General features: G+C 62.0%; 106 protein-coding genes and 2 tRNA genes (2 of these 108 cut by a window edge). 48 read left to right on the plus strand and 60 right to left on the minus strand.

The genetic code is table 11. The annotated features are described in order from the left end of the window. Positions 1-656: the 3' portion of a tRNA-uridine aminocarboxypropyltransferase gene (locus LOY69_RS06235; RefSeq protein WP_110594976.1), read on the plus strand. 55 nt of this gene lie to the left of the window's left edge; only the last 656 of its 711 coding nucleotides appear in the window; its start codon lies off the left edge, out of view; its stop codon occupies positions 654-656. Here the strand turns inward: LOY69_RS06235 and LOY69_RS06240 are convergent. Next, positions 640-1,548: a DMT family transporter gene (locus LOY69_RS06240; RefSeq protein ID WP_213664820.1), complete on the minus strand. Its 909-nt coding sequence runs from the start codon at positions 1,546-1,548 to the stop codon at positions 640-642. The genes LOY69_RS06235 and LOY69_RS06240 overlap by 17 nt on opposite strands. A gap of 237 nt (positions 1,549-1,785) precedes the next feature. Here LOY69_RS06240 and erdR point away from each other — a divergent pair, with 237 nt between their 5' ends. Both erdR and LOY69_RS06250 read left to right on the plus strand, forming a co-directional pair. Beyond that, positions 1,786-2,436: a response regulator transcription factor ErdR gene (gene erdR / locus LOY69_RS06245; protein WP_102861431.1), complete on the plus strand. Its 651-nt coding sequence runs from the start codon at positions 1,786-1,788 to the stop codon at positions 2,434-2,436. A gap of 74 nt (positions 2,437-2,510) precedes the next feature. Next, positions 2,511-2,873 carry a diacylglycerol kinase gene (locus LOY69_RS06250; protein ID WP_011059587.1) on the plus strand — a complete coding sequence of 121 codons (363 nt, stop codon included), beginning with the start codon at positions 2,511-2,513 and terminating at the stop codon, positions 2,871-2,873. Here the strand turns inward: LOY69_RS06250 and LOY69_RS06255 are convergent. Further along, positions 2,870-3,796, minus strand: a complete 927-nt coding sequence (locus LOY69_RS06255) for a LysR family transcriptional regulator (protein ID WP_102861432.1) — start codon at positions 3,794-3,796, stop codon at positions 2,870-2,872. The two genes, LOY69_RS06250 and LOY69_RS06255, sit on opposite strands and share 4 nt — an antisense overlap. A gap of 119 nt (positions 3,797-3,915) precedes the next feature. On the opposite strand from LOY69_RS06255, the gene fpr reads away from it, so the two are divergent. Next, positions 3,916-4,695: a ferredoxin-NADP reductase gene (gene fpr, locus LOY69_RS06260; RefSeq protein WP_016966062.1), complete on the plus strand. Its 780-nt coding sequence runs from the start codon at positions 3,916-3,918 to the stop codon at positions 4,693-4,695. 122 nt (positions 4,696-4,817) lie between these two features. On the opposite strand, the gene tsaA is transcribed toward fpr, so the two are convergent. The 5 genes from tsaA to rimO all read right to left on the minus strand — a co-directional run bounded on the left by tsaA (position 4,818) and on the right by rimO (position 8,819). After that, positions 4,818-5,513, minus strand: coding sequence for a tRNA (N6-threonylcarbamoyladenosine(37)-N6)-methyltransferase TrmO (gene tsaA / locus LOY69_RS06265; protein ID WP_110651832.1), 696 nt, complete (start codon positions 5,511-5,513; stop codon positions 4,818-4,820). 76 nt (positions 5,514-5,589) lie between these two features. Beyond that, complete coding sequence (locus tag LOY69_RS06270; RefSeq protein WP_110594980.1) at positions 5,590-6,051, minus strand: DUF1456 family protein; 462 nt, start codon at positions 6,049-6,051, stop codon at positions 5,590-5,592. Positions 6,052-6,117: 66 nt separating this feature from the next. Continuing rightward, on the minus strand, positions 6,118-6,828 hold the full coding sequence (locus LOY69_RS06275; protein ID WP_102878598.1) for an rRNA pseudouridine synthase: 711 nt from the start codon (positions 6,826-6,828) through the stop codon (positions 6,118-6,120). A gap of 82 nt (positions 6,829-6,910) precedes the next feature. After that, positions 6,911-7,384 carry a GNAT family N-acetyltransferase gene (locus tag LOY69_RS06280; RefSeq protein ID WP_102861435.1) on the minus strand — a complete coding sequence of 158 codons (474 nt, stop codon included), beginning with the start codon at positions 7,382-7,384 and terminating at the stop codon, positions 6,911-6,913. Positions 7,385-7,481: 97 nt separating this feature from the next. After that, a complete protein-coding gene (gene rimO / locus LOY69_RS06285) occupies positions 7,482-8,819 on the minus strand; it encodes a 30S ribosomal protein S12 methylthiotransferase RimO (protein ID WP_047284184.1) in 1,338 nt (445 codons plus the stop codon). 381 nt (positions 8,820-9,200) lie between these two features. Here rimO and LOY69_RS06290 point away from each other — a divergent pair, with 381 nt between their 5' ends. Continuing rightward, positions 9,201-11,042 carry a potassium transporter Kup gene (locus LOY69_RS06290; RefSeq protein ID WP_372820914.1) on the plus strand — a complete coding sequence of 614 codons (1,842 nt, stop codon included), beginning with the start codon at positions 9,201-9,203 and terminating at the stop codon, positions 11,040-11,042. Positions 11,043-11,209: 167 nt separating this feature from the next. On the opposite strand, the gene LOY69_RS06295 is transcribed toward LOY69_RS06290, so the two are convergent. The 5 genes from LOY69_RS06295 to LOY69_RS06315 all read right to left on the minus strand — a co-directional run bounded on the left by LOY69_RS06295 (position 11,210) and on the right by LOY69_RS06315 (position 16,503). After that, complete coding sequence (locus LOY69_RS06295) at positions 11,210-11,485, minus strand: DUF3077 domain-containing protein (protein ID WP_015634384.1); 276 nt, start codon at positions 11,483-11,485, stop codon at positions 11,210-11,212. A 437-nt stretch (positions 11,486-11,922) separates the two neighbouring features. Next, positions 11,923-13,221, minus strand: a complete 1,299-nt coding sequence (locus LOY69_RS06300) for a virulence factor family protein (protein ID WP_110594982.1) — start codon at positions 13,219-13,221, stop codon at positions 11,923-11,925. After that, entirely contained in the window at positions 13,221-15,869 is a 2,649-nt protein-coding gene (gene mprF / locus LOY69_RS06305) for a bifunctional lysylphosphatidylglycerol flippase/synthetase MprF (RefSeq protein ID WP_102878602.1), read from the minus strand. Before mprF ends, LOY69_RS06300 begins: the two co-directional genes overlap by 1 nt. Positions 15,870-16,147: 278 nt before the next feature. Beyond that, positions 16,148-16,224 (minus strand) — tRNA-Met (locus tag LOY69_RS06310). 202 nt (positions 16,225-16,426) lie between these two features. Beyond that, a tRNA-Met gene (locus LOY69_RS06315) sits at positions 16,427-16,503 on the minus strand. 294 nt (positions 16,504-16,797) lie between these two features. Between LOY69_RS06315 and dinB the strand changes: the two genes are divergently transcribed. Beyond that, positions 16,798-17,865 carry a DNA polymerase IV gene (gene dinB, locus LOY69_RS06320; protein ID WP_265074269.1) on the plus strand — a complete coding sequence of 356 codons (1,068 nt, stop codon included), beginning with the start codon at positions 16,798-16,800 and terminating at the stop codon, positions 17,863-17,865. Between the two features lie 77 nt (positions 17,866-17,942). Here dinB and LOY69_RS06325 read toward each other — a convergent pair whose 3' ends face one another. The 4 genes from LOY69_RS06325 to LOY69_RS06340 form a co-directional block, all read right to left on the minus strand. Continuing rightward, positions 17,943-18,893: a hypothetical protein gene (locus LOY69_RS06325; RefSeq protein ID WP_102878604.1), complete on the minus strand. Its 951-nt coding sequence runs from the start codon at positions 18,891-18,893 to the stop codon at positions 17,943-17,945. Between the two features lie 17 nt (positions 18,894-18,910). Further along, complete coding sequence (locus LOY69_RS06330) at positions 18,911-20,626, minus strand: proline--tRNA ligase (protein ID WP_102861442.1); 1,716 nt, start codon at positions 20,624-20,626, stop codon at positions 18,911-18,913. Positions 20,627-20,753: 127 nt separating this feature from the next. Continuing rightward, a complete protein-coding gene (locus tag LOY69_RS06335) occupies positions 20,754-22,319 on the minus strand; it encodes an AmpG family muropeptide MFS transporter (protein WP_102878606.1) in 1,566 nt (521 codons plus the stop codon). A 42-nt stretch (positions 22,320-22,361) separates the two neighbouring features. Further along, complete coding sequence (locus LOY69_RS06340) at positions 22,362-22,739, minus strand: MGMT family protein (protein ID WP_413787144.1); 378 nt, start codon at positions 22,737-22,739, stop codon at positions 22,362-22,364. A gap of 135 nt (positions 22,740-22,874) precedes the next feature. Between LOY69_RS06340 and LOY69_RS06345 the strand changes: the two genes are divergently transcribed. Further along, positions 22,875-23,882: a DUF481 domain-containing protein gene (locus tag LOY69_RS06345; protein ID WP_265074271.1), complete on the plus strand. Its 1,008-nt coding sequence runs from the start codon at positions 22,875-22,877 to the stop codon at positions 23,880-23,882. Between the two features lie 116 nt (positions 23,883-23,998). Here LOY69_RS06345 and LOY69_RS06350 read toward each other — a convergent pair whose 3' ends face one another. Beyond that, entirely contained in the window at positions 23,999-24,208 is a 210-nt protein-coding gene (locus LOY69_RS06350; protein ID WP_002554837.1) for a cold-shock protein, read from the minus strand. A 352-nt stretch (positions 24,209-24,560) separates the two neighbouring features. On the opposite strand from LOY69_RS06350, the gene dcd reads away from it, so the two are divergent. Both dcd and LOY69_RS06360 read left to right on the plus strand, forming a co-directional pair. Continuing rightward, complete coding sequence (gene dcd / locus LOY69_RS06355) at positions 24,561-25,127, plus strand: dCTP deaminase (protein ID WP_016965530.1); 567 nt, start codon at positions 24,561-24,563, stop codon at positions 25,125-25,127. Between the two features lie 105 nt (positions 25,128-25,232). Beyond that, complete coding sequence (locus LOY69_RS06360; RefSeq protein ID WP_102861446.1) at positions 25,233-25,445, plus strand: hypothetical protein; 213 nt, start codon at positions 25,233-25,235, stop codon at positions 25,443-25,445. A gap of 69 nt (positions 25,446-25,514) precedes the next feature. On the opposite strand, the gene LOY69_RS06365 is transcribed toward LOY69_RS06360, so the two are convergent. The 6 genes from LOY69_RS06365 to LOY69_RS06390 all read right to left on the minus strand — a co-directional run bounded on the left by LOY69_RS06365 (position 25,515) and on the right by LOY69_RS06390 (position 32,486). Beyond that, a complete protein-coding gene (locus LOY69_RS06365) occupies positions 25,515-26,279 on the minus strand; it encodes an ABC transporter ATP-binding protein (RefSeq protein WP_265074272.1) in 765 nt (254 codons plus the stop codon). 13 nt (positions 26,280-26,292) lie between these two features. Beyond that, a complete protein-coding gene (locus LOY69_RS06370) occupies positions 26,293-27,411 on the minus strand; it encodes a succinylglutamate desuccinylase/aspartoacylase family protein (RefSeq protein ID WP_265074273.1) in 1,119 nt (372 codons plus the stop codon). Between the two features lie 23 nt (positions 27,412-27,434). Next, positions 27,435-28,145 (minus strand): ABC transporter permease, encoded by a 711-nt coding sequence (locus LOY69_RS06375; RefSeq protein WP_265074274.1) that lies wholly within the window; start codon positions 28,143-28,145, stop codon positions 27,435-27,437. After that, entirely contained in the window at positions 28,142-28,870 is a 729-nt protein-coding gene (locus LOY69_RS06380; protein WP_102861450.1) for an ABC transporter permease, read from the minus strand. Before LOY69_RS06380 ends, LOY69_RS06375 begins: the two co-directional genes overlap by 4 nt. Positions 28,871-28,926: 56 nt before the next feature. Next, positions 28,927-29,709: a transporter substrate-binding domain-containing protein gene (locus tag LOY69_RS06385; protein WP_102878612.1), complete on the minus strand. Its 783-nt coding sequence runs from the start codon at positions 29,707-29,709 to the stop codon at positions 28,927-28,929. A gap of 335 nt (positions 29,710-30,044) precedes the next feature. After that, the gene (locus LOY69_RS06390; protein ID WP_265074275.1) at positions 30,045-32,486 is read right to left on the minus strand and encodes a penicillin acylase family protein; all 2,442 of its coding nucleotides are present in this window, start codon (positions 32,484-32,486) and stop codon (positions 30,045-30,047) included. A 266-nt stretch (positions 32,487-32,752) separates the two neighbouring features. On the opposite strand from LOY69_RS06390, the gene LOY69_RS06395 reads away from it, so the two are divergent. Beyond that, entirely contained in the window at positions 32,753-33,301 is a 549-nt protein-coding gene (locus tag LOY69_RS06395) for a cysteine hydrolase family protein (RefSeq protein WP_102878614.1), read from the plus strand. Between the two features lie 49 nt (positions 33,302-33,350). Here LOY69_RS06395 and LOY69_RS06400 read toward each other — a convergent pair whose 3' ends face one another. From LOY69_RS06400 to LOY69_RS06415, 4 genes are all read right to left on the minus strand, one after another. Continuing rightward, a complete protein-coding gene (locus LOY69_RS06400) occupies positions 33,351-33,551 on the minus strand; it encodes an SEC-C metal-binding domain-containing protein (protein ID WP_007923047.1) in 201 nt (66 codons plus the stop codon). Between the two features lie 6 nt (positions 33,552-33,557). Then, the gene (locus LOY69_RS06405) at positions 33,558-34,043 is read right to left on the minus strand and encodes an LEA type 2 family protein (protein WP_102861454.1); all 486 of its coding nucleotides are present in this window, start codon (positions 34,041-34,043) and stop codon (positions 33,558-33,560) included. 63 nt (positions 34,044-34,106) lie between these two features. Further along, a complete protein-coding gene (locus LOY69_RS06410) occupies positions 34,107-34,583 on the minus strand; it encodes a YchJ family protein (RefSeq protein ID WP_102861455.1) in 477 nt (158 codons plus the stop codon). 4 nt (positions 34,584-34,587) lie between these two features. After that, entirely contained in the window at positions 34,588-35,085 is a 498-nt protein-coding gene (locus LOY69_RS06415) for a DUF6231 family protein (protein ID WP_102861456.1), read from the minus strand. A 190-nt stretch (positions 35,086-35,275) separates the two neighbouring features. Here LOY69_RS06415 and LOY69_RS06420 point away from each other — a divergent pair, with 190 nt between their 5' ends. The 4 genes from LOY69_RS06420 to LOY69_RS06435 all read left to right on the plus strand — a co-directional run bounded on the left by LOY69_RS06420 (position 35,276) and on the right by LOY69_RS06435 (position 37,958). After that, a complete protein-coding gene (locus LOY69_RS06420) occupies positions 35,276-35,968 on the plus strand; it encodes an OmpA family protein (RefSeq protein WP_110594989.1) in 693 nt (230 codons plus the stop codon). An 89-nt stretch (positions 35,969-36,057) separates the two neighbouring features. Continuing rightward, positions 36,058-36,786, plus strand: coding sequence for an OmpA family protein (locus LOY69_RS06425; protein ID WP_265074876.1), 729 nt, complete (start codon positions 36,058-36,060; stop codon positions 36,784-36,786). 139 nt (positions 36,787-36,925) lie between these two features. After that, positions 36,926-37,207 (plus strand): DUF1145 domain-containing protein, encoded by a 282-nt coding sequence (locus LOY69_RS06430; protein WP_102878616.1) that lies wholly within the window; start codon positions 36,926-36,928, stop codon positions 37,205-37,207. Further along, the gene (locus LOY69_RS06435; protein ID WP_265074276.1) at positions 37,200-37,958 is read left to right on the plus strand and encodes a collagen-like protein; all 759 of its coding nucleotides are present in this window, start codon (positions 37,200-37,202) and stop codon (positions 37,956-37,958) included. Before LOY69_RS06430 ends, LOY69_RS06435 begins: the two co-directional genes overlap by 8 nt. A 56-nt stretch (positions 37,959-38,014) precedes the next feature. Here the strand turns inward: LOY69_RS06435 and LOY69_RS06440 are convergent, their stop codons facing one another. Beyond that, a complete protein-coding gene (locus LOY69_RS06440) occupies positions 38,015-38,479 on the minus strand; it encodes a CopD family protein (protein ID WP_102861461.1) in 465 nt (154 codons plus the stop codon). Between the two features lie 99 nt (positions 38,480-38,578). Here LOY69_RS06440 and dinG point away from each other — a divergent pair, with 99 nt between their 5' ends. The 5 genes from dinG to pdxH all read left to right on the plus strand — a co-directional run bounded on the left by dinG (position 38,579) and on the right by pdxH (position 46,530). Further along, positions 38,579-40,723: an ATP-dependent DNA helicase DinG gene (gene dinG, locus LOY69_RS06445; RefSeq protein ID WP_102878618.1), complete on the plus strand. Its 2,145-nt coding sequence runs from the start codon at positions 38,579-38,581 to the stop codon at positions 40,721-40,723. A gap of 93 nt (positions 40,724-40,816) precedes the next feature. Next, entirely contained in the window at positions 40,817-43,216 is a 2,400-nt protein-coding gene (locus tag LOY69_RS06450) for a beta-galactosidase (protein ID WP_102878619.1), read from the plus strand. A gap of 112 nt (positions 43,217-43,328) precedes the next feature. Beyond that, positions 43,329-44,474: a serine hydrolase domain-containing protein gene (locus tag LOY69_RS06455; RefSeq protein WP_253083847.1), complete on the plus strand. Its 1,146-nt coding sequence runs from the start codon at positions 43,329-43,331 to the stop codon at positions 44,472-44,474. A gap of 140 nt (positions 44,475-44,614) precedes the next feature. Continuing rightward, positions 44,615-45,859 (plus strand): OmpA family protein, encoded by a 1,245-nt coding sequence (locus tag LOY69_RS06460; protein ID WP_265074277.1) that lies wholly within the window; start codon positions 44,615-44,617, stop codon positions 45,857-45,859. Between the two features lie 23 nt (positions 45,860-45,882). Further along, entirely contained in the window at positions 45,883-46,530 is a 648-nt protein-coding gene (gene pdxH, locus LOY69_RS06465; RefSeq protein ID WP_265074278.1) for a pyridoxamine 5'-phosphate oxidase, read from the plus strand. Between the two features lie 10 nt (positions 46,531-46,540). Here pdxH and LOY69_RS06470 read toward each other — a convergent pair whose 3' ends face one another. Continuing rightward, complete coding sequence (locus tag LOY69_RS06470) at positions 46,541-46,777, minus strand: hypothetical protein (RefSeq protein ID WP_102878622.1); 237 nt, start codon at positions 46,775-46,777, stop codon at positions 46,541-46,543. A gap of 173 nt (positions 46,778-46,950) precedes the next feature. Here LOY69_RS06470 and LOY69_RS06475 point away from each other — a divergent pair, with 173 nt between their 5' ends. Next, positions 46,951-47,415, plus strand: a complete 465-nt coding sequence (locus LOY69_RS06475) for a glycine zipper 2TM domain-containing protein (protein ID WP_025127763.1) — start codon at positions 46,951-46,953, stop codon at positions 47,413-47,415. 78 nt (positions 47,416-47,493) lie between these two features. Here LOY69_RS06475 and nhaA read toward each other — a convergent pair whose 3' ends face one another. After that, positions 47,494-48,681, minus strand: a complete 1,188-nt coding sequence (gene nhaA, locus LOY69_RS06480) for a Na+/H+ antiporter NhaA (RefSeq protein ID WP_102878623.1) — start codon at positions 48,679-48,681, stop codon at positions 47,494-47,496. Positions 48,682-49,000: 319 nt separating this feature from the next. On the opposite strand from nhaA, the gene LOY69_RS06485 reads away from it, so the two are divergent. After that, complete coding sequence (locus tag LOY69_RS06485) at positions 49,001-50,095, plus strand: PLP-dependent cysteine synthase family protein (protein WP_102878624.1); 1,095 nt, start codon at positions 49,001-49,003, stop codon at positions 50,093-50,095. A gap of 132 nt (positions 50,096-50,227) precedes the next feature. On the opposite strand, the gene LOY69_RS06490 is transcribed toward LOY69_RS06485, so the two are convergent. The 3 genes from LOY69_RS06490 to LOY69_RS06500 all read right to left on the minus strand — a co-directional run bounded on the left by LOY69_RS06490 (position 50,228) and on the right by LOY69_RS06500 (position 53,425). After that, positions 50,228-51,841 (minus strand): NAD(P)/FAD-dependent oxidoreductase, encoded by a 1,614-nt coding sequence (locus LOY69_RS06490; protein WP_110651847.1) that lies wholly within the window; start codon positions 51,839-51,841, stop codon positions 50,228-50,230. A gap of 112 nt (positions 51,842-51,953) precedes the next feature. Next, a complete protein-coding gene (locus tag LOY69_RS06495) occupies positions 51,954-52,631 on the minus strand; it encodes a COG3650 family protein (RefSeq protein WP_181430784.1) in 678 nt (225 codons plus the stop codon). A gap of 194 nt (positions 52,632-52,825) precedes the next feature. Continuing rightward, the gene (locus LOY69_RS06500; protein WP_102878627.1) at positions 52,826-53,425 is read right to left on the minus strand and encodes a short chain dehydrogenase; all 600 of its coding nucleotides are present in this window, start codon (positions 53,423-53,425) and stop codon (positions 52,826-52,828) included. 102 nt (positions 53,426-53,527) lie between these two features. On the opposite strand from LOY69_RS06500, the gene LOY69_RS06505 reads away from it, so the two are divergent. After that, positions 53,528-54,436 carry a LysR family transcriptional regulator gene (locus LOY69_RS06505; RefSeq protein ID WP_265074279.1) on the plus strand — a complete coding sequence of 303 codons (909 nt, stop codon included), beginning with the start codon at positions 53,528-53,530 and terminating at the stop codon, positions 54,434-54,436. A 32-nt stretch (positions 54,437-54,468) separates the two neighbouring features. On the opposite strand, the gene LOY69_RS06510 is transcribed toward LOY69_RS06505, so the two are convergent. From LOY69_RS06510 to LOY69_RS06550, 9 genes are all read right to left on the minus strand, one after another. Continuing rightward, positions 54,469-55,017 carry a DoxX family protein gene (locus tag LOY69_RS06510; protein WP_265074280.1) on the minus strand — a complete coding sequence of 183 codons (549 nt, stop codon included), beginning with the start codon at positions 55,015-55,017 and terminating at the stop codon, positions 54,469-54,471. Between the two features lie 2 nt (positions 55,018-55,019). After that, positions 55,020-55,790, minus strand: a complete 771-nt coding sequence (locus LOY69_RS06515) for a DNA-binding domain-containing protein (RefSeq protein ID WP_102878630.1) — start codon at positions 55,788-55,790, stop codon at positions 55,020-55,022. Then, positions 55,787-56,680, minus strand: a complete 894-nt coding sequence (locus LOY69_RS06520) for a DUF692 domain-containing protein (RefSeq protein ID WP_373634151.1) — start codon at positions 56,678-56,680, stop codon at positions 55,787-55,789. Before LOY69_RS06520 ends, LOY69_RS06515 begins: the two co-directional genes overlap by 4 nt. A 22-nt stretch (positions 56,681-56,702) precedes the next feature. Beyond that, complete coding sequence (locus tag LOY69_RS06525; protein ID WP_222933713.1) at positions 56,703-57,005, minus strand: DUF2282 domain-containing protein; 303 nt, start codon at positions 57,003-57,005, stop codon at positions 56,703-56,705. Positions 57,006-57,156: 151 nt separating this feature from the next. Then, on the minus strand, positions 57,157-57,858 hold the full coding sequence (locus LOY69_RS06530; RefSeq protein ID WP_025127774.1) for an ABC transporter ATP-binding protein: 702 nt from the start codon (positions 57,856-57,858) through the stop codon (positions 57,157-57,159). After that, positions 57,859-58,626 (minus strand): high-affinity branched-chain amino acid ABC transporter ATP-binding protein LivG, encoded by a 768-nt coding sequence (gene livG, locus LOY69_RS06535; protein WP_265074281.1) that lies wholly within the window; start codon positions 58,624-58,626, stop codon positions 57,859-57,861. Further along, positions 58,623-59,879: a high-affinity branched-chain amino acid ABC transporter permease LivM gene (locus tag LOY69_RS06540; protein WP_102861477.1), complete on the minus strand. Its 1,257-nt coding sequence runs from the start codon at positions 59,877-59,879 to the stop codon at positions 58,623-58,625. The genes livG and LOY69_RS06540 overlap by 4 nt, the downstream gene beginning before the upstream one ends. Next, complete coding sequence (livH, locus tag LOY69_RS06545; protein ID WP_102861478.1) at positions 59,876-60,799, minus strand: high-affinity branched-chain amino acid ABC transporter permease LivH; 924 nt, start codon at positions 60,797-60,799, stop codon at positions 59,876-59,878. Before livH ends, LOY69_RS06540 begins: the two co-directional genes overlap by 4 nt. Positions 60,800-61,029: 230 nt before the next feature. Then, entirely contained in the window at positions 61,030-62,157 is a 1,128-nt protein-coding gene (locus LOY69_RS06550) for a branched-chain amino acid ABC transporter substrate-binding protein (protein ID WP_265074282.1), read from the minus strand. A gap of 339 nt (positions 62,158-62,496) precedes the next feature. On the opposite strand from LOY69_RS06550, the gene LOY69_RS06555 reads away from it, so the two are divergent. Next, a complete protein-coding gene (locus tag LOY69_RS06555) occupies positions 62,497-62,802 on the plus strand; it encodes a DUF2288 domain-containing protein (RefSeq protein ID WP_102878633.1) in 306 nt (101 codons plus the stop codon). A 289-nt stretch (positions 62,803-63,091) separates the two neighbouring features. Here the strand turns inward: LOY69_RS06555 and LOY69_RS06560 are convergent, their stop codons facing one another. Then, complete coding sequence (locus LOY69_RS06560; protein WP_102878634.1) at positions 63,092-65,272, minus strand: hypothetical protein; 2,181 nt, start codon at positions 65,270-65,272, stop codon at positions 63,092-63,094. Between the two features lie 197 nt (positions 65,273-65,469). Between LOY69_RS06560 and LOY69_RS06565 the strand changes: the two genes are divergently transcribed. Continuing rightward, entirely contained in the window at positions 65,470-66,366 is an 897-nt protein-coding gene (locus LOY69_RS06565) for an NAD(P)-dependent oxidoreductase (protein WP_110595002.1), read from the plus strand. On the opposite strand, the gene LOY69_RS06570 is transcribed toward LOY69_RS06565, so the two are convergent. Together LOY69_RS06570 and LOY69_RS06575 are read right to left on the minus strand one after the other, a co-directional pair. Next, complete coding sequence (locus tag LOY69_RS06570) at positions 66,257-68,533, minus strand: putative bifunctional diguanylate cyclase/phosphodiesterase (RefSeq protein ID WP_265074283.1); 2,277 nt, start codon at positions 68,531-68,533, stop codon at positions 66,257-66,259. The genes LOY69_RS06565 and LOY69_RS06570 overlap by 110 nt on opposite strands. Before the next feature lie 142 nt (positions 68,534-68,675). Beyond that, positions 68,676-69,044, minus strand: a complete 369-nt coding sequence (locus LOY69_RS06575) for a YkgJ family cysteine cluster protein (RefSeq protein WP_102861484.1) — start codon at positions 69,042-69,044, stop codon at positions 68,676-68,678. A 328-nt stretch (positions 69,045-69,372) separates the two neighbouring features. Between LOY69_RS06575 and LOY69_RS06580 the strand changes: the two genes are divergently transcribed. Then, positions 69,373-70,719, plus strand: coding sequence for a spinster family MFS transporter (locus LOY69_RS06580; protein WP_110595004.1), 1,347 nt, complete (start codon positions 69,373-69,375; stop codon positions 70,717-70,719). A 64-nt stretch (positions 70,720-70,783) separates the two neighbouring features. Here LOY69_RS06580 and rapA read toward each other — a convergent pair whose 3' ends face one another. Then, on the minus strand, positions 70,784-73,633 hold the full coding sequence (gene rapA / locus LOY69_RS06585; RefSeq protein ID WP_265074284.1) for an RNA polymerase-associated protein RapA: 2,850 nt from the start codon (positions 73,631-73,633) through the stop codon (positions 70,784-70,786). A 218-nt stretch (positions 73,634-73,851) separates the two neighbouring features. On the opposite strand from rapA, the gene LOY69_RS06590 reads away from it, so the two are divergent. Beyond that, the gene (locus tag LOY69_RS06590) at positions 73,852-74,193 is read left to right on the plus strand and encodes an aspartate-semialdehyde dehydrogenase (protein WP_102861487.1); all 342 of its coding nucleotides are present in this window, start codon (positions 73,852-73,854) and stop codon (positions 74,191-74,193) included. Here the strand turns inward: LOY69_RS06590 and LOY69_RS06595 are convergent. The 3 genes from LOY69_RS06595 to LOY69_RS06605 form a co-directional block, all read right to left on the minus strand. Then, positions 74,190-75,398, minus strand: coding sequence for an aminotransferase class V-fold PLP-dependent enzyme (locus LOY69_RS06595; RefSeq protein ID WP_265074285.1), 1,209 nt, complete (start codon positions 75,396-75,398; stop codon positions 74,190-74,192). The genes LOY69_RS06590 and LOY69_RS06595 overlap by 4 nt on opposite strands. Continuing rightward, positions 75,395-75,865, minus strand: coding sequence for a RidA family protein (locus LOY69_RS06600; RefSeq protein ID WP_102878640.1), 471 nt, complete (start codon positions 75,863-75,865; stop codon positions 75,395-75,397). The genes LOY69_RS06595 and LOY69_RS06600 overlap by 4 nt, the downstream gene beginning before the upstream one ends. A gap of 88 nt (positions 75,866-75,953) precedes the next feature. Continuing rightward, a complete protein-coding gene (locus tag LOY69_RS06605; RefSeq protein WP_123393817.1) occupies positions 75,954-76,820 on the minus strand; it encodes a LysR substrate-binding domain-containing protein in 867 nt (288 codons plus the stop codon). 205 nt (positions 76,821-77,025) lie between these two features. On the opposite strand from LOY69_RS06605, the gene LOY69_RS06610 reads away from it, so the two are divergent. Then, the gene (locus LOY69_RS06610) at positions 77,026-77,187 is read left to right on the plus strand and encodes a hypothetical protein (RefSeq protein WP_162884110.1); all 162 of its coding nucleotides are present in this window, start codon (positions 77,026-77,028) and stop codon (positions 77,185-77,187) included. A 144-nt stretch (positions 77,188-77,331) separates the two neighbouring features. Then, positions 77,332-77,448: a cytochrome c oxidase subunit CcoM gene (gene ccoM / locus LOY69_RS30375; RefSeq protein WP_015634423.1), complete on the plus strand. Its 117-nt coding sequence runs from the start codon at positions 77,332-77,334 to the stop codon at positions 77,446-77,448. Between the two features lie 127 nt (positions 77,449-77,575). On the opposite strand, the gene LOY69_RS06615 is transcribed toward ccoM, so the two are convergent. Next, positions 77,576-79,051 carry an inorganic phosphate transporter gene (locus LOY69_RS06615; protein WP_102878642.1) on the minus strand — a complete coding sequence of 492 codons (1,476 nt, stop codon included), beginning with the start codon at positions 79,049-79,051 and terminating at the stop codon, positions 77,576-77,578. 376 nt (positions 79,052-79,427) lie between these two features. After that, positions 79,428-79,628, minus strand: coding sequence for a hypothetical protein (locus LOY69_RS06620; RefSeq protein ID WP_102861491.1), 201 nt, complete (start codon positions 79,626-79,628; stop codon positions 79,428-79,430). A 687-nt stretch (positions 79,629-80,315) separates the two neighbouring features. Here LOY69_RS06620 and pcaR point away from each other — a divergent pair. The 11 genes from pcaR to pcaC all read left to right on the plus strand — a co-directional run bounded on the left by pcaR (position 80,316) and on the right by pcaC (position 91,308). Next, positions 80,316-81,158, plus strand: a complete 843-nt coding sequence (gene pcaR, locus LOY69_RS06625) for a pca regulon transcriptional regulator PcaR (protein ID WP_016962563.1) — start codon at positions 80,316-80,318, stop codon at positions 81,156-81,158. Between the two features lie 289 nt (positions 81,159-81,447). Beyond that, on the plus strand, positions 81,448-82,794 hold the full coding sequence (locus LOY69_RS06630; RefSeq protein WP_102861492.1) for an MFS transporter: 1,347 nt from the start codon (positions 81,448-81,450) through the stop codon (positions 82,792-82,794). A gap of 190 nt (positions 82,795-82,984) precedes the next feature. After that, entirely contained in the window at positions 82,985-83,842 is an 858-nt protein-coding gene (locus LOY69_RS06635) for a CoA transferase subunit A (protein WP_102861493.1), read from the plus strand. After that, positions 83,842-84,621, plus strand: a complete 780-nt coding sequence (locus LOY69_RS06640; protein WP_102861494.1) for a CoA-transferase subunit beta — start codon at positions 83,842-83,844, stop codon at positions 84,619-84,621. Before LOY69_RS06635 ends, LOY69_RS06640 begins: the two co-directional genes overlap by 1 nt. Next, a complete protein-coding gene (gene pcaF, locus LOY69_RS06645) occupies positions 84,618-85,823 on the plus strand; it encodes a 3-oxoadipyl-CoA thiolase (RefSeq protein WP_180988530.1) in 1,206 nt (401 codons plus the stop codon). The genes LOY69_RS06640 and pcaF overlap by 4 nt, the downstream gene beginning before the upstream one ends. A gap of 37 nt (positions 85,824-85,860) precedes the next feature. Further along, on the plus strand, positions 85,861-86,565 hold the full coding sequence (gene pcaH, locus LOY69_RS06650; protein WP_265074286.1) for a protocatechuate 3,4-dioxygenase subunit beta: 705 nt from the start codon (positions 85,861-85,863) through the stop codon (positions 86,563-86,565). Between the two features lies 1 nt (position 86,566). Next, positions 86,567-87,133 carry a protocatechuate 3,4-dioxygenase subunit alpha gene (gene pcaG, locus LOY69_RS06655; RefSeq protein ID WP_102861497.1) on the plus strand — a complete coding sequence of 189 codons (567 nt, stop codon included), beginning with the start codon at positions 86,567-86,569 and terminating at the stop codon, positions 87,131-87,133. 251 nt (positions 87,134-87,384) lie between these two features. Further along, on the plus strand, positions 87,385-88,680 hold the full coding sequence (locus tag LOY69_RS06660) for an MFS family transporter (RefSeq protein ID WP_102878644.1): 1,296 nt from the start codon (positions 87,385-87,387) through the stop codon (positions 88,678-88,680). Positions 88,681-88,728: 48 nt separating this feature from the next. Continuing rightward, positions 88,729-90,093: a 3-carboxy-cis,cis-muconate cycloisomerase gene (locus tag LOY69_RS06665; protein ID WP_265074287.1), complete on the plus strand. Its 1,365-nt coding sequence runs from the start codon at positions 88,729-88,731 to the stop codon at positions 90,091-90,093. An 11-nt stretch (positions 90,094-90,104) separates the two neighbouring features. Continuing rightward, on the plus strand, positions 90,105-90,893 hold the full coding sequence (gene pcaD, locus LOY69_RS06670) for a 3-oxoadipate enol-lactonase (protein ID WP_102861500.1): 789 nt from the start codon (positions 90,105-90,107) through the stop codon (positions 90,891-90,893). Between the two features lie 22 nt (positions 90,894-90,915). Continuing rightward, a complete protein-coding gene (pcaC, locus tag LOY69_RS06675; RefSeq protein ID WP_102861501.1) occupies positions 90,916-91,308 on the plus strand; it encodes a 4-carboxymuconolactone decarboxylase in 393 nt (130 codons plus the stop codon). 69 nt (positions 91,309-91,377) lie between these two features. Here pcaC and LOY69_RS06680 read toward each other — a convergent pair whose 3' ends face one another. Next, positions 91,378-92,640 (minus strand): OprD family porin, encoded by a 1,263-nt coding sequence (locus LOY69_RS06680; protein WP_265074288.1) that lies wholly within the window; start codon positions 92,638-92,640, stop codon positions 91,378-91,380. A 621-nt stretch (positions 92,641-93,261) separates the two neighbouring features. On the opposite strand from LOY69_RS06680, the gene LOY69_RS06685 reads away from it, so the two are divergent. The 4 genes from LOY69_RS06685 (at position 93,262) to LOY69_RS06700 (ending at position 97,226) form a co-directional block, all read left to right on the plus strand. Then, complete coding sequence (locus tag LOY69_RS06685) at positions 93,262-93,519, plus strand: Os1348 family RiPP precursor (protein WP_253127396.1); 258 nt, start codon at positions 93,262-93,264, stop codon at positions 93,517-93,519. Positions 93,520-93,612: 93 nt separating this feature from the next. Beyond that, entirely contained in the window at positions 93,613-94,083 is a 471-nt protein-coding gene (locus LOY69_RS06690; protein WP_253083861.1) for a GNAT family N-acetyltransferase, read from the plus strand. Between the two features lie 20 nt (positions 94,084-94,103). Further along, a complete protein-coding gene (locus LOY69_RS06695) occupies positions 94,104-95,264 on the plus strand; it encodes an aKG-HExxH-type peptide beta-hydroxylase (protein ID WP_265074289.1) in 1,161 nt (386 codons plus the stop codon). 15 nt (positions 95,265-95,279) lie between these two features. Then, positions 95,280-97,226, plus strand: coding sequence for a DUF692 family multinuclear iron-containing protein (locus LOY69_RS06700; protein WP_110595009.1), 1,947 nt, complete (start codon positions 95,280-95,282; stop codon positions 97,224-97,226). 67 nt (positions 97,227-97,293) lie between these two features. On the opposite strand, the gene adeC is transcribed toward LOY69_RS06700, so the two are convergent. Genes adeC through emhA form a run of 3 tightly spaced genes read right to left on the minus strand, consistent with a single transcriptional unit; the run spans position 97,294 to position 103,055 of the window. Next, complete coding sequence (adeC, locus tag LOY69_RS06705; RefSeq protein WP_110651861.1) at positions 97,294-98,754, minus strand: AdeC/AdeK/OprM family multidrug efflux complex outer membrane factor; 1,461 nt, start codon at positions 98,752-98,754, stop codon at positions 97,294-97,296. Beyond that, positions 98,751-101,894, minus strand: a complete 3,144-nt coding sequence (locus LOY69_RS06710; protein WP_102861507.1) for an efflux RND transporter permease subunit — start codon at positions 101,892-101,894, stop codon at positions 98,751-98,753. The genes adeC and LOY69_RS06710 overlap by 4 nt, the downstream gene beginning before the upstream one ends. A 3-nt stretch (positions 101,895-101,897) precedes the next feature. Beyond that, on the minus strand, positions 101,898-103,055 hold the full coding sequence (emhA, locus tag LOY69_RS06715) for an efflux RND transporter periplasmic adaptor subunit EmhA (RefSeq protein ID WP_102861508.1): 1,158 nt from the start codon (positions 103,053-103,055) through the stop codon (positions 101,898-101,900). Between the two features lie 265 nt (positions 103,056-103,320). Here emhA and emhR point away from each other — a divergent pair, with 265 nt between their 5' ends. Further along, positions 103,321-103,953, plus strand: a complete 633-nt coding sequence (gene emhR / locus LOY69_RS06720) for an efflux system transcriptional repressor EmhR (protein ID WP_102861509.1) — start codon at positions 103,321-103,323, stop codon at positions 103,951-103,953. 162 nt (positions 103,954-104,115) lie between these two features. After that, positions 104,116-105,000: a DMT family transporter gene (locus LOY69_RS06725; RefSeq protein ID WP_265074290.1), complete on the plus strand. Its 885-nt coding sequence runs from the start codon at positions 104,116-104,118 to the stop codon at positions 104,998-105,000. A 64-nt stretch (positions 105,001-105,064) separates the two neighbouring features. Here LOY69_RS06725 and LOY69_RS06730 read toward each other — a convergent pair whose 3' ends face one another. The 3 genes from LOY69_RS06730 to LOY69_RS06740 are packed head-to-tail and all read right to left on the minus strand — an operon-like array spanning position 105,065 to position 107,635. After that, the gene (locus tag LOY69_RS06730; protein ID WP_102878651.1) at positions 105,065-106,114 is read right to left on the minus strand and encodes an alkene reductase; all 1,050 of its coding nucleotides are present in this window, start codon (positions 106,112-106,114) and stop codon (positions 105,065-105,067) included. 33 nt (positions 106,115-106,147) lie between these two features. Next, the gene (locus LOY69_RS06735) at positions 106,148-107,314 is read right to left on the minus strand and encodes an MFS transporter (protein WP_110595012.1); all 1,167 of its coding nucleotides are present in this window, start codon (positions 107,312-107,314) and stop codon (positions 106,148-106,150) included. Between the two features lie 18 nt (positions 107,315-107,332). Next, positions 107,333-107,635: an ArsR/SmtB family transcription factor gene (locus LOY69_RS06740; protein WP_016965050.1), complete on the minus strand. Its 303-nt coding sequence runs from the start codon at positions 107,633-107,635 to the stop codon at positions 107,333-107,335. A gap of 153 nt (positions 107,636-107,788) precedes the next feature. Between LOY69_RS06740 and LOY69_RS06745 the strand changes: the two genes are divergently transcribed. After that, positions 107,789-108,370: an ACP phosphodiesterase gene (locus LOY69_RS06745; protein WP_102878653.1), complete on the plus strand. Its 582-nt coding sequence runs from the start codon at positions 107,789-107,791 to the stop codon at positions 108,368-108,370. 104 nt (positions 108,371-108,474) lie between these two features. Here LOY69_RS06745 and LOY69_RS06750 read toward each other — a convergent pair whose 3' ends face one another. Next, a complete protein-coding gene (locus LOY69_RS06750) occupies positions 108,475-109,269 on the minus strand; it encodes a lysophospholipid acyltransferase family protein (protein ID WP_102878654.1) in 795 nt (264 codons plus the stop codon). Next, the gene (gene olsB / locus LOY69_RS06755) at positions 109,269-110,024 is read right to left on the minus strand and encodes an L-ornithine N(alpha)-acyltransferase (RefSeq protein ID WP_265074291.1); all 756 of its coding nucleotides are present in this window, start codon (positions 110,022-110,024) and stop codon (positions 109,269-109,271) included. Before olsB ends, LOY69_RS06750 begins: the two co-directional genes overlap by 1 nt. 140 nt (positions 110,025-110,164) lie before the next feature. Between olsB and LOY69_RS06760 the strand changes: the two genes are divergently transcribed. Beyond that, positions 110,165-111,064: an acyl-CoA dehydrogenase gene (locus LOY69_RS06760; RefSeq protein ID WP_213664844.1), complete on the plus strand. Its 900-nt coding sequence runs from the start codon at positions 110,165-110,167 to the stop codon at positions 111,062-111,064. A 153-nt stretch (positions 111,065-111,217) separates the two neighbouring features. Then, positions 111,218-111,260, plus strand: the beginning of a protein-coding gene (locus tag LOY69_RS06765; protein WP_265074292.1) for a serine hydrolase domain-containing protein. The gene runs 1,055 nt beyond the window's last position; 43 of the gene's 1,098 nt are visible here — the first part of the coding sequence; the start codon lies at positions 111,218-111,220; its stop codon lies off the right edge, out of view.

The raw sequence follows: 111,260 nt of genomic DNA on the forward strand, positions 1-111,260 counted from the left end.
CCTTTTTTGCGCGGGGCTCACGCGCTGAGCGCTGCCCGCGTTGCCGAGTGATTCCCAGCCACTGCCTGTGTGCCTGGCGGCCCAAGGTCAGCGCCGAGTCGGCCATGTGCCTGGTGATGCACGATGTGGAGCCGCTCAAACCGAGTAATACCGGCTGGTTGATCGCTGATGTGATTGCCGATACCTGGGCGTTTCACTGGTCCCGTACCGAGGTCGATCCGCAATTGCTGGCCTTACTGGCTGATCCGCAGTGGCAGCCTTATATCGTCTTTCCCGGAGAGTTCGTGGCACCCGAGCGAGTGGTCAGCGAGGTCCGGCAGCAGGAAGGCAAGCGCCCGCTGTTCATTCTGCTGGATGCCACCTGGAGCGAAGCCCGCAAGATGTTTCGCAAGAGCCCCTATCTTGAGCACTTGCCGGTACTGAGCCTGTCATCGGAGAAGCTCTCGCGCTACAAGTTGCGGCGCTCCAAGCGTGACGACCATTTCTGTACCGCCGAGGTAGCTGCGCTGTGCCTGGAGTTGGCGGGGGACGAGCAGGTCAGCCAGGTTATGGACGCCTACCTTGACGTATTCAGCACTCATTACCTGTCGGCGAAGTTCCAGAAGGCCATCGATCCGCAAGATGAAGTGCATTCCCGGCTCAAGCCCTTTGTGTAGTGGTAGCCGTTGCCTGGGATTTTTGCGGCCATAGCTGGGCCACCAACATGCCGCTGAGCATGAGTGCGCAGCCGAAGTAACCGCGCAGCTGCAGTGATTCATCCAGCAGCCAGGCCCCGGCAATGGCGGCAAACACGGCTTCGAGGGACAGAATGATTGCCGCGTGGGAGGCGATCGCGTCCCTCTGGGCAATCACTTGCAGGGTGTAGCCGATGCCGACAGCAATCACGCCTCCGTAAAGAATGGCCGGACCGGCGGCGACAATCGCGTTCCAGTGAATCGGCTCCAGGCACAGCGCGAGGATCAGGCTCACCACCGAACAGGTGGCAAATTGCAGGAAGGCCAGGCGAATCGGGTCGTGGCGGCTGGCGAATACTCCCACCAGAATCACGTGTGCGCCCCAGACAAAGGCGCCGATCAATTGCAGCCAGTCGCCGGATGCAACGTGAAAGCTGTCGCTGACGGTCAACAGGAACATGCCCACCACGGCCAGCACCGCGCCGAGCCAGGTACCTAGTCCCGTCTTGTGGCCAATCAGCAGTCCCAGCAGCGGCACTACAATGACGTAGAGCCCGGTGATGAACCCGGCATTGGTTACGCTGGTAAACATCAGACCGACCTGCTGCAGGTTGATCCCCAGAGTAAGGGCCAGGCCCATGAGTACGCCGCCCAGCAACAGGCCACGATTGAGCAGGGGGGCGGGGTGGCGATCAGCGGGCGTTCTGCGTAGTACCAGTGGTAGCAGGCAGAGTGAGCCCAGAGCAAAACGCAGGCCGGAATAGAGGAAGGGGCCGATATGATCCATGCCGGAGGATTGTGCGACAAACGCAGCCCCCCAGATGACAGCGGTGATCAGCATCAGGACATCGGCACGCAAGGCTTGGCTTCGCATGAGGGCTCTCTTATTAGTTAGCTGGCTAAGATGCCGCAAAGCTTCACGCTTGACCACCCTGGCTTCGCTGGGCATGCTTGGCGCCGATTAGGGCGCCAGCGCTGTTTGAACCACCGTTTTGCTCAGGCTTTTCGCGGTGTTCGTGCTCTTTGGGTATCGCATTCTGGCGAGCCCCCATGTTGCTGGGTGAGGGCTGAATGCATCAGTCCTGCCATGAAGAACAGGATCATTTGAAAAATGGCCACATACGAAATCCTGATTGCCGATGACCACCCGCTTTTTCGCAGCGCACTGCATCAAGCGGTCACCCTGGGCTTGGGTCCTGATGTGCGTCTGGTGGAAGTGGCGAGCATCGCCGAGCTGGAAGCCCGCCTCACCGAAAAAGCTGACTGGGATCTGGTGCTGTTGGACCTGAACATGCCTGGTGCCTACGGTTTTTCTGGCCTGGTGCTGTTGCGTGGGCAGTATCCGCAGATTCCGGTGGTGATGGTTTCGGCGCAGGAAGAAGCGTCCGTCATGGTTCGTTCCCGTGAGTTCGGGGCCAGCGGTTTCATTCCCAAGTCCAGTTCTCTGGAAGTCATTCAGCAGGCGGTGCGCAGTGTCCTCGATGGTGACGTCTGGTGGCCGCCGCAAGCTTTTGAAGAAGTCAGTGTTTCGGCGGAAGCCAAGGCCGCCAGTGAAGGCCTGGCAAGCCTGACGCCTCAGCAGTTTCGGGTACTGACCATGGTCTGCGAGGGGTTGTTGAACAAGCAGATCGCTTATGAGCTGAGTGTTTCCGAGGCGACGATCAAGGCTCACGTGACGGCAATTTTCCGCAAGCTCGGGGTTCGCACCCGTACCCAGGCGGCCTTGCTCTTGCAACAACTTGAGTCAATTTCCAGCCATTAACCGGCTGCTTGTTCACGCTTTTTTGACTTTGGTTGAACTAGTTTCCTCACTCCTTTTTTTCAGTTGCTCAGCTTATGTCGCCTTTCAAAGGTCAAACCGGTCTCAAACGTATCCTCAACGCCGCCGGCTATTCGTTCGATGGCTTGCGCGCCGCCTTCACCGGCGAGGCGGCATTTCGTCAGTTGGTGTTGCTCAACGTGATCCTGATTCCCTTGAGCTTTCTGCTCAACGTCAGCCGGGTCGAGCGCGCGCTGCTGATTGCCGTGTGCCTGCTGGCGCTGATCGTCGAATTGCTCAACTCGGCGGTGGAGGCAGCGATCGACCGGATTTCCCTGGATCGTCACCCGTTGTCGAAGAACGCCAAGGACATGGGCAGCGCGGCGCAATTTGTCGCCCTGAGCATGATCACCATCGTGTGGGCCGTGATCCTGATCTAAGGAATGCTCGGCAGGACGATTTCGTCGCTGCGCTGTACCCCGGCGGTAAAGGAACGGCACAGTTCGAGGAACTCGCGCATGGCTGAAGTCTGATACTTCTGTTTATGCCAGATGAAGTAGAATTGCCGGGCCAGATCCAGGCCCGGTGTTTCCACTGGCACCAGGCTGCCACGACGAAAGGCATCTCGCAGCGCCAGCCTGGAGATGCAACCAATCCCCAATCCCGACTCCACCGCACGCTTGATGGCTTCGGTGTGCTCCAGTTCCAGGCGGATGTTCAGCGCGCTGCGATGATGACGCATGGCCTGGTCGAAGGTCAGGCGTGTCCCGGAACCCTGCTCCCGGAGAATCCAGGCTTCGTGGGTCAGCTCCTCCATGGTGGCGTGGCCGCGTTTGGCCAAAGGGTGCTGGGGCGCGCAGAACACCACCAGCTCATCCTCGACCCAGGTTTGCACCTCGATATCCGGGTGACTGCAGTCGCCCTCGATTAGACCCAGATCAATTTCGTAGTGGGCCACCTGTTGCACGATATGCGCAGTGTTTTGCACATGGAGCTTCACTTGGCTTTCCGGATGCACCTGCATGAAGCTGCCGATCAGCAGGGTCGCCAGGTAGTTGCCAATGGTCAGGGTCGCGCCCACCGACAGTGAGCCGAACCCGGACTTGCCGTTGAGCAGATCCTCGATCTCCTTGGCCTGGTCCAGCAGCGCCACCGCTTGTGGCAAAAGCTGTTTGCCCAGGGCGTTGAGGCTCAGGCGCTTGCCGGCGCGATCAAACAGCTGGCAGCTGGATTGGCGCTCGAGCTCGGTGATCGAGGTACTCGCCGCCGATTGCGACAGGGCCAGGAGCCCGGCAGCGCGAGAAACGCTCTCTTGCTGGGCGACGGCGACGAAGACTTGCAGTTGACGGAGAGTGAATCGCATATCGATATAACCGATAACCCTTATCTTAATAATCCAGTTAACAGATATTGTCGCCGCCATTAGAATGCTGTGCAATTGCGCTCATGGTCAGCGCAGGCAATTTCTAGGAGCCCCCGTACATGAGCAACATGAACCACGAGCGTGTCCTCAGTGTTCATCACTGGAATGACACTCTGTTCAGCTTCAAGTGCACCCGCGACCCGGGTCTGCGCTTCGAGAACGGTCAGTTCGTGATGATCGGCCTGCAACAGCCCAATGGCCGTCCGCTTATGCGTGCCTACTCCATTGCCAGCCCGAACTGGGAAGAGCATCTCGAATTCTTCAGCATCAAGGTTCCAGACGGTCCGTTGACTTCCCAGTTGCAGCATCTGAAGGAAGGCGACGAGATCATCATCAGCAAGAAGCCCACCGGTACTCTTGTACTGGATGACTTGAAGCCGGGTAAGCACCTGTACCTGCTCAGCACTGGTACCGGCCTGGCGCCGTTCATGAGCGTGATCCAGGATCCGGAAACCTACGAGCGTTTCGAAAAAGTGATCCTGTGCCACGGCGTTCGCTACGTCAACGAAGTCGCCTACCGCGAGTTCATCACCGAGCACTTGCCGCAGAACGAGTTCTTCGGCGAAGCGCTGCGTGAGAAGTTGATCTACTACCCCACCGTGACCCGCGAGCCGTTCGAGAACGAAGGCCGCCTGACCGACCTGATGCGCAGCGGCAAGCTGTTCCGCGACATCGGTCTGCCACCCATCAACCCGCAGGACGACCGCGCCATGCTGTGCGGTAGCCCGAGCATGCTGGAAGAAACCAGCGAAGTGCTCAACAGCTTCGGCCTGACCGTTTCGCCGCGCATGCGCGAACCGGGCGACTACCTGATCGAGCGCGCCTTCGTCGAGAAGTAGGAGCGAGCTTGCTCGCGAAGATCGCCCAAGCAGCGCATTGATGCTGATTGGGCACGATCTCCCGAACGCAAAAAAGCCCGCGTTGCCTGTCAAGGCAACGCGGGCTTTTTCGTTTCTGCGGTTCAGCCCGCCGGGACTACTTCCAACACCCGGATCAGCCCCGGCTCGGGGTAATGCCAGCGCACATCCAGGTCCCAGAACTGCGCGCCGTATTCCCGCTCGGCAGTAGGCACCTGATAGGCCGGGCGTGGGTCCTGCGCCAGACACTGTTCTATCAGCTCCACCAAGGGCTCCTGCAGGCGCTGAGCGTGGGTCTGAGCCTGGTGCAGGGCATTATCCTGCCACTGCACTGGTATCAACTGTGGTGCAGCGCTGGCGATGTCATTGCTCGCCGCAGCAATGATGTCGGCGTAAGGCACGTAGGGTTTGATATCGAGGATCGGTGTGCCGTCCAGCAGGTCGATGCCGGAGATCCACAGGCGGTTGGCCTCGACCTTGTCCAGTTTGACCACCGACTGGCCGATGCCGTTGGGTCTGTGGGTCGCTCGGGTAGCGAAGACCCCCATGGACTTGTTGCCCCCCAGGCGCGGCGGGCGCACCTTGAGCCGCGGCTTGTCTTCCAGGGCCTGGTGAAACAGGAACAGCAGCCACACGTGGCTGACCTGCTCCAACCCTTGCACCGCCTCGCCCTGATCGAAGGGTGCCACCAGCTCCAGCACCCCGCGCGCGGCCGGCGCCAGTTGCGGTTGGCGCGGGATGGCGAACTTCTCCTTGAAGCAGGAGCGCACGAAACCGATGGGGGAAACGCTGTAGGTCATTTGGCAGGCCTCAAGCTTTGAGCCACAAGCCGCAAGCTACAAGCGTTGAACTGGCAGCTTGAGGCTTGCAGCTGTCTTAAGCTCTAACCCGCAGGGTCAGGCCCTTGAGGAAGTTACGCAGCAACTGGTCGCCGCAAGGGCGGTAGTTGGTGTGGCCGAACTTGCGGAACAGCGCGCTGAGCTCAGGCTTGGACACTGGGAAGTCGGCGGCCTTGAGCACGGCGTGCATGTCGTCTTCCTTGAGCTCGAAGGCCACGCGCAGCTTCTTCAGGATGATGTTGTTGGTCACCGGCAGTTCGATCGGCAGCGGCGGACGGCTTTCATCCTTGCCACGCTTGAAGATCACCAGGCCGTCAAGGAAGTGCGCCATGACTTCGTCCGGGCAGTGCACGAAGCCTTCTTCCTCGTCCTTCTTCAGGTAGCTGACGATGTCGTCCAGGCTGACCTTGAAGCCGGTGAGCTTGATGATGTCCACGACCTTCTTGTCGCTGATGTCGAGCATGTAGCGCACGCTGCGCAGTACATCGTTATGAATCATGGTTACAGTCCTGATCAATGCGCGTTGAGCGCCGCGCCAGGGCACGGCGTCTGAATGGGGGCGGTTTTAGAACTTTTCTTTGGCCGACAGGTAGCGCCACTGGCCCAGCGGCACTTTGCCGATGGACACGCCGCCGATCCGGATGCGGCGAATGGCGACGACCTTGAGGCCGACGGCTTGGCAAAACAGTGCGATCACGCCCGGCTGCGGGTTCTTCATGGCGAAGCGCAGGCGGTTTTCGTTCTGCCAGCTGGCTTTGACCGGCGGCAGCTCGCGGCCCTTGTAGGTCAGGCCGTGGTTCAGGCGGTTGAGGCCGTGGTCGATCATCTCGCCTTCGACCTCGACCACGTATTCCTGCTCGATCTTGGCCGCATCGGCCGTCAGCTTGCGCAGCACTTTCCAGTCCTGGGTGAACACCAGCAGGCCACTGGCGTTGGGCTGCAGGTCTTCACTGGCGGTCAGGCGCAGGAAGTGCCCGCGCAGCGGACGTTTGCCGTAGCGGTGCTCGTCCGACAGGCTGTCGGCGCCGATGGATGCCAGGGCGCTGTCCAGATCCTGGCCGGCGGGCACGTTGAGCAGGATGGTTACCGGCTCCGGGGCGGTGGCCTTGGCCTCGGGGTCGAGGACGACCTTTTGCGCGCCGACCTTGAACTGCGGTTCGTCGATGACTTCGCCGTCTACGGTGACCCAGCCGCCCTCGATGAACAGCTCAGCCTCCCGGCGGGAGCAGCCGACCAGTTCGATGAGGCGTTTGGAGAGACGAATCGGGTCAGTCATGTCAGGGGCCGTATCAAAAGAGGGCGGCTATTGTACCTGCCTGGCGCCGGTTAATCGCGGGTCCATTTGCCCGCTGTGGCTTTTAGCCGCGTCGGGCCTGCAGTTGTGGTTGTTTCAGGCGCATGTGCAGCAACGGGTAGGGCTGGCCCATGCCGTCCTGTTCGGAGCGGCCGACCACCTCAAAGCCCTGCTTGAAGTAGAAGCCCAGCGCTTGAGGGTTCTGTTCATTGACGTCCAGTTGCTGGGCATTCAGGTGTTCCACCGCGTAATGCAGCAGTTGCCGGCCCAGGCCCTGGCCGCGATGGGCCGGGTCGATGAACAGCATCTCGATCTTGCCCGCTGCCACACCAGCGAAACCGGTGATGCGCTGCCGCTGATCCCGGGTACAGATCAGCATCACCGCATCCAGGTAGCGGGTCAGTACCAGGTTTCTCAGCAGCTCTATATAGCTGTCCGGGAGAAAGTCGTGGGTGGCGCGCACCGAGTCTTCCCAGACGCGCACCAGTTCCGGGTAGTCGCTGAGTTTGGGGGTGTGGATGACCGAGTGGTGGCGCATGCCGCTTGTCCCTGAGGTGATTGGCAAGGGCTAACGATAGACCGAAAAAAGCCCCGCATCTCGTGGCGAGAGCGGGGCTTGGCAGTTTTTTTACGCCTTACAGGGTTTCGGCCCAGAGGTCGTATTCGTCGGCGTCGGTGACCCGGCACCAGACCTTGTCACCCGGCTTCAGGTCGCCCGCACCGTCGATGAACACGTTGCCGTCGATCTCCGGCGCATCGAAGAAGCAGCGGCCCACGGCGCCATTCTCGTCGACTTCATCGATCAGCACTTCGATCTCTTTGCCGATGCGCTGTTGCAGGCGTGCCGAGCTGATTTCCTGCTGGTGCGCCATGAAGCGCTCCCAACGGTCCTGCTTGACCTCGTCCGGGACCACTTCCAGGTCCAGGTCATTGGCCGGAGCGCCTTCCACCGGCGAGTACTGGAAGCAGCCGACGCGGTCCAGCTGGGCTTCGGTCAGCCAGTTGAGCAGGTACTGGAAGTCTTCCTCGGTTTCGCCAGGGAAGCCGACGATAAAGGTCGAGCGGATGATCAGCTCGGGGCAGATCTCGCGCCAGGCCTTGATCCGCGCCAGGGTCTTGTCTTCGAAGGCCGGACGCTTCATGGCCTTGAGCACTTTCGGGCTGGCGTGCTGGAACGGGATGTCCAGGTACGGCAGGATCTTGCCGGCGGCCATCAACGGGATCAGCTCGTCCACGTGCGGGTACGGGTACACGTAGTGCAGGCGCACCCACACACCCAGAGTACTCAGGGCTTCGCAGAGCTCGGTCATGCGGGTCTTCACCGGCGCACCGTTCCAGAAGCCGGTGCGGTACTTGACGTCGACGCCGTAGGCGCTGGTGTCTTGGGAGATCACCAGCAGTTCCTTGACCCCGGACTTGACCAGGCGCTGGGCCTCGTCGAGCACATCGCCCACTGGGCGGCTGACCAGCTTGCCGCGCATCGACGGAATGATGCAGAAGCTGCAGCTGTGGTTGCAGCCTTCGGAAATCTTCAGGTAGGCGTAGTGGCGCGGGGTCAGCTTGATGCCTTGCGGCGGCACCAGGTCGATCAGCGGGTTGTGGTCCTGTTTCGGCGGCACCACTTCGTGCACGGCGTTGACCACTTGCTCGTACTGCTGCGGGCCGGTCACTGCCAACACGCTTGGGTGCACGTCACGGATATTGCCTTCTTCCACGCCCATGCAGCCGGTGACGATGACCTTGCCGTTTTCCTTGATGGCTTCGCCGATCACTTCCAGGGATTCGGCCTTGGCCGAATCGATGAAACCGCAGGTGTTGACCACCACGACATCGGCGTCCTGGTAGGTGGACACCACGTCATAGCCTTCCATGCGCAGTTGAGTGAGGATGCGCTCGGAGTCGACCAGAGCTTTTGGGCAACCCAGGGATACGAAGCCGACTTTCGGGTTGGCCGGCGCGGAGGGGGTGGACATGTCTAACCTCGGTATTGGGTGTCGAATCACTTGGGGGGCAAGTGCGACGCTTGGGCGCTGGCTGCGCCTCTGATCAAAAAGTGCGCAATTCTAGCGATGGTCGACGCGCTTGACCAGCTTTATACGGGGGAAATACGACCAGCGCTGGACTATGCTTCTTCCCGTTATGCCCGCTTGCTTTCATACGACGTTAGTTGGCGCCTTAGTGGTAATAAGAATCTGCAAATTACATGGCAAACTGCGCAACTTAAGAGAATAGCGCTTGTATAACCTTGCGCTTTCTATATAAGAAGCCCCGGTCTTGAGTAGTAGGAGTCATTGATGGGTCAGGCAAGTAGTCAGGCGGCGAGTGGCGAGCACTCCGGGGGCAAGCCTCTGGGGATGCTGGTGGCGGCGGTCGGGGTGGTGTATGGCGATATCGGCACCAGTCCGCTCTACACCCTCAAGGAGGTGTTTGCCGGCCATTATGGGGTTCAGGTCAATCATGACGGGGTGTTTGGCATCCTCGCGCTGATTTTCTGGTCGTTGATCTGGGTGGTTTCGATCAAGTACGTGCTGTTCGTCCTGCGGGCCGACAACCAGGGCGAGGGCGGCATCATGGCCCTGACCGCGCTGGCCAGACGGGCGTCCGGTTCCTATCCGCGCTTGCGTTCGATGCTGGTGATTCTGGGCCTGATCGGCGCGGCGCTGTTCTATGGCGACAGCATGATCACCCCGGCGATTTCCGTGCTGTCGGCGGTCGAGGGCCTGGAGCTGGCATTCAGCGGCCTGGAACACTGGGTGGTGCCAATGGCGCTGGTGGTGCTGGTGGCCTTGTTCCTGATCCAGAAACACGGCACTGATCGCATCGGCAAGCTGTTTGGTCCGGTGATGGTGGCCTGGTTCGTGGTCCTTGGCGGGTTGGGGGTCAACGGCATTCTCCAGCACCCGGAAGTGCTGCAGGCGTTGAACCCGATGTGGGGCGTGCGTTTCTTCATCGTTCATCCGGGCATGGGGGTCGCCATCCTCGGGGCGGTGGTTCTGGCATTGACCGGTGCCGAAGCCTTGTACGCCGACATGGGGCACTTCGGGCGCAAGCCCATTGCCCGGGCCTGGTTCGCCCTGGTGCTGCCGGCGCTGGTGCTGAACTACTTCGGCCAGGGCGCGTTGCTGCTGGAAAACCCTGAAGCCGCCCGCAACCCCTTCTACCTGCTGGCGCCGAGCTGGGCCCTGATTCCGCTGGTGGTGCTGGCCACCCTGGCCACGGTGATCGCGTCCCAGGCAGTGATTTCCGGAGCCTTCTCCCTGACTCGCCAAGCAATCCAGCTGGGTTACATCCCGCGGATGCACATTCAGCACACGTCCAGCGCCGAGCAGGGGCAGATCTACATCGGTGCGGTGAACTGGGCGCTGATGGTGGGTGTGATCCTGCTGGTGCTCGGTTTCGAGTCCTCCGGTGCCCTGGCTTCGGCCTACGGCGTGGCGGTGACCGGGACCATGCTGATCACCAGCATCCTGGTGTCGGCGGTGATCCTGCTGCTGTGGAAGTGGCCGCCGATGCTGGTGGTGCCGCTCCTGCTGGGATTCCTGTTGGTGGATGGGCTGTTCTTCGCCGCCAACGTGCCGAAGATCTTCCAGGGCGGCGCCTTCCCGGTGCTGGCGGGGATTGTGCTGTTCCTGCTCATGACCACCTGGAAACGCGGCAAGGAATTGCTGGTGGATCGCTTGGACGAAGGCGGGCTGCCGCTGCCAATCTTTATCGGCAGTATCCGCGTACAGCCGCCGCATCGGGTGCAGGGCACTGCGGTGTTCCTCACGGCCCGTCCAGACGCCGTGCCCCACGCCTTGCTGCATAACCTGCTGCATAACCAGGTGCTGCACGAACAAGTGGTGCTGTTGACGGTGGTCTACGAGGACATTCCGCGGGTGCCTGCAAATCGGCGCTTCGAGGTGGACTCCTATGGTGAAGGTTTCTTCCGGGTGATCCTGCACTTCGGTTTCACCGACGAACCGGACGTGCCGGAGGCCCTGAAACTGTGCCACCTGGACGAGCTGGACTTCAGCCCCATGCGCACCACCTACTTCCTCAGCCGTGAAACCGTGATCGCCTCCAAGCTCGTGGGCATGGCCCGCTGGCGCGAAGCGTTGTTCGCCTTCATGTTGAAGAACGCCAACGGCAACCTGCGCTTCTTCAAGCTGCCGGTAAACCGGGTGATCGAACTGGGTACTCAGGTCGAGATGTAATCCTGACCAGACAAAAGCCCCCGTTGCTTTGCGGCAGCGGGGGCTTTTTCGTTTCACGGACCCTGTAGGAGCGAGCTTGCTCGCGATAACGGACCGACCATCGACATCGATGCTGATGACAGGACGGTTTCTCCCGGAGCCCACCGGCCCCGTGATCGCCCCGGCCTTTACGCGGCTAGCGCCTGCACCACATCGTCCACCACCGCCTTGCCCATGGCGGTCAGGTAGTGCGCGGCCCAGGCGTGACGATCGCTGTCTTTGCTGTAGGCAGCGTCCTCGGCAAAGGCCTTGGCCAGGGACAGCAGGTCGGAGGCTTGGGCCAGGGCGTCGCCAATGGGCAGGCCGGGGCTGACCTGGAACAGCGGGCGTTCCGAGCAGTAAAGGAAAGTGCTTAAGCCGATAGTTTTCAGATCTGACAGTTGAGGCAGGTTCGCATTGTTCATGGTCCAACTCCTGAATTTGAGGAGCTACCACGTTCGTTTCCAAGCGAATGGGTGGCAGCTGTACGCAGGTTGGAAAACCGGTAATCCAGGAAACCGGCAGACCCGAAGGTCTCCCACGCACAGCCGCCATAACAGATGGATTACAGGTGTTAAATTCGCCTGCAATCACTATGGGGTGTTAGTTGCCCAGACTCTTCGGGTTTCCAAGCCCGGTCGCTGAAGTTCAGCGACACCCGGAGCCTAGCCCGTCGAAGCGCAGGCCAACAAGGCAGCAAAGTGCCCAAAACGCACCCCTTACACAACTCTCGGAGTTTGCCTACAACCTGCGCGGGAGTCATCCGCCATTACGCGGTCTTCAGCGAGGAAGCTCAGGCCGCTGATGTAAAAAAGCCCCCGCAACCTGAGGCTGCGGGGGCTTTGATGGGGCGAGGCTCAGCTCACTCTTGAGCGGTGGCCTGATCCTTGACCTGGCGCTTTTCGATGGCATCCACCAGGCGCTTGGCCAGTGCCGGGTAGTTCTCATCGAAGTGATGGCCGCCCGGCAGCTTCATGGCTTCACCGACCGCAGTCTTGTCGGTGCAGCCGCTTTCGTCGACTTCTTCCTCACCGTAGATGCACACCACCTTGGCGGCGGGCAGCTTGGCCATTTCCGGGCCGGTGGCAGCTTCCTTGCCGGCATTGCCCAGCCAGCCTTCGACTTCGATCTCGAAGCTGCCGGTACGGGCGAAGGCCAGCAGGATAATGGCGTCGACCCGCTGCTGCTCTGCTTCCGGCAGGCGGTTGTAGATCGCCGGCAGCACGTCGGCGCCGAAGGAGTAGCCGGTCAGCACGAAGCGCTTGGTGCCCCACTTCTGCCGGTAGTGCTGCATCAGTTCGGTGAGGTCAACGGCGCTTTGCTCAGGCGTCTTGTGCTGCCAGTAGTAGCGCAGGGTGTCGATGCCCACCACCGGGTAGCCGATCTTGGCCATCTCGCCAGCCACGTCGCGGTCCAGGTCGCGCCAGCCGCCGTCGCCGGAGAGGAACAGGGTCACGGTGTCCTTGGCCTGGCCGGCCGGGACTTCCACCACGGGAATGTTCAGGCCGCCGTTTTCCGAACCCACCAGCAGCTTGCGCAGCTCGTTGTTCAGCACCTGGGGCAGGTGGATGTCGTAGTCGCTGATGCTGGTGGTGGCGTTGGGGGTATCACGCACGAAGCCGGCACTTTCGTCATCCGGGTTGTCGTTCCAGGCCACCAGCCAGTGGCCGTGGGCCAGGGTCTTGGGCAGTGGATCGGTGCAACCGGGCGCCGGGTTGATGGTGAAGCCTACCGACACGGCCTGGGCCTTGTCGTCGTTCTGGGTGGCGACCCAGCGCCAGGCCAGGGCCGCGCCCGGGCCGATGCCGCTGACCAGGGTGGCCGGGCCACTGAGCTGGGGCAGGGCGCTTTGCAGGGCTTGTTCCTGCAGTTTGCAATCGTCCTTGGGCAGGATCACCTGGACGATCTGCGCCGCGCCGCTGCGGCTCAGGGCCAGCAGCTGTTTGTCGGTCAGGGTCGAGTCAGGCAGCACCGCCACCACCACCCGGGCCTTGGCCTTGGCGCCTGGGGTCACTCGGGTCAGGGTCGAGCCATCGGCCTGGGTCAGTTGTTCCAGGGTCGGTTCAGGGGCGGGGCGGTTCCACCACCAGTAGCCACCACCCGCAAGCAAAGCCAGTACCACCAGTGTGGCCAGCAGATACCGCCAAGAGCGTTGAATCATCAGCGTTTCACCAATCCAGTCAGGCCGCCTGCGATCAGGGCGGCGGTGTCGGCCAGTGCCACCAGCGGGTCGAGCCCGGCCGGCACGGCCATGTAACGGGGTTCCCAGTCGGGCTGGAACTTGTCTTTGAAGCGGCGCAAGCCTTGGAAGTTATACAGTTGCTCGCCACGGCGGAAGACCATCGAGCCCAGGCGTTGGGTCAGCGGCGCGCCACGCCGGGGTTGCAGGCCGGACAGCGGCACCATGCCCAGGCTGAAGCGGGCGTATCCATGATTTTTATAATGCTGGATCAGGCCGACCATCATGAACTCCATGGTCAGCTTCGGGGCGTCCGGGTGCGCGCGCATCAAGTCGAGGCTGGCCAGGTCATGGCTGTAGGTCTCGAGCAGGTTGGCGAAGGCCACCGGGCGTCCTTCAAAACGGATGATGGCGATGCGGAAGTGCTTGAGGTAGTCGTCGCTGAAGCGCCCCAGGGAGAAGCCTTTCTCGCGGACATTCTTGCCGGTCAGCCAGGCGTCTGAAATCACTTTCAGCTCGTCCATCGGCGCTTGCCCCGGCTCGTGGATCTCCAGCGACAGGCCGTCGCGGGTGCCGCGATTCCAGGTGTAGCGCAGGTCTTTCATCTCCTTGCCCTTGGCTTCCAGATCAAAGCGCTTGAGGTCGACCCGGGCTTCTTCGCCGAGCTTGATCGCCGTCAGGCCGATGTCCATGTAGTAGGGCAGGTTTTCCGCCCGTACTTGGTAGAACACCGGGCGCGCGTGGTGCAGGTCGCACAGGTCGCGGAACTGCCAGATCATTTCCGCGCGCTGCTGGGTCGGGCCGATGGGGTCGTACAGCGCCACCAGGCTGCGGCCGCGGCGAGCGTACATCAGGAAGGCATCGTCGTTGGGGTGGAACAGCAGCGCCTTGTCGCCGGTCAGGGCCAGGCCACCATCGGGTTGGGACGAGGCCATGAGGATCTTTGCCGCCTTGTCCAGCTCGTCGCTGGTGGGCAGGTGGATGACCGGGCGTGCGGTACGCAGCAGCCAGGTCAGGGACACCACCAGCAACAGCACCGCAGCCCCCAACAGCGAACGCAGGCCCCGGGGGGCGTCGGCGTCGAGGGTGAACTGCCACCACAGTTGGTGGCTGTAGGGCACGTCCTGATAGGCGAACAGCAGCAGCCAGGTGGAGGCGCCGAGCACGCAGACGCTGGCCACCAGGTACAGCGGCGAGAAGGGCAGTTCGGTGAGGCGGCTGGGGCGATAGAACGAGCGCCGGAATACGGCCAGCAGGCTGGCGGTGAGGGTCATCAGGCAGGCTTCTTCCCAGTCAAAGCCTTTAAGCAGCGAGAGCAGGGCGCCCACCAGCAACAGAATGGTGGTGAGCATCCAGGCGGCGGACAGGCGCCGGCGCAGGCCTTGGGCCAGCAGCAGGCAGAGCACGCCAATCAGGCTGGCGCCGAAGTGCGAAGCGTCCACCAGGCGGTGAGGAATCAGGAAGCCGATGTGTTGCAGGCGGGTATCGATTTCCGGGGTGGCGCCGGAGAACAGCAGCACCACGCCGGAGAGAAACACCAGCACCGCCAGGATTGGCGCTGCCAGGCCTGAAGCCACTCGCAGGGATTGTCGGGTCTGGAACAGGCGCTGGGCTTCGTTGATCAGCAGCAGGACGCAGGCCACCAGCATCGGCAGCACCACGTAGATCAGGCGATACAGCAGCAATGCGGCCGCCAGGGGCGCGGCCCCGAGCTTGTCGGCAAACGCCGCCAGCAGGATGGCTTCGAACACCCCGACGCCGCCAGGCACGTGGCTGAGCACACCGGCGGCCAGGGCCAGCAGGTACACCAGCAGGAAGGCGCCGAACGGCGGTGCCTCGGGCAGCAGCAGGTAGAGCACGGTGGCGGCTGCGGCGACGTCCAGGGCGGTGATGATCAGTTGCAGGAAGGTCAGGCGGCGTCCAGGCAGGCGCAGGGTGCGGCGTCCGACCCGTACCAGCAGGTTGTCGCGCAGAGGCTGCTCTGGCAGGCGTCGGCGATAGATGCCGACGGCCAGTACTGCACCCAGCAGCAGGATAGCCAGGGCAATGCCGGCCAGCAGGCTTTCGGGCAGGCGCAGGGCCGCCGAGGCTGCCGGCAAGTTACTCAAAGTGGCCAGGGCCGCCAGCGGTGGCAAGGCACAACCCAGAGAGAGGCTGGCAAACAGGGTCATGTGCGCGACGTCGGAGGCCCCCAGCCCATGACGTGCATACAGGCGATAACGTACCGAGCCGCCGGACAGCAGCGACAGACCAATGGCGTTGCCGATGGCGAAGGCGGTGAAGCCGCCCAGAGCCAGGGTGCGGCCGGGCAGGTTGACTCCGGCATAGCGGCTGGCGGACCACTCGTATCCCAGCAGAATGATGAAGCCGACGATGGTCGCGCCCAGGGCGCCCAGTAGGGCGGGCTTGGGTACTTCGAGGATCGAGTCGTGCAGGGCGTAGAAGTCCAGCTCGCTAAGCAGGTGACGGCAAGCGATCAGGGCAATGGCGAACAGCAGCAGGGTTATGGCCAGGCCCAAGGGTTGGCGGTACTTGCTCAACAGGTCCAGCCAGCGCAGGCGAGTGGTTGTCACAGGTTGAGTGGCGGTAGTGGTATCGCTGTCTTGCGAATCAGACGTGTTGGCGCGCATCAATCACCTCGTGGATTGTGCGCGACAGGATGGGGGTATCCGGCCAAGTTACCAATCCCTGTAGAAAAAATAGTTTCAAATATTAACGCGTCTCACCGTGGCCCGGCGACCCTGGGCGATGGCCGCCGGGTGGTTGCTCGAGACAGAGCATAGCTCGCATCTTGAAGGGTCGAAGCATCGCTAAAAGGCTCGCAACACTTTGCCAGGTCATTGTTGCGAAAGGACTTTTTCAACAGATACAAAAAAGGCCACTCTTTCGAGCAGCCTTTTTTGATGTTTGGTTGCGGGAGCCGGATTTGAACCGACGACCTTCGGGTTATGAGCCCGACGAGCTACCAGACTGCTCCATCCCGCGTCTGTGTGGCGGCATTCTACAGGCGAACGACTGAGTGTCAACCATTAATGGTTCGACAGGTCAAATAAACGTCGAATGGCCGGTTCCGTCTCTTAAGTCATCGACAGCTAAAGAGTTTTGCCTATGCCGTGTTTGAGAGGGAGTAGTGCAAAACAGGCGCGCACAAAAAAGGCCACTCTTTCGAGTAGCCTTTTTTGATGTTTGGTTGCGGGAGCCGGATTTGAACCGACGACCTTCGGGTTATGAGCCCGACGAGCTACCAGACTGCTCCATCCCGCGTCTGTGTGGGCGGATTCTACAGCGTCGCTGGCGTCTGTCAATCATTAATTTTTAAAAAAGGCTTCCTGTTCAATCGCTTAGCGTGCTTCCAGGAGCGTTTTTCGAGGCTTGGGCCCAGGTAGAACGTGGCTTTCAGCTCTATGGAACGCTTGGTGCTCATTAAGAGAATAAATTTCTCATGGCGCTTTGCCGATTGATCTGAGATGCAAGGTACTGGTGCTATATACAGGTGTCGGTAGATACTGGCTGCCCGCTTTGATTCCAACTTCGGCTTTCAATGATCACTGCCTTTATATGATGCAGCGCAAAATCATCCACATCGACTGTGATTGCTTCTACGCCGCCATCGAAATGCGCGACGACCCGCAACTGGCCGGCAAGCCGCTGGCAGTGGGTGGTTCCGCAGATCGGCGGGGGGTGATCGCCACCTGCAACTACGAGGCGCGGGCCTATGGCGTGCGTTCTGCCATGTCGTCGCGGCACGCGTTGACCCTGTGCCCGGACCTGGTGATCGTCAAGCCGCGCATGGATGCCTATCGCGAGGCGTCGAAAGAGATTCATACGATCTTTCGTGACTACACCGATCTGATCGAACCCTTGTCGCTGGACGAGGCCTATCTGGATGTTTCCGATAGCCCGAACTTCGCCGGTAGCGCCACGCGCATTGCCCAGGACATTCGCCGGCGGGTTTCCAATCAGCTGCATATCACGGTGTCGGCCGGGGTCGCGCCCAACAAGTTTCTGGCCAAGATTGCCAGCGACTGGAAAAAGCCCAACGGCCTGTTCGTGATCACTCCGGATCAGGTGGAGGATTTTGTCTCCGAACTGCCGGTGAGCACGTTGCATGGGGTGGGCAAGGTCACGGCGGACAAACTGGGTCGCCTGGGGATTGTCGACTGCCTGCAGTTGCGCGACTGGAACAAGCTGGCCCTGGTGCGCGAGTTCGGCAGTTTCGGCGAACGCCTGTGGAGTCTGGCCAGGGGGATCGACGAGCGGCCGGTGCAGAATGACAGTCGGCGCCAGTCCATCAGCGTGGAAAACACCTATGACGTGGATCTGCCGGATCTGGACAGTTGCCTGCAGAAGCTGCCGGAGCTGATGGAGACTCTGGCAGGGCGCATTGCGCGTATCGACAGCAGTTATCGGCCGGGCAAACCCTTCGTCAAAGTGAAGTTCCACGACTTTACCCAGACCACTCTGGAGCAGGCGGGGGCCGGACGGGATCTGGAGAGTTATCGGCAACTGCTGACCCTGGCCTTCAAGCGTGGCGGCAAGCCAGTGCGGCTCTTGGGGATTGGCGTGCGATTGCAGGATCTACGCGGTGGTCACGAACAGCTGGAGCTGTTTCGGGGCGTGTTGTAGGCGCTGGCTGGCTGGCGAATTTGGCGTCGCGATCGATCCGCGGCGTGGTGTTCGCCGGCAAGCCGGCTCCTTGTCAATCAGTGACCGGGATCGGCGACCAGGCGGCCGGCGTTCTTGGTCAGGGACTTTAGAAACTCGCTCTGCAATTCCGGATCGTTGCGTGTCAGCTCGATCAGGCTCTGCTCCAGCTCGCTGGCCTCTTCTTCCAGACCCAACTCCGACAGGCGCTTGACCCGGTGTACCCACTGGCTCACTTCGTCATCTTCCAGGTCGTCGTAGATCAGTGCGTGAGCTTCCACCAGCTTGCCGCGCAGGGTGCTGCTCAGGCTCAGGGACGAGTCGGAATGCACTTCGTCCTGAGCATCCTCGACACTGATCTGCAACTTGCCGATGTGGTTCAGGTCCTGTTCGGAGAATGGCGCGTCCAGCAGGTTCAAGCGCAGCACGCCATTACGATCGGTGCTCATGTCGTAGGTTTGCTTGCCGGCCTTGACCTGCACCGGGCGCTCGCTCCAGGGCAGGCTCGAATACTCCAGGCGCTTGTCACGCTGGACTTCATCGATGGCCGCCAGGTTCTGCTGAGCCCGGCCGTGGGACGGCATGTTCATGAACGGGTTGAGCCCGGACACGCCGTAGCTGACCCAGTCCTTGGTGACGCTGTCCGGCAGGTTGCCCAGAGCAAACACGTTGACCACATTGGCGCCGACGCCGGCCACCAGGGCCACCGCGCCCAGCGGGATCTCGTAGATTTCCCGCCAGGGTTGGTAGGGCGTATAGCGATCGTAGCGGCGAGTGACCTCGAATTCGGTGACTTCGAAGGTCTTCTGCTCGTGGATGCGTACCCGGCGTTGCGGCAGCTCAAGCACCTTAGGCTCACCGACATCGATCTGCAGGCTGTGGTCGAGCAGTTTGCGCTCGACGCGTTCCTCGTGTTCGCTGCGTTGCGACATCTGGTTGGCGCAGCCGCTGACCAGCAGGGCGCCGCACAAGGCGGCGCCCCCGAGGCTTAAGGTGTTTCGCTTGAACATGACTTCTCTATCTGGTTTCAGCGACGGATACGGGCTTGGAGGAAGGACAGGACGTCGGCCACGGGCAGCGCTTGTGCCTGGGCTTCGGTACGGCTCTTGTATTCCAGGTTGCCTTCGGCGAGGCCGCGGTCACTGACCACGATCCGGTGAGGAATGCCGATCAGCTCCATGTCAGCGAACTTGATGCCCGGGCTGGTTTTCTTGTCGCGGTCGTCCAGCAGCACTTCGAAACCGGCGGCAGTCAGTTCTGCGTACAGTTTGTCGGTGGCTTCGCGAACCTGCTCGGTTTCGTAGCGCAGCGGTACCAGGGCGATCTGGAACGGCGCCAGGGTATCGCTCCAGATAATGCCGTTTTCATCGTTGTTCTGCTCGATGGCGGCCGCCACCACGCGGGACACGCCAATGCCGTAGCAGCCCATTTCCAGGGTCACTGGCTTGCCGTTTTCGCCCAGCACTTCGCACTTCATCGCCTTGCTGTACTTGTTGCCCAGCTGGAAGATGTGCCCGACCTCGATGCCGCGCTTGATTTCCAGAGTGCCCTTGCCGTCCGGGCTCGGGTCGCCGGCCACCACGTTGCGCAGGTCGGCAACAGTCGGAACCGGCAGGTCGCGTTCCCAGTTGACGCCGAAGTAGTGCTTGTCGTCGATGTTGGCGCCGACGCCGAAGTCGCTCATCAGCGCCACCGAGCGGTCGATGATGATCGGCAGTGGCAGGTTCACCGGGCCCAGGGAGCCGGCGCCGGCGCCGATGGCGTCACGCAGTTCGGCTTCGGAGGCCATGACCAGCGGGCTGGCAACGCCAGGCTGGTTGGCGGCCTTGATTTCGTTCAGTTCGTGGTCGCCACGGATGATCAGGGCGATCAGCTTGCCGGCTTCTTCGGCATGCACCACCAGGGTCTTGACGGTCTTCTCGATCGGCAGGTTGTAGCCTTCCACCAGCTGGGCGATGGTTTTCGCGTCAGGGGTGTCAACCAGGCGCATCTCTTCGGTTGGAGCCGGGCGCGAGGTTTCGCGCGGCACGGCTTCAGCCTTCTCGATGTTCGCTGCGTAGTCGGAACCGTTGCTGAAGACGATATCGTCTTCGCCGGACTCGGCCAGTACGTGGAATTCGTGGGAGCCGGCGCCGCCGATGGAGCCGTTGTCTGCTTCAACCGGGCGGAACTTCAGGCCCAGGCGGGTGAAGACGTTGCAATAAGCCTGGTGCATGCGGTCGTAGGTGACCTGCAAGGACGCCTGGTCGGCGTGGAAGGAGTAGGCGTCCTTCATGATGAACTCGCGGCCGCGCATCAGGCCGAAGCGTGGGCGGATTTCATCGCGGAATTTGGTCTGGATCTGGTACAGGTTCAGCGGCAGCTGCTTGTAGCTGCTCAACTCGTTGCGGGCCAGATCGGTGATCACTTCTTCGTGGGTCGGGCCGGCGCAGAAATCGCGCCCGTGACGGTCTTTGAAGCGCAGCAGCTCCGGGCCGTACTCTTCCCAGCGACCGGATTCCTGCCACAGCTCAGCCGGTTGAGTGCTCGGCATCAACACTTCAAGCGCGCCCGCGGCGTTCATTTCTTCGCGAACGATGGCTTCAACCTTGCGCATCACTCGCAAGCCCATCGGCAGCCAGGTGTACAGGCCGGAAGCCAGTTTACGGATCATGCCGGCGCGCAGCATCAGCTGGTGGCTGATCACGACCGCGTCGGAAGGCGTTTCTTTCTGTGTGGCGAGCAAATATTGACTGGTACGCATGGTAGGCCGTTGTCGGTTGCTGAGACTGGAAGTGACGGAGCATTGTACGGGCGAGTTCCGCTGGCGTACAGGATTGCGCTTTGAGGGGACGGGAGCCGCGGAGAAAAGCCGCAACTCCCGGGATTTTCTAGGATTCCTCGCCCACGACAGCGCCCTTGGCGGGCTGCTCCGACGGGTCTTTCGGTCCGGCGCGGCGGCTCTCCTGGAACCAGTGAATGGCGATCAGAATCAGGGTCGGCACCCCGAGTATGGCGGTGATGAGGAAGAAGTCGTGATAGCCGTATTTTTCCACCATGACTCCGGAATAGCCGCCGATCAGGCGTGGAAGCAGCAGCATGATGGAGCTGAGCAGGGCGTACTGAGTGGCCGAGAACTTGAGGTTGGTCAGGCTCGACAGGTAGGCGACGAAGGCGGAAGTGGCCATTCCCGAGCTGAAGTTGTCCAGGGAAATGGTGGCAATCAGCATTTTCAGGTTCGGGCCCATGTCGGCGAGCATGAGGAACAGCAGGTTGGTGCCGGCAGACGCGGCACCGCCGATGAACAGGATCGGCAGGATGCCGAAGCGCACGATCAGCAGGCCGCCCATGCCGGCCCCAAGCAGGGTCATGATCAGGCCGAAGATCTTGCTGACCCCGGCAATCTGGTCCTTGGTGAAACCCTGGTCGATATAGAAAACATTGGCCATCACGCCCATGACCGTGTCCGACATGCGATAGGTGGCGATCAGACCCAGTAGCAGGAAGGCTTGCCAGCGGTAGCGCAGGATGAAGTCGTTCACCGGGGTCAACACCGGCGCCAGGCCTCGACGGCCCATGGCCGACAGGCACAGGGTGCTGAGGGTGATGTAGAGGATCGCCCGCAGGAAGGCCCGGTCTTCCAGCAGCAGGTCCAGCAGGCTGACGCCGTCGAAGATCACGCTGGCGAAGTCGGTGTTGTACAGCTGGGTAAAGGTGGCTGGCACTGAAACCAGAAGCACGATCAGGACGAACACCGAGATCAACTGGTGGGCGAAGCTGTAGCGCCCTGCCGACAGTTGAGTGCGCAATGGCACTGCTGGTTCACGCATCAGCAGGGTGGTGAGCAGTGCTGGAATCATCAGCACGCCGAACAGCACGTAGGTACCGGTCCAGGCCGAATGCTTGTAGCTGAAGCCGGTGGAGCCGAAGCCTTCGGCGAAGAACAGCGCGCCGGCGGTGGCCAGCAGTACCGCGACCCGGTAGCCGGACATGTAGCTGGCGGCCAGCGCGGCCTGTCGACTGTCGTCGGCGATTTCCAGGCGATAGGCGTCGATGGCGATGTCCTGGGTCGCCGAGGCAAAGGCCACGACCACCGCAATGGCGATCAACCAGGACAGGTGTTTTTGCGGATCGCAGAAGCCCATGCCGATCAGGCCGAGAATCACCAGGACCTGGGCCAGTACCAGCCAGGAGCGGCGTCGGCCGAGCTTGCCCAATAGAGGCAGGCGCCATTGGTCGAGCAGTGGCGACCACACCCATTTAAAGGCATAGGCCAAACCGATCAGGCTGGCGTAGCCGATGGTTTCGCGGGCCACACCGGCCTCGCGCAACCACACCGAAAGAGTCGAGAACACCAGCATGTAAGGCATGCCGGCAGCGAAACCAAGCAGCAACAGCACGAGCGTCGAGGGGCTGGCATAGGCGGCAAGTGCGGCGCGCCAGGTTTTACGGGGCATGGGCTGAAGTCTGCCTCAGATTACGGAAACAAAGCGCGCACTCTAACCGCTGTGCTCTACCGGGCGCCAGCCATGGCGCTGAATATCCACGCGATTGTTCAGGATAGAGACACCTTCGCCGTGCAGTCTGGCGCGCTGCTCGTCGCCTGATGGGCTACCGACGGGCAGGCTGATGCGGCCGCCAGCACCGAGTACCCGGTGCCAGGGCAGGCTGGTATCGGCGGGTAGCTGACTGAGGGTGCGTCCAACCCAGCGCGCGGCCCGGCCCAGGCCGGCCATTTCTGCCAGTTGGCCATAGCTGACGACCTTGCCTTCGGGGACTTGGGCCAGGGTCAGGTACAGCACCGTGCGTCGGATTTGCGCGGGGTTTTGCGAGTCTTCGCCGTGTTCGGTCACATTCGCGGTTCCAGATAGGGGCAGGGGCTCGGGGCGGTTGTGAGGATGAAAGTCTTGTGAGTATTGAACTCACTCTCGATACCCGGGTCAGTCCTGACTAAGGCTTGTTCAGCAGGAATAATGCCGTTTTTTTTCGCAAGATCGAGTCCTGTATTGCTTATGTTGCCTAGAACGATGCTGTGTTTCGCGGTGCTCAGCGCCTCCATGCCTGCTCTGGCCGATACCGTCTGGTTGAAGAACGGTGACCGGTTGAGTGGCAAGATCAAGGTTTTCGACGGCGGTAAGCTGTTGATCCAGACCGATTACGGTGGCGCCATTTCCATTGATTGGAAGCAGGTCAAGACCCTGGAAAGCGATCAGGAGTTGCTAGTCAAACAGGATGCCTACACCGGGGAAAAGGCCAAGTCGCTGCAGGCGGCGGAGGAGGGCAAGGTTGTCCTGGCCAACGGTGAGGCGCCCAAGACCGTGGAGTTGGCCAGTATCCAGCAGATCATGAAACCCAAGCCGCTGGTGGAGGATGTGGTCTGGAAGGGCAATGTCGACGTGGCCATGGATTACAAGCGTGCTGAAAAGGACACCGATGACTATGACATCGACTTCAAGACTTCGGCGCGCCATGGTGCCTGGCGTCACAACGCCCAGGGTGAGTACAACCGTGAGTTCCAGAATCAGGTGGTGACTACCGACAACTGGAATGCCGAGTACGCTCTGGACCGCTTCATTACCGAGAAGTGGTTCTGGGAAGGACGCCTGACCTACAAGCGCGACAAAGTAGAAGATCTTGCGCGGCAACGGGTGGTGGGTACGGGTCCCGGCTACCAGTTCTGGGACGATGAGCTGGGGGCGTTCTCCTTGGGCTCGCTGCTCAACCGCACGGATTACGAGTACGCCGATGGCGGTAAGGACAGCTTCTACTCACTGGCGATGAAGTGGGATTACAACCGTTACCTGATTGGCAAGCGGGTGGAGTTCTTCACTAATGGCGAAGTGGGCAGGCCGTTTTCCGGCGTCGCCGATTACGCGCTGGATGCGGAGATGGGGCTGCGCTACAAGGTCACGGACTGGGCGTCGCTCAACCTCAAGGCGGAAAAGGATCTGATCCGCGGTACCGAGGACAGCGACTTGGATAAGACCCGCTATACCGTGGGCTTTGGCGTGACCTGGTAACGGGGTACCAGCCAGGAGCATTCGCGAGGATGCGCCTTGGCTGCACGCCGCAAAAACCTGCGGGCACAAAAAAGCCCCGCTGTTGAGGGCGGGGCTTTTTACTGGATCAGTACAAGTTAGATAACTTGAACTTCTTCAGCTTGCATGCCTTTCTGACCGCGGGTAGCGATGAAAGAAACCTGTTGGCCTTCTTTCAGGCTTTTGAAGCCGTCGGATTGGATAGCTTTGAAGTGTACGAACAGGTCGTCACCGGATTGTGGAGTGATGAAGCCGAAGCCTTTTTCATCGTTGAACCACTTAACGGTACCGGTTTGGCGATTAGACATGGTGTATCTCCTTGGACAAAGTTAACTGCGACTCAGGAAAAGCCCTGGCCGAGACTGAGTGCAAAGAGCAGGAAAAATTCTTGGAGATGGTTGGATCGAAATTCAACATCGTGTAGAGATTCTCAGTGACACAAGCAGCACAGTGGCGCCACCTTAACCCTTTTTCCTGAACGTGCCAATGGCTAGGGCCAAGGTTTCTCGGTTTTCGTGACTGACGGCCCGTCGTTCGTCGCCGAACCCTTGAAAATCCTGGTGTCAGGCGAGAAAAACGTCCCGGACTTTGAACCCGACCCCGCGCCCCGGTAAGATGCCGGACAGAATTTTTTCACCTCGTTATTTCAGGACACCCGCCATGAGCATCAAATCGGACAAGTGGATTCGCCGCATGGCGCAAGAGCACGGCATGATCGAGCCCTTCGTAGAGCGCCAGATGCGTGGCGAAGGCCCGGATCGGCTGATCTCTTTCGGGGTGTCGAGCTACGGCTACGATGTGCGTTGCGCTGATGAATTCAAGGTGTTCACCAACATCAATTCGGCCACCGTCGACCCGAAGAACTTCGATGAAAAGAGCTTCGTCGACATCAAGAGCGACGTCTGCATCATCCCGCCAAACTCCTTCGCCCTGGCCCGTACCGTCGAGTATTTCCGCATTCCGCGCAACGTGCTGACCATCTGCCTGGGCAAGAGCACCTATGCCCGTTGCGGCATCATCGTCAACGTGACTCCGCTGGAGCCCGAGTGGGAAGGCCACGTGACCCTGGAGTTCTCCAACACCACCACCTTGCCGGCCAAGATCTACGCCAATGAAGGCGTGGCGCAGATGCTGTTCCTGGAGTCGGATGAAGAGTGCGAAGTTTCCTACAAGGACCGTGGCGGCAAATACCAGGGCCAGCGTGGCGTGACCCTGCCGCGTACCTGATTGCGTCCGTCTGACAAATAGCGGGAATTCCTGAGCACACCCACACTCTATTGGGTGTATTTCCGGTATGCGCAAGGCGTACCGGGCTCAGCTCAGGAGTGCCCCATGAAGATAGATCCGCGAATCAGCGCCACCTTGGCCAGGCTGGAACCCAATCAGGTTGGGGTATTGGCTTGGACCCTGCTGGCACATCCGCCTGTCAACATGGCAGGCGGCATTCCCGGTCAGCCCGACCCGGACTCTCCCCAACCCCCAGAACCTACCGAACCTGGTGAGCCCACTTTGCCGGACGAGCCGCCGCCCGCGCCTGTGGCTTGAACTCACTGGATACCGTCAGTCGCCCCGTCCGCGACAATCTTGCGCGGACGGTGGCGTTCTACGCGGCCGCTACTTCAGGTTGCCACTGAGAAACTGCTGCAGGCGCTCGCTTTTCGGGTTGCCCAGCACCTCTTCAGGAGTGCCTTCCTCTTCCACCAAGCCCTTGTGCAGAAACAGCACCTGGCTCGACACCTTGCGGGCGAAGCTCATCTCGTGGGTGACCATGATCATGGTCCGGCCTTCCTCGGCCAGGCCCTGAATCACCTTGAGCACCTCGCCCACCAGCTCCGGGTCCAGGGCTGACGTGGGTTCGTCGAACAACATGACTTCCGGCTCCATGGCCAATGCCCGGGCGATGGCCACTCGCTGCTGCTGGCCGCCGGAGAGGAACGCCGGGTACTGGCCAGCGACGCGGGCCGGCAGGCCGACCTTGTCCAGATAGCGCCGGGCCCGTTCTTCGGCGTCCTTGTTACTGACTCCCAGCACCCGACGCGGGGCCATGGTGATGTTTTCCAGCACCGTCATGTGGCTCCACAGGTTGAAATGCTGGAACACCATCGCCAGGCGCGTACGAATCCGCTGCAGCTCGGCAGGATCGGCCACGTGCATGCCGTGGCGATCGCTGACCATGCGGATCGGCTGGCCATCCAGGCTCATGGCGCCGTCGTCCGGGGTTTCGAGAAAGTTGATGCAACGCAGAAAGGTGCTTTTGCCCGAACCACTGGCGCCGATCAGGCTGATCACGTCACCGGTCTTGGCCTTGAGAGACACACCTTTGAGCACCTCATTATCGCCGTAGCATTTATGCAGGCCTTCAATGGTCAGTTTGTACATGGGGCTTGCATCCTCAAGGCGAAAGTAGATAGCCGCTGCGATAGGCCTCGCGGCCGGCGACATGGGCGATCACCATGCCGGCGGTGGCCATGCGCCGCAGCGAGCGGGCATACAGGAGCCCGGCATTGTTGCAATGGATAGGTGTAACCCGGTCATGGATCGGGTCGATGATTTCAGCCACCAACTGCCCGGCCTCCAGGTATTCCCCCGGTAGCGCAGCGAACACCAGCAGCCCGCCCACAGGCGTCGCTAACGGTTCGACCGCCGCCAGCGGCGTGGCCGGAAAGGGCAGCTCAGGCAACGGCGGAACCTGGCCGGCAATGGCGCCGAAGCGGGTCAGGTAGTCCAGCATGGCCTGGCAGTCGAGGCTGGCCAGGCCGTGGTTGACGTCGCCCTGACCACGCAGCTCGACCGTGACCGCAAAGGTGCCCGTGGGAATGGCGAAGTGTTCGCCGAAGCGCTGTTGCAGTTGCCACCACAGCAGGCTGAAGCACTCGTCGAACGACCAGGCCGCGGAGTCGGTGGCCAGGAGGCAGGCTTCGGCGCCGAGGTAGCGGGCCAATGGCTCTACCTGGGGCCAGGCTTCGGGGGTGGTGTACAGGTGCGCCACGGCTTCGAAGTCGCAGTGCAGGTCCAGCACCATGTCGGCATCGCAGGCCAGCCGTTGCAGGGCCAGTTGCAGGGACTGCAATTGCGTCTGTGGTCGTTGACGGGTCAGGGCATCGCTCAGGTGTCGGCGAATCAGGTCGAGGTTGTGCTGCGGATCGTGAGTGAGCAGCCCTTCGATGGCGTTGCCGACCTCTTCACTGAGGTCGACGAAGCCGCGATTGAAGTTCTGCCCGCTTTCCAGCTGGTAGCGCCCCAGTGGAACGTCCATCAACACTTGTTCCAGGCCCACCGGATTGGCCACCGGCACCAGGACTATTTCATGCAACAGGCGACCGGCGGCTTCCAGCTCCGTCAGGCGCTGCTTGAGGTGCCAGGCCACCAGCATGCCGGGCAATTCGTCGGCATGCAGGGAGGACTGGATGTAGACCTTGCCTTGGGCCTGGGCGGGGCCGAAATGAAAACTGTGGACCTGGCGCGCGGTGCCCGGCAGCGGAGCGAGCAGGTCGTGGATCTCGTGGCGCATTGGTGATTTCCCGGCAGCAAGTCCTAGTGGGTCGGCCCGAGGAAGGCCAGCCAGCGGCGTTCAGCGAGACGGAACAGGCCCACCAGGGTGAAGGTCACGCACAGGTAGATGATGGCGGCGATACCGAACGACTGAAACGTCAGGAAGGTCGCCGAGTTGGCGTCCCGGGCGATTTTCAGGATGTCGGGAATGGTCGCGGTAAAGGCCACCGTGGTGGAGTGCAACATCAGGATCACTTCGTTGCTGTAGTAGGGCAGCGAGCGGCGCAGGGCCGAAGGCATGATCACGTACGCATACAGCTTCCAGCCGCTCAAACCATAGGCCTTGGCTGCCTCCACTTCGCCGTGGGCCATGCTGCGGATCGCCCCGGCGAAAATTTCCGTGGTGTAGGCGCAGGTATTCAGGGAAAACGCGAGGATGGTGCAGTTCATCGCGTCGCGAAAGAACGCGTCGAGCAGCGGTTGCGCGCGGATCGCGGCGATGCTGTAGATCCCGGTGTAGCAAATCAGCAACTGGATATAGAGCGGTGTGCCGCGAAACAGGTAGGTGTAGAACTGCACCGGCCAGCGGATGTAGCGCTTGGGCGAGACCCGGGCGATGGACAGCGGGATCGACACCAAAAAGCCAATGCAGATCGAGGCCGTGAGCAGCCACATGGTCATGGCCAGCCCGGTCATGTGGTAACCGTCGCTGTAAAGGAAGGGACGCCAGTATTCCTGCAGGAGTTCGATCATCGCACGGCCTCCCGGGCGCCGGCGGCATAGCGCCGTTCAAGCTTGCGCAGGACGAAGTTGGAGGCGCTGGTGATCAACAGGTAGATCAGTGCCGCCAGGACCAGGAAGTAGAACAGCTGATAGGTGCTCTTGCCGGCATCCTGGGCGGCCTTGACCAGATCGGCCAGGCCGATGATCGACACCAGGGCCGTGGCCTTGAGCATCACCATCCAGTTGTTGCTGATGCCCGGCAGGGCGAAGCGCATCATCTGCGGGAAGACCACGAAGCGAAAGCGCTGGCCGCGCTTGAGGCCATAGGCGGTGGCCGCTTCTACCTGGCCCCGGGGCACGGCGAGGATCGCCCCGCGGAAGGTTTCGGTGAAATAGGCGCCATAGATGAAACCCAGGGTGATCACCCCGGCGCTGAAAGGATTGATCTCGATGTATTCCCACTCCATGAAGTCGGTGAAGGAGGTCAGCCAGGTTTGCAGGCTGTAGAAAATCAGCAGCATCAGTACCAGGTCCGGCACCCCGCGGATCAGGGTGGTATAGAGCTGGGCGGGGACCCGCAGCAAGGCAACGCTGGAGAGTTTGGCACTGGCGCCGAGCAGGCCGAGCAAGACGCTGACCAGCAGCGACAACACCGACAACTTGATGGTCATCCAGGTACCTTCCAGCAGCAGAGGGCCGAAACCCTTCAGGCTGAAGGCGGAAAGCCCCAGGTTTTTTAGAAGTTCTTCGAGCATTGATCAGTGACCCGTGGCGATAAAAAAGGCGCCCATCGAGGATGGGCGCCGGCAGGTTATTTACCGCTGTAGAGGTTCAGGTCACCGAAGTGTTTTTTCTGGATGGTGGCGTAGGTGCCATCATCGTGTAACGCTTTGATACCTTTATCCAGGAGCGCTTTCAGCTCTTTGTTACCTTTTGAGATACCGATGGCGGTCTTGGACGGCAGCAGTGGGTCATCCACCGGCTTGCTGACTTCGTAGCCCGCGCCCTGCGGCGATTTGAGGAAGCCCAGTTCGGCTTGCAGCATGTCCTGGATCGAGGCATCCAGGCGCCCTGAAGTCAGGTCGGCATAGACCTGATCCTGGTTCTGATAGGCCTGGGTCTTGACTCCTGCCTTGTCCAGTACGGCCTTGGCATAGGCTTCCTGAATGGTGCCCTGCTCATAGCCCACGGTCTTGCCCTTGAGCGAGGCGGTGTCTGCGCTCAAGCCCGAACCTTTCTTGAACACGAACGAGGTGGGACCGGAGAACAGCTCGTTGGAGAAGTCGATGACTTTTTCCCGGGCTGCAGTGACGGTCATGGACGAGATCACACCGTCGAATTTATTGGCTTTCAGCCCGGGAATCATGCCGTCGAAGTCACTTTCGACCCATTTGCACTTGACCTTCAGCTCGGCACAGATGGCGTTGCCCAGGTCGATGTCGAAGCCCACCAGGCTACCGTCGGCGGCCTTGGACTCGAAGGGGGCATAGGACGGATCGACGCCGAAGCGCAGTTCCTTGTATTCCTTGGCCAGCGCGGAGCCGGCGGCCATGCAGAGAGCCAGTGCGGAAAGGGTCAGCAATGCTTTTTTCATTATTCAATCCCTAAGAACCAATATGAGCGCTTGTGGCGCATGAGTACTGTTACTGGAACGCATAAGACTTATTGAAAGTAGCAATTTCCGAACCAGAGCCCCGAACAAGTGTTTTAAAAGCAGTTGGCAACACCTGGGCAAGGCCTGTTGTGCACTGAAAGGAGGCGTGTGGGCGGCGCGGCGCCAAGAGGGGGCGGCGATGCTGGGGAGCGGACTACGAGGCGCTGCAGAGCGCATGTCCGCTGGTTTGGGCGCTGGCGTCTGCAGAGCGGAGTGATCGTTATGAGGCGAACCCGCTGGCGCAGGATGCGCCAGCGGGTTCGGCCGGGGGGAGGTTACTTGCCCGGGACCAGGGTCAGGCGGGTCTTGCCGTAGCTGCGTTCAAAGTTCTGCGGTTGCATCGGGAAACTCAGGTACTGGGCCTTGAGCCAGCCGTCGATGCCGTTGGCGTAGTTCGGGCTCACCGGGTTGCTGGATTGGCCACTGCTGTTGAGGCCCATCAGCGGCTCGCTCAGCGCGAAGTCGACGACGAAACGCAGGGCCGGGGTCGTGGTGATGGCAAAGTCCTGTCCCCAGCGATAGCCGGCGCTGTTGACGGTGTTCTGGTCGCCACCGGCCTGCAAGGGGGCGCGTATCGCCTGGCCGCTGTTGCGGGTCCAGCGGTAGCTGTGCAACTTGCCCCACTGCCAGGCCTTGCGGTCCGTGCCCAGCAGTTGCTCGCCCGAACTGATGGCCGCCGCCAGGCTGCGGGCGATAATGGCCGGCTTGTCCTCTTTTTGCCCGTTACGCGAGTCGCCCCAGAACGGGCTGTCTTCCCGGCTCAGAAGATGGTCGGCCTGGGCCGGATAGGACAGGCCCGCATTGGCAACGAACGCCTGCCAGGCAACGCCGGGCTCCGGACCGAGCTGTTTGAGGAAGGTCTGCTTGGCGCTTTCCTGGAGGAACAGTTCGTAGAGCGCGGCGTCGGCGGAGCCGGCGCTGAGCTTGCCGTCGAACGCCATCAGCCGGCTGTAGGCTTCACGGGCCTTGGCGCGGTCTGCATCGGGCAGGGCGTCGATGGCGTTTTTCAGCGGCAGGGCCATGCCCGGCGCCTCGAACATCATCTTCAACTTGGCGGCGAACAGGGTGGTCTGGTCGTACTGCAGGGCAATCAGGCTGCGGTTGTCCTGCTTGCCGCCCGACAGCCATTGGCCGATGCGCTCGGCCCGCTCCGGAGCGTCCCAGGAGTTGGACAGCTGCATGCCGTAACCGCGGGGGATGACCCGCTGATTGGCGGTGGCGATCCAGCCTTGCGCCGGGTCCTGGTCATAAGGGTGGAGCATCGGGTCGGCGTAGCCATCCCAGTCATAGCGTCCGTCCCAGCCGGGAGAGGGCAGCAGGCCTTCGCCCTCGCGGCGGTTGGGGAAGCGCCCGGTGACCTGCCAGCCGATGTTGCTGGCATCGGCGTAGACCATATTCAGGGCAATGGCGCGGATCTCGCGGCTGGCGTCGGAGGCCTTCTCCACATTCTGGGCCCGTGACAGATCGAAGAACGCATCCAGGCTCCTGTCGTCCTTGAGCTCCGGCATTTGCAGCGCCAGGCCGTAGCCACTGGCCAGGGCATTGTTGGCGTTGATCCCCAGGGTGCTGTTGAGCAGCGGACCGTGGCGGGTTTCGTACACCGCTTCGCGAATTGGCCGCTGGCCTTTGACGAAGTAGGTCTCGTTGCGAACGATGACCGGCTGCCATTTTCCGTTGTTCTGGTAGTACAGAGCGTTGCCCTGGCGTTTGAGTTTTTCCAGGAACAGGTCCTGGTTGTCGCCCATCGCCGAGCTCATGCTCCAGGCCAGCTTGCCGTTGAAGCCTTGCAGAATGGCCGGTAGACCAGCGATCGAGGCCCCGGCCGCCTGATATTTCGGCGCGCGGATCTGTACGTAGTACCAGGCGCCGATCTGGCTATCGCTGGCCAGCAGGCTGCGACCGCTGCGAGCGCGCTGCGGGGCGACGGCCAGGTTGCTGCCGGCCGTGACACCCAGTGAGTTGAGGGTCGACATCTGCTTGGCGGCCAGGCTGAGTTCACTCAAGCCCGGCACATGCAAGGCCAGCCCCTTGAGCTTGTCGGCCTCGGCCGTGGGCAGCGGTTCATCGGGGTAGCTCGGGGTCAGCCAGGGCAGTTTGTCGCTGCCGACCTTTTGTGCCAGTACCAGGCTGTTGATCTCTTCCAGCAGATTGGCGGACTGGCCGAAATTCAGCAGGCAGAAAATCAGTGCCGAATCCTCGGCCTTCCAGTATTCAGGGATGTAGCCGCGGGCGGCCAGGTCTGGCGGCAGCTTGTCGCGGTAGCGGAACAGGTAGGCGTTGACGCCTCGAGCGTAGACCTCGAAGAAACGCTTGATCCGTGGTGATGAGGCCTTGTACAGCTCGTCGGCGCTTTTCTTCAGATTCACCGCGCGCATCAGGCGGTCGACTTCCAGCACCTCGGCGCCGGACATCTCCGCCAAGCGGCCCTGGGCCAGCAGGCGCAGGGTGACCATCTGTTCGATACGATCGCTGGCGTGTACATAGCCCAGGGTGAACAGCGCGTCGTGGAAACTGTTGCTTTCGATCAGCGGTACACCGACGACGCTACGCCTAACCGAAACATTCTGCGCCAGGCCCTTGAGAGGCTGTACGCCGGAGGTGGGTGGCAGGCTGTTTTGAGTGTTCCAGGACTGGCAACCGGCCAGGCTGAGAGCACCGGCCACTGCCGCGGCAACGCCGAACCGGGGAAGAAAATGTGAGAGGGCTGGCGAGGCCATGGCAAAGCTCCTGCGGGGGGTAGCGTCGATAAAGGCGCTACGTTAGTGAGCAGGCGAGTGCCGCGCAAGCGGGGGCTGGAGGTATTTCTTGACCACGCCACAAATAGCCAGCGCCGGAGCGCCGTCATCTGTCGTTTCATGCTCGACGATGGCCCGACAGCAAGCGTCTGCATTAGGTCGTCCGGTGTGCAATGAGTGGCTTGCCTGTCACAGCAGGTGATGTTGAAGTTGGCAAAATTCAATGACGCTCCAACGGAGAATGTTGCATGCCCATTCCGGCCGACACGGCGCTGCTAATCATCGATCAACAGCAAGGCATCCTGCATCCCCGGCTCGGCCCACGAAACAATCCCGAGGCAGAGGAGCGGATGCTCGAGTTGCTGGCCCATTGGCGCTCCCGGGGTTGGCCGGTGATCCATGTGCAGCATCTGTCGCGCTCGACGGATTCGGTGTTCTGGCCCGGGCAGTCCGGCGTGGAGTTTCAGCCGCGTTTTCGTCCGCAAACGGCGGAGGGACTGATTCAGAAACAGGTGCCGGATGCCTTTTGTGGCACCTCGCTGGAGGCGGATCTGCGCCAGCAGGGGATCGGGCAGTTGGTGATAGTCGGTGTGGCCACCAACAACTCGGTGGAGTCGACGGCGAGAACCGCCGGTAACCTGGGCTTTGCGGTATGGGTGGTGGCCGACGCCTGCTTCACCTTCGACAAGCGCGACTTTGCCGGTCGAGCCCGTTCTGCCGAGGAGGTGCATGACATGTCGCTGGCCAACCTGCACGGCGAGTACGCCACGGTGTTGAACCTGGCGCAGCTTTTTTAGGAGAGGCCGGACGGCGACGTGGCGCGGACAGGCCTCTTGCGCAATCAGATCAAGCGCCGTGGCACTTCTTGAACTTCTTGCTGCTGCCGCATGGGCAAGGATCGTTGCGGCCAACGTCTTTCAGCGCGTTGCGCACGGGTTCCTGGTGGGCGTGGTTGCAGTGCGGACCGTGAACATGGCCATGGTCATGATCGTGGTGGTCATGATCGTGGTTGCAGTCCGGGCCATGGACATGAGGTTGCTGGGTCATTGCGGGTTACTCCGGGATAAAATCGCCGGGAATTATCACGCCATTGCGCTTCAGGTGCACGTCCTGGCCGATGAATAATCCGATTTCCAGCTCCCCTTCGAGGCGATAGGGGATCGGCCGTTCGGGCTTGCGCAACAGTTTCACCACATCCCGGATCTGCGGCCAGAGATTGGTGCGCACCGGCACCTTGAAGTAGCGGCTGCTGTGGGGCGTGACGGTGAACCAGTGTTCATGCTCGCCCTCGCTGAGCAGAAAACGCTCCAGGTAGACCCGGTAGGTCAAGCGGCGCACGGTCAGGTCGCTGTCATTGGGATTGTCGACCCGCAGGTGCAGGGTGAAGCGCTGCTCCAGCAGGTTGGCCTTGACCACCTCGACCTTGACCAGGTGGACCGCAGGGGCCAGGTCCTCATCGGTGAACCAGGACGCGCATCCCGACAGGCTCAATAGTCCGAACAGGCAGACGGCCCGTAGTGCGCGCAGTTCACCGATCATTGCAAGACTCCCTTTGAACCCCCTGTACCCGTCCTGGGCATGGGGTGCCTGGCCTGCAAAGGCTCAGCGTGTGAAATAGCCGGCGCAGCACTTCTTGAATTTTTGCCCGCTACCACAGGGGCAGGCGTCGTTGCGTCCGGCATTCAGGGGCACGGTGGGGTCGATGAAATACCAGCGTCCATGATTCTGCACGAAGGACGAGCGTTCGCGATGGCTGTGTTCGCCCTGGTTGTCATGCCAGCGCGCAGTGAAGGTGACGAAGGCATGTTCGGGCTGACCGCCGAAGACCTCCGAGCTTTCTACCTCCAGCCCCAGCCAGGTGCTTTGTGCGCTCCAGTCACTGATGGATTGGCGATCCAGGCCTGCCTGTTGTACGGGCAGTGTGGTGGCCAGCAGGTAGTCCACTTGCCCCAGTACATAGGCGCTGTAGCGCGAACGCATCAGGGCTTCGGCGCAAGGGGCGGGATGACCGGCGTGGTAGTGGCCGCAGCAGGCGTCCAGCAGGTTGCCGCTGCCACAAGGACAAATCGAGGCGCTCATTGTGTTACCACCAATACTTTCCAAAGTTTTCCGGGTTCGCCCAGAAGCGAGCGTTGAGCCAGTCGGGCACTTGTTTGTATTCAAGCAGATCATAGGTAAACAGGGTCAGCACCTGTTCGTCCCGCTGGAAGCGTTCACTGGCCTGCAGCGCCAGGGAGAAAAAGTCGGTCTCCTGCCAGCCGCAGGCACTCAGGTCGGCCAGCACGGCAATCCGGCTGGCATTGAGGTTGCGAATGCCCCCAAGCAGGTTCAGGCCATCGCGCTTGGGCAGGTGCTCCAGGCAATCCACCGCCAGGGCCAGGTCGAAACGCCGTGCAGCCAGCTCCGCAGGCAAGGGGCCGGGGGCCGCCTGAGCCACCTCGGTAGCGGGATGAGCCTCCTTGAATGCGGCCAGGGCGGGGAAGTCGCTGGCGCCGATCAGCAGCAGCTGTTGGGGGGCGTAACGGTCCAGCAAGGCCGCCAGAGCCTGCTGGGGGGTACGGGTAGAAATTCCGGCGCTCATTGTAGCTCCTCGATCAGAACGCCCAAGACTAGCGTGCTGGCACCCTCGGGCCTAGAGCGGTTCGCCACTAAATCGGCGAACCTCCCGTATTTACGGGGCGAAATCACTGATAGCCCGGTGCTGGCGCAGATGAAATGTGCAGTCTTTACTCCGTGAATCGGCCTCGAGCCGATCCCTCAGGAGAAATCAGATGAGCATCATTCGGACGGCAGTACCCTTGGTTCTGTTAACCAGTGTGTTGACTGGTTGTGCAGGTTTGCAGAAAACCGACTGGCCAACCTGTGCCGCAGTCGGCGGCGTCACGGGCGCGGCGTTGGGCGCCACCGAAAGCGCCTCGTGGGCGGGTGGTGGCGCACTGTTGGTCGGTGGTCTGGCAGGTGCCTACTGCTGGGTAAAAGGCGATGGCGACGAAGACGGCGATGGCGTGCCGGACAGCCGCGACAAGTGCCCGCATACCCCCAAAGGTGTACAGGTCGATGCCGACGGTTGCCCACCGCCGCCACCACCGGTTGTGGAAGAAGTCGTGGTGGTCAAGGAGGAAACCATCGTCATCCGCGATGTCTACTTCCATTTCGACTCGGCCAAGTTGACCGACGCCGACAAGACCAAGCTCAACACCATCGTGAGCCGCCTGAAACAGGAAGCGCCGACTGCACAGCTGCGCGTGACCGGCCACACCGACAGCGTCGGCAGCGATGCCTACAACCAGAAACTCTCGGACAAGCGTGCCCACTCGGTCGTGGACTATCTGATCAGCAACGGCATTCCCCGCAACAGTTTCGTGTCAGTGACCGGAGCCGGTGAAAGCAAGCCGGTGGCGGACAACAAGACGGCCGCGGGCCGGGCGATGAACCGTCGTACGGAGATCCAGATCAACCGCTGAAACCCTTTGCCTGCGCGGCTTGTGCAGCCGTCGATGGCAGTCTTTACTCCTGTGTGACCGGTCTTGCCGGTGACACAGGAGCATTCATGATGAACCTTCTTCCTCGGGCCGTTTTCCCGGTCCTGTTGCTCGGCGGCCTACTGACAGGTTGCGCAACCCACAGTGATGGCACTGCTCCCCTCAACCAACGCACCTGGCCCCTCTGTAGTCTGCTCGGCGGGCTGGCCGGCGGTGGCTTGGGAGCGATCGAGAGTGGTAGTTGGGCGGCTGGAGGCGCGGCCCTGGGGCTGATCGGTGGTGGCCTGATCTGTTACGCCCAGGATGGCGACGAGGATGGCGATGGGGTATTCGATCGTCGCGATCGTTGCCCGGACACGCCTTCCAACACGGCGGTGGATAATCGCGGTTGCCCGATGCCCGAGTATCCGGCAGTGGTCAAGGCGCCGGAGCCTGAGGTAGCAGCGCCTGCGGAAGTGATCACCCTCAGTGACCAGGGCAATGTGCTGTTCGCCTTCGACTCCGCGGAGTTGACCGCCGAGGCGCGCAACCAGCTGCAGGGGCTGATGGCCAAGCTGGCCAATGCCGATGTGGTCAGCATCGAGGTGCTCGGGCATACCGACAGCCAGGGTTCCGATGCCTATAACCAGAAGCTCTCGGAGCGCCGCGCTAGCAGTGTCGTCACCTTTCTTGTTGGCCAGGGCGTGGCGTCGGAAAAAATCAGCAGCCAGGGCCTGGGAGAAAGTCAGCCGGTAGCGGATAACGACAGTGAGCAGGGGCGAGCAACGAATCGTCGCGTGGAACTGCATCTCCAACGTTGAAACGAGGCGGTCCGGGTCGGCGATCCTCGCCGATCGGGCCGCTAAACAGACGCTTCGGGAAGAATTTTCATCGACCTCTGGCGTATCCCCGGGGTAAGTCGTTACTGTGCGCGCAAAGAATAATTCACAAGGGGAGCCTATGAAGGTCTTATGGGGGGCGGGGAAGTTTCTGACCTTGGTCTTTTGGCTGGTGGTGTTGATCAATCTGGTCAATCCATTGATCAATCCGTTGCACCTGCTGGTCAACCTGGCGGGTAGCCTGTTGCTTTTGACCCATTTGCTGGAACTGCTGCTGTTCAATGGCAGCCTCAAGGAGCGTCCACATCCCTGGCGTGATCGTTTACACATCCTGCTGGTGGGGATCTTCCACCTGCAAACCCTTCCCGCTGCTGCTCCTGTTGCCGAGACCGACCATGCGTAAGCTTTGCCTGCTGGCCCTGTTCTGCAGTCCTCTGGCCGTGGCCCAGGTGGTCCAGGTTGAAACCAACTCCTTCATGCGCCTGCCCAATACCGCCAGCACCCTGCAGCTGGAGCGTCTGGACGTGGCGGACTACGGCACCTTGCTGATTCCGGCCAATGTCACCGAACTCAAGGTCGACGACCTGCATCTGGGACGTGACGCGCGGATCGCCATCGTGCCTACCGGGCAAAGCCTGCAACTGATTGTCCGCCATGCGCAGTTGGAGAGCGGCAGCCAGATCAGCTCCCGTGGTGCACCGGGCACCTATGAGAAGGCGGCCAAGCCGGGGCGCAATCTGAACCTGCGAATCGAGTCCTTGAAGGCCGAGCAATTGTTCGTGGACGCCCGCGGTGGCAAGGGGGCTCCCGGTTACGTCGGCCTTGATGGCGCCAATGGCCAGGAGCCGGGTTGCACCTGGGGGCAGGCCGGGCGCGGTGCCGATGGTGACAACGGCGGTGACGGCCGGCCCGGGGCTTCGGGCGCCGTGGTCCGGCTAGAGTTGCCCCGTGATTACCCCAGCGAGCAGATCAAGGTCCTGGTCGATGGTGGCGCCGGCGGCCTGGCCGGTGCCGGCGGCAAACCGGGGTCTGGGGGCAAGTCCAAGGGCTGCCTGGTTTACCGAACCGATGGCGGCAAAAGCGGGCGTCCCGGTGCTCAGGGGCAGCCGGGCCCTGTGGGCGAGGCGGGGTCGCTGACGGTCCAGCGTTTGTAGTCAACCTCGAAAGATGGATTGTTCCAGCCGCCCGCTCCTGTAGCGGGCGGTTGCTTTCAGAAGCTTGGCCGGGCCGCTGCCAGGGCCACCAGTACCAGGCCGATGATCAGGTTGCTGCCCACCAGCCGGCGGATCTTGCCCAGCGCCGCGGCGCCGGCCGGCCAGTCCTGCGCCGCGACGGCCTTGCGCAGCTCCGGCAGTTGCAGGGACTGGATGCGGATGAACAGGGCGGTCATCACCAGATACAGCCCCATCATGATCTGCACATACTTCGGTGCGGTTTCAAAGCCGCTGAAGCGCAAATGCAGCAGGCCGATACCGCTGATCGGCAACAGCACCACGGCGACCCAGACCCAGACGAAAAAACGCGGAAACACTTGCACCCAGAGCTGCAGTCGCGCCGGCCCCTCAAGGGCCGCCACGGCTGCCGGGCGCAGGACCATCCAGGCGAAAAACATGCCGCCGACCCAGACCAGGGCGGCCAGTACATGCAAGGTGTAGGCAAGGGCGAAAGCGGTCATTCGGGTACTCCGTTCTGCGCGACATGAATTAGCGGGGTATGATAGCGGCCGATTCGAACCACTGAAAATTTATCCAGCGTTTTGTGCGCCCGAAAAACCATGATCAGCAACGAACTCAAAACCACGATCCAGGGCGCCTACTCGCGTTTTCTCGAAGCCAAGAGCCTCAAGCCGCGTTACGGCCAGCGCCTGATGATCGCCGAAGTGGCCAAGGTCCTGGGTGATATCGACACCGACGACGAGGGCCGGCGCAGTGGCGACCCGGCGGTCGTCGCGGTGGAAGCCGGCACCGGTACTGGCAAGACCGTGGCCTACAGTCTGGCGGCCATTCCCACGGCCAAGGCCGCCGGCAAGCGCCTGGTGATTGCCACCGCCACCGTCGCCCTGCAGGAACAGATCGTCTACAAGGACCTGCCGGACCTGATGCGCAACAGCGGGCTGAACTTCAGCTTCTCCCTGGCCAAGGGCCGTGGGCGCTACATGTGCCTGTCCAAGCTCGACATGCTGCTTCAGGAAGGCCACGCGCAGACCGCCACCGCCCAGCTGTTCGAGGAAGAAGGCTTCAAGATCGAAGTGGATGAAGCCAGCCAGAAGCTGTTCACCAGCATGATCGAGAAGCTCGCCGGGAATAAATGGGACGGTGACCGCGACAGTTGGCCCACCGCCCTGGAAGACGCCGATTGGGCACGCCTGACCACCGACCACAGCCAGTGCACCAATCGACACTGCCCGAACTTCGGCCAGTGCGCCTTCTACAAGGCTCGGGAAGGCATGGGCAAGGTGGACGTGATCGTCACCAACCATGACATGGTCCTGGCCGACCTGGCCCTGGGCGGCGGCGCGGTGCTGCCGGACCCGCGCGACACCCTCTATGTGTTCGACGAAGGCCACCACTTGCCGGACAAGGCCATCGGCCACTTTGCCCATTACACCCGGCTGCGCTCCACCGCCGACTGGCTGGAGCAGACCGCCAAGAACCTCACCAAGTTGCTGGCCCAGCACCCGCTGCCGGGGGATCTGGGGCGCTTGATCGAGCAAGTGCCGGAGCTGGCGCGGGAGATCAAGACCCAGCAGCAGTTCATGTTCAGCGCCTGCGAGCAGATCGCCGACTTCAAGACCGGCGAAGACATGGAAGGCCGCGAACGGCCACGCCATCGCTTCGTCGGCGGGCTGATTCCCGACCACATGCGCGAGATGGGCATCGAGTTGAAGAAGGGCTTCTCCCGTCTCACCGATCTGTTCACCCGCCTCACTGAGCTGCTCAAGGAAGGCATGGATGGCGAGGTCAATATCGGCATCGCCAGCAACCAGGCCGAAGAGTGGTATCCGCTGTTCGGTAGCCTGCTGGCGCGGGCGTCGGGCAACTGGGAACTGTGGACCGCGTTCACCATCGAGGACCCGGAAGACAATCCGCCCATGGCCCGTTGGCTGACCCTGGCCGAGAGCGGCTCGCTGTTCGACATCGAGGTCAACGCCAGCCCGATCCTCGCGGCGGAGATGCTCCGACGCAATTTGTGGAACGTGGCCTACGGCGCCCTGGTGACGTCGGCGACCCTGACCGCCCTGGGCACCTTCGACCGCTTCCGCATGCGTGCCGGGCTGCCGAAGAAAGCCGTGACTGCGGTGGTACCCAGCCCGTTCCATCACGCTGATGCCGGGGTGTTGCGAGTGCCTGACCTGCGTGCCGATCCGCGGGATGCGCCGGCGCATACGGCGGCGATCATTCGCGACCTGCCGGAACTGGTGGAAGGCTCCCGGGGCACCCTGGTGCTGTTCTCCTCGCGCAAGCAGATGCAGGACGTGTTCGACGGTCTGGATCGGGATTGGCGCAAGCAGGTGTTCATCCAGGGCAACCTGTCCAAGCAGGAAACCCTCAACAAGCACAAGGCCCGGGTCGACGGTGGCGATTCCAGCGTGCTGTTCGGCCTGGCGAGCTTTGCCGAAGGGGTGGACTTGCCCGGTGCCTATTGTGAGCACGTGGTGATCGCCAAGATCCCGTTCTCGGTACCGGATGATCCGGTGGAAGCGGCGCTGGCGGAATGGATCGAGGCCCGGGGTGGCAATCCATTCATGGAAATCTCGGTGCCGGATGCTTCTCTCAAGCTGGTTCAGGCCTGCGGCCGTCTGCTGCGTACCGAGCAGGACCGCGGCACCATCACCCTGCTGGACCGCCGCCTGGTCACCCAGCGCTATGGCAAGGCTATCCTCAATGCCTTGCCGCCATTTCGCCGAGAAATATCATAAGCAAGGCGCGCACCTTTGCGCGCCTTGCTGTCTATTTCATATCGCCGCTTCAGCACCGGCCGTTCATCGGTCTTTAGGGAGAGCCAGGTTCATATGATTCGCCGTTCGTTGCCCGCTGTATTTGCCCTGTTGTTTACCGCGCCTGTGTGGGCGGCCCCGACCGGACAACAGACGCTGTTCAACTTTGTCCGGCCTGCCGCTGTGGTGCAGGTGGCGACACAAGATGCCAGCCTGCCGCAGTCCAACGCGGAGCAAACGGCCGAAGGCGAAGTGCTGCGGCGCATCATCTTCAACCCGACCAGTCGGCCCAGCCTGACCCTGACGCCCCAGAGCGGTGCCTGGGACTGGTCGCAGTCGGGGATGATGAGCCTGCGCATCCAGAGCGCCATGAACTGGGCCCTGACCCTCTATGTGACCATTCAAAGCAACGACGGCAAGACCCTGGTCAGCCGCGTCGATCTGCCCGCGGGGCCGGCGCAGACCCTGCTGGTGCCATTGGTGGCCAACACTCCCCTGAGCCAAGGCATGAAGGCCGCGCCGCCGATGCCGATGACCGTGGACGGCCAGCGCATCCTGCTGGCCAGCAGCGAGGGACAATTGGACCGCAGCCAGGTGGTGTCGGTGACCTTGTCCCTGGATAGCCCCAAGGCCGCTCAGAGTATCCTCCTCGAGCGCTTTGGTGTGCAGGACGGCGAGGGCGTGATCAAGGCGGTCTACGGTTCCCTGGTGGATGGCTACGGCCAGTCGACCCGGTCCCGCTGGCCGGAAAAGATTACCAGCGACGATCAGCTCAAGGCGGCCGATGCCAAGGAACAGCAGCAACTCAAGGCGTGGCTTGGCGAGCGCGAGAAGACTTCCCTGGACAAGTTTGGCGGCTGGGACAAGGGTCCGAGCTTCAAGGCCAGCGGCTTCTTCCGCACGGAAAAGCGTGACGGGCGCTGGTTCCTGGTGACTCCGCAAGGTCACCCGTTCTACTCCCTGGGCGTCAACACCGTGGCCCCGGATAACAGCCAGACCTATGTCGCCGGGCGTGAGTGGATGTTCAGCGCCTTGCCCAAGGACGGCGAGCCCCTGGCGAGCCATTACGGTGAGGGCGACAACCGTGGCGGCAACGGCGCCGATCGGGGACGTGGTTACAACGCCGGCCGCTGGTACGACTTCTATCGGGCCAACCTGCAACGTACCTACAGCGCCCCCTGTGCAATGGCCAGCGAAGCTCCGGCCGAAGCCTCCAGTACCGAGCCCAAGCCAGCGGCGCCTGAAGCCGCCGCAGTCCCATGCGCGGCACCGACCTTCGATGAGCGACGCTGGGTCAGCCACACCCTGGACCGCTTGCAGGCCTGGGGATTCAACACCATCGGTAATTGGAGCGCCCCGGCGCTGGGGGCGGCCGACCGGGTGCCCTACACCTTGCCGCTGTCGATCGTGGGTGATTACGCCAGCATCAGCACGGGCAGTGATTGGTGGGGCGGCATGCCGGACCCCTTCGATCCGCGCTTTGCCATGGCCACCGAGCGCGCCGTGGCCATCGCCGCCCGCGACCATCGGGATGATCCCTGGCTGATTGGTTATTTTGCCGACAACGAGCTGGCCTGGGCCGGTCCCGGTGATGATCCAAAAGCCCGCTATGCCCTGGCCTACGGCACCCTGCGCCTGACCACCGATGTGCCGGCCAAACGGGCCTTCCTCAAGCAACTGCGGGACAAATATCGTAACCAGGCGGGCCTGTCGAAAGCCTGGGGCATCGATCTGCCGGCCTGGGAGTTGATGGAAGACCCGGGTTTCGTGCCGCCACAGCCAAGTCCCGAACACCCGGAGATCGAGGCTGACTTCAAGTATTTCCAGAAAGTCTTTGCCGAGACCTATTTCAAGACCATCGCCGACTCGCTGAAGTGGCATGCCCCCAACCATCTGCTGCTGGGCGGTCGCTTTGCCGTCAGCAATCCCGAGGCGGTGGCGGCCTGTGCCCAGTACTGCGATGTGCTGAGCTTCAACATGTACACCCTCAAGCCTCAGGACGGTCAGGACTTTGCGTACCTGCGCAGCCTGGACAAACCGGTGCTGGTGACCGAGTTCAATTTCGGCTCCCGGGATCGTGGCCCGTTCTGGGGCGGGGTGACCGAGCTGGCTCGGGAGGAAGATCGTGGACCGGCCTACGCCAACTTCCTCAAACAGGCCGTGAGTGAGCCATCGATTGTCGGTGTGCATTGGTTCCAGTATCTCGACCAACCGGTAACCGGACGTCTGCTGGACGGTGAAAATGGCCATTTTGGCCTGGTGGGCATTACCGATGTGCCCTTCCAGGGTTTTGTCGACAATGTGCGCAAGAGCAACCTGCAGGCGATTGAACAACTGGCCAAGGAAACACAGAAGGCCCGGGTTCAGGCGCAGCAGGCTGAAGCCGCCGAGCATGGCAGCGAGGAAGCGGGCAAGGGCCACGAAGGCAAGGGCGCGGGTGAGCACGCTGGCGGCCATTCCGCTAACGGTCATTGATCGATCCGGGGCTCTGCCGCGCTGCGCAGAGCTCCGTTGGCTGTTCCCAAATCCGTTTCGGGCTGGAACAATGCGCGCCTCGTTGTCGAGCAAATGTGCTGGGGGAGTCAGGGTGCAGATTCAGGGTCATTACGAACTTAAATTCGAGGCGGTACGCGAAGCCTTCGCGGCACTGTTCGACGATCCCCAGGAGCGCGGCGCGGCGCTGTGCATCCAGATCGGCGGAGAAACCGTCATCGACCTGTGGGCCGGCACCGCCGACAAGGACGGTGCCGAGCCCTGGCACAGCGATACCATCGCCAATCTGTTCTCCTGCACCAAGACCTTCACTGCGGTCACCGCCCTGCAACTGGTGGCCGAAGGCAAGCTCAGGCTGGATGCGCCGGTCGCCAGTTACTGGCCGGAGTTCGCCGCAGCAGGCAAAGCTGCCATTACCTTGCGCCAATTACTCTGTCATCAGGCGGGCTTGCCGGCCCTGCGCGAGTTGCTGCCTGCCGAGGCCCTCTACGACTGGCAGACCATGGTCGATGCCCTGGCCGCCGAGCAACCCTGGTGGACGCCGGGTGATGGGCATGGCTACGCCGCTATCACCTATGGCTGGTTGGTGGGTGAACTGATCCGACGCGCTGATGGACGCGGTCCGGGAGAGTCCATTGCGGCCCGGGTGGCAAGACCCCTGGGGCTGGACTTCCATGTCGGCCTGGCCGACGAAGAGTTCCATCGGGTGGCGCATATCGCCCGTGGCAAGGGCAATGTGGGTGACGCAGCAGCTCAGCGCTTGCTGCAGGTGACCCTGCGCGAGCCGACGGCCATGACCACCCGGGCCTTCACCAATCCACCGTCTATCATGACCAGCACCAACAAACCCGAATGGCGGCGCATGCAGCAGCCGGCAGCCAATGGCCATGGCAACGCCCGCAGTCTCGCCGGGTTCTACAGCGGCCTGCTCGATGGCAGCTTGCTGGAGGCCGATATGCTCGAAGAACTGACCCGCGAACACAGCCTGGGCATGGACAAGACCCTGCTGACCCAGACCCGATTCGGCCTGGGCTGCATGCTTGATCAACCCCAGGTCGCCAATGCCACTTTTGGCCTGGGGGCTCGGGCGTTCGGGCATCCGGGGGCCGGGGGTTCCATCGGTTTTGCTGACCCGGAGCATGATGTGGCGTTCGGTTTTGTGACAAATACCCTGGGGCCTTATGTATTGATGGATCCACGGGCACAGAAGCTGGTGCGGGCTTTGTCGGATTGTCTGTAAAAAGGTTGCTGTTAAGCACTTTTTTGCTTAAACATGCTTGGAAAGCTGCAGGACGGAACCCTGTGGCTTTTATAATTTCCAAGCGTCTGTTTGTACCGGTCATGTAGACCGAATTTTTTATCTCATTTTGTGGATATCCCATGTCGTCGAACAAGTCTCTAGCCTTGGCCATCTGCCTGACCGTCACCGGTTGTGCACAAACCCCACAAAATGAAGCGGATGGCGGCCATTGGTGGTCGTTCGGGTCCGATAAGGCCAGCAGCAAGGAAGCCCCGCAGGCCGCTGAAAAACCCGTCGCAGCTGAAGCGCCAGCTCCTGTCGCTCCAGCAGGCAAGCCGGCAGTGGCGGCCAAGCCCGCAGCTCCTGCGGCCGCTGCCGGTAAAACCACCGCCTCCGCGAAGCAGGCAGCACCGGCAGGCAAAGCTCCGGTTGCCGCCAAGCCGGCAGCAGCCGAGCCAGCTCCAGCTCCTGCCCCTGTAGCCGCAGCACCTGCCGCTCCTGCCGCCAAGGCCGAGAGCAGCAACTGGTGGTGGCCGTTCTCCTCCAAGGAATCCGCCGACAAGCCTGTGGCTGAGACCAAGAAAGCCGAGCCGACTCCAGCTCCAGAGGTCGCCAAGGCCGCCGACTCCGAGACCCACTGGTGGTGGCCGTTTGCCAAGAGCCAACCCAAGCCACTGAGCAAGGTCAACGTGGCGGACATTCCAATGCCCGACCCGAAAATCACCCAGGCCTGGCTGGACGACTACGAGCCGCGCCTGCGTGAAGCGGTGAAGGACAGCAAGCTGCAAGTAGAACGTCGCGAAAACGTGCTGGTGGTGACTGCGCTGGTCGATGCGTCCTTCAACCCGGACCGTCCAGCCATGCTGCTGCCGGTGACCCTGGGCCCATTCACCCGCGTTGCCAAGGCTGTTGAAGGTGACCCCAAGACCGCCGTACTGATTCTCGGCCACGCCGATGCGACTGGCCCGACCCTGGCCAACCAGAAGCTGAGCCGTGATCGCGCCCAGTCTGTTGCTGCCATCTTCAGCCTCAGCGGCTTGAAGCAGGACCGCCTGATGCTGCGTGGCATGGGTGCGGTCATGCCGCGTGCTGCCAATGACAGCCCTCAAGGCCGTTCGCTGAACCGTCGAGTGGAAATCATGCTGACTCAGCGCAGCACCATGCTGGGCCTGTTGAGCAAGTACAACCAGCCGACGCCGTCCGAGACCGAAATGGTCGCGGTGCAAGATGCCAAGCTGCCCGTTCCTGCCGCCTCCGGCAAAAAGGCCGCAGCGCCAGCGAAGAAGTCCACCGTTGGCAAGAAGCCTGCCGCCAAGAAGGCTCCAGCGAAGAAGGCCGCAGCTCCAGCGAAGAAAACAACGGCTACTGCTCAGGCTAAAAACTGATTCTCAAGGATAAGGAAGCAGGCATGACTCAGTCTCTGGCTGATATGCGCCGGGATTACACCCGCGATGGTTTGTCCGAGGCTCAGGCCCCGGGTGAACCCTTCGCGCTGTTTCATCAGTGGTTTGCCGAAGCGGTGAAGACCGAGCAACCGCCGGTAGAGGCCAATGCCATGACGCTGGCGACTGTCGATACCGACGGTCGTCCCCACTGCCGCATCTTGTTGCTCAAGGGGCTGGATGAACAGGGTTTCACCTTCTTCACCAACTACGAAAGCGCCAAGGGCGAGCAACTGGCCGCACGGCCCTTTGCCGCCATGACCTTCTTCTGGCCGACCCTGGAGCGTCAGGTGCGGATCGAAGGAAGGGTGGTCAAGGTCGCTCCCCAGGAGTCTGATGCCTATTATCAGGTGCGCCCTCTGGGGAGTCGGTTGGGGGCCTGGGCTTCACCGCAAAGCCGGGTGATCGCCGATCGCAACGAGTTGCAGGAATTGCTCAAGGCCACCGAGGCGCGTTTCAGTGATAGTCAGCCCGATTGCCCGGAACATTGGGGTGGTTATCGCCTGCTGCCGGAGCGCATCGAGTTCTGGCAGGGTCGCCCCAGCCGCCTGCATGACCGTTTGAACTATCGCCTGCAGGCGGGGCAGTGGAGCCGGGAGCGCCTGGCCCCCTGAAGCGCGCAGGTCAGTCGCCGGGATAACCGGCCGCGGCGGCTTCCAGCCATTGCGGCAGGTCCCGGCGTTTTACTTTCTGGCGTTGGGCCTCGGCCAGCTGTTGCAGCATGAATTGTTTCTTCTGTTCATCGGTTCCGGCCAGGGACAAAGCCAGGTCCCGGTCCACCCAACGCTTGATGCGCACGTAGAGCCACCAATGGAAATACAGACCGGCGATGGTGGTCACGATGATGATGAAGTAATCCATGAAAATCCCTTGCTGGTTGGCGCTATGCTGGAAATCGGCGTTACCGTATTGAGACGGTTTGGCTTTTTTGCAGTCTGTACTTTGGCTGAATGAAACCAATTTTATCCGGGCGGTGCCGTGACAGGCGTCAAGCTGCGGAGTCTAATGGCTATCTGTCCTTTGGAGTTGATCCTATGCGTAAGTCTGTTTTGCTGGTTGCGTCTTTCACCACGATGGCAATGTTGCTCGGCGGTTGTGCCTCTAACCTGACCGGTGACTCCTACTCCCGTGATGAAGCACGTCGTGTGCAAACCGTGCGTATGGGCACCATCGAGTCCCTGCGTCCGGTGAAAATCGAAGGCACCAAGACCCCCATCGGCGGCGCTGCTGGCGCTGTGATTGGTGGCGTGGGTGGCAGCGCCATCGGCGGCGGCCGTGGCAGCATCGTCACCGCTGTGATCGGTGCGGTAGCTGGCGGTCTGTTGGGGTCGGCCACTGAAGAAGGCCTGACCCGTACCCAGGGCGTCGAAATCACCGTGCGTGAAGACGACGGCAGCATGCGTGCCTATGTGCAGCAGGTGCAGGAAAACGAAGTGTTCCGGGTTGGCGATCGCGTACGCATCATGAGCGTCAACGGTACCAGCCGCGTTACCCGCTGATATTTCTGCTACAAAACAAAACCCCGGCCAGGCAACTGGTCGGGGTTTTGTGTTTTCAGGCGGTCGGATCGGTGTGGATCAGGAGGCCAGCGCCGTGTTCTTGCGGCTGGCGGCGGCGGTAACCGCATAGCCAATCAGTGCGGCCAGCAACGAGCCGGTGAGAATCCCCATGCGATCCATGCCGGCGTATTCGCTGCTACCGGGCACGAAGGCCAGGGAGCCGACGAACAGGCTCATGGTGAAGCCGATGCCGCAGAGAATTGCCACCCCGAGGATCTGGCCCCAGTTGGCGCCGGCAGGCAAGGCCGTAAGTCCGGCTTTGACCGCCAACCAGCTGAGGCCGAACACACCGATGGTCTTGCCCAGCAACAGGCCGATGGCGATGCCCATGGGGACATGGTGGGTGAAGCTCTCAAGGGTCACGCCGCTCAGGGACAGGCCGGCGTTGGCGAAGGCGAACAGTGGCAGGATGCCGAACGCCACCCAGGGATGCAGCGCATGTTCCAGGGCCAGCGAGGGCGAGGGTTCGGCATTACGGGTACGCAAGGGAATGCAGAAGGCCAGGGTCACGCCGGCCAGGGTGGCGTGGACACCACTCTTGAGCACGCAAACCCAGAGAATCAGGCCGATGATCATGTACGGCCCGAGTTTCACCACCCCCATGCGGTTCATCGCCACCAGGGCGGCAATACAGGCGGCCGCCAGCATCAGTGACAGGGTCGACAGGGCGCCGGAATAGAAGATCGCGATGATCACGATGGCCCCCAGGTCATCGATGATCGCCAGGGTCATGAGGAACAGTTTCAGCGATGTCGGCACCCGCTTGCCCAGCAGGGCCAGGACCCCCAGGGCGAAGGCGATGTCGGTGGCGGTGGGAATCGCCCAGCCATTGAGTGCCGCCGGATTGTCCCGGTTGAGAAACCAGTAGATCAGCGCCGGGACCAGCATGCCGCCAATGGCCGCCATGCCCGGCAGGACGATTTGCGAAGGCTTGGACAGTTGCCCTTCCAGGACTTCGCGCTTGACCTCAAGGCCGATCAGCAGGAAGAACAGCGCCATCAGACCGTCGTTGATCCACAGCAACAGCGGTTTGGCGATCTTCAAGGCGCCGATCTGGGCCACCACCGGGGTTTCCAGCAGGCCGTTGTACAGCCAGGACAGTGGCGAGTTGTTGATGATGAGAGCCAGGATGGCAGCGGCGATCAATAACAGACCGCTGGCAGCTTCCATGGCAAAGAAACGAGTGAAAGTGCTACGCAGAGGCAAGGTCGCTCTCCATCTAAATCTAAAAAAGGTGGCACACCCTAACCCGTACAGATAGTTGTTAAAACAAAAATTATATTCTTTTTTGTTATATGCAGAGGCTAAAGGGCCTGCTTGAAAATGCGCTTTTGCAGTTGTGTTTCCAATTGCTTCCCAGCTGTACCTGTAAGGTCCGAAAGTTATTTCATAACATGTCTTTTCAGGGCCGTTCCGAGCTGTTTTTCCCGGGAAAACGCCAGTCAGCCACGAACCCGGATCATCTTCGCCGGGTGCATTTCATCTTCTTGCGCCGGTACGGCGTTCGATCTGACGAGAATAGAACATGAGTGACAATCGCCAGTGGGCCCGTGAGGCCATCCGCATCATCGAAGCCGACTTCCAGCGCAGCGCCGACACCCACCTGATTCCGCTGCCTTTGCCGGGACTGCCGGGCATTGAATTGTATTTCAAGGATGAATCCAGCCATCCCACCGGCAGTCTCAAGCACCGCCTGGCTCGCTCGCTGTTTCTTTATGCCCTGTGTAACGGCTGGCTCAAGCCCGGTGCGCCAGTGATCGAGGCCTCCAGTGGCTCCACGGCGATTTCCGAGGCTTATTTCGCCCGTCTCCTGGGATTGCCTTTCATTGCCGTGATGCCAGCCACCACCTCCCAGGAAAAGATCGCGCAGATCGCCTTCTATGGTGGCAAGAGCCATCTGGTGCAGGACCCGACGCAGATCTATGCCGAATCCGAGCGCCTGGCCCGGGAGAGTGGCGGCCACTTCATGGATCAATTCACCTACGCCGAGCGGGCCACCGACTGGCGGGCCAACAACAACATTGCCGAGTCGATCTTCCAGCAGCTGCGCTTCGAGCGTTATCCCGAGCCCAGCTGGCTGATCTCCAGCCCTGGTACCGGCGGCACTACCGCGACTCTGGGTCGCTACGTGCGTTATCGCCAGCACGGCACCCGGGTGTTGTGTGCCGACGCCGAGCGTTCGGTGTTCTTCGACTACTACCTGAGCGGCGATGCTAGTTTGCGTTTGGACTGCGGTTCGCGGATCGAAGGCATCGGCCGGCCGCGGGTCGAAGCTTCGTTCCTGCCCAAAGTGATCGACGCCATGGTCAAGGTGCCGGATGCCTTGTCCCTGGCGGCCATGCATTACCTGGCCCAGCGCCTTGGCCGACGGGTTGGCGGCTCCAGCGGCACCAACCTGATTGGCGCACTGATGGCCGCGCAGCAGATGGCCGCCGCGGGTGAGACGGGGTCGATCGTGGCGATTCTCTGTGACGGTGGCGAGCGCTATGCGACCACTTACTACGATGAGCAGTGGCTGGCGGAGCAGGGGTATGAGTTGGATGCCTTGATCGATGCGGTAGCGGCCAGCGTCGAGCGTGGCGAGGCACTCCCGGCTAGCGTATTGCGTGCCGGCATCTGAACCTGTCGTAGGAGCCGGCTTGCCGGCGAAGAGGCCCTTGAGCCTTGCACTGTTCTGGATGACATCTTCGCTGGCGAGCCAGCTCCTACGGCAGGCGGTAGGAGCCGGCTTACCGGCGAAAGGGTCGGTGCGTCAGGCCTGAATGCCGAGGATGTCGCGGGCCACGGCTTCGGCAATACGAATCCCGTCCACACCGGCGGAAAGAATTCCCCCGGCATAACCGGCGCCTTCGCCAGCGGGGTACAGACCCTTCACATTCAGGCTCTGCATCGAGGCGTCACGGGTAATGCGCAGTGGCGATGAAGTGCGGGTTTCGATGCCGGTCAGCACCGCGTCGTGCAGCGAGTAGCCCTTGATCTGCCGTTCAAAGGCCGGCAGCGCCTCACGAATGGCCTCGATGGCGAAGTCCGGCAACGCCAGGGCCAGGTCACCCAGGTTCACGCCGGGCTTGTAGGAGGGCTCGACGCTGCCCAGGGCGGTAGTCGGCTTGCCAGCAATGAAATCGCCCACCAGCTGCGCCGGGGCCTGGTAGTTGCTGCCACCCAGGACGAAGGCGTGGGACTCCAGGCGTTCCTGCAATTCGATGCCGGCCAGCGGGCCGCCCGGGTAATCCACTTCCGGGGTAATGCCCACCACGATTCCGGAGTTTGCATTGCGCTCGTTGCGCGAGTACTGGCTCATGCCGTTGGTCACCACCCGGTTTGGCTCAGAGGTGGCGGCAACCACGGTGCCGCCCGGGCACATGCAGAAGCTGTAGACCGAACGGCCGTTCTTGGCGTGGTGCACCAGCTTGTAGTCGGCGGCGCCGAGTTTCGGGTGGCCGGCGTACTTGCCCAGGCGCGCGCTGTCGATCAGCGATTGCGGGTGTTCGATGCGGAAACCCACCGAGAACGGCTTGGCTTCCATGTACACGCCCCGACTGTGGAGCATGCGGAAGGTGTCGCGGGCGCTGTGGCCCAGGGCCAGGATCACGTGCCGGGAATGCAGTTGTTCACCGCTGGCCAGTTCCACGCCCTGCAATTGACCGTCTTCGATCAGCACGTCGGTGACCCGCTGCTCGAAGCGCACTTCACCGCCCAGGGCGATGATCTGCTGGCGCATGTTTTCCACCACGCCAGTGAGGCGGAAGGTGCCGATGTGCGGCTTGCTGACGTAGAGAATCTCGTCTGGCGCACCAGCCTTGACGAACTCGTGGAGCACCTTGCGACCGTGGTGCTGCGGGTCCTTGATCTGGCTGTAGAGCTTGCCGTCGGAGAAGGTCCCGGCGCCGCCTTCGCCGAACTGCACGTTGGACTCGGGGTTGAGCACGCTTTTGCGCCACAGGCCCCAGGTGTCCTTGGTGCGCTGGCGCACTTCCTTGCCGCGCTCGAGGACGATCGGCTTGAAGCCCATCTGTGCCAGCAACAGGCCGGCAAAGATGCCGCAAGGGCCGAAACCCACCACGATCGGTCGCTCGCTCAGGTCTGCCGGGGCCTGGCCCACCACCTTGTAGCTGACATCCGGCGCCGGGTTGACGTTACGGTCGTCGGCGAACTTGAGCAGCAGCGCCGCTTCGTCGCGCACGTTGAGGTCGATGGTGTAGATGAAGCACAGCTCGGAAGATTTCTTGCGCGCATCGTAGCTGCGTTTGAACAAGGTGAAATCGAGCAGGTCATCGCTGGCGATCCCCAGGCGCTGCACGATAGCGGCGCGCAGGTCTTCATCGGGATGGTCGATCGGCAACTTGAGTTCGGTGATTCGTAACATGACAGGATCCGGGTAGGCGGTGCGCAACAGTGCGCCGGCTTGCTTTGCACAAACCGGCGATTATAAGCCGCAATCCACCGTCGCCGTGAGGCTAAAACCGCTGCTCGTCGAATCAGTCGTTGCGCGAGCCGCCGAAATAGCCGCAACCGCGCTGCACCTGACCATCCACCCGCAGCTCGGCGCTCAGGTGCTGGACGCTGCCGGTAACGGGGTCGACGCAGCGTTGCGGTGCGACCCAAAGCTCCACGCGCTGGTGATTGGCTTCGCTGCTGAGGTTGAAACGGCCGTCGCCCAGTTGCTCTTCCAGATACGGCAGGGCCAGGTTTGGCTGGCCGGCGCGCTCGATCATCATGCCCTTGGCACTGACATCGACATTCCAGGCCGGATTCTTGCCGCCGGCCCGCAGGATCAGACGCTGGAAATTCGGGTCGTTGCAGGCATTGCCGGAACCTTCGATGCGATACAGCTGGCGCAGGTCCAGCTGCCCGTCGCTGCTGCCGCTGGCGGAAAACTTGCCTCGCAGGTCGGCGAACAGCTTGCCCTGTTTTTCAGCCAGGGTAGCGGCCTCTTGCAGCACGCTGGTGTCGCCGCCATCGCTGACCACATAACGGCGATCTTCGGCGCAGGGCTTGAACAGCAACTTGCCGTCTGCCGCGCTGAGTTCACCCTGCATCCGGGTCAGCCCGGCCATGGAGGGCGCCTCGGGTTGTGAGTTGAACATCGGCAACATCTGACAGCCGGCAAACAGCGGTAACAAGGCGAAGCAAAGCAGTGAACGGGCGGTGCGCATCATGGGGCCTCCAAGCGGAAGCCGACACGTTACGCAGCCCGCCCGGTCACCACAACCCCGGATTGAACGCAGCAGCGCCATCAACCGCAGGAGCCGGCTTGCCGGCGAAGAGGCCCTGGAGCCTTGTGTGATTCGGGAGGACGCCTTCGCTGGCAAGCCAGCTCCTACACAAACCAGCTCCTACACAAGCCGGATCAGCCGACGTGGTAGGTCTGGCCGGTCTGCAGGCCTTCCACGCTCTTGGCGTAGGCCAGGGCCACGTCGGCCGCCGGCACCGGCTTGAAGCCGCGAAAGTACGGGGCATAGCTGCCCATGGCTTCCTGCAGCACGTTGGGGCTGATGGAGTTGACTCGCAGGCCCCGGGGCAGCTCGATGGCGGCGGCCCGCACGAAGCTGTCGATGGCGCCGTTGACCAGGGCGGCCGAAGCGCCGCTGCGGATCGGGTCGTGGCTCAGCACGCCGGTGGTGAAGGTGAAGGACGCACCGTCGTTGGCGTATTCGCGGCCGATCAGCAGCAGGTTGACCTGGCCCATCAGTTTGTCGTGCAGGCCCAGGCTGAAGTGTTCGGCGGTCATTTCTGCCAAGGGGGCGAAAGTGACGTTGCCTGCGGCACAGACCAGCGCATCGAAGCGACCGGTCTTTTCGAACAGTGCGCGGATCGACTGGGCATCACTGATATCCACCTGGAAGTCACCGCTGGTGCGGCCGATACGGATCACTTCGTGGCGCTGGGACAGTTCCCGGTCTACCGCCGAGCCAATGGTGCCGTTGGCACCGATCAAGAGAATCTTCATGGGCTGTTCCTCGAAAAGGGGGGGAGGTTGCAGTCTAGAGTGGTTTTTTCCATGGATTAACGCGCTAATAGGCAACCTTTGGTTTTCAAATGGAAACAATCCATGAGCGAGATGGATGATCTGGTGGCGTTTGCAGTGTTGGTGGAGGCGGGCAGCTTTACCCTGGCGGCCCAGCAACTGGGGTGCAGCAAGGGCCAGCTGTCCAAGCGCATCAGTGCTCTGGAAGCCAAGTTCGCCGTGGTGCTATTGCAACGCACTACTCGGCGCCTGGACCTGACCGCCGCCGGCGCGGCACTTTTGCCTCAGGCCCAGGCGCTGGTGGCTCAAGTCGAGCGAGCGCATCAGGCCCTGGCGCGGCTCAAGGACGACATGGCCGGTCCGGTGCGCCTGACGGTGCCGGTGTCCTTGGGCGAAACCTTTTTCGACGGCCTGCTGCTGGAGTTCTCCCGGCACTATCCCCAGGTGCAGATCGAGCTGGACCTGAACAACAGCTACCGCGACCTGGCTCGGGAGGGGTTTGATCTGGCGGTGCGCTCGGAAGTGGCCAACGATCAGCGCCTGGTCGCCCGGCCGCTGCTGGCCTGGCATGAGATGACCTGCGCCAGCCCGGCCTATCTGGAGCAATACGGCGAGCCGCAGACTCCCGCGGAGCTGGCCGAGCATCGCTGCCTGCTCAACAGCCACTACAGCGGGCGGGAAGAGTGGCTCTATCACCAGCGTCACGAACTGCTGCGGGTGCGGGTCAGCGGTCCTTTTTCCAGCAATCACTACAACTTGCTGAAGAAGGCCGCCCTGGTGGGGGCGGGAATTGCCCGGCTGCCTTCCTACATGCTGCACAGCGAGCTGGCCGATGGCCGCTTGCGCTGGCTGTTGCGGGACTACCAGACCCGCAGCATGCCGATGTACCTGGTGCATCCCTATCAGGGCGGCCTACCCAGGCGCACCCAGGTGCTGGCCGATTACCTGATGGACTGGTTCCGCCGCAGCGGTGAGGCGCTGGATCGTCTGTAGCCGCGGCCAGTGGGGTGCGAACTTGAATCGGTTCAAGGGGCTGTGGCCCTTTTCGCAGCCTGCGGCAGCGGCTGCAGAGGACGGTGGTGAAAATGCCGGGCCAGCAGGTGGTCGAGGGAAAACATGCCCGGGCCACGGGCCATCAACAGCAGCAAGATCGCCGCCCAGGTGCCGTGGGTCGGGTAGGCGTCGGGGTAGACGAAAAGCTGGATGGTCAGGGTCATCCCCAGCAGCGCCAGTGCGGAAAAGCGCGTGGCCAGGCCCAGCAGAATCAACACCGGGAAAAAGTGCTCGGCAAAGGCCGCCAGGTGCGCCGCCACTTCCGGGCTCAGCAGGGGTACGTGGTATTCGCTCTGGAACAGGGGAATGGTGGAGTCCGCCAAACGCGGCCAGCCCAGTTCGAAGGTGCCATCGACCAGGTCGATGGCCAGTCCCTCGACCTTGGTCTGGCCGGATTTCCAGAATACCGCGGCGATGGAAAAGCGCGCGATAAAGGCGATCAGGCTGTAGGGAATACGCTCGAACCCTTGAATGATTCGGTGCAGCAGTCCGCTAACGGGGGCAGGTGTCTGGGTGTTCATGGTCAAGCCTTTTGGTGAGGTTGCAGGTCGATGAGGGCGCCGTGGGCCAGCAGCAGGCCCAGGCACTGGCCCAGGTCGAAGTCGGCCTGGGCGTCCAGGGCATAAGCGGCGGCGATTTCCAGCGGCCAGTGGTGGCGCAGGCTGTCGATGAAGGTGGCGCTGCCGGCGTCCAGTGCGATCACCCGCACTTCCAGGGCATTGCGCAGCACCAGGGCGTGCTGGCTCTGGTGCAGGTCGAACGCCGGCCAGGCAGCGTCGCTCTGGTGAGCGGCCCACAGGCTGACGACGGCGAACGCCGAGTGCAGGGTGCGCAGTGACGGATGCAACTGCAGGCAGAGCTGGCCGAGGCGATCGGGCTGGTTCATCGCCGCCAGCAGTTGGGCCGGTTGCAGAGGCTCGGCGTCGGCGGCGTGATAAGCCTCGACCCGCAGCCGTTCCAGGCGCGCCATATCGGCCAGATAGGGCAGGGCCGCCGCCGGAGCGAAACCCTGGATGAAGTCCGCCAGGTCCTGGCCGTAGTCGTTGAGCAGCGGGCTGTGTGGAGGGAAATCCTGCACATACAGACGGGCCATGGCGTTGAAGAATGTCTGCCCCACCAGTTGCGCCAGCACTGGGTAGGCCTCCGCCAGGGCGTTGATCAGCGAGCCTTGCACGTTGTTGCGATAGACCGCGAAGCGACTGGCCGGATCGGCGCCGTTGCTGCTGCAAAGCCCCTCCGGGCAGATGGATTCGGCGCTCAGTAGCGCCTGGGCAAAGAGGGCGTGGTTGCTCATGGCTGCACCCGCGCCTGGTGTAACAGCGCCTGGGCCTGAGCGGCCTCCCCCAGCAGCGTGGTCAGGCTCGGCACCTGATTGTCCCGTTCGATCAGGGTGGCCATGGGGCCGATCCGCCCCAGCACCTGTTGGTACAGGGCCCAGACTTCCCGGTCTACCGGGGCGCCGTGGTCGTCGATCAACAGGCGGTCGCCGAGGTTGTCCCGGTCTTCGGCGAACCCGGCCAGATGGATCTCGCCCACGGCCTGCAGCGGCAGTGCCTGCAGATAGGCCAGGGGATCGCGCTGGTGGTTGATGCAGGACACGTAGAGGTTGTTGACGTCCAGCAGCAGGCCGCAACCGCTGCGCTGGATCACTTCGCGGATGAAGTCCGTCTCGTCCAGGGTCGAGCGTTGGAACTGCAGGTAGGTAGAGGGGTTTTCCAGCAGCATGGTTCGCCCCAGATGATTCTGCAGTTGGTCGATGTGGTCGCAGACCCGCTGCAGGGTCGGCACATCGTAGGCCAGGGGCAGCAGGTCGTTGAGAAACACCGGGCCGTGGCTGGACCAGGCCAGGTGTTCGGAAAAGGACTGGGGTTGATAGCGCTCGATCAAGACCGCCAGACGCCGCAGATGCTCGCTGTCCAGGGGGCCTTCGCCGCCAATGGACAGACCGACACCGTGCAGCGACAGCGGATACTCCTGGCGAATCAGGCCCAGGTAATGATGGAAGGGCCCGCCCGCCACCATGTAGTTCTCGGCATGCACCTCGAAAAAGCCAATGTCGGGACGCTGTTCGAGGACGTCCTTGAAGTGTTGGCTCTTGAGCCCCAGGCCTGCACAGGGCGGCAGGCTCGGGGTGGACGCCTGAATGTCGTGGCGGGGACGTGGGATCAAGGCTGTGTTCATCATCGACACTCAGGCTGGCGCAGGATCAGGACTTGGCTTTGAAGGCTTCGAGCTGGCCGAAACCGGTGGGCGAGGTGCTGCTGGCGGTTTTTTCGCAAGTGCCCTTGGGCACCAGTTTCCAGGCGTTGGCCTGGTCGTTGACCTTGGAGGTGCCGGCGCAGCTGGTGCCGGCGCCCGCGGCGCAGTCGTTCTTGCCCTTCATGGCCACGCCGAAGCATTTCTCCATGTCGTCGGCGGCTTGCGCGGTGGTGGAGACGGCAGCGATGCTCAGGGCGGAGCCCAGGGCCAGGACCAGGGCGGTGGCGGACAGGGTGCGAGTGGTGCTCATGATGTTTCTCCAGATCGGTTGGGTAAGGAAGCATTTGTGCTTGCTTACCCCTCTAGAGAAGGCTCATTGGCATTCGTTACAGCCCGGGACAGTTTTTTATCCCGGAATAAAAAAAACGGCCCCGAAGGGCCGTTTTTTGTGACGCAGGTGTTTAGCCGCCCAGATAGGCTTCGCGCACCTTCGGATCGGTCAGCAGCGCTTCGCCGGTGCCTTGCATCACCACCCGGCCGTTTTCCAGCACATAGGCGCGGTCGGCGATTTTCAGCGCCTGGTTGGCGTTCTGCTCCACCAGGAACACCGTCACGCCGTCGCGGCGCAGCTGTTCGATGATGTCGAAGATCTGCTGAATGATGATCGGCGCCAGGCCCAGGGACGGTTCGTCCAGGAGCAACAGCTTGGGCTTGCTCATCAGCGCCCGGCCGATGGCGAGCATCTGCTGCTCGCCGCCGGACATGGTGCCGCCGCGCTGGGTGAAGCGCTCCTTGAGCCGTGGAAACAGCTCCAGGACCTTGTCCATCTGCTCCTGATAGTCGCCCTTGTCGGTGAAGAAACCGCCCATGGCGAGGTTTTCTTCCACGGTCAGGCGGGCGAACACCCGGCGGCCTTCCGGCACCACGGCAATGCTCTTGCGCATGATCTGCGCCGAGCTTTGCCCCACCAGCTCTTCACCCAGGTAACGGATGCTGCCGCTGTGGGCCTGTGGCGAGCCGCAGAGGGTCATCAGCAGGGTGGATTTGCCGGCGCCGTTGGCGCCGATCAGGGTGACGATTTCGCCCTGGCGGATCTCGACGTTGACGCTGTGCAACGCCTGGATCTTGCCGTAGTAGGTGGAAACGTTTTCGAACTGCAGCATTTACGCTTCCCCCAGGTAGGCTTTGATCACTTCGGGATTGTCGCGGATCTGTTCCGGCGTGCCGTCGGCCAGGGGCGTGCCCTGGTTGATCACCACGATGTGGTCGGAAATGCTCATGACCAGCTTCATGTCGTGCTCGATCAGCAGCACGGTGACGTTGTGCTCCTCACGCAACACGCTGATCAGCCCCTTGAGGTCCTCGGTTTCCTTGGGGTTGAGGCCGGCGGCCGGCTCGTCGAGCATGAGGATCCGCGGGCGGGTCATCATGCAGCGGGCGATTTCCAGACGCCGTTGCTGACCGTAGGCCAGGGTGCCGGCGGGACGGTTGGCGAATTCCCGCAGGTTGACCTTGTCCAGCCAGTAGCCGGCGTACTCCATGGCCTCGCGCTCGCTCTTGCGGAACGCTGGGGTCTTGAACAGACCGGCCAGGAAGTTGGTGTTCAGGTGACGGTGCTGGGCGATCAACAGGTTCTCGACCGCGGTCATGTCCTTGAACAGGCGCACGTTCTGGAAGGTTCGCACCACACCCTTGCGGGCGATCTGGTGGCCCGGCAGGCCTTCGATCGGCTCACCGTCCAGGAGGATACTGCCGGCGCTTGGCTGGTAGAAACCGGTCAGGCAATTGAACACCGTGGTCTTGCCGGCGCCGTTCGGGCCGATCAATGCCACCACTTGTTTTTCCTTGACGGTCAGGGCCACGCCGTTGACCGCCAGCAGGCCGCCGAAGCGCATCGACAGGCCGGTTACTTTGAGGATCTCACGGCTCATTTGCGCAGCTCCATGTGAGGACGTTGCATGGGCAGCAGACCTTGAGGACGCCAGATCATCATCAGCACCATCATGGCGCCGAACATCAACATCCGGTATTCGCTGAATTCACGCATCATTTCAGGCAAGAGGATCATCACGATCGCCGCCAGGATCACACCCAGCTGCGAGCCCATGCCACCCAGCACGACGATGGCGAGGATGATCGCCGACTCGATGAAGGTGAAGGACTCCGGGGTCACCAGGCCTTGGCGCGCGGCGAAGAAGCTGCCGGCGAAACCGGCGAACGCGGCGCCCAGGGTAAAGGCCGAGAGCTTGATCACGGTGGGGTTCAGGCCCAGCGCGCGGCAGGCAATCTCGTCTTCACGCAGCGCTTCCCAGGCACGGCCGATGGGCATGCGCAGCAGGCGGTTGATGACGAACAGCGCCGCCAGCGCCAGCAGCAGGGCCACCAGGTAGAGGAAGATCACCTTGTTGATCGAGTTGTATTGCAGGCCGAAGAACTCATGGAAGGTCTGCATGCCTTCTGCTGCCTTGCGCTCGAAGGTCAGGCCGAAGAAGGTCGGCTTGTCGATGTTGCTGATGCCGTTCGGGCCGCCAGTGAGATCGGTCATGTTGCGTAGCAGCAGACGGATGATCTCGCCAAAGCCCAGGGTCACGATCGCCAGGTAGTCACCGCGCAGGCGCAGCACCGGGAAGCCCAGCAGGAAGCCGAAGGTGGCCGCCATCATCCCGGCGATCGGCAGGCAGATCCAGAAGCTCAGGCCGAAGTAGTGCGAGAGCAGCGCGTAGCTGTAGGCACCGACGGCATAGAACCCCACGTAACCCAGGTCCAGCAGGCCGGCCAGACCGACGACGATGTTCAGGCCCAGGCCCAGCATCACGTAGATCAGGATCAGCGTGGCAATGTCCACCGCACCGCGGGAGCCAAAGAATGGCCAGACCAGGGCAACGACGATCAATGCCAGGATGATCCAGCGCTGGGTGCCCGGCAGGGTCAGGAAGTTGCTGGCCTTGGCCGGAATCAGCGGCATGCTGGGAGAAGACTTCCAGGCGGCGCTGATCTGGCTATGGAACAGCACCCGCAGGAACATCAGCACCGAGCACACCGCGATGGTGGCCAGGATGGTCGGGCTGGTGTTGTGGACTTCCAGGTTGATGCCGACGATGGTCAGTTTCAGGCCCAGTACCGGGTAGGCGACGGCCCAGACCAGCAAGGCGCTGAACAGCGCCGATTTAAGATTCCTAGTCATACTTTCTCAACCTCCGGACGGCCCAGAATGCCGGTCGGACGGAACAACAGCACCAGAACCAACAGGCCGAACGCCACGACGTCCTTGTACTGGTCGCCGAACACGTCGGCGCCAAAGGCTTCGGCCACCCCCAGCACCAGCCCGCCGAGCATCGCGCCCGGGATACTGCCGATGCCGCCCAAGACCGCTGCGGTGAAGGCCTTGAGGCCCACCAGGAAACCGGCGTTGGGGTTGATCACACCGTATTGCATGCTCAGCAGCACGGCGGCGATGGCCGCCAGTGCGGCGCCGATCACGAAGGTCAGGGCGATGATGTTGTTGGTATTGATCCCCAGGAGGTTGGCCATCTTGATGTCTTCGGCACAGGCACGGCAGGCGCGACCCAGACGAGAACGGGAGATGAACAGCGTCAGACCGAGCATGGCCACCAGGGTCACCACGAACACCACGATCTGCATGTAGGAAATCAGCACTTCATGTGCGCCACCTGGCCCGATGGAGAAATTGCCCGGGATCAGGTTGGGAATGGATTTGTCCTTGGAGTCTTGCGCCAGCAGAACGGTGTTCTGCAGGAAGATCGACATGCCGATGGCCGAGATCAGCGGGATCAGGCGGTTACTGCCCCGCAAGGGGCGGTAGGCGATCCGTTCGATGCTGTAGCCGTAGGCACTGGTGACGACGATGCTCGCGATAAAGGCTGCGGTCATCAACAGCGGCACGCTGTCGAGTCCCATCATGGCCAGCCCGGCGATGGCGATGAACGCCACATAGGAGCCGATCATGTACACCTCGCCGTGGGCGAAGTTGATCATTCCAATGATGCCGTAAACCATCGTATAGCCGATGGCGATCAGGGCATACGTGCTGCCAACGGTGAGACCGTTAACCAGCTGTTGGAAAAAGTGATAGAGGTCAGGCATTACAACGCTCCTAAAAACCTGATACGCATTTCACTGGTGGAGTCATTTTCCCGCCCAGGCCCCGTGGATCTGCACCCACTTCGGGCTGGGTTTTGCCAGCGAACCGCTGATGACGGTTTTGAGATTTTCAGGTGGGCGGGATTCCGGATCACGGAACACAGGCCCATACATTCGTAAAACAAAGCCCACGGCGAGCCGTGGGCTTTATTGGCAGTCAGTCAGGGCGCGCCTTACTGAGGAGAGACTTCGGTTTTAGGTTTGCCGAAGTGCCACTCGTAGACCACGAATTTGAAGTCTTTCAAGTCGCCCTTGGCGTCGAAGCTCAAGTCACCGGTCGGGGTCTTGAAGGTCCCGGCGTGGATGGCTTCAGCCACCTTGGCCGCGTCTTCGCTCTTGGCGTTGGTGATGGCGCCAGCGATCACTTCAACCGCGGAGTAGGAGGGGAATACGAAAGGACCGCTCGGGTCTTCTTTCTTGGCCTTGAATGCGTCAGCCAGGGCGACGTTGGCCGGGTCCTGGTCGAAGGATTTGGGCAGGGTCACCAGCAGGCCTTCGGACGCGTCCTTGGCGATCTGCGAGATGGAGTCGTTACCCACGCCTTCCGGACCCATGAACTTGGCCTTCAGGCCCTTTTCCTGGGATTGACGCAGGATCAGGCCCAGCTCTGGGTGGTAGCCGCCGTAGTAGACGAAGTCGACGTTGGCTTGCTTGAGCTTGGCGATCAGCGAAGAGAAGTCCTTGTCGCCGGCGTTGATGCCTTCGAACACGGCCACCTTGGTGCCTTTCTTCTCCAGGGTCTGCTTCACGGCGCTGGCGATGCCTTCACCGTACTGCTGTTTGTCGTGGAGTACAGCAACGACTTTTGGCTTCACGTGGTCGGCGATGTAGTTACCGGCGGCAGGGCCCTGGGCGCTGTCCAGGCCGATGGTGCGGAACACCATTTTGTAACCACGGGCGGTGATGTCCGGGCTGGTGGCTGCCGGGGTGATCATGATCACGCCTTCATCTTCGTAGATGTCGGAAGCGGGTTGAGTGGAGCTGGAGCACAGGTGGCCGACCACGAACTTGACGCCATCGTTGACCACTTTGTTGGCCACCGCCACGGCTTGTTTTGGATCACAGGCGTCATCGTATTCAACGGCTTCGAGCTTCTTGCCGTTGACGCCGCCCTTGGCGTTGATCTGTTCGATGGCCATTTTCGCGCCACTGAACTGCATGTCGCCGTACTGGGCTACCGGGCCGGTCTTGGGGCCGGCGATACCGATCTTGATGGTGTCAGCTGCGAACGAATGGCTGGCAACACCGGCCAGGACCATAGCGGCAAACAGTTTGGTAATCTGCTTAGTAGCCTTATTCATAGTGCTCCACTCTTACTGTTGTAATTTTTATAGTTCCGGCGGCCTTGGTCGCAGAACCGAATCAGATATATCGCGAATATCCGTCGGAAGTGCCCCTGGCAACTGTACCGGTACAGTGTAGAGCGCCGGTTGTTCGCTTGAAAAGCTGGCGGCTGGGGGCAAAAACGCGGGGTGTCGCTTAATCGAAAGAAAAAGACAGATTTGCGGCGTGGCTTGCGCCCGGTTCGGCGTCAGTCCCTGGCGCTTCTGAGCTTCTCGATCGGTGATGCATTTGCTTCTGGGTTTTTCTGCCAGAGCACCGACGTTATGATTGCGCCGATTTCATTTCTGGACAGTCCCATGACTCAAGAACCTAGCACCCTCTATGCCAAGCTGCTTGGTGAGACCGCATCTATCAGCTGGAAGGAACTGGAGCCGTTCTTTGCCAAGGGTGCCCTATTGTGGGTCGACGCCGACCTGGATCTGATCGAGGCGGCCCAGGCGGTAGCGGAGAATCAGGCACAAAAAGTCGCGGCCTGGCTGGCCGAAGGGAAGGTTGAAAAGCTGTCTGCGACGCGGGCGTCCGATCTGTTGGAGCGTGATCCGCAGCTGTGGGCCGTGGTGGTCTCGCCCTGGATTCTGACCCAGGAGAGGGCGTCGCGCTGAAGGTGCGCGCCAATCTGGTGCGCTATTTTGTCGGACAAAAGTGTGTAGCCGAGTAACCGTGAGTCCAGTGATGGCATCTTGCCGTGGAGAAAGGCCCCACAGGGATTTCAGCCAGGGTGACGTTCACGGAAGGGGCACAGTTTCAAGTCGGTCCGACGAGCTGCTTAATTGTTTCGTGGTGTGAACAAATCGACCATTGGCCGGCGAGCGGAACGCCGCCCGGCCGCCCCTACAGGGCAGCAGGTTTTTTCCCTGCTGTGTAGGAGCCGGCTCGCTGGCGAAGCCCTTCTTAATAGGCGGTCTTGCCGGTGTGGCTATTGAGGGAGATGACCCGGGTCTTGCCGATGCGGTGACGGTAGATCTCGCGCAGGTACTTGATGGCCTTCTTCACGCAATCCCGGGACAGGCGGATGTCGTTGATCGAGACGAACTTGTCCTTGTCGTTGATCAGCTCGCGGTACTTCTTCTCGTACATCGGCTTGATCGCGTACCAGTTGGTATCGAGGATCTTCGCCGGGTTCTCGAATTCGTTGAGCAGATCGTCGATGCGGTCTTCGTCGAATTGCTCGCTGACGATGAAATCCAGCACCGAGTTGTCCAGGGTGTCGTCGAAGCGGTACGGATTGCGCGCAAAGCAACGCTTGATAAAGGCCACGATCAGGGTCAGGAAGTCATCCGACAGGCACGGGCTCTTGGCGATCAGGGTAGTCAGCGACAGGTTGGCCGAGGCGCCGATCACCAGCGCGTAGCGCTTGAGGGTGGTGTTGGGGAACAGGCTGTTGAGGTGAGTCTTGAGCCGGTTCAGGTCCATGTAGGACAGCTTGTAGTCCTTGGGCAGGGACACAATCGATACCACCGACGAGCAGTTCTTGAAGAAATGCAGGTCGTGCAGCGCCGCGGCGTCATACCCCGAGGCCTTGTACTGCTCCAGGGCCGCACGATAGCGCTTGGACTCGATGGGCAGCAGGCTGATGCCTTCAATGGCCTGGGTCACCTTGTTGAAGTGCGGCAGGTCGATGGAGCGGAAGAACAGGTCGTCGATGTTCAGGCGCTGCGGCTCTTTCTCGAACACCTTGAACTTGTCGCCGCTGGGTACCGGCTGCTCCGGCACCACGGATTCGGCGTAGGCGATCGCCACCGGGCCGGCCAGGCTCATGAACAGGTCGTTGGCGTCCAGGCGGATGGTCTCGCCGATGTCGATGCCGGCGCGACGGAAGTAGTTCTGGTCGTAGTCGGTGGTCACTGCCTGGGCAGTGAGGATGTTGAAGATCTGCTGGGAGATGTACTGGTTGGCGTGCTTCTCCATGGCGTTGACGTCAATGTTCTGGATGTTGCCGTCATCGCTTTCTTCGGCGTAGCGCATGATGTCGTTGGAGATCAGCATCATCGCGTTCCAGGGGCGGATCCGCCCCATGACGCTGGCTTCGCTGCTGTCTTCATTGTCGAAGTTGTAGGAGAAGTCCCACTCTTCCGAAAGGTATTTGCACAGCAGGCGGCCGGCGTTGATGTGCAGCGCCTCGGACATTTCGCTGCGATGGTCCGAGATGTTCGGCAGCACGCAGATGCCGCTGGTGAAGATCGGCTCGAAGACGAAGGAGTGCCCGCTCTTGCTGTCGTGCTCGTCCATCGGCTTGGTGTCGAAGGTCTTGTTCATGTACGAGTACTGCTGGGCCAGGCCGAATTCCGAGGCCATGCCCGAGCCGGTACCGCCACCAGCACTGAAGATCGAGAAGTACAGGCGCGACTGGTTGGCCTTGATCCCGCAGGAATCGATCAGGTACGAGTGGATCATTTTCCAGTCAGGGCTGGAGAAGCGCTGGGTGTCCTTGTTGAGGATGATCTTGGCCAGGTACTGGCCGAGGATCGGCGCGTTACCGGCGCCACCGGCGTGGACTTCCGAGAGGTCCATGATCTTCATCTTGCTGTAGTCGCGGATGAAGCCGCTCTTTTCGCCCTTGCGCGAGAAGCGGATGCGCCCGGCGATGTCCTTGTCCAGGTCACCGAGCATAACCAGGGGCTCCACCAGGAACACCGGCTTGCTGGCCTTGCTCTGGCCCAGGCGCAGGTTCTGGCGGATCCACTGGCCGGGGCTGTAGCCGCCTTCGTAGGCCTTGTCTTCGTTATTGAATTCGTTGAGGTAGAACTTGCGGGCGTTGTACACCAGCTCCGCCACATCCAGGGCGATGTTGGAGCCGCAGCGGCCCAGGCCGATCAGGCACACCGACGGGAATTCCTGGTCACGGCGATTTTCCTGCTCGTCTTCCAGGTGCGGCGGGCGCGGGAACACGGAGTCGCGCAGGCCATCGAGGTTATCGAGGATGCGGTCGGTGTTGGTTTCGGTGAAATACAGGTACTGCTGGGTCGACAGGGGGCGTGAACTGGACAATGGCTTCGTATCTGAGTGGCTTGATGTGGGGGAGGTCAGCGTCATCTCGGAGACTGCGTTGGCAGGATTGTTTTTAGAAGTCATTGTGCGCCATATGCCTGGTCTGGTTGGCTCGAGACGAGGTGTCAGCGAACCATCACGGAATGGGACCTCGCCGCTGCGTGGAGCGCGAATTTTGCCCAAGGCGTCAGGGTATTTACTGAGCGTCGCTCGGGGGAATCCTTTCCTGAATCATGATGAATCGGCCAGTATTCGATGATCTTTAATCAAATGGGGGCAATATGATGTCAGCGTTACCTTCACTCGGGTTTGCCGGGATCGGCCTGATGGGGCTGCCCATGTGCCGGCGCCTGCTGGCTGCGGGCTATCCGCTGACGGTGTGGAACCGCAATCCGCAGAAGTGCGCGCCCCTGGTGGCCGCCGGGGCGCGACAAGTGGCCACACCCGCGCAGCTGTGCGAGCACGCGGATCTGGTGCTGCTGTGCCTGGCCAACACTGACGTGGTGCGCCAGGTGGTGTTTGCTGCCGATGGCATCGCCCAGGGCGCCCGGGCCGGGCAACTGCTGCTGGACCTGTCCAGCCTGGAACCCACCGCCACCCGGGAGATGGCCGCGATGCTGGCTCGCGACACCGGCATGGCCTGGGTCGATGCCCCGGTTTCCGGTGGAACCCCCGGTGCCGAGTCCGGCAGCCTGGCGATCATGGTGGGCGGTGAGGCGGCGGATATCGAACGGGTCCGCCCAGTGTTGCTGGCCCTGGGGCAGCGGGTCACGCACATGGGGGCTGTGGGGGCAGGCCAGGTCACCAAGGCCTGCAACCAGATGATTGTCGCCTGCAATGCCCTGGTGATTGCCGAAGTGGTGGCCCTGGCGGAGCGTTCCGGCGTGGATGCACGGTTGATTGCCGAGGCCCTGGCCGGCGGTTTCGCTGACTCCAAGCCGCTGCAGATCCTGGCCCCGCAGATGGCTGAGAGCCGTTTCGAACCGGTGAAGTGGCATGTGCGGACCCTGCTCAAGGATCTGGACGGTGCGGTGAAGTTTTCCCGGGAGCAGGGTTCGGCTACGCCGATCAGCGGATTAGCTGCACAGTTGATGCGTCTGCATGGTGGTCAGGGCTATCTGGAGCAGGACCCGGCGACCCTGGTTCGCCTCTATCGAGACCCGGCATCCGCAGATTGAGCCTGTCGTGGCGCTGGTTCAGTTCATCCAGTACCCGACCCAGGTCCTGCAGCGGCACCGGGCGACTGAGCAGGTAGCCCTGCAGGTAGTCGCAGCCGTAGTGTTCGAGGAACTGCTGCTGCTCCAGGGTCTCGACCCCTTCGGTGACCACCTGCAGGTGCAGGGTGTGGGCCATGACGATGATTGCCTGGACTATTTCCCTGTCCTGGGTCGACTTGGGGATGTCCTGGATGAACGATCGATCGATCTTCAGGGTATTGAGCGGCAGGCGCTTGAGGTAGGCCAGGGATGAGTAACCGGTGCCGAAGTCGTCGATCGACAGGGATACGCCCAGGTCACGGATCTGCTGGAGCAGGGCCAGGGTACTGGCGATGTTGCCCATCAGGGCGTTTTCCGTGACCTCCAGTTCCAGGCGTTGCGGGGCTACCTGGGCGTCACGCAGGGCGGCCGCGATTTCCTCGGCCAGGGTGTCACGGGTCAGGTTCAGGGCCGAGCAGTTGACTGCGATCTTCAACTCGCCACTGCCGTTTTGGGACAGGTAGGCCAGGTCCTCGCAAGCCTTGCGCAATACCCAGTTGTCCAGCTCGGCGATCATGCCGTTGGTTTCGGCAATGTCGATGAAGCGATCCGGTAACAGCAATCCATGCTGCGGATGTTGCCAGCGGACCAGGGCTTCGAGCTTGGTGACCCTGCCGAGCTTGAGGTCGTAGATCGGCTGGTAATACAGCAGCAGCCCTTGATCGTCGCGCAGGGCATTGCGCAGCTCTTCTTCCAGTTGCAGTTCCAGGGTGGCGCGGGTCTTCAGGCCGGAACTGAAGAAGTGCAGGCTGTTGCGCCCGGCACCCTTGGACTGATAGAGCGCCAGGTCGGCGTTCTTCAGCAGTTCCTCGCAGGTCTTGCCGTCGTCAGGGAAGACACTGATGCCGATGCTGGTGGTCATCACCATGCGCCGGCCCCCCAGTTCGATCGGTTCCTTCATCTTCTGCATGATGCGCTGGGCCATGAGCCGCGCCTCATCTCGCTCATGGAGGTTGATGAGAATGCAGAATTCATCGCCACCCAGGCGTGCCACCACGTCTTCATGGCTGCGGGTGGAACTCTTGATATGCCCGGCGATGACCTTGAGCAACTCGTCGCCGGCATCGTGGCCGAGGCTGTCGTTGATTCGCTTGAAGTGGTCGATGTCGAGGAACATCACCGCCAGCATGCCGCCGAAGGTGTTTTTCTCCATGAGTTTTTCCGCGAACAGCTGGTTGAAGCCACGGCGGTTGATCAGGTTGGTCAGGGCATCGTAATGAGCCACCTGCTGCAGCGAGACCCGGGCCTGGTCCAGTTGCGAGAGCAAGGTGTTGACCCGACGCAGGTCCCGCTCCTTGTGTTGCAGCTTCTTGTCCGCCAGGGCCGCACTGATACCGCTGGCGATGATCAGGAGCGTGATCACGCTGAGGGTCAGGCCCAGTTGCATGTGGCCGTTGGGTGCCACTGAGGTCGGCAGGCTGCCTGCGGGCAGCACCAGGGTCATGGACCAGATGCCGGTGAAATGCATCAGCACGATGGCGCCACCCAGCACCAGGCTGATGGCGTACTTGAGCAGTTGATGGAACATCCCGCTGCCATCACGCAAGTGCCGGGATAGCAGCAGCGCGGCCAGGCTGCCGCCGATTGCCACCAGCAGCGACAGCCCCATGAGCATTGGTTCGTAGTACAGGCTGGCACTGGAGCGCATAGCGGCCATGCCCACGTAATGCATGCAGCAGATGCCCAGGCCAATCCACACCGAAGCCACGCCATAGCGCCAGAGCGGCAGCTCGATATGGCTCAAGGTGTTCATTGCCAGCCAGGCGGCGATCAGGGCGAGGAGCAGGGAAACCAGGGTCAGTGGCAGGTCGTACTGGATCTCCAGGGGCACTTCGAGCGCCAGCATGGCGATGAAGTGCATGGCCCAGATACCGCCGGCCAGACAGCAGACACCGACCCAGCGCCACAGGCGTTGATGGGTGGCTTGTTCGACGTGGCTGACACGTTCGGCCATATCCAGTGTCGCGAAGCTGGCGGCACAGGCCACTATATAAGCCAGCAGCACCAGGACCGGGTTGTGACTGCATTGCAGAACCACTTGCCCGCTATCTGGAAGCTCGGTGAGGAAATGCAGACCCAGCCATTCCATAGCATGCCCATCTCTGAGTCATGTGGTGTCGGCGGACCCGCGCGCCAACAAGTGCTTGCAGTATAGAAGGCACCCGTTGGCTGCAATGGGAGGTGGCAATCTGGCTCTAATGATTTGCTTATGAGCCCTATCGCCAATGGTGCTATGCGCTTTTCTCGAACCAGGGCTCGTGATCCAGCGGCTCCAGGGGCGCCAGGCCAAAGGCGGCCCGGGCGGCGTCGCAGTCGCTGTTGTGCTGGCCGTCGGCCCATGAGGCTTCGAACTCCCGGCAGGGGCTGGAACGCTGCTCATAAATCGAGCAGCTCACACCCTGGCCGACCTCGCCTTCAAGGGCAATGCAGCGCGGCGATTTGCAGTCGGTGCCGAGCATGGCTACCCGAGTGGGACTGATGCTCTGCACCAGATCGTCGGGGACCGTGCCACCGGATGAGGCGCATTCGCCCCAGAAAAAAGACACACGAAAGTATGAACAGCAGGCACCGCAATTCAGACACGGACTGGCTTCGGACATAGGCGTATTCAAAGGGAGAGGGAAGGGTAAGGGGGGCAGGCAAGGCGGCTATTCTAGGCTTCCCATCGGCCTTGGGAAGGGGGGGCGCCAGGTATTTTTTCAGTGCCGGCCAAGCCCTTGAAAAGACTGGGAAAGCCCCGGGTACTGGGGGCTGTGGCGAATTCGCCGCGCCGCGTGGTGAGGGTTTTGAAGGTTGCGGCCGGGGCCTGCATGCGATGGTTTGATATCAGGCTGACGAATGATCACAGACAGCCAGGCCGGGCCTGACTAGATTGCAGCTTCCAGGCTCGCTCGCGTCTGGCCGAATAACAATAAAGAGATCGACCCCATGGATAACTCGACTCAAGCGGCAAATGCCTGGCGCATTCTGTTCCTGTTGTTTTTGGCAAACCTGTTCAACTTCTTCGACCGCACCATTCCCGCCATCATCATCGAGCCGATCCGCATGGAATGGCACTTGAGTGACTTCCAGCTGGGGATCATCGGCACCGCCTTTACCATCGTCTACGCCATCGCCGGCCTGCCCCTCGGGCGCCTGGCCGATACCGGCTCGCGGAGCAAGCTGATGGGCTGGGGCCTGGCGGTGTGGAGCGGGCTGACGGCGGTCAACGGCATGGTCGGCAGTTTCTGGAGTTTCCTGCTGGTGCGCATGGGGGTGGGCATTGGCGAGGCGAGCTACGCACCGGCGGCCAACTCGCTGATCGGCGACCTGTTCCCCGCGCACCGCCGGGCCCGGGCCATGGGTATCTTCATGCTTGGGTTGCCCCTGGGGCTGGTGCTGGCCTTCTTCACCATCGGGGCCATGGTCAAGGCTTTTGACAGCTGGCGGGCACCGTTCTTCATCGCTGCGGTACCCGGGTTGGTGCTGGCGGTGTTCATGTTTTTCATCAAGGAGCCCAAGCGCGGCGCGGCGGAAGCGGTGAAGGTGGCACAAGTGCCTGTCGACCGTCCGATTCGCCGGGTGTTGGCGATTCCGACCTTTCTCTGGCTGACCTTGGCCGGGCTGACCTTCAACTTCGCCACTTACGCCTGCAACTCCTTCCTGGTGCCGATGCTGCAGCGTTACTTCCTCATGCCCTTGCAGGAGGCGGCCATGGCGACGGGGCTGATTGTCGGTGTTACCGGGTTGGTGGGTTTGACCCTGGGTGGCTGGGTCGCCGACAAGATTCATCAGCGGGTTGCCAACGGCCGCCTGCTGTTTGCGGCCTGCAGCCTGATCATCTCGACCTTGGCCACTGGCTGGGCGTTGCATGCCGGGCGCGTCGAGATCGGGGTATTTGTTGCGGTGTTCAGCGTCGGCTGGCTGTTTGCCTACAACTTCTACACCTGTGTCTATACCGCTTTGCAGGACGTGGTCGAACCCCGTTTGCGGGCCACGGCCATGGCCTTGTTTTTCGCCGGTCTGTACCTGCTGGGCGGCGGGTTGGGGCCAGTGGTGGTCGGCGCGCTGTCGGATCACTTCGCCCACTCGGCGATGTATGCCGCCGGTGCCGAGCTGATGACCGAGGAGTTCAAGGCCATCGGCCTGCACGACGCCATGTACCTGATTCCGGTGGCGCTGTTCCTGACCCTGCTGTTTCTGTTCCAGGCCGCTCGTTGTTTTGTCCGCGATGCCCAGCGCATGAAGGAGGGGCTGGCGCTGGCTGAGCCTGCGGCGACGGCGTTGGCGGTCTGATCTGGCAGATGAAAAAAAGGCCCGCACGATGCGGGCCTTTTGTTTAGCGCTTGGCGTCGGGCAATCAGCCCGCCACCAGCACCCGGATCGCTTCCAGGCGCAGGGCGGCTTTTTCCAGCATCGCCAGACCCTGTTCCCGTTGCTTGCGCAGGGCGACCAGCTCGCTGTCACGGACTGTCGGGTTGACCGCCTGCAAGGCGGTCAGGCGCGCCAGTTCTTCATCGGTATCGGCCGCCAGGCGACGTTGGGCCTCGGCCACGCGCTCGGCGTGACGCGGTGCGACCTTGGCTTCGCCAGCGTTGATCTTCGGCGCCAGCTGGTCGCGCTGGGCCTGGATGAACTTGTTGGCGCTGGCCTTGGGCACGCTTTCCAGTTGGTCGTTGAGGGTCTCGAAAGCCACCCGTGCCGACAGGTCGTTGCCGTTGGCGTCCAGCAGGCAGCGCAGGGCGGCCGGCGGCAGGTAGCGGCCCAGTTGCAGCGAACGCGGGGCCACGACTTCACTCACATACAGCAGTTCAAGCAGCACGGTGCCGGGTTTGAGCGCCTTGTTCTTGATCAGTGCCACGGCGGTGTTGCCCATGGAACCGGACAGCACCAGGTCCATGCCGCCCTGCACCATCGGGTGCTCCCAGGTGATGAACTGCATGTCTTCGCGGGACAGCGCCTGGTTGCGGTCGTAGGTGATGGTCACGCCTTCGTCGTCGCCCAGGGGGAAGCTGGCATCGAGCATCTTCTCGCTGGGCTTGAGGATCAGGGCGTTTTCCGAATGGTCCTCGCTGTCGATGCCGAAGGCGTCGAACAGGGTCTCCATGTAGATCGGCAGGGCGAACTGGTCGTCCTGTTCGAGGATCGCTTCCACCAGCGCATCGCCTTCACCGGCGCCGCCGGAGTTGAGCTCCAGCAGGCGGTCGCGGCCGGTATGCAACTCGGCTTCCAGGCGCTCGCGTTCGCCACGGGCTTCGTCGATCAGGGCTTGCCACTCGCCGTCGTCGGCGTTTTCCAGCAGCGGCAGCAGGCGCGGGCCGAACTGGTGCTGCAAGGCGTTGCCGGTCGGGCAGGTGTTGAGGAAGGCGTTCAGGGCTTCGTGATACCACTGGAACAGGCGCTCTTGCGGGCTGGTTTCCAGGTACGGCACATGCAGTTCGATCACGTGTTTCTGGCCGATCCGGTCGAGACGGCCGATCCGCTGCTCCAGCAGGTCCGGGTGCGACGGCAGATCGAACAGCACCAGATGGTGGGCGAACTGGAAGTTGCGGCCTTCACTGCCGATTTCCGAACAGATCAGCACCTGGGCGCCGAACTCTTCGTCGGCGAAGTAGGCGGCGGCGCGGTCGCGTTCGAGGATGTTCATGCCTTCATGGAAGACCGTGGCCGGAATGCCGGAGCGCACGCGCAGGGCGTCCTCCAGGTCCATGGCGGTTTCCGCGTGGGCGCAGATCACCAGGACCTTGGTGCGCTTGAGCATCTTCAGCTGGTCGATCAGCCACTCGACCCGCGGGTCGAATTTCCACCAGCGCTGTTCTTCGTCGCTGGCTTCAGGCTGGGCCTGGAAGCTGACTTCCGGGTACAGCTCGGCGTGTTCGCCCAGGGGCAGTTCCAGGTATTCGTCCGGGCACGGCAGCGGATAGGCGTGCAGCTTGCGCTCCGGGAAGCCCTGTACGGCGGCGCGGGTGTTGCGGAACAGCACGCGGCCGGTGCCGTGGCGGTCCAGCAGCTCGCGCACCAGGCGTGCGCTGGCTTCGCTGTCGCCATCGTTGACCGCGGCCAGCAGGGCTTCGCCTTCGTTGCCGAGGAAACCGTGAATGGTCTTGTGCGCCTCGGGAGACAGGCGGCCTTTATCCATCAGCTCCTGCACGGCTTCGGCCACCGGGCGGTAGTTCTCGCTCTCGGCGCGGAAGGCCGCGAGGTCATGGAAGCGATTCGGGTCCAGCAGGCGCAGGCGGGCAAAGTGGCTGTCCTGGCCCAGTTGTTCCGGGGTCGCGGTCAGCAGCAGTACGCCAGGGATGGTCTCGGCCAACTGTTCCACCAGGGCGTATTCCGGGCTGACCTGATCTTCGTGCCACACCAGGTGGTGGGCTTCGTCCACCACCATCAAGTCCCAGCCGGCAGCGAACAGCGCGTCCTGGGCCTTCTCGTCGTCCACCAGCCATTCCAGGGCCACCAGGGCCAGCTGGGTGTCTTCGAACGGGTTGCTGGCATCGCTTTCGATAAAGCGTTCTTCGTCGAACAGTGCCACTTGCAGGTTGAAGCGCCGGCGCATTTCCACCAGCCACTGGTGCTGGAGGTTTTCCGGAACCAGGATCAGCACCCGGCTGGCGCGGCCCGAAAGCAGTTGGCGATGGATGACCAGGCCGGCCTCGATGGTCTTGCCCAGGCCCACTTCGTCCGCCAGCAGGACCCGTGGCGCGATACGGTCGGCGACTTCACGGGCAATGTGCAACTGGTGGGCGATGGGTTGGGCGCGCACGCCGCCCAGGCCCCAGAGCGAGGACTGCAGTTGGCGACTGGTGTGTTCCAGGGTGTGGTAGCGCAGGGAGAACCAGGCCAGGGGGTCGATCTGTCCGGCGAACAGACGGTCGCTGGCCAGACGGAACTGGATAAAGTTCGAGAGTTGGGTTTCCGGCAGGGTAACGGCTTCGTTCTGCCCGTTGAGGCCGTGATAGACCAGCAGGCCGTCGACGTCGTCGACTTCCTGAACAGTCATTTTCCAGCCTTCGAAGTGGGTGATGCTGTCCCCTGGAGAGAACCTCACGCGAGTGAGGGGCGCATTCCGTAGCGCATACTGGCGGGTGTCGCCAGTGGCCGGATAGAGCACGGTCAGCAAGCGACCGTCCTGTGCCAGAACGGTGCCTAAACCTAGCTCGGCTTCGCTGTCACTAATCCAGCGTTGCCCCGGTTGATACTGCTGCGCCATGCTGCCTGACTCCCGCTTTGAAAAAGCCGACTATCTTAACGGAACGACGCTTCCAGTCCAAAGAACTCTGATAAAAACCCCTGGAATAAAAGGTAGCGTACAGCGGCGTTCGTCGGCCCCGAGGGCACTATCGGCTGACGACCGGGTCACAGTTTTGCGACCGATGGCTCAAGTCGCCCGTGCCGCAGCCGACAGCCTGCCGACAGGAGACCCATAACATGCTGCCACCGATGCTCCCCTTGAGTGCCGTGCCCATCACCGCCCAGCAGGACCCGATCCGGCAGCGTCCGGATATCCCGCCAGTGGTGCCGGTGCAGGAAAGCTCCAACGAAAGCACCATCGACTTGCAAAAGCGCGATGCCGAGCAGTCGGCCCTGCTCTTGCGCGAGGAGCAGCAGCGCCAACAGGAAAAGCAGCGGCGCAAGCGTGAGGCCGATGATGATCCGGAGCAGCACCTGGCCGTGCCCGGCGACGAATTGAACGCCGACAACACCGTGCCGGTGGCACCGCTGATCGAGGATGCCCCGCGCCAGGGCCTGTGGGTGGACGTGCAGGTCTAGCCTGCGGGGCCGTGTTCGGCCAGTTCCGTCAGCGCCTCCAGCAGGCACTGGATTTCCGCTTCGGTATTCAAATAGCTCAGGGCGATCCGGGCAATCTGGGTCAGGCCTCGGGCCTGCATGTCCAGCGGGGTGTAGGCCACGCCATTGGCACCGATATTGATGCCCCTTCGAGCCAACGCTTCCTTCAATGCAAAACAGTCCCAGCCCTTGAGGGTGAAGGCAATCAGGCCTGACTGCTGCCCGGCGACCCCCAGGTCCTGGCGCTGCAGGCCGGGCAGGCGGTCGAGGTCCTGACGCAGCGAGTCGGCCAGGGTCTTGATCCGCTGGTGTATGGCGTCGATACCGATGCTGTTCAGTTCCTGCAAGGCATTGGCCAGCCCCGCCAGCAGCACCAGCGAAACTTCGCTGGTTTCGAAGCGCCGTGCATCGTCTCGCAAACTGAAGCCCTGGCCGTTCCAGGGAGCAGACAAGACATCCCGCGGCAGTGGCTGCAACTGTTCCAGGAAGCCCGGCCTGACATAGAGCAGGGCCGTGCCCCGTGGCCCGCGCAGGTATTTGCGTCCCGCGCCTTTGAGCACGTCGCACCCCAGCGCCTCTACATCACAGGGCAGTTGCCCCAGGGCCTGGCCGGCGTCGATGAAATAGGGAATGCGCCTTTTTCGGGCCAGTTGGCCGACGGCGGCGGCCGGATTGATCAAGCCGCCGTTGGCCGGCAGCCAGGTCAGGGCGATCAGGCGCACGTGGGAGTCGAGCATGGATTCCAGCGCCTCCACCGAAACCGCGCCATGGCGGTCGCAGGGGATGACTTCCAGTTGGGCGCCGGCACTTACCGCCTGGGCCAGGCAGGCCAGGTTGCCACCCCATTCATGGCGCCCCACCAGAATCCGGTCGCCCGCTTGCCACGGGGGCAGGGCGCTGAAGGCCATGCTCCAGGCTGCCGAGCCGCTGCTGGCAAAGGCGATTGCAGCGGGGTGGGTATTGAGCAGCCGGGCCGCGGCCTCACGGGCCTGTTCCTGCAGCTGTGCGCCGGTGATGGCGGCCTCCATCGGCCCTTCACGGGCTTCCCGTTGCAATTGCCCGAGCATCGCGTCCAGGGTGCCCTGGCTGGGCAATGAAGCACCCGCGTGGTTGAAGTGACAGACCCGGGCGCAGCCGGGTGTGGCCTCGCGCAGACGGGCGAGGCGCGCTGGGTCCAGGGGACTCATGGCTTGAGTTCGAAAATCGCGTCGACCTCTACGGCGACCCCGGCGGGCAGGCTGGCCACACCCACCGCGGTGCGTGCATGCCGGCCTTTCTCGCCCAGGGCGTTGACCAGCAGGTTGGAAGCGCCATTGGCCACGATGCCATGGCTCTGGAAATCGGCACTGGCGGCAATGAATACACCGAGCTGGCTGATGCGCTGCAGCCGCGACAGGTCGTCGTCCAGCGCCGCGCTCAACTGGGCCAGCAAGGCCAGGGCCGCGAGCTCGGCGGCCTGGGTGCCTTGCTCCACCGTCAGGCTTTCGCCGAGACGGCCCTGCAGGGTCGGTTGACCTTGCAACAAGGGAATCTGTCCGGAGATCAGCAGCAGGTTCTGGCTGCGTACATGGTTGACGTAGTTGGCGATTGGCTGGCTGGGGGCGGGTAGTTCAAGCCCCAGTTGCTGCACGCGGTGTTTCAGGGAGTCGCTCATGGGAAGTCCTCGGATGCAAGGCCTGCAGCATCCGCGTTCAGTCCAGGAGCGACAAACGGATAGATCTAATTCGACGTATCTGAATTTCTCATGGGTCGAGGCCTTGCTCCAGTAGCCACTGTGCAAAACACTCCAGAGCCGGGTTCGACGCTCCTTCAGCGGTCACCAGCCAGTAGCCGATCTGACTGCACAAGGGCGGCAGGTCGAAGGCATCCACCAGGCTGCCCTGGGCCAGATGGCGTTGGATCAACTGGCGACGCCCCATGGCAATGCCCTGGCCGGCCACCGCGGCCTCTACCACGATGTTGTAGTCGTGCAGCATCACCCTGGGGTGGGAGGCAAGGTCCATAGCCTGTTGCCTGCTCCAGTCATCCCACTCGAAGGGTTGATGGGAGCGAGCCATCAGCAAGGGGCCATTGGCCAGGGAGGTGGCTTTGAAGGCAGGGCTGCAGACTGGCGATAGCTGCTCGGCGAGAAAACGCGTGGCCCGGACCTTTGGCCAGTTGCCCTTGCCGTAGCGAATAGCCAGGTCGACCTCGGCGCCGGCGACATCCGCCAGGTCGATGGCCGGTAGCAATTCCAACTGGATCTTTGGATGGCGGCGGTTGAAGTCTGCCAGGCGAGGCGCCAGCCACAAGGTGGCGAAGGACGCCAACAGACCGATGCGCAACACCTGTTGCCCAGCGGGCGCAAGCAGCGCCTGGGTGGCTTGGGCGATCTGCTCCAGGGCCGGACGAATCTGTCGGTAATAGGTGTCGCCGGTGGCGGTCAGGTCGATGGCGCGAGTCCGACGTATGAACAGGCGTTGGCCCAGGTGCTGTTCGAGTTTCTGCACTTGATGGCTGACCGCGCTCTGGCTCACGCACAGTTCCCGAGCCGCCTTGATAAAGCTCAGGTGGCGGGCCACGGCCTCGAATGCGCGCAGGGCCAGCAGTGGCGGCAGGTGCTTGGGCATTTCCACATCAGGCTCCGTGGGGCGGTTTGCAAAGGGCCATTGTGCGGATAAAAACTCTTCACGGCAGCGACTTTATTGCCTTTGTGCCGGTCTGATCACTGGTCAGGTGCGGCGGCACGCCGCATTATTGGCCTATCCGCCAGGGCCGCTCTGCATCCTGTAGCAGTGCGGTTGATATTGACCTCCCAGTGATGCCAGCCAAGCCATGAATCAAGACGACAAGCTGATCGACCTGAATGCTGAACGCGCCAAGCGTGTGCATGACCTGAACGAGAAACGCCTGAATGAAGTACGCCAGGCATTCGAGCAGGCCATGCCTTTGGGCAAGGCCAAGAAAAAGCCGAAAAACAAACCGAAAAAGCGCTGAACTGGGCGCTTTCTGTTGATACAGGTCAGTTATTTCCCCTTCCTCGCGCCCAGTCTTGGGCGACATTGACCCCGGTCAATTTTCCCCGCGGCCTCTTTGGTTAACTTAGCCCCATCGCAACAGGGCAAGAGCAGGAGGCCAGTCATGTTTTTCGACAATGTGGTGATCGCCGGAGTGCTGACTGTCGGCCTCATGGTTCTGTTTTTCGCAGGGTTTGGTTTCTTCATCTGGAAAGACGCGAATAAGCGTAAAAAACCTTAAGTCTCTCCAGAGCAACGAGCACGCAAGGCATTTTGGGCAACTTCGGTTGCCCTTTTTTTTGCCTGTGGAAAAGGCATAAAAAAAGGTGCGTCCCGAGGGGCGCACCTTTTTTGTTGGCGCTGGGGTATCAGGTACCCAGGACTTTGGAGGCCGCCCAGAACAGACCGGCAGACAGGGCCACGGTCGCCGGCAGGGTGAGGACCCAGGCCAGGAGGATGGTTCTCACCGTACCGCCTTGCAGGCCGCTCTTGTTGGCGACCATGGTCCCGGCCACGCCGGAGGAGAGTACGTGGGTGGTGGAGACCGGCAGGCTGAAGATGTTCGCCAGGCCGATCAGGCCCGCCGCGGTGATCTGTGCCGACATGCCCTGGGCGTAGGTCATGCCTTGCTTGCCGATCTTCTCGCCAATGGTCAGCACCACACGCTTCCAGCCGATCATGGTGCCCAGGCCCAGTGCCAGGGCGACGGCCAGGATCACCCAGAACGGTGCGTACTCGGTGGTGGCGGTCAGGTCCTTGCGCAGCTTGTCCAGGTCAGCCTTTTCACGGGCCGACAGGTTCGGCAGTTTGCCCACTTTTTTCGCTGTGTCATCCAGGCACAGCAGGTAGCGACGCACTTCGATGCGGCTTTCCGGCGACAGCGAGTGGTAGTCGGCGACACCCTTGAGGCTGCTCAGCAGGGCGCTGATGGTGGGCTCGGTCTGTTGCGGGTTGCAGCGGAACTTGCCCGGCAGGTCGTCTTTCACGCTCTTGCCCAGGGCCAGGAACTCGCCCAGGGAGTCGTGGTTGCGCTCGTAGAACTGACTCAGGTGCAGGGTCGCGTCGCGGGTACGCTCGATCTGGTAGGTGGTGCTGTTGAGGTCCAGCACGAACTGCGCAGGCACGATGCCGATCAGCACCAGCATGATCAGGCCAATGCCTTTCTGACCATCGTTGGAACCGTGGACGAAGCTCACGGCCATCGCCGAGATCACTAGAACCAGGCGGTTCCAGAACGGTGGGTGCTTCTTGTCATCGACCTTGCGGCGCTGTTCCGGGGTCTTGTGCATCTTCGAGATCGGACGCCACCATTTCAGACCGATCAGTACCAGCGCAGCAATAAGGAAGCCGGCCATCGGCGAGAACACCAGGGAGGCCCCGATATCGATCGCTTTCTGCCAGTTCACGCCGTCCCCCAGGGGAATGTCGTTGATCAGGGCGTTGGCCAGGCCGACACCGAGGATCGAGCCGATCAGGGTGTGGGAACTGGAAGCCGGGATGCCGAAGTACCAGGTGCCCAGGTTCCAGGCGATGGCCGCGGCCAGCAGCGAGAAGACCATGGCCAGACCGTGACCGGTGTTGACATTGATCAGCAGCTCGACCGGCAGCAGGTGAACGATGGCATAGGCCACGCCGACGCCGCCCAGCAGCACACCGAGGAAATTGAAGACACCGGAAAAGAACACGGCCAGGTGTGGCGGCATGGCTTTGGTGTAGATGACAGTGGCAACCGCGTTTGCGGTGTCATGAAAGCCGTTGATGAACTCGTAGGCGAGGACAAAAGCCAGGGCGAGCAAGAGGCTCACAAGCACCCAAGCATCCAGTCCGCTGAATAAATCGATCATGAAGGTTTTCTGACCCGGTCATAAGGGGGCGCGATTATGCCAGAAAACCCTGCTAATCAATGCACAAGGTGCTAACCGGTAACATTCTTCAACGAAAAAACTGACCGGGAGCAGAGTTTTCGCCAATTCTCGCCAAATGTGGCAAGTCATTGAGTTTATTGGGCCAAAGCACGATGACGAGGGTTTGAGCCCGGGAGTGAGAAGGTTCAAACGCTTGTATGAAATTTCAACGAAAGGGCCTGCCGGGTACCGTTTCTCGCTGTGGGTGGGGCGAGGCGGTGAGGGGCCCGGGGTAGCGAGCATCAATGGTCTGCCTGGCCGCTGGGGTGATCGAGCGGACAAGAGAGCAAGCCCTGAGAAGCTCAGGCCGCCGGCATTATGGCTGTTCGGCCTTGAGCTCTTTTTCCATCTTTTGCAGTTCTTGGGTGAACGCCTGGTCGCGAATACTTGCGCGTTTGCGCCAAGGTTTGCGTTCAGGTTCCGGTTGGGCGGCATAACGGGTGATCTCGCCGCCGTAAACTTCCTTGTAACGTTGTTCCTGGCGCTCAAGTTCCGCGCGCAGTTCGTCTTTCGTCACAGTGTTACCTAATTGAGTAAGGGTCCATTCCGGTGCAACGCATTGCTTGTGGGCGACTATCAAGAAAGCAGACTGATTGCCCGCCGAGGCCTTGGGGCCTGCTCTTTCCAGTCAGCCTTTTGTTGCATGCGGCCACGTCACCGGATGAAAACGACTGTCGTAGCAACAGTGTTGTTTGTTGCAAGCGGATTGGCCGAATCTGGTTAGGGGTCAAGCGCTTGCGATAGGTGGCCGATTGCAGCCTTGGGTCACCTGAGCGAGGTACGAGCGGGACTGATTGCGCGTTACTCACTTCGGCAGTATAGCCTCGGCAAAGAATAACTCTACGCTCGGCAAGTTTAAAACTGTCAACTTTATTGTGAGCGTTTTGTGACACGGAAGTTCTAATGAATTCCTACACGGCGCTTCCCGTCTTCGTACTCCGTTGGTAGAAATCTATATGGGGCTAATCCGCTCTTGATACAAGTGGCAGGTCTGAAGATGGTCACTGAGTCCACCGCCTGCCGGTGATTATTACCATGAGTTTTTGCAATAAAAGAGTGGGGCGAGTGGTTGGCAGCGGCAAGCACCGCAGATTGCGATTATCGGTCGACGGTTCGATAATCGCCCAATCTTGCAGGGGCTGACTTGTGCTGCCTCTCCAATACGGCTTGTAATACGGAAGAATTTCATCGCAGAGACCCTGAAATGAACGATCAGATGCGTAATTCCTTCACCTCAGTGGCGCCGCCTATCGTGGCTTCGGCAGCGAAGAGGATTCAGGCGTTGACCGGTGACCCGGATTTCATGACGTCTCTGGCCCGTGGCCTGGCGGTGGTGCAGGCGTTTCAGGAACGCAAGCGTCACCTGACCATCGCCCAGATCAGCCACCGCACGGAGATTCCCCGAGCGGCAGTGCGCCGCTGCCTGCATACGCTGATCAAGCTGGGGTACGCCACCACCGACGGGCGTACCTATTCGCTGCTGCCCAAGGTGCTGACCCTGGGTCACGCCTACCTGTCGTCGACGCCCCTGGCGGTTTCCGCGCAGCCTTATCTGGACCGCATGAGCGAGCAACTCCATGAAGCCTGCAACATGGCCACCCTGGAAGGCGACGACATCCTCTATATCGCCCGTTCGGCCACTACCCAGCGGTTGATTTCCGTCGATCTTTCGGTGGGCGGCCGGCTACCGGCCTATTGCACGTCCATGGGGCGGATTCTGTTGGCCGCGCTGGATGATTCTTCGCTGCATGAGTATCTGGAACACGCCGATCTGCAGGCCAAGACCAGCCGCACCCTGCACACCCCGGAGGCATTGCTGGAGTGCCTGCAGCAAGTTCGTCAGCAGGGCTGGTGCATCGTCGACCAGGAACTGGAGCAAGGGCTGCGTTCGATTGCCGTGCCGGTCTACGATGCTTCGGGCCAGGTGTTGGCGGCGTTGAACGTCAGCACCCACGCGGGTCGGGTCAGCCGCGCCGAATTGGAACAGCGTTTTCTCCCCGGCCTGCTGAGCGCCAGCCGCGATCTCAGCGCCCAGCTGTTTGCTTAAGCGTTCGATAAACGCACAGATCCGCCTTTGACGAATTGACGCTCTTTCCCCTGGCTCATTAATGTCGCGCCAGCGTCATCGGCGGCCAGCCGGCATTGCCAGCCTGCTGCCGATGACCCGTCCAATAATAATGAAGAGGCCAACTCATGAGCATGCTCTCCCTGCGTCGTTGCCGTGACCGTTCCTGCCGTCCCGCTCGAATCGCCTGATTTTCGCCACCTTTTCTACGTGACCTGATCAGCCCTTGGCGGCCTGTGCGCGCCTGCGTTTTAGTGTGGAAATAAAAACAATGAATCAACCCCAATCCGCTGTAGGGAACTGCCTCGATGTGCAGTCCTTCATCAATTCCCAGCCGCTGTCGCGTTACCAGTGGCGAGTCGTGATCCTGTGTTTCCTGATTGTCTTCCTCGATGGGCTGGACACCGCGGCCATGGGCTTCATCGCCCCGGCGCTGTCCCAGGACTGGGGCATCGACCGTGCCAGCCTGGGCCCGGTGATGAGTGCGGCGCTGATCGGCATGGTCTTCGGTGCCCTGGGTTCCGGGCCCCTGGCTGACCGTTTTGGTCGCAAGGTGGTGCTGGTAGGGGCGGTGCTGCTGTTTGGCGCCTTCAGCCTGGCTTCGGCCTACAGCACCAACGTCGACCAGTTGCTGGTGCTGCGCTTTCTCACCGGCCTGGGACTGGGGGCGGGGATGCCCAATGCCACCACGCTGCTTTCGGAGTACACCCCCGAGCGCCATAAGTCGCTGTTGGTGACCAGCATGTTTTGTGGGTTCAACCTGGGCATGGCGGGCGGTGGTTTCATTTCCGCCAAGCTGATCCCGGCCTTCGGCTGGCACAGCCTGCTGCTGATCGGCGGCGTCCTGCCGCTGATCCTGGCCCTGGTGCTGGTGGTCTGGCTGCCGGAGTCGGCGCGTTACTTGGTGGTGCGCAATCGCGGCACCGACAAGGTGCGCAAGACCTTGGCCCCCATCGCTCCGGCCATCGTCAGCGAGGCCGGCAGTTTCAGCGTGCCGGAACAGAAGACGGTGAAGGCGCGCAACGTCTTTGCCGTGATCTTCTCCGGCACTTACAGCGTCGGCACGCTGCTGCTGTGGCTCACCTATTTCATGGGCCTGGTGATTGTCTACCTGCTGACCAGCTGGCTGCCGACCCTGATGCGCGACAGTGGCGCGAGCATGGAGCAGGCGGCCTTTATCGGCGCCTTGTTCCAGTTTGGCGGGGTGCTCAGTGCAGTCGCCGTGGGCTGGGCCATGGACCGTTTCAATCCGCACAAGGTGATTGGCTGTTTCTACCTGCTGGCCGGGGTCTTTGCCTACGCCGTGGGACAAAGCCTGGGCAACATCACCGTGCTCGCCACCCTGGTGCTGATCGCCGGCATGTGCGTCAACGGTGCGCAATCGGCGATGCCTTCCCTGGCGGCGCGTTTCTATCCGACCCAGGGAAGGGCCACCGGGGTGTCCTGGATGCTCGGCATCGGTCGATTCGGCGCCATTCTCGGTGCCTGGATGGGCGCCACCCTGTTGGGCCTGGGCTGGAACTTCGAGCAGGTGCTGACCGCGCTGGTGATCCCGGCGGCGCTGGCCACCACGGCGGTGGTGATCAAGGGCATGGTCAGCCATGCCGACGCCACCTGACAGGCAACAAGGACCAGGATTGAGTGCAGGGCGAAGAATCGATAGCCCTGCAACAATCCGTTCGATAATCGAACGCTCAGTCGATTATCGGATTGTTTGGGGTATTGCTCCGGCTTAATCTTCAGTCACTGCGGCGCGCCTAGAGCGCCTTTTTCTCCAGTCGCTGAATAACAATCGGGAGACCCCATCCATGGCTGAAATCCTTTCGCTGCACGACGCGGTGAAGCAATTCGTCAACGACGGTGACACCGTCGCACTCGAAGGCTTCACCCACCTGATTCCTACGGCCGCAGGTCATGAAATCATCCGCCAGGGCAAGAAAGACCTGACCCTGGTACGGATGACGCCTGACCTGATCTACGACCAGTTGATCGGTGCCGGTTGCGCTCGCAAGTTGATTTTCTCCTGGGGCGGCAACCCGGGCGTTGGCTCCCTGCATCGCCTGCGGGACGCCGTGGAAAAGCAGTGGCCACAGCCCCTGGAAATTGAAGAGCACAGCCACGCCGACCTGGCCAACGCCTATGTGGCCGGGGCCTCCGGCCTGCCATTCGCGGTACTGCGGGCCTATGCCGGCTCTGATCTGCCCAAGGTCAACCCACTGATCAAGACCGTGACCTGTCCCTTCACCGGTGAAGTGCTGGCGGCGGTGCCTTCGGTGCGTCCCGACGTGACGGTGATTCACGCGCAGAAAGCCGATCGCAAGGGCAACGTCCTGCTGTGGGGCATCCTTGGGGTGCAGAAAGAGGCCGCCCTGGCCGCCAAGCGCTGCATCGTTACCGTCGAGGAAATCGTCGACGACCTGAATGCGCCGATGAACGCCTGCGTGCTGCCGACCTGGGCCCTGAGCGCGGTGTGCCATGTGCCCGGCGGCGCCCATCCGTCCTACGCCCATGGTTATTCCGAGCGCGACAACCGTTTCTACCAGGCCTGGGACCCGATCGCCCGCGACCGTGAGACCTTCACCGCGTGGATCAACGAATACATCCACGGCAGTGCCGACTTCAGCGAATTCCAGGCCAAGCTGGCCGCAGCTTCGGAGGCCCAGTAATGACCTACTCCACCAATGAAATGATGACCGTGGCCGCGGCCCGTCGCCTGCAGAACGGTTCGGTATGCTTCGTCGGCATCGGCCTGCCGTCCAAGGCCGCCAACCTGGCGCGCCTGACCTCGTCGCCGGACGTGGTGCTGATCTACGAATCCGGCCCGATTGGCGCCAAACCCAGCGTGCTGCCGCTGTCTATCGGTGACGGTGAACTGGCGGAAACTGCCGACACCGTAGTCCCCACCGGAGAGATTTTCCGCTACTGGCTGCAAGGCGGGCGCATCGATGTGGGGTTCCTCGGCGCGGCCCAGGTCGACCGCTTCGGCAACATCAACACCACAGTGGTGGGTGATTACCACCGGCCCAAGGTGCGCCTGCCGGGGGCCGGCGGTGCTCCGGAGATCGCCGGTTCGGCGAAAAGCGTGCTGATCATCCTCAAGCAGTCTTCCCGTTCCTTTGTCGACAAGCTGGACTTTATCACCTCCGTCGGTCACGGCGAGGGCGGCGACTCGCGCAAGCGTCTGGGCCTGCCCGGCGCCGGGCCGGTGGGGATCATCACCGACCTGTGCATCATGGAACCGGAAGCCGGTACCCACGAATTCGTCGTCACTTCCCTGCACCCGGGGGTAACCCGCGAGCAGGTGGTGGCCGCCACCGGTTGGGCGATCCGTTTCGCCGAGCACGTGGCCGAGACGGCCGCGCCTACTGAAGTCGAACTGACCGCCCTGCGTGAGCTGGAAGCACGCACCGCTGCGGCCCACGGCCAAGCACCTGGAGAAGCCTGATGCGCGACGTATTCATCTGTGATGCCATTCGTACTCCCATCGGCCGCTTTGGCGGCGGCCTGTCGGCGGTGCGCGCCGACGACTTGGCGGCGGTGCCGATCAAGGCGCTGATGGAGCGCAACCCGACGGTGGATTGGACTGCCGTGGACGAGGTGTTCCTCGGCTGCGCCAACCAGGCCGGTGAAGACAACCGCAACGTGGCGCGCATGGCGCTGCTGCTGGCGGGCCTGCCGGACAGCGTGCCGGGCGTCACCCTCAACCGCCTCTGCGCCTCGGGCATGGATGCCATCGGCACCGCCTTCCGCGCCATTGCCAGTGGCGAGATGGAACTGGCGATTGCCGGCGGCGTCGAGTCCATGTCCCGTGCGCCCTTTGTCATGGGCAAGGCCGATGCCGCCTTTTCGCGCAACATGAAGCTGGAAGACACCACCATCGGCTGGCGTTTCATCAACCCGCTGATGAAAGCCCAGTACGGTGTGGATGCCATGCCCCAGACCGCCGACAACGTGGCCGACGACTATAAAGTGTCCCGCGCTGACCAGGACGCCTTCGCCCTGCGCAGCCAGCAGCGCACCGCCGCGGCCCAGGCCGCCGGTTTCTTCGCCGAGGAAATCGTCCCGGTGCGCATTGCCCACAAGAAGGGCGAGAGCGTGGTGGAACAGGACGAACATCCACGGGCCGACACGACCCTGGAAGCCCTGGGCAAACTCAAGCCGGTCAACGGCCCGGACAAGACCGTCACCGCCGGCAATGCGTCCGGGGTCAACGACGGTGCTGCCGCACTGATCCTGGCGTCGGCCGAGGCGGTCAAGAAACACGGCCTGACTCCACGTGCGCGAGTGCTGGGCATGGCCAGCGCCGGTGTGGCGCCGCGGGTGATGGGCATCGGCCCGGTGCCGGCGGTGCGCAAACTGATCGAACGCCTGGGTGTGGCCGTCAGCGATTTCGATGTGATCGAACTCAATGAAGCTTTCGCCAGCCAGGGTCTGGCGGTACTGCGGGAGCTGGGTCTTGCCGACGATGCGCCGCAGGTCAATCCCAATGGCGGCGCCATTGCCTTGGGTCACCCCTTGGGCATGAGCGGCGCGCGCCTGGTGCTGACAGCCCTGCATCAGCTGGAAAAGAGCGGCGGTAAAAAAGGCCTGGCCACCATGTGCGTGGGCGTCGGCCAAGGGCTGGCACTGGCCATCGAGCGGGTTTGAATGCCTGCCCTATATAAGAAGAGAACGAGGAACCACCATGAGTGACAAGCCCGGTTACCGGCGCCCGCAAGCGGGTACTCAGCCTGATTACCTGCACCCGGCCTACCAGTCGACCAACACCCGCTCGCCGTCCAAGCCGCTGGTGTTCCTGCCCCATTCGCTGTCGGAAATCACCGGCCCGAGCATCGGCGCCGAGTCGATCCAGGAGCGGGACAACGACCTGACGGCCCAGCACCAAGGCCAGCCCCAGGGCGAGCGGATCATCATCCACGGCCGGGTGCTGGACGAGAACGGCCTGCCGGTGCCGGGCATCCTGGTAGAGATCTGGCAGGCCAACGCCGCCGGTCGCTATAACCACGACCGCGACCTGCACGACGCGCCCCTGGACCCGAACTTCACCGGCACCGGGCGTACCGTCACCGATGCTGAGGGCTGGTATCAGTTCCAGACCATCAAGCCCGGCGCCTACCCCTGGGGCAACCACCACAATGCCTGGCGTCCGGCGCATATCCATTTTTCGCTGTTCGGCCCGAGCATCCTCACCCGTCTGGTGACCCAGATGTATTTCCCCGGGGACCCGCTGCTGGAATATGACCCGATCTACAACTGCGTGCCGGACACCTGTGCCAAGGAACGCCTGATCGCCCGCTTCGACCTGGAGAAAACCATTCCTTCCTACGCCCTCGGTTACCGTTGGGACATTGTCCTGCGCGGCCGCGATGCCACGCCGATGGAGAAATAACATGAGCCTGACCGCGACTACCTCCCACACCGTCGGCCCCTACTACCACATCGGCCTGACCTGGCTGAACCGCGAAGACCTGACCGAAGAAGGCACCCTGGGCGAGCGAGTGGCAATCACCGGCCAGGTGGTGGACGGCAACGGCAACTTCGTCAACGACGCCATGCTGGAAGTCTGGCAAGCCAACGCTGCCGGCAAGTACCGCCACTGCGAGGACGACCAGGACAAACCTCTGGACCCGAGCTTCCAGGGTTTTGGCCGGGTCCCGGTGGATGGCGAAGGGCGCTTCCGCTTCACCACCATCAAGCCGGGCGCGGTGCCGGGTCTGAAGGGCACGACCCAGGCGCCGCACCTGGTGGTGCTGGTGTTCGCTCGGGGCCTGGTCAAGCACTTGCTGACCCGGATCTATTTCGAGGGTGAACCGGCCAATGCCACTGACCCCTTGCTGGCCTGTGTACCCGAGGAACGCCGCAGCACCTTGCTGGCCAAGTCCGATGCCGAGGGCCGCTATCAGTGGAACGTGATCCTCCAGGGCACCGACGCCGAAACCGTGTTCTTCGACTACTGAGCCGGAGCACTGTGTAGCCGCTGCCGCAGGCTGCGAACGACCCGAAGGGGCGCGGGGTTCTCAAGGTTGCGGCGAGTTTGGCGAGAGATTGCCGAGCAAGGCCCTGCGTACCGAACGCGGCCCGGCCTTTCGCAGCCTCGCCGTGGCTCGGCAGCGGCTACAGGGCAGAACCACAGGGCCCACGTCCCGTAGGGAACGGGGTTGTTGCAAAGTGTGTCTAGATTCGCACTGTCCCCCATGAGTGAAAAACCATGACTACAACGACAAGTCACTACACCGCAGAGGAGCGCAGCAAAAGGATCTTTGCCATTGTCGGTGCGTCCTCCGGCAACCTGGTGGAGTGGTTCGACTTCTACGTCTATGCCTTTTGCGCCATCTACTTCGCTCCGGCTTTCTTCCCCTCTGACGATCCCACCGTGCAACTGCTCAACACGGCCGGGGTATTCGCTGCGGGGTTCCTGATGCGTCCCATCGGCGGCTGGTTGTTCGGCCGGGTTGCCGATCGTCATGGGCGCAAGAACTCGATGATGATCTCGGTGCTGATGATGTGCGCCGGCTCCCTGGTCATCGCCTTCCTGCCGACCTACGCCAGCATCGGTGCCTGGGCGCCGTTCCTGCTGCTGGTGGCGCGCCTGTTCCAGGGCTTGTCGGTGGGCGGCGAGTACGGCACCACCGCCACCTACATGAGTGAAGTGGCGCTCAAGGGCCAGCGCGGTTTCTTCGCGTCCTTCCAGTACGTGACCCTGATCGGCGGACAACTGCTGGCGGTGTCGGTGGTGGTGATCCTCCAGCAGTTCCTCGATGAGGCCGAGCTCAAGGCCTGGGGTTGGCGCATTCCCTTCGTGATCGGCGCCATCGCGGCGGTGATCTCGTTGCTGCTGCGGCGTTCGCTGAAGGAAACCACCAGCAAGGAAATGCGTGAGAACAAGGACGCCGGCAGCATCGCCGCGCTGTTCAAGCATCACTCGGCGGCCTTTATCACCGTGCTGGGCTACACCGCTGGCGGCTCGCTGATTTTCTACACCTTCACCACCTACATGCAGAAGTACCTGGTGAACACCGCGGGCATGCACGCCAAGACCGCCAGCTACATCATGACCGGCGCGCTGTTCCTTTATATGTGCATGCAGCCGCTGTTCGGAATGCTCGCGGACAGGATTGGCCGGCGTAACTCGATGCTCTGGTTCGGCGCCCTGGGCACCCTGTTCACGGTGCCGATCCTGATGACCCTCAAGACCGTCACCAGTCCGTTCCTGGCCTTTGTACTGATCACCCTGGCCCTGGCCATCGTCAGTTTCTACACCTCCATCAGCGGTCTGGTGAAGGCGGAGATGTTCCCGCCACAAGTGCGGGCGCTGGGGGTAGGCTTGGCTTATGCGGTGGCCAATGCGATCTTCGGTGGCTCGGCAGAATGGGTGGCCCTGAACTTCAAGAACATGGGCATGGAAAACACCTTCTACTGGTATGTCACGGCGATGATGGCGATTGCTTTCCTGTTCAGCCTGCGTCTGCCGAAACAGGCTGCATACTTGCACCATGACCTTTGACCCGTACGCCTGTGCCCGCCCAGGGCACAGGCGCACCAAGGACTGTTTATGACCTTACCTGCGAGCAACCAGTTGTTCGATGCCTACTTTACTGCCCGGGAAATGCGTGGGGTGTTCTGTGACCAGGGACGGGTCCAGGCCATGCTCGACTTCGAGGCCGCCCTGGCCCGGGCCGAGGCGCGCACCGGGTTGATTCCAAGCGCGGCGGTTGCCCCCATCGAGGCGGCTTGCCACGCCCATCTCTATGACTTCCAGGCCCTGGGTGAAGCGATCGCCACGGCCGGCAATTCGGCGATTCCTCTGGTCAAGGCCCTGGGCAAGCAGATCGCCCGGACCGATGCCGAGGCCGAGCGTTATGTGCACCTGGGCGCCACCAGCCAGGACGTGATGGACAGTGGGCTGGTGCTGCAATTGCGCCGCGCCGTGGACTTGCTGGAGGGGGACCTGAACCGCCTGGGCGGCATACTCGCGGCCCAGGCCCAGCGCTATGCCGACACGCCCCTGGCCGGCCGTACCTGGCTGCAACATGCCACGCCGGTGACCCTGGGCATGAAGATCGCCGGTTGGCTGGGGGCCGTGACCCGCAGCCGCGAACGGCTGCAGCAACTCAAGCCGCGTCTGCTGGTGCTGCAGTTCGGCGGTGCCTCCGGAACCCTGGCGGCCCTGGGCGAACAGGCCCTGCCGATTGCCCAGGCCCTGGCGCAAGAACTGCAACTGAGCCTGCCGGAACAGCCCTGGCACACCCAGCGCGACCGTCTGGTGGAGTTCGCCTCGGTGCTGGGCCTGCTGGCCGGCAGCCTGGGCAAGCTGGGGCGGGATATCAGCCTGTTGATGCAGACCGAGGCGGCGGAAGTCTTCGAGCCTTCGGCGCCGGGCAAGGGCGGTTCGTCCACCATGCCGCACAAGCGCAATCCGGTGGGCGCGGCGGTATTGATCAGCGCCGCGACCCGGGTTCCGGGCCTCTTGGCGACGATGTTTGCCGCCATGCCCCAGGAGCACGAGCGCAGCCTCGGCCTGTGGCACGCCGAATGGGAAACCCTGCCGGAGATTTGCTGCCTGGTGTCCGGAGCCCTGCAGCAGGCCTTGCTGGTCGCCGAGGGCCTGGAGGTCGACAGCGCACGCATGGCGCGCAACCTTGACCTGACCCAGGGCCTGGTTCTGGCGGAAGCGGTGAGCATTGAACTGGCCCAGCGCCTGGGGCGGGAGACGGCCCATCACCTGTTGGAACAATGCTGCAAGCGTGCGGTGGCCGAACGACGCCATCTGCGCGAGGTATTGGCGGACGATGCCCAGGTCAGCGTCGAGCTGTCGGCGCCAGAGCTGGATCGTCTGATGGACCCGGCGCACTACCTCGGTCAGGCCCAGGCCTGGGTCGAGCGCGCCGTGGCTGAACATTTTGCCTTGAAGGCCTGAAGGAGACTGCTGTGGGATTCGTGAAACTCGCCGAGGGCGATCTGCACTATCAACTCGAAGGACCAGAGGGCGCGCCGGTACTGGTGCTGTCCAACTCCCTGGGCACCGATCTGCACATGTGGGACAAGCAGATCGCGGCGTTTACCCGGCACTTTCGGGTGTTGCGCATGGACACGCGCGGCCATGGCCGTTCGTTGGTGACCGAGGGGCCTTACAGCATCCAGCAACTGGGCCAGGATGTGCTGGCACTGCTGGATGCCCTGGATATCCGCCGGGCGCATTTCTGCGGTCTGTCCATGGGCGGCCTGATCGGCCAGTGGCTGGGGATCAATGCCGGCGAGCGTCTGCACAAGCTGGTGGTGTGCAATACCGCGGCGAAGATCGGCGACCCGTCCATCTGGAACCCACGGATCGAGACCGTGCTGCGTGACGGCCAGGCCGCCATGGTGGCGCTACGCGATGCCTCCATTGCCCGCTGGTTCACCGAGGACTTTGCCGCCGCGCGTCCTGATCAGGCCAAACTGATCACCGACATGCTCGCCGCCACCTCGCCCCAGGGTTATGCCGCCAACTGCGCAGCGGTTCGGGATGCGGATTTCCGTGAGCAACTGGCAGCGATCAAGGTGCCGACCCTGGTGATTGCCGGCAGCGAAGACGCGGTGACGCCGCCTTCTGGCAGTCACTTCATCCAGCAGCACGTGGCCGGCGCCGAGTACGCCGAGTTCTATGCCGCGCATCTGTCCAACGTCCAGGCCGGTGACGCGTTCAGCGACCGTGTCGTGGAATTCCTGCTGGCCTGACCCCGGATTCAAGGAGCCCTTTGTGGACGAGAAACAACGTTATGACGAAGGCATGCAGGTCCGCCGCGCCGTACTGGGCGACGCCCATGTGGACCGCAGCCTGAATGCCCTGAACGAGTTCAACTCGGAGTTCCAGGAAATGATCACCCGCCATGCCTGGGGTGATATCTGGACCCGTCCGGGTCTGCCGCGGCATACCCGCAGCCTGATCACCATCGCCATGCTGATCGGCATGAACCGCAACGAAGAACTCAAGCTGCACCTGCGGGCAGCGGCCAATAACGGCGTGAGCCGAGCCGAGATCAAGGAGGTGATCATGCAGAGCGCGATCTACTGCGGCATCCCGGCAGCCAATGCCACCTTCCACCTGGCCGAATCGGTGTGGGACGAACTGGGCACCGAATCGCGTGTGTAACCCGTTCCATGGCTCAACAAAAAGGCCAGCCCGATCACCGGGCTGGCCTTTTTGTTGGGCGTTGTGCGGTTACAGCAGGCTCAGCGGATAGCTGACGATCAGGCGGTTCTCGTCGAACTCGTTGTTGCTGAAATCACGGCGCATGGTGGAGTTGCGCCATTTCAGGTTGAGGTTCTTCAAGGTGCCGCTCTGCACCGTGTACCCAAGCTCACTTTCCCGGCCCCATTCCTTGCCATCGCTGACGGTGGTGGTGTGCACGTTGCTGCCGCTGATGTAGCGGTTCATCAGGGTCAAACCAGGCACACCCAGGGCGGCGAAGTTGTAGTCATGGCGCAGTTGCCAGGATTTTTCCTTGGCGTTGTCGTAGCTGGCGTTGTAGCTGTCGTTGGCCAGGGTCCCGCCGCTGGTGCCATTGACCCGCATCCAGCCGCTGTCGCCAGTGAGTTTCTGCAGGCCGACGTAGAAGGTGTTGCCGCCGTATTTGGCCGAGAACAGGCCGGACCAGGTGCGGTTTTCCAGATCGCCGGCCCGGGCGCTGCCGTCTTCCTTGCCGTAGAAGAAGCCCAGGTTGGCCCCCAGGGTCCAGTCGCCCAGCGGCTGGGTGTGGATCAGGTTAACGAACTTCTGGCTGTAGATGTCCTTGAGCTCGGCATTCCACAGGCCGATCTGGGTGCGCTTGTCATTGAAGGCGTATTCGGCCCCCTGGAAGTTGAAGCGATCCGAGGTGAAGGCCGCTTTGCCGAACATCGTCATGTCGCTCATGCTGCTGTCGTCGCGTGGGCTGTTGCCACGGAACTGACCGCCGTAGAGGGTCAGGCCGGCGATTTCCTTCGAGGTGATCTGGCCGCCGCGGAAGGTCTGCGGCAGCGAGCGACCGTCATCCGAACGCAGGATCGGCAGCACCGGCATCCATTCGCCAACCTTGACCTCGGTCTGCGACAGCCGGGCCTTGAAGGCCACTCCCAGGCGCCCGAAGTTGTCCGCCGGGCGCCCGTCGTGGTCCAGGGGCAGCAGTTGGGTGCCACCGGTGCCCTTGCCACCGTCGAGCTTCACCGAGTACAGGCCCAATACGTCCATGCCGAAGCCTACCGTGCCCTGGGTGAAGCCGGACTTGGCGTCGAGGATGAAGCTCTGGGTCCACTCTTCGGCCTTGCCCTGGACCTTGCTCGGGTTGGTGAAGTTGCGGTTGATGTAGAAGTTGCGCAGGTTCAGGTTGGCCTGGGCGTCTTCGAGAAAGCCCGACTCTGCGGCCATGACCGGCAGGGCGGCGCTGGTCAGCGCCAGGGCCAGAAGGCTGGGCAGAAGGTGTTGCGGCGGGGTGATTGGCTTCATTCGTCGGTCTCTCTAATTGTTAGGGGTGCAACGATCCACTGCCGCAAAAAGCCCATGCGGACAGCTTTCAAGGTGTGGGAGGTGGCGCTTGCAGGATCAGCCGGAGCGGGCAGGACGTGAGGGCATGGCATCGAACCTGTTGTTATTGGTGTGTTCGGGTGCCGGGAATGGTGCGTCGCGGATCAGGGCCGATCAATTGGCGAATGCGGGTTCTGGGCGATTAACGAACAGTTATCGGGCTGGATGTGGTGGGGCGCCTGGGGATATATCCCTGATGAATCCTGAGGTTGTCCTCGCTGATCGATCAATGCTGGAAGTTGCGCTATTTCCATGACGCTGCGGGCAGCATCAACTAGTTAATAAAAAGGACTTATTGCTTTAGTAGTAAATCCTTGTTGTTGGATGTTGTTCTTATATAAAAGGATATAGGGCTAATCGCCAGTTAAACTTGATATTCGGTGTTATCGATTATCGTAAAAAGGTTTAAGTGAAAGGTTTTTGCTCGCTGGAAAAGCAGGTTTGCCTTGCTATATTGAAGTTCCTCAAGGCGGACAAGGATAAGTTTAAAGTTCGTCGGGAGAGGGCTTTTTATCGTGTTGTGAATATACAAGGAGAAACACCATGAGTACGAAAGTCAATCAGGAACGCTTGGCATCGGTAGTCGGTCGCGCACTTCTGGATAAGGAGTTCGCCGCACAGTTGCAGAAGGACCCAGAGGCCGCGGCCAAAGGTATCGGTGTGCACCTGAGTGTTACCGAAGTGGGTGCAGTGAAAAGTATCGATACGGCAAAACTGACCAGCGCCGGTTCGGCGATTCGCGACAAAATTGGTGTCGCGGCAATCTTTGACACTCAACAGCAACAGGCGCGCATGGACTGAGCCAGGCGTGTGCAGTCCGGTGTGCCGCGCTCAAGTTTTCATCAGTGCGGCACACCGGAACCGGGATTCAAGGTCATCGTGGAGTGCCTGTCCGTGTCCATCACCCTGGTGTCGATGCAGGAAGCCGACTTCAGTCGTTTCGCCCAGCGAGCCCTGGATGAATACGCCACCGGCATGGTGGCGGCCGGGGAATGGTTGCCGGAGCAGGCTTCGCTCCAGGCGGCAGAGGTGTTCCGCCAGTTGCTGCCGCAGGGGCGTCTGAGTACGCACAATCACTTGTGGCGGGCGCTTTGTGCGGGACGAGCGGTGGGCGAGTTGTGGATCGCCGAGCGCCAGGTGGGCTCTCGACGGATTGCCTTCATCCTCGATCTTTATATCGAACCGATCGAACGTCGCCGGGGTTACGCCAGGCAGACGCTGCTGGCCGGTGAGTCGGCGGCGCGTGAGTGGGGGTGTGACGAGATGCGTTTGCATGTCTTCGGGCACAACCAAGGGGCGCGTCGTCTTTATGAACTGCTGGGCTATGAAGTCGCCAGCCTGACGATGAGCAAGCCCTTGCCGTGACCTTAAGGGAAGGTTGAACCATGGACAGTGTTAACAGTCAGCAACCAGAACTTTCCATTGATGAGCTATTTCAGGGCACTACTTTTCTCCCGGACAGCGAGCCGGAACGCTTTTTAAAGTTACAGGAGCAAGTCGAAAAGAATCGTTATACGATGTTTGTCGCGTTATATGCCGAGCTGTCAAAGTTGTTTGCTGCTGATTCTGCGTTGAATCTTTTTTTTAAACAGGCGCTGGATATTGTTCTGTCTCCACCCAGTGTTCGCGCCAAACTTATCGCCCATCCAGTGTTTCAGATCTGGAACATTCTGACGTTTCGTGATGTTAACTATCTGTTGACCGGAACGACGCTGGATGATGCTGAAGTTAAAGCCAGGCTGCTGGAGTTTGCGCAAGTACTGCAACGGATCGAAGCTTCGCAGGATGCACAGGTCGATGAGCAATACCCGCCGGTTTATCGATTCGATGTCGACCCGCTGATCACCCAGGTCACGCCGCCCAGTTATGACTATCCGCCAGATGAGCAAACCCGGCGTCAGCTGGAGCGGGCGGGTTATTCCAAAGCCTTTTTCAAGGACGTCATGCAGCTTGCCCTACTGCGGATCAAGCACACCTGGCCGGCCTGTCATGAACAGTGGCAAGTGCTGGTCAAGGCCGTGTGCTATTTGCCCGACGGCAGTTTTCGCAGTTGCTCGGCGTCCCGTTATACCGGGGTGATCCTGCTGTCGAGCCGGGACAACTCGATACTCGACATGGAAGAGTCGCTGGTGCATGAAGCGACCCACCAGCTGCTGTACAACATCGTTGAAGTCGCTGCGGTGGTGGAGCCCCACGCCTCCAAAGAGGCCCTGTATTCCTTGCCCTGGTCGGGGCAGCAGCGGGACTTGTATGGCTACTTCCACGCCTTCTACGTCTACATCGCCCTGGTCAAGTACCTGGAGCGGGTCCAGGCCCGTCCGGCAGAGGAAATGCGCCGGGCCGAGCAGCGCATGCTGTTTATCCTGCGGGGCTTGAGCAAGGCGCTGGCGGATTTTGAAACCGCACCGGGTTTCACCGCGCAAGGGCGGGAACTGCTGGGCAACCTGATGCAGGAAGTGCATCGGCTGGAGCGTCGTCATGCCGGGTTGCTGAGTCGGGGCGAGGGTGCCAGCACCGTTGCCGCGCCCCTGCACCTGACGGCCTGAGCCAGGGAGGCGGACATGCAAAACTTCGATTCTTCGCGTTTCCCCGAAGCCGGGGTGGGGCTGGAATACCATTTGCCACATGGCGCCGGGGCCGGCTCAGCAGGGCTTGATCCCACCATCGAGCGGATTCTGGATGAAGGGCTGCCGTACTTCGATTACCTGGAGTTCCAGCCCACCCACTGCATTCTGCAGCCGCGGCTGAACGAGCTGGGCGGACGGGTGCCGGTGCTGCTGCATTCTTCCAGCCTGTCCCTGGGCAGCGTCGGCATTGAGATGGACCGGGAGTTTTTGCGCATGACCCGTCGTCTGTGCGACCGAACCTCATCCCCCTGGCTGGCCGAGCATATTTCCTGGTCACGGTTTCAGGGGGGTGATACCCAGCATTTCATTCTGCCGAGCCTGGCCCGTGAAGTGGCCGATACGGTGGTGGCCAATGCCATCGAGCTGCAGGCCTTCACCCGGACCCCCCTGGTGCTGGAGAACGCCCCCCGGCTGTTTTCCATGGACATTGGCCAGGAACTCTCCGAAGGCGGGTTCATTTGCAGTGTGGTCGAGCGCAGTGACAGTGGCTTTCTTCTGGACCTGGACAGCGCCATCAGCACGGCCAGGGCCCTGGGCTACGACTTGCGCGATTACCTGCGCTCATTGCCGCTGCAACGTCTGATTGAGGTGCATATCGGCGATCCGCGCCGGGACTGGGACATATTGCGCCAACTCTTGCAGTGTGCGCCGCTCAAGGCGGTCACCATCGAGTGGGACATTGCCGATCGAGCCGAGGACCCGCAGTTGTCGGCGCTGATCAAGGAGATCAAGGCCCTGCGGCCCGAACCTCTGTTCTGGCAGGCCGCGCCTGTTGCCAGTGCGCCGGCCCCGACGGTTGGCGCGGTGGATGGCCAGAGCTTGTTCGAACTGCGGCCGGGGACCTGGCTCGGTTTCGCCCATCAGGCCTTTTCCCTGCGCGATCGCCGGCGCGGCCTGGACCTGGAGTTGTCGACGGAGTTTTTGCCGCTGGTACGGCATTTTCTCTGCCCGCGGACCCTGGACAGCGCCCTCTTGCTACCCGGCGCGTTGCAGGGCGAGAGCCTGGCGGTGCTCCAGGAGCTGATTGAGTTGGGCCTGTTGCAGCCCGGGCAGTCCCAGGGCCTTGCCGAGCCCGAGGACGCCGGCGATATCTGGGCCCATTGGCAGGACGCCCTGGATTTCTACCTGGGGACTCGCACTCAAACCGCTACGCCCTACATCAGTGTGGCGCAGATGGAAGAACAGCTGGCTGGCAAGGCGTTGCAGCAGCGTCAGCCATCGGCGTTCAAGGACTACTTTTCACACCCGTTCCTTGCCCTGGACAATCCTCTGTTGGCATCTGCACCGGCGTTGGGTCAGCAGGGCCTGGTGGATACCTTGAGCGATCGCGAGACTTGCCGGACCTTCGACGGTTCGCCCTTGAGCGCCCGGCAGTTGTCCCTGCTGCTGTATTACACCTGGGGCGCTACCCAGATGCGCCGCAACCCCATGGGCGACTTCTTCCTGAAGAAAACCTCGGCCTCCGGCGGCTCTCTGCATGCCATCGAGGTCTATCCGATCCTGCTCAATGTGCAGGGCTTCGAGGCAGGGTTGTACCACTATTCGGTGCGTCGGCACGGGCTTGAACTGCTGTCGCGAGAGGACCCCAGGGCGTGGATTGGCGCAGCCTGTGGCGAACAGGACTGGATCAGCAAGACCGCCGTGGTGTTTCTGTCCACCGCGCGGCTTGAGCGCCTGGCCTGGAAATACCCGGGCAGCCGGGCCTTGCGCGTGGCCTTGATGGACTGCGGCCACTTGAGCCAGAGCTTCGCCTTGGTGGCCACGGCGCTGGGGCTCAAGAGCTGCACCACGGCAGCCTTGCGCGACGAGACCTTCGAAACCCGACTGGGCCTGGATTACCTGCGCGAGCCGGTGTTCCTGCTCAATGGTGCCGGCGGCTGAGGAGAGGGCGCGCGAGGCATAAAAAAACCCACCGTTAGGTGGGTTTTTCATACAGACAGACTGTGCTTCAGAACAGGTGCAGCGCCGGGGCCTTTTCAGCCAGTGGCTCGTTCTTCGCGGTCTGTTCGCTCCAGCCGCCGCCGAGGGCCTTGTACAGGTTGACCTCGCTGGTCAGCTGCGACAGGCGATCGGTGATCAAGGCCTGCTGGGCACTGAACAGCGAGCGCTGGGCGTCGAGGAAGGTCAGGTTGCTGTCGACCCCGATGCGATAGCGACGCTCGGCCAGGCGGTAGTAGTCCTGGTTGGCGTTGACGAAGTCACGCTGGGCCTGCAACTGCTGGTTGTAGGTCTGGCGTGCGGCCAAGCCATCGGAGACTTCCTGGAAGGCGGTCTGGATGGACTTCTCGTACTGCGCGACGCTGATGTCTTTCTGGATCTTCGAGTAGTCCAGGCTGGCCCGCAGGCTGCCGGCGTTGAAGATTGGCAGATTGATCTGCGGCTGGAACAGCCAGGTTCCCGAACCGCCCTTGAACAGCCCGGAAAGGTCCGGGCTCAAGGTGCCGGCGTTGGCCGTCAGGCTGATGCTCGGGAAGAACGCCGCCCGCGCCGCGCCGATATTGGCGTTGGCTGCTTTGAGCTTGTACTCGGCTTCGAGGATGTCCGGACGCCGTTGCAGCAGTTCCGACGGCAGACCGGCCGGCAGCTCGCTCAACAGATTGGCCGACAGCGGCTGGGCCGCCGGCAGATTGCTCGGAATCGCCGTGCCCAGCAGCAGCGTCAGGCTGTTTTCATCCTGGGCCACCTGGCGGGTGTAACGGGCCAGTTGAACCCGGGCGTTTTCCACCGAGGTTCGTGCCTGGCTCAGGTCCAGTGCCGAGGCGACGCCCACTTCGTTGCTGCGGGAGGTCAGCCGGTAGCTTTCCTCGTAGGCAGCGAGGGTGTCCTGGGTCAGTTTCAGCAGTTCCTTGTCGGCCTGCCAGGTCATGTAGGCATTGGCCACGCTGGCCACCAGGCTGATCTGGGTGCTGCGCCGGGCCTCTTCGCTGGAGAAGTAGGTCTGCAGGGCTTGCTCGCTCAGGCTGCGAACCCGGCCGAACAGGTCCAGCTCATAGGCGCTGACGCCCACGGTGGCCGAGTACTGGCTGGTGATCCCGGCTTCGCCGGTCTGCGACATGCGTGCTGGAGTACGCTGGCGGCTACCGCTGGCGTTGGCCGAAACCGCAGGGAACAGGTCAGCCCGCTGGATCTGGTACTGCGCGGCGTAGGCATCGATGTTCAGCGCCGCGACTTTGAGGTCGCGGTTGTTTTCCAGTGCAGTCTGGATCAGCTGCTGCAACGCCGGGTCATGGAAGAATTGCCGCCAGCCCTGTTCGGCGGCCGCCACGTTGGCGGCCTCCTTGGGCGAGTAGGCAGGACCTTGGGGGAATTGCGCCGCCACCGGCGCCTGCGGTTGCTGATAATCCGGTATCAGCGAGCAACCACTTAGCGCGATGGCGGTGATTGCCAGGGAGAGTAGCGACTTGCTCATTGGCCAGCCTCATTAGCAGTTGCAGTAGTTTCTGATTGGTCCGCTTTCCTGCGGCCCATGGACGACACGGTGACGAAGAACAATGGCACCCAGAAGATCGCCAGGATCGTCGCGGTGAGCATACCGCCAATCACCCCGGTACCGATCGCATGCTGGCTGCCCGAGCCGGCGCCGGTGGAGATGGCCAGTGGCACAACCCCGAGGACGAAGGCCAGGGAGGTCATGATGATCGGCCGCAGACGCATGCGGCAGGCTTCCACCGCTGCGTCCACCAGGGAGCGGCCCTGCTCGTGCAGTTCCTTGGCGAACTCGACGATCAGAATGGCGTTTTTCGCCGCCAGGCCGATGGTCACCAACAGCCCCACCTGGAAGTACACGTCGTTGGACAGACCCCGCAGGCTGGTGGCCATGAGTGCACCGATGATCCCCAGAGGCACCACCAGCATGACCGCGATCGGAATCGACCAGCTTTCATACAGGGCTGCCAGACACAGGAACACCATCAGCAGGGACAAGGCGTACAGCGCTGGGGCCTGGGAACCCGACAGGCGTTCCTCGTAGGACAGACCGGTCCAGGAAATGCCCACACCCGGCGGCAGCTTGGCGGCAATGGCTTCGACTTCGGCCATGGCCTCACCGGTACTGTAGCCAGGGGCTGGAGCACCGAGGACTTCCATGGCTTCCACGCCGTTGTAACGGGCCAGTTTCGGCGAACCGTAGATCCACTCGCCCTTGGCGAAGGCGGAGAACGGCACCATGGTCCCGGCGCTGTTGCGTACGTACCACTTCTTCAGGTCTTCAGGGCTCATGCGAGCACCGGCCTGACCCTGGATGTAGACCTTCTTCACTCGACCGCGGTCGATGAAGTCGTTGACGTAGCTACTGCCCAGGGCAATCGACAGGGTGTTGTTGATATCGGTGAGGGTCACGCCCAAGGCACTGGCGCGCTCGTCATCGATGGTCAACTGGTACTGCGGTTCATCGTTCAGGCCGTTCGGACGCACCTGGGACAGCACCTTGCTCTGGGCGGCCATGCCGAGGAACTGGTTGCGTGCCGCCATGAGTTTCTCGTGGCCGATACCGGCGCGATCCTGGAGGAACACGTCGAAACCGGTGGCGTTACCCAACTCCAGTACCGCCGGAGGGGCGAAGGCGAACACCATCGCGTCACGGAAGCTGAAGAAGTGCTGCTGGGCGCGGGCCGCCAGGTTGAACACGCTGTTTTCTGCGGAGCGCTCGCCCCAGGGCTTGAGCATGATGAAGGCCATGCCCGAGCTCTGGCCGCGACCGGCGAAGTTGAAGCCGTTCACGGTGAACACCGAAGCCACGGTGTCCTTTTCCTTGTCCAGCAGGTAGGCGCGCATCTCGTCCACCACCACCTGGGTCCGTTCGGCACTGGAGCCGGCTGGGGTCTGTACCTGGGCGAACAGAACGCCCTGGTCTTCTTCCGGCAGGAACGCGGTCGGGATGCGGGTGAACAGCCAGATCATGCCCAGGACGATCAATACGTAGGCCAGCAGGTACGGGACCTTGTGGCGCAGCATGTTGCCGACGCCGCGCTCGTAGCTTTTCACGCTGCGATCGAAGGTGCGGTTGAACCAGCCGAAGAAGCCGCGCTTCTCGTGATTCTGCCCCGCAACCACAGGCTTGAGCATGGTGGCGCACAGGGCCGGGGTGAAGATCAGGGCCACCAGCACCGACAGGGCCATGGCCGACACCACGGTGATCGAGAACTGTTTGTAGATCACGCCCGTGGAGCCGCTGAAGAAGGCCATCGGCAGCAGTACCGCGGACAGCACCAGGGCGATACCCACCAGGGCGCCCTGGATCTGGCCCATGGATTTCTTCGTCGCTTCCTTGGGTGACAGACCTTCCTCGTGCATCACCCGTTCGACGTTTTCCACCACGACGATGGCGTCGTCCACCAGCAAGCCGATGGCCAGTACCATGCCGAACATGGTCAGGGTGTTGATGCTGAAGCCGGCCGCCGCAAGGATGCCGAAGGTCCCCAGCAGTACCACCGGCACCGTCATGGTGGTGATCACCGTGGCGCGGAAGTTCTGCAGGAACAGGAACATCACCAGGAACACCAGGACAATCGCTTCCACCAGGGTTTCAACCACACCCTTGATGGATTCGGTCACCACTGGCGTGGTGTCGTACGGGAACACCACCTTCATGCCTTGCGGGAAGAAGGGTTCCAGGTCGCTGATGGTCTTGCGCAGCGCCTTGGCGGTGTCCAGGGCGTTGGCGCCGTTGGCCAGTTTCACCGCCAGACCGGAAGCCGGCTTGCCGTTGAACTGGGCGCTGATGGCGTAGTTCTCGCCGCCCAGCGCTACATCGGCAACATCACCCAGGCGTACTTGCGAACCGTCCTTGTTGACCTTGAGCAGGATTGCCTTGAACTGCTCGGCCGTCTGCAGGCGAGTCTTGCCGATGATGGTGGCGTTCAGCTGCTGGCCGGGCAGGGCGGGCAGGCCACCGAGCTGGCCGGAGGACACCTGGACGTTCTGCGCGGCAACCGCGGTCTTCACGTCCACCGGGGTCAGGTTGAAGTTGTTCAGCTTGGCCGGGTCGAGCCAGATCCGCATGGCGTACTGGGCACCGAACACCTGGAAGTCACCCACACCCGCGGTCCGCGAGATCGGGTCCTGCATGTTCGACACGATGTAGTTCGACAGGTCGTCCTTGGACATGCTGCCGTCCTCGGAAACCACGCCGATCACCAGCAGGAAGTTCTTCACTGCCTTGGTTACGCGGATACCCTGTTGCTGCACTTCTTGCGGCAGCAGCGGGGTGGCCAGGTTGAGCTTGTTCTGTACCTGGACCTGCGCGGTGTCCGAGTTGGTGCCCTGCTCGAAGGTGGCGGTGATGGTCATGCTGCCGTCGGAGTTACTTTCCGAGGACACGTAACGCAGGTTGTCGATACCGTTGAGCTGCTGCTCGATCACCTGGACCACGGTGTCCTGCACGGTCTGTGCAGAAGCGCCTGGGTAGGTCACGGAGATCGCAATCGCCGGAGGGGCGATGCTCGGGTACTGGTTGATCGGCAATTTGAGGATCGATAGAGCCCCGACCAACATGATCACCAGGGCAATTACCCAGGCGAAAATCGGACGGTCGATAAAAAATTTCGACATGGTTTACTCCCCTTTGCCGCCTGCAGCTTTGTCAGTTGCCTGTGCAGGGGCCGGGTTCTTGGTTGCTACATTGGTCGCTTCGCTGGCCTTGACTTCAATGCCCGGCTTGACGAATTGCAGGCCTTCGGTGATCAGCCGATCACCAGCTTTCAGGCCATCTTCCACCAGCCACTGGCTACCGACGGTGCGGCTGGCCTTGAGCTGGCGCAGCTCGACCTTGTTGTCCGGGCCAACCACCAGGGCGGTCGGGGTGCCTTTCAGGTCGCGGGTCACGCCTTGTTGTGGGGCCAGGATCGCCGCACTGTTCACCCCAGCTTGCAGCTGGGCGTGGACGAACATGCCCGGCAACAGGGTGTGCTGGGGGTTGGGGAACACGGCGCGCAGGGTCACCGAGCCGGTGGTTTCATCCACCGAGACTTCGGAGAACTCCAGCTTGCCGTCGAGCTTGTACTGGCTGCCGTCTTCCAGAGTCAGTTTGACCTTGGCGGCGTTGTCGCCGACTTTCTGCAGGCGACCGCTTTCCAGCTCGCGGCGCAATTCCAGCAGCTCAACCGAGGACTGGGTGACGTCGACGTAGATCGGGTCCAACTGCTGGATCACCGCCATGGCATTGGCCTGGCCGTTGCTGACCAGGGCGCCTTCGGTCACCGAGGAGCGGCCAATGCGGCCGGTCAAGGGCGACAGCACTTTGGTGAAGCGCAGGTTGATCTGGGCACTTTGTAGGGAGGCTTCCGATTGCAGACGGTTGGCCACGGCGGTGTCGTATTCCTGGCGGCTCACGGCCTGCTCATCGACCAATTGCTTGTAGCGATCTGCAATTGACTTGGTCGATTGCAGATTGGCCTCGGCGCTCTTCAGCGTTGCCTCATAGACCGATGGATCGATCTGATAAAGCTGCTGACCTTCCTTAACATCTCCGCCTTCTTTGAACAGACGCTTGAGAATGATCCCGTTTACCTGTGGGCGAACTTCGGCGATGCGGAAAGCAGTGGTCCGGCCCGGGAGTTCGGAAGTCAAGGTAAAGGCTTGTGGTTGCAGGGTAACGACGCCGACCTGAGGGGCTTGAGGGGCTGGCGCCGCCTCTTCCTTTTTACATCCGCTGAGCAGCGATGCCAGGGCGACGGCAGTGACCAGAGCGGTAACAGCTGGCTTGAGTTGCATGAAGATCCTCGGGTCAGGCACGCAAGATGCGCACAAGAAAAGTGGAAGGGTAAAAAGAGTTGGCTGAGTGGATTAGTAGCTTGCTAAGGAATATACTTACGTTCATGGTTGTTTGTAAATACCCTGGCGGCGTACCCATCCGGTTACAAAAGCCCCTGTAGGTGTTGAATTGTAGGTTGGGCAAACGGCACTCGAGATGCCGTTCCATATTTATTCAGAAGGTCTTCACGCATCGCTGAAAGATCCTGATCGAGGTTTTACTGCCATGGTCCGTCGTACCAAAGAGGAAGCTCAAGAAACTCGCAGCCAGATACTCGAGGCCGCCGAAAAGGCCTTTTACGAGCGTGGCGTGGCGCGTACCACCCTGGCCGATATCGCGGCGCTGGCAGGGGTGACTCGGGGTGCCATCTATTGGCACTTCAGCAATAAGGCCGATCTGGTACAGGCCATGCTCGACAGCCTGCGTGAACCCTTGGATGAGATGGCTGCCGCCAGTGAAAATGTAGATGAAATGGATCCGTTGGGCTGGATGCGCAAGTTGCTCATTCATTTGTTTCATCAAGTTGCCCTGGACCCGAAAACCCGACGCATTAATGAAATTCTGTTTCATAAGTGCGAATTCACCGATGAAATGTGCGACCTGCGTCGCCAGCGTCGTGCCGCCAGCCTGGACTGCAACCTGCGTATCGAGTTGGCGCTGACCAATGCAGTGAATCGTGGGCAATTGCCCGAAAACCTCGACACTATGCGAGCGGCTATCAGCATGCGGGCCTTTATCGATGGCATCCTTTATCAATGGCTGCTGGCCCCTGACAGCTTCGCTCTGCACACCGAGGCAGAGCGCTGGATCGACATCGGGCTGGACATGCTGCGCTTGAGCCCGAACCTGCGTCATTAAGACAAAATGCGTAATTGAGTCCAGTTATGTCAAGATTTACGGCGAGGGAGATTCATTACCGCGCTCGCCGGATCGCGATGGGGTGCTTTTATATACGGGCTGGCTGCATCTTGATAGATAGCGAGCTACGTATTTTGTAGTGATTTTGTTGCGGGTGTGTGAATGAGTGTGAACCCTTCACCGTTCAAAGGCGCAGAACAGCCAATCAAGGGGATCGCCCTGATTTGTCTGGCGGTTCTGCTCTTCGCCAGTCACGACACGCTGTCCAAATATCTCTCGGCCTTTTACCCCATCGTCATGGTGGTCTGGGCTCGTTACGTGGTTCATACCTTGATGATGCTGGTGGTGTTCGTCCCTCGCAGCGGTTTTTCCGCGGTGGTACGAACCAAGCGTCCCGGCCTGCAACTGCTCCGGGCCTTGTGCCTGATCGGCACCAGCCTGCTGTTCACCACTGGCCTGCGCTATATCCCCCTGGCGGAAGCTACCGCGGTCAACTTTCTTGCGCCCTTGCTGGTCACGGCCTTGTCTGTGCCGTTCCTGGGCGAGCGGGTCAGCCGCGGGCAATGGCTGGCGGTGCTCGCGGGCTTCGTCGGGGTGCTGATCGTGGTGCGCCCTGGTGGCGTTCTCTTCACTCCGGCGATCCTGCTGCCCCTGGGGTCGGCGCTGTGCTTCGGCTTTTATCAGTTGCTCACCCGCAAGCTCAGCGGCATCGACAGCCCGACCACCAGCAACTTCCTGACCGGGATCTTCAACAGCCTGATCATGAGCGCGTTGTTGCCGTTTTTCTGGAGCACGCCAAGCTTTGTCCACGGCCTGTTCATGATCGGCCTCGGCACCTGCGGCATGCTTGGCCATATGCTGCTGACCCAGGCCTTCCGTCATGCCGCCCCGGCGATGCTGGCGCCTTTCAGCTACGGACAGATACTGTTCGCTGGCCTTTATGGCTACCTGATCTTCGACCACGCCCCGGACCGCTACGGCCTTATCGGGATTGCGGTGATCTGCCTGAGCGGGCTGGCGGTGGCCTGGACTCAACGCAAGCGTTAATCCTGGCACTCAAAGAAAAGCCCCGGCTCGCGAGAGTCGGGGCTTTCTATTTTCAGAGGCAGGCTTACAGCGCTGGGTAGTCGATGTAGCCCACCGGGCCCTTGCCGTAGAAGGTTTCCGGATGCGCCTCATTCAAGGGAGCATCGGCCTTCAAGCGGGCCGGCAGGTCCGGGTTGGCGATGAAAGGTACACCGAACGCGACGGCGTCAGCCTTGCCGGCGGCCAGCCAGGCATTGGCACTGTCCTTGGTGAAGCGCTCGTTGGCGATGTAGGGGCCACCGAAAGCCGCTTTCAACTGCGGGCCCAGGCTGTCGGCGCCTTCTTTCTCGCGGGAGCAGATAAAGGCGATGCCGCGTTTGCCCAGCTCGCGGGCTACGTAGGTGAACGTCTCTGCCAGGTTGTCGTCGCCCATGTCATGGGAGTCGGCACGGGGTGCCAGGTGCACGCCCACTCGGCCGGCGCCCCAGACCTCGATGGCGGCGTCGGTGACTTCCAGCAGCAGGCGGGCACGGTTCTCCAGAGAACCGCCGTACTGGTCGGTACGCTGGTTGGTGCTGCTTTGCAGGAACTGATCCAGCAGGTAACCGTTGGCGCCGTGGATTTCCACACCGTCGAAACCGGCGGCCTTGGCGTTTTCCGCACCGACCCGGTAAGCGTCGACGATGTCGGCGATCTCAGCGGTTTCCAGGGCTCGCGGGGTTGGGTAGTCGGCCAGTGGACGCACCAGGCTGACATGGCCCTTGGGCTGGATGGCGCTTGGCGCCACTGGCGTTTCACCGTCCAGGTAGGACGGGTGGGAAATCCGCCCCACGTGCCACAGCTGCAGGAAGATCTTGCCGCCAGCGCCGTGCACGGCCTTGGTTACATTGGCCCAGCCACGCACCTGGTCGTTGGACCAGATGCCGGGGGTGTCCGGGTAGCCCACCCCCATTGGGGTCACCGAGGTGGCCTCGCTGAGGATCAGGCCTGCGGAGGCCCGCTGCACGTAGTACTCGGCCATCAGCGCATTGGGCACGCGGCCGGCGTCGGCGCGGCAGCGGGTCAGTGGGGCCATGATGATGCGGTTGGACAGCTCGAGGTCGCCGATCTTGATCGGATCAAAGAGAGTGGTCATGGAATACAGCCTTCTATATAGGAAAGGAACGGATCAGTGGGTTGCAGCAGCCAGTTCGGCGTTGCCGCCCTGGCGGAAGGTAATCAGCGTCACCAGCAAGGCCAGGATCGCCAGGACCGCCGCCGCCAGGGGCACGCTGGTCAGGCCGAAACCGTGGGCGATGACGCTGCCGCCGACCCAGGCGCCCAGGGCGTTGCCGATGTTGAAAGCGCCGATGTTCAGGGTCGAAACCAGGTTGGGTGCGGCTTTGCCGAAGGTCACCACATTGACCTGCAAAGCCGGCACCGCAGCAAACGAAGCGGTGGCCCAGAGGAACAGAGTGATCTCGGTGGGAATCAACGCCACGCTGGTCCAGGTCAGTACGGTGGAGACCACGGCCATAGCCGCGAACACGCCGATCAGGGTGGCGCCCAGGCGCTTGTCCGCCAGCTTGCCGCCGATGATGTTGCCCAGGGTCAGGCCCAGGCCGATCAGCAGCAGGGTCCAGGTCACGCCCCGGGGCGAGACGCCGGTGACATCGCCGAGCAGCGGCGCAACGTAGGTGAAGAGGGTGAACATCGACGCGGCGAACAGTGCGGTCATGCTCAGGGATAGCCAGATCCCCGCGCCCTTGAGGGCCGCCAGTTCCGCGCGCATATCGAGTTTTTCCTCATCGCGCTTGGCCGGCAAAAAGCGCAGCAGGCCGATCAGCGCCACCACACCGATGACCGTCACCGCCCAGAAGGTCGAACGCCAGCCGGCTGCCTGGCCCAGGGCAGTACCCAGGGGCACGCCGAGTACGTTGGCCAGGGTCAGGCCGGTGAACATCAGGGCCACGGCCGAGGCGCGCTTGTTGGCGGGCACCAGGCCGGCGGCCACCACTGAACCGATACCGAAGAAGGCACCGTGGCACAGCGCCGTGATTACCCGGGCGAACATCAGCACGTTGTAATCACTGGCCAGTGCACACAGCAGGTTGCCGACAATGAAGATCCCCATCAGTGCTACCAGGGCTGCCTTGCGCGGCAGCCGTGCGGTGGCCAGGGCCATGAACGGCGCGCCGATGGCCACGCCCAGGGCGTAGCCGGTCACCAGCCAGCCGGCACCGGGAATCGACACCCCGAGGTCCGCCGCCACATCGGGCAAAAGCCCCATGATGACGAACTCGGTGGTGCCGATGGCGAAGGCACTCAAGGCCAGGATGATGAGTGAAAGGGGCATTGTCGGGTCCTTGTCAGATCAGAGCTGTTGGCTCATTTGCGTGAGGAACTGCTGGATGACTTCCTCATTGCGTTTGAAAAAATGCCATTGGCCGACTTTCCGGCTGCTGATCAGGCCTGCGCGTTGCAACGTGGCGAGGTGGGCGGACACGGTCGACTGCGACAGGCCGCAGCGTTGATCAATTTGTCCGGCACAGACGCCGTGCTCATTGCTGTGAGCCTGATCGGGAAATTCGACTGTCGGGTCTTTCAGCCAGTGCAGGATTTCCCTGCGAACCGGATGTGCCAGGGCTTTTATTATTTCGTCGAGGTCGAGGGACATGGCGGTGCTCGTTTTCCATAAAACGTTGTATCGCGATGAGGCGAAATTTAAATCGTTATTTCGCGATATACCAATATGATTTTGATCTTAAATCATCACTTATCGGTATATCGGGTTATAACGATATGTTGGGCGCGGTGCTAAGCTGCGCGAATGAATTATCTCGCACATCTACACCTTGGCGGCCAGCGTCCGGGTCAATTACTCGGCAGCCTGTATGGCGATTTCGTCAAAGGCCGCCTGCAAGGGCAGTTTGCCCCCGAGGTCGAGGCGGCGATCCAGCTGCATCGGCGCATCGATACCTACACCGACAGCCATCCTCTGGTGACGGCGGCACTGTCGCGTTTCTCCCTGACCCGGCGGCGCTATGCCGGCATCGTCATCGACGTGTTCTTCGACCACTGCCTGGCCCGTGACTGGGCTCATTACGCCGATCGTCCCTTGCCGCTGTTCACCGCCGAGGTGTACCGGGTGCTGGCGGCCGAGCCGCAACTGCCGGCGCGCCTGGCACAGATTGCGCCGTACATGGCGGCGGATGACTGGCTGGGTTCCTATCGGGATTTCGCGGTGTTGGAGCAGGTCTTGCGGGGCATTGCCCGACGCCTGTCACGGCCAGAGGAATTGACTGCAGCGATGATCGAGCTGGAGCGGCTGTATCAGCCCTTGAGCGAAGATTTCCGAGCCTTCTACCCGCAGTTGCAGGCATTCGCCGCGCAGCACACCCAGTTGCCCTGACGAACGTTCCCCCGGTAGGAGCTGGCTTGCCAGCGAAGGCGCCTTCATGAATGACGCCAGGCTTGAAGGCCTTTTCGCCGGCAAGCCGGCTCCTACAGAGAGTTTCAGGCGGCGACCAGTTCGCCGTTGCGGCGTGGTTCGGCGGGCTGCACGACATCACCGAACAGGGCTTTCTGCACGGCTTGCTGAGCCTGGAAGGCCAGCGCCGCACGTTCCTGGCCCTGGCAGGCAATGGGCTTGAGCACATGGATTTCCACTCGGCCCTGATCGTTGGCAAACAGCCGCATCAGGTGCGAGAGCAGGTCGTCGTCGCCAATGAAGGGGGCCAGGGTATCGATCTGGCCATCGCGCAAATAACGGATCGCCACGGGTTGCAGGGACACCTCGGCATCGATGGCGCTGGCCAGCAGGCGGCCGTGGAAGGTGCGCAGGCCACGGCCGTCGGTGGTGGTGCCTTCAGGAAACAGCAGCAGCGGGTGCTGCTCTTGCAGGTGGCGGGTCATCTGCTTGCGGATCAGCTGGCTGTCACCGGCCCCACGACGGATGAACAGGCTGCCGGCCTTGGCCGCCAGCCAGCCCGCCACCGGCCAGGTGCGCACCTCGGCCTTGGACAGGAACGACAGCGGCGTCAACATGCCCAGCAGCGGAATATCGGTCCAGGACACGTGATTGCTGACCCAGAGCATCGGCTGGCGAGGCAACTCGCCGTGCACCGTGACCCGAAACGGCAGGGCATTGCTCAGGCGAGCCATGAAGAACCGCGACCAGCGCTGGCGCCGGACCATGGAGTTGGCGACCCCCAGGCGTTCCAGCAAGCCGAAGATACTGGCCATGCTCAGGCCCAGCGCGACCACCAGCAGTACCCGGGCGATGCGCCCGTAGACCCGCAGCCGGCGCATCAGACCGCCGCCTTGAAGTGCCGGGCATAACGCGGGCACAACTCGTCGCGCTTGAGCAGGATGAACACGTCGGCGACCTGGAAGTCCTGGTCCCAGCAGGGTTCGCCGCAGATCTTCGCCCCCAGGCGCATGTAGGCCTTGAGCAGTGGCGGCATCTCGGCGATGACATTGGAAGGAATATCCAGGCTGGGCAGCGGGTGCTTCGGCTCGGCCCGCAGGTGTTCGGTACTCAGGTAGCGCTCGCGCAGCCGTTGCATGATGGCCTGGGCCTGGATGCCGCCGTCCTGCATGGGGATACTGGCGCAACCCATCAGGTAGCTGTAACCGCCCTGGTTGAGCGCTTCGGCCAGCTCGCCCCAGAGCACGGCGATGGTGCCGCCGTTGCGATAGGCCGGGTCGACGCAGGTACGGCCGATTTCCAGGATGGGGCCCTTGAGGTGCGCCAGGCCGTGCAGGCTGAACTCTTCCTCGCTGTAGAAGCGTCCCAGGCTGCTGGCGGCCTGATGGTCCAGCAGGCGGGTAGTGGCCACCAGACGCCCGGTGTTCAAGTCGCGTACACCGATGTGGCTGCAGTGAACATCATAGTCATCCATGTCCAGACCCCATTCCGCGCCCTTGAGCTTGGCGTTGAACTCGCCGCTGAAGACGTTGAAACGCAGGGCCTGGGCTTCTTGCAGGGCCTGGGCGCCAATCAGGCGTTCGGCTTGCAGGCGGCGTTCAGTGCCGGTGTCGCTGATGCGGGCGATCTGAGTCATCGTGAATCTCCGTGCGGGCTACCGACCCGCCTTGGGTTGCAGCCAATCGACTTTGTTGTGCAAAGTCAGGCTATGTAGCCCCGGTGTCATCGCCATGAAGCTTTGGTGATGCTTATATGACAGCCCCTGAGGATCTTCGAATGCCCTGGCAAGCCCTGCTCGAGAGCCGTGACCGACTGCCCGTCAACCCCGATCTGGCCGAGGGCTACGGGGCTTTGCTGGCCCATTTGGGCAGTGTTACGCCCTTCGAACTGGCGGTGCTCGGCGGCCGCCTGATGGAGACTCCGGGGCTGGCGTTCCTGGTGGGTTACCAGGCGGCGTTGCGCATGTTGTGGCCCAGTGCGCCGCAAAGCCTGGGGGCTATGTGCGCGACCGAACGCCGCAGTCTGCGTCCGGCGGACATGCAGACCCGGCTGGAGGATCTGCGCCTGCAGGGGCGCAAGGATTTCGTGACCGCTGGCGATGCCGCCGACTGGCTGTTGGTGGCGGCCCGCAGCGAGGCCCCGGGTGAGCGGGCAGCCTTGCGCCTGACCGTGGTCTATGCCGGGGAGCCTGGGGTCAAGGTCCAGACCCTGCCCGCCATCGCCCTGATGCCAGAGATCAGCCACGGCTGCCTGTTGCTGGAAAACGCCGCCTGCGAACTGCTGGCCGGCGATGGCTGGGACGCCTATGTCAAACCCTTCCGCACCCTGGAGGACATCTATGTCCTGAGCGCCATGCTCGCCTGGCTGTATGGCGTGGGGCAGGACAGCGGCTGGCCGCAGCCCTTGCAGTTGCAGGTGCTGGGGTTGCTTGCAGGTTGTGCCGAAGTCAGTCGGCAGAATCCCTCCTTGAGTGGCGGGCACATTCTATTGGCTGGTTTGTTCACGCAGTTCCAGGTATTGCGGCCTGAAATCGACGCCGCATTCGCCAATGGCCCCGAGCATTGGCGCAACCAATGGTCCCGTGACCAGGCCCTGCTGGACCTGGCGGCCAGCGCCCGGGAACAACGCCTGGCCAAAGCCCTGGCCTCGTTTCAGCAGCGGCCTCCCCTTGCGTAGGAGCCGGCTTGCCGGCGAAAGGGCCCGAGGGCCTCGCACAAGGCTCGATGACGTCTGCGCTGGCCAGCCAGCTCCAACAAACGGGGGCACTTGCAGTGAAATTGTCATCAGCCTGGACTAGGCTCGGCCACTGACGTTGTTCGAGTGTCATCCATGGCCAAGGCTCCGATTCTGCTGGCGTTACTGGTGTACCTCT

Source organism: Pseudomonas sp. B21-059 (assembly GCF_026016285.1).
GTDB classification, from domain to species: domain Bacteria; phylum Pseudomonadota; class Gammaproteobacteria; order Pseudomonadales; family Pseudomonadaceae; genus Aquipseudomonas; species Aquipseudomonas danubii.

What these genes read in the sequence shown, in the direction of transcription:
- olsB (WP_265074291.1), bottom strand. Translation starts at nt 110,024, where the DNA reads ATGACTCAGATCGCCCGCATCAGCGACACCGGCACTGAACGCCGCCTG.
- adeC (WP_110651861.1), bottom strand. Translation starts at nt 98,754, where the DNA reads ATGAGCAAGTCGCTACTCTCCCTGGCAATCACCGCCATCGCGCTAAGT.
- rapA (WP_265074284.1), bottom strand. Translation starts at nt 73,633, where the DNA reads ATGGCGCAGCAGTATCAACCGGGGCAACGCTGGATTAGTGACAGCGAA.
- LOY69_RS06665 (WP_265074287.1), top strand. Translation starts at nt 88,729, where the DNA reads ATGACCTTACCTGCGAGCAACCAGTTGTTCGATGCCTACTTTACTGCC.
- LOY69_RS06275 (WP_102878598.1), bottom strand. Translation starts at nt 6,828, where the DNA reads ATGACTGACCCGATTCGTCTCTCCAAACGCCTCATCGAACTGGTCGGC.
- LOY69_RS06680 (WP_265074288.1), bottom strand. Translation starts at nt 92,640, where the DNA reads ATGAAGCCAATCACCCCGCCGCAACACCTTCTGCCCAGCCTTCTGGCC.
- LOY69_RS06640 (WP_102861494.1), top strand. Translation starts at nt 83,842, where the DNA reads ATGACCTACTCCACCAATGAAATGATGACCGTGGCCGCGGCCCGTCGC.
- LOY69_RS06605 (WP_123393817.1), bottom strand. Translation starts at nt 76,820, where the DNA reads ATGCCCAAGCACCTGCCGCCACTGCTGGCCCTGCGCGCATTCGAGGCC.
- LOY69_RS06600 (WP_102878640.1), bottom strand. Translation starts at nt 75,865, where the DNA reads ATGAGCGACTCCCTGAAACACCGCGTGCAGCAACTGGGGCTTGAACTA.
- pcaH (WP_265074286.1), top strand. Translation starts at nt 85,861, where the DNA reads ATGAGTGACAAGCCCGGTTACCGGCGCCCGCAAGCGGGTACTCAGCCT.
- LOY69_RS06400 (WP_007923047.1), bottom strand. Translation starts at nt 33,551, where the DNA reads ATGACCCAGCAACCTCATGTCCATGGCCCGGACTGCAACCACGATCAT.
- mprF (WP_102878602.1), bottom strand. Translation starts at nt 15,869, where the DNA reads ATGCGCGCCAACACGTCTGATTCGCAAGACAGCGATACCACTACCGCC.
- LOY69_RS06565 (WP_110595002.1), top strand. Translation starts at nt 65,470, where the DNA reads ATGATGTCAGCGTTACCTTCACTCGGGTTTGCCGGGATCGGCCTGATG.
- LOY69_RS06440 (WP_102861461.1), bottom strand. Translation starts at nt 38,479, where the DNA reads ATGACCGCTTTCGCCCTTGCCTACACCTTGCATGTACTGGCCGCCCTG.
- LOY69_RS06335 (WP_102878606.1), bottom strand. Translation starts at nt 22,319, where the DNA reads ATGCCCCGTAAAACCTGGCGCGCCGCACTTGCCGCCTATGCCAGCCCC.
- livG (WP_265074281.1), bottom strand. Translation starts at nt 58,626, where the DNA reads ATGAGCCGTGAGATCCTCAAAGTAACCGGCCTGTCGATGCGCTTCGGC.
- LOY69_RS06610 (WP_162884110.1), top strand. Translation starts at nt 77,026, where the DNA reads ATGAATCAAGACGACAAGCTGATCGACCTGAATGCTGAACGCGCCAAG.
- LOY69_RS06630 (WP_102861492.1), top strand. Translation starts at nt 81,448, where the DNA reads ATGAATCAACCCCAATCCGCTGTAGGGAACTGCCTCGATGTGCAGTCC.
- LOY69_RS06350 (WP_002554837.1), bottom strand. Translation starts at nt 24,208, where the DNA reads ATGTCTAATCGCCAAACCGGTACCGTTAAGTGGTTCAACGATGAAAAA.
- LOY69_RS06460 (WP_265074277.1), top strand. Translation starts at nt 44,615, where the DNA reads ATGTCGTCGAACAAGTCTCTAGCCTTGGCCATCTGCCTGACCGTCACC.
- LOY69_RS06375 (WP_265074274.1), bottom strand. Translation starts at nt 28,145, where the DNA reads ATGATCGAACTCCTGCAGGAATACTGGCGTCCCTTCCTTTACAGCGAC.
- LOY69_RS06495 (WP_181430784.1), bottom strand. Translation starts at nt 52,631, where the DNA reads ATGCGCACCGCCCGTTCACTGCTTTGCTTCGCCTTGTTACCGCTGTTT.
- LOY69_RS06415 (WP_102861456.1), bottom strand. Translation starts at nt 35,085, where the DNA reads ATGAGCGCCGGAATTTCTACCCGTACCCCCCAGCAGGCTCTGGCGGCC.
- tsaA (WP_110651832.1), bottom strand. Translation starts at nt 5,513, where the DNA reads ATGACCTACAGCGTTTCCCCCATCGGTTTCGTGCGCTCCTGCTTCAAG.
- LOY69_RS06425 (WP_265074876.1), top strand. Translation starts at nt 36,058, where the DNA reads ATGAACCTTCTTCCTCGGGCCGTTTTCCCGGTCCTGTTGCTCGGCGGC.
- LOY69_RS06615 (WP_102878642.1), bottom strand. Translation starts at nt 79,051, where the DNA reads ATGATCGATTTATTCAGCGGACTGGATGCTTGGGTGCTTGTGAGCCTC.
- LOY69_RS06740 (WP_016965050.1), bottom strand. Translation starts at nt 107,635, where the DNA reads ATGTCCCTCGACCTCGACGAAATAATAAAAGCCCTGGCACATCCGGTT.
- LOY69_RS06485 (WP_102878624.1), top strand. Translation starts at nt 49,001, where the DNA reads ATGAGTGACAATCGCCAGTGGGCCCGTGAGGCCATCCGCATCATCGAA.
- LOY69_RS06410 (WP_102861455.1), bottom strand. Translation starts at nt 34,583, where the DNA reads ATGAGCGCCTCGATTTGTCCTTGTGGCAGCGGCAACCTGCTGGACGCC.
- emhR (WP_102861509.1), top strand. Translation starts at nt 103,321, where the DNA reads ATGGTCCGTCGTACCAAAGAGGAAGCTCAAGAAACTCGCAGCCAGATA.
- dinB (WP_265074269.1), top strand. Translation starts at nt 16,798, where the DNA reads ATGATGCAGCGCAAAATCATCCACATCGACTGTGATTGCTTCTACGCC.
- LOY69_RS06420 (WP_110594989.1), top strand. Translation starts at nt 35,276, where the DNA reads ATGAGCATCATTCGGACGGCAGTACCCTTGGTTCTGTTAACCAGTGTG.
- LOY69_RS06360 (WP_102861446.1), top strand. Translation starts at nt 25,233, where the DNA reads ATGAAGATAGATCCGCGAATCAGCGCCACCTTGGCCAGGCTGGAACCC.
- LOY69_RS06590 (WP_102861487.1), top strand. Translation starts at nt 73,852, where the DNA reads ATGCTGCCACCGATGCTCCCCTTGAGTGCCGTGCCCATCACCGCCCAG.
- LOY69_RS06660 (WP_102878644.1), top strand. Translation starts at nt 87,385, where the DNA reads ATGACTACAACGACAAGTCACTACACCGCAGAGGAGCGCAGCAAAAGG.
- LOY69_RS06290 (WP_372820914.1), top strand. Translation starts at nt 9,201, where the DNA reads ATGCTGGTGGCGGCGGTCGGGGTGGTGTATGGCGATATCGGCACCAGT.
- LOY69_RS06380 (WP_102861450.1), bottom strand. Translation starts at nt 28,870, where the DNA reads ATGCTCGAAGAACTTCTAAAAAACCTGGGGCTTTCCGCCTTCAGCCTG.
- LOY69_RS06470 (WP_102878622.1), bottom strand. Translation starts at nt 46,777, where the DNA reads ATGGATTACTTCATCATCATCGTGACCACCATCGCCGGTCTGTATTTC.
- LOY69_RS06730 (WP_102878651.1), bottom strand. Translation starts at nt 106,114, where the DNA reads ATGACCACTCTCTTTGATCCGATCAAGATCGGCGACCTCGAGCTGTCC.
- LOY69_RS06530 (WP_025127774.1), bottom strand. Translation starts at nt 57,858, where the DNA reads ATGCTGCAGTTCGAAAACGTTTCCACCTACTACGGCAAGATCCAGGCG.
- LOY69_RS06745 (WP_102878653.1), top strand. Translation starts at nt 107,789, where the DNA reads ATGAATTATCTCGCACATCTACACCTTGGCGGCCAGCGTCCGGGTCAA.
- LOY69_RS06330 (WP_102861442.1), bottom strand. Translation starts at nt 20,626, where the DNA reads ATGCGTACCAGTCAATATTTGCTCGCCACACAGAAAGAAACGCCTTCC.
- LOY69_RS06595 (WP_265074285.1), bottom strand. Translation starts at nt 75,398, where the DNA reads ATGAGTCCCCTGGACCCAGCGCGCCTCGCCCGTCTGCGCGAGGCCACA.
- LOY69_RS06500 (WP_102878627.1), bottom strand. Translation starts at nt 53,425, where the DNA reads ATGAAGATTCTCTTGATCGGTGCCAACGGCACCATTGGCTCGGCGGTA.
- LOY69_RS06750 (WP_102878654.1), bottom strand. Translation starts at nt 109,269, where the DNA reads ATGCGCCGGCTGCGGGTCTACGGGCGCATCGCCCGGGTACTGCTGGTG.
- LOY69_RS06635 (WP_102861493.1), top strand. Translation starts at nt 82,985, where the DNA reads ATGGCTGAAATCCTTTCGCTGCACGACGCGGTGAAGCAATTCGTCAAC.
- LOY69_RS06515 (WP_102878630.1), bottom strand. Translation starts at nt 55,790, where the DNA reads ATGAGCAACCACGCCCTCTTTGCCCAGGCGCTACTGAGCGCCGAATCC.
- LOY69_RS06735 (WP_110595012.1), bottom strand. Translation starts at nt 107,314, where the DNA reads ATGCCCCTTTCACTCATCATCCTGGCCTTGAGTGCCTTCGCCATCGGC.
- LOY69_RS06435 (WP_265074276.1), top strand. Translation starts at nt 37,200, where the DNA reads ATGCGTAAGCTTTGCCTGCTGGCCCTGTTCTGCAGTCCTCTGGCCGTG.
- LOY69_RS06525 (WP_222933713.1), bottom strand. Translation starts at nt 57,005, where the DNA reads ATGAGCACCACTCGCACCCTGTCCGCCACCGCCCTGGTCCTGGCCCTG.
- erdR (WP_102861431.1), top strand. Translation starts at nt 1,786, where the DNA reads ATGGCCACATACGAAATCCTGATTGCCGATGACCACCCGCTTTTTCGC.
- LOY69_RS06505 (WP_265074279.1), top strand. Translation starts at nt 53,528, where the DNA reads ATGAGCGAGATGGATGATCTGGTGGCGTTTGCAGTGTTGGTGGAGGCG.
- ccoM (WP_015634423.1), top strand. Translation starts at nt 77,332, where the DNA reads ATGTTTTTCGACAATGTGGTGATCGCCGGAGTGCTGACTGTCGGCCTC.
- LOY69_RS06475 (WP_025127763.1), top strand. Translation starts at nt 46,951, where the DNA reads ATGCGTAAGTCTGTTTTGCTGGTTGCGTCTTTCACCACGATGGCAATG.
- LOY69_RS06395 (WP_102878614.1), top strand. Translation starts at nt 32,753, where the DNA reads ATGCCCATTCCGGCCGACACGGCGCTGCTAATCATCGATCAACAGCAA.
- LOY69_RS06550 (WP_265074282.1), bottom strand. Translation starts at nt 62,157, where the DNA reads ATGAATAAGGCTACTAAGCAGATTACCAAACTGTTTGCCGCTATGGTC.
- LOY69_RS06540 (WP_102861477.1), bottom strand. Translation starts at nt 59,879, where the DNA reads ATGACTAGGAATCTTAAATCGGCGCTGTTCAGCGCCTTGCTGGTCTGG.
- dcd (WP_016965530.1), top strand. Translation starts at nt 24,561, where the DNA reads ATGAGCATCAAATCGGACAAGTGGATTCGCCGCATGGCGCAAGAGCAC.
- pcaR (WP_016962563.1), top strand. Translation starts at nt 80,316, where the DNA reads ATGAACGATCAGATGCGTAATTCCTTCACCTCAGTGGCGCCGCCTATC.
- emhA (WP_102861508.1), bottom strand. Translation starts at nt 103,055, where the DNA reads ATGCAACTCAAGCCAGCTGTTACCGCTCTGGTCACTGCCGTCGCCCTG.
- rimO (WP_047284184.1), bottom strand. Translation starts at nt 8,819, where the DNA reads ATGTCCACCCCCTCCGCGCCGGCCAACCCGAAAGTCGGCTTCGTATCC.
- LOY69_RS06270 (WP_110594980.1), bottom strand. Translation starts at nt 6,051, where the DNA reads ATGATTCATAACGATGTACTGCGCAGCGTGCGCTACATGCTCGACATC.
- LOY69_RS06760 (WP_213664844.1), top strand. Translation starts at nt 110,165, where the DNA reads ATGCCCTGGCAAGCCCTGCTCGAGAGCCGTGACCGACTGCCCGTCAAC.
- fpr (WP_016966062.1), top strand. Translation starts at nt 3,916, where the DNA reads ATGAGCAACATGAACCACGAGCGTGTCCTCAGTGTTCATCACTGGAAT.
- LOY69_RS06250 (WP_011059587.1), top strand. Translation starts at nt 2,511, where the DNA reads ATGTCGCCTTTCAAAGGTCAAACCGGTCTCAAACGTATCCTCAACGCC.
- LOY69_RS06700 (WP_110595009.1), top strand. Translation starts at nt 95,280, where the DNA reads ATGCAAAACTTCGATTCTTCGCGTTTCCCCGAAGCCGGGGTGGGGCTG.
- pcaG (WP_102861497.1), top strand. Translation starts at nt 86,567, where the DNA reads ATGAGCCTGACCGCGACTACCTCCCACACCGTCGGCCCCTACTACCAC.
- LOY69_RS06685 (WP_253127396.1), top strand. Translation starts at nt 93,262, where the DNA reads ATGAGTACGAAAGTCAATCAGGAACGCTTGGCATCGGTAGTCGGTCGC.
- LOY69_RS06280 (WP_102861435.1), bottom strand. Translation starts at nt 7,384, where the DNA reads ATGCGCCACCACTCGGTCATCCACACCCCCAAACTCAGCGACTACCCG.
- LOY69_RS06430 (WP_102878616.1), top strand. Translation starts at nt 36,926, where the DNA reads ATGAAGGTCTTATGGGGGGCGGGGAAGTTTCTGACCTTGGTCTTTTGG.
- LOY69_RS06580 (WP_110595004.1), top strand. Translation starts at nt 69,373, where the DNA reads ATGGATAACTCGACTCAAGCGGCAAATGCCTGGCGCATTCTGTTCCTG.
- LOY69_RS06390 (WP_265074275.1), bottom strand. Translation starts at nt 32,486, where the DNA reads ATGGCCTCGCCAGCCCTCTCACATTTTCTTCCCCGGTTCGGCGTTGCC.
- LOY69_RS06255 (WP_102861432.1), bottom strand. Translation starts at nt 3,796, where the DNA reads ATGCGATTCACTCTCCGTCAACTGCAAGTCTTCGTCGCCGTCGCCCAG.
- LOY69_RS06325 (WP_102878604.1), bottom strand. Translation starts at nt 18,893, where the DNA reads ATGTTCAAGCGAAACACCTTAAGCCTCGGGGGCGCCGCCTTGTGCGGC.
- LOY69_RS06385 (WP_102878612.1), bottom strand. Translation starts at nt 29,709, where the DNA reads ATGAAAAAAGCATTGCTGACCCTTTCCGCACTGGCTCTCTGCATGGCC.
- LOY69_RS06555 (WP_102878633.1), top strand. Translation starts at nt 62,497, where the DNA reads ATGACTCAAGAACCTAGCACCCTCTATGCCAAGCTGCTTGGTGAGACC.
- LOY69_RS06490 (WP_110651847.1), bottom strand. Translation starts at nt 51,841, where the DNA reads ATGTTACGAATCACCGAACTCAAGTTGCCGATCGACCATCCCGATGAA.
- LOY69_RS06450 (WP_102878619.1), top strand. Translation starts at nt 40,817, where the DNA reads ATGATTCGCCGTTCGTTGCCCGCTGTATTTGCCCTGTTGTTTACCGCG.
- LOY69_RS06295 (WP_015634384.1), bottom strand. Translation starts at nt 11,485, where the DNA reads ATGAACAATGCGAACCTGCCTCAACTGTCAGATCTGAAAACTATCGGC.
- LOY69_RS06575 (WP_102861484.1), bottom strand. Translation starts at nt 69,044, where the DNA reads ATGTCCGAAGCCAGTCCGTGTCTGAATTGCGGTGCCTGCTGTTCATAC.
- LOY69_RS06570 (WP_265074283.1), bottom strand. Translation starts at nt 68,533, where the DNA reads ATGGAATGGCTGGGTCTGCATTTCCTCACCGAGCTTCCAGATAGCGGG.
- LOY69_RS06520 (WP_373634151.1), bottom strand. Translation starts at nt 56,680, where the DNA reads ATGATGAACACAGCCTTGATCCCACGTCCCCGCCACGACATTCAGGCG.
- LOY69_RS06365 (WP_265074272.1), bottom strand. Translation starts at nt 26,279, where the DNA reads ATGTACAAACTGACCATTGAAGGCCTGCATAAATGCTACGGCGATAAT.
- livH (WP_102861478.1), bottom strand. Translation starts at nt 60,799, where the DNA reads ATGCCTGACCTCTATCACTTTTTCCAACAGCTGGTTAACGGTCTCACC.
- LOY69_RS06710 (WP_102861507.1), bottom strand. Translation starts at nt 101,894, where the DNA reads ATGTCGAAATTTTTTATCGACCGTCCGATTTTCGCCTGGGTAATTGCC.
- LOY69_RS06725 (WP_265074290.1), top strand. Translation starts at nt 104,116, where the DNA reads ATGAGTGTGAACCCTTCACCGTTCAAAGGCGCAGAACAGCCAATCAAG.
- LOY69_RS06560 (WP_102878634.1), bottom strand. Translation starts at nt 65,272, where the DNA reads ATGACTTCTAAAAACAATCCTGCCAACGCAGTCTCCGAGATGACGCTG.
- dinG (WP_102878618.1), top strand. Translation starts at nt 38,579, where the DNA reads ATGATCAGCAACGAACTCAAAACCACGATCCAGGGCGCCTACTCGCGT.
- LOY69_RS06240 (WP_213664820.1), bottom strand. Translation starts at nt 1,548, where the DNA reads ATGCGAAGCCAAGCCTTGCGTGCCGATGTCCTGATGCTGATCACCGCT.
- LOY69_RS06510 (WP_265074280.1), bottom strand. Translation starts at nt 55,017, where the DNA reads ATGAACACCCAGACACCTGCCCCCGTTAGCGGACTGCTGCACCGAATC.
- LOY69_RS06300 (WP_110594982.1), bottom strand. Translation starts at nt 13,221, where the DNA reads ATGATTCAACGCTCTTGGCGGTATCTGCTGGCCACACTGGTGGTACTG.
- LOY69_RS06370 (WP_265074273.1), bottom strand. Translation starts at nt 27,411, where the DNA reads ATGCGCCACGAGATCCACGACCTGCTCGCTCCGCTGCCGGGCACCGCG.
- LOY69_RS06345 (WP_265074271.1), top strand. Translation starts at nt 22,875, where the DNA reads ATGTTGCCTAGAACGATGCTGTGTTTCGCGGTGCTCAGCGCCTCCATG.
- pdxH (WP_265074278.1), top strand. Translation starts at nt 45,883, where the DNA reads ATGACTCAGTCTCTGGCTGATATGCGCCGGGATTACACCCGCGATGGT.
- LOY69_RS06695 (WP_265074289.1), top strand. Translation starts at nt 94,104, where the DNA reads ATGGACAGTGTTAACAGTCAGCAACCAGAACTTTCCATTGATGAGCTA.
- LOY69_RS06405 (WP_102861454.1), bottom strand. Translation starts at nt 34,043, where the DNA reads ATGATCGGTGAACTGCGCGCACTACGGGCCGTCTGCCTGTTCGGACTA.